The 115,343-nt window shown below is 60.9% G+C and carries 105 protein-coding genes and 1 tRNA gene (1 of these 106 running past the window's edge); 32 read left to right on the plus strand and 74 right to left on the minus strand.

Features of this window, described 5'->3' with window-relative positions; translation table 11 throughout:
• The first annotated feature begins 412 nt into the window (after window positions 1–412).
• Window positions 413–847: a GNAT family N-acetyltransferase gene (locus tag FHT79_RS27130; RefSeq protein ID WP_245294605.1), complete on the plus strand. Its 435-nt coding sequence runs from the start codon at window positions 413–415 to the stop codon at window positions 845–847.
• A gap of 109 nt (window positions 848–956) precedes the next feature.
• Here the strand turns inward: FHT79_RS27130 and FHT79_RS27135 are convergent, their stop codons facing one another.
• Window positions 957–1,868, minus strand: coding sequence for a glycosyltransferase family 2 protein (locus tag FHT79_RS27135; RefSeq protein ID WP_052213356.1), 912 nt, complete (start codon window positions 1,866–1,868; stop codon window positions 957–959).
• A 306-nt stretch (window positions 1,869–2,174) separates the two neighbouring features.
• On the opposite strand from FHT79_RS27135, the gene FHT79_RS27140 reads away from it, so the two are divergent.
• The 4 genes from FHT79_RS27140 (at window position 2,175) to FHT79_RS27155 (ending at window position 6,391) form a co-directional block, all read left to right on the plus strand.
• Window positions 2,175–2,357 carry an SAF domain-containing protein gene (locus tag FHT79_RS27140; RefSeq protein ID WP_281414620.1) on the plus strand — a complete coding sequence of 61 codons (183 nt, stop codon included), beginning with the start codon at window positions 2,175–2,177 and terminating at the stop codon, window positions 2,355–2,357.
• Entirely contained in the window at window positions 2,354–3,055 is a 702-nt protein-coding gene (gene pseF, locus FHT79_RS27145; RefSeq protein ID WP_183904498.1) for a pseudaminic acid cytidylyltransferase, read from the plus strand. The genes FHT79_RS27140 and pseF overlap by 4 nt, the downstream gene beginning before the upstream one ends.
• A gap of 285 nt (window positions 3,056–3,340) precedes the next feature.
• Window positions 3,341–4,393 carry a pseudaminic acid synthase gene (gene pseI, locus FHT79_RS27150; RefSeq protein ID WP_183904499.1) on the plus strand — a complete coding sequence of 351 codons (1,053 nt, stop codon included), beginning with the start codon at window positions 3,341–3,343 and terminating at the stop codon, window positions 4,391–4,393.
• Window positions 4,394–5,116: 723 nt separating this feature from the next.
• Window positions 5,117–6,391, plus strand: a complete 1,275-nt coding sequence (locus FHT79_RS27155) for an O-antigen ligase family protein (protein ID WP_183904500.1) — start codon at window positions 5,117–5,119, stop codon at window positions 6,389–6,391.
• Between the two features lie 145 nt (window positions 6,392–6,536).
• Here FHT79_RS27155 and FHT79_RS27160 read toward each other — a convergent pair whose 3' ends face one another.
• Window positions 6,537–7,448, minus strand: coding sequence for a glycosyltransferase family 2 protein (locus FHT79_RS27160; protein ID WP_183904501.1), 912 nt, complete (start codon window positions 7,446–7,448; stop codon window positions 6,537–6,539).
• Window positions 7,449–7,825: 377 nt separating this feature from the next.
• Between FHT79_RS27160 and rfbC the strand changes: the two genes are divergently transcribed.
• The 4 genes from rfbC to rfbA are packed head-to-tail and all read left to right on the plus strand — an operon-like array spanning window position 7,826 to window position 11,216.
• Window positions 7,826–8,392, plus strand: coding sequence for a dTDP-4-dehydrorhamnose 3,5-epimerase (gene rfbC / locus FHT79_RS27165; RefSeq protein ID WP_049812605.1), 567 nt, complete (start codon window positions 7,826–7,828; stop codon window positions 8,390–8,392).
• 13 nt (window positions 8,393–8,405) lie between these two features.
• Window positions 8,406–9,461, plus strand: a complete 1,056-nt coding sequence (rfbB, locus tag FHT79_RS27170) for a dTDP-glucose 4,6-dehydratase (RefSeq protein WP_183904502.1) — start codon at window positions 8,406–8,408, stop codon at window positions 9,459–9,461.
• A gap of 1 nt (window position 9,462) precedes the next feature.
• Entirely contained in the window at window positions 9,463–10,356 is an 894-nt protein-coding gene (gene rfbD / locus FHT79_RS27175; RefSeq protein ID WP_183904503.1) for a dTDP-4-dehydrorhamnose reductase, read from the plus strand.
• Entirely contained in the window at window positions 10,353–11,216 is an 864-nt protein-coding gene (gene rfbA, locus FHT79_RS27180) for a glucose-1-phosphate thymidylyltransferase RfbA (protein WP_028758267.1), read from the plus strand. The genes rfbD and rfbA overlap by 4 nt, the downstream gene beginning before the upstream one ends.
• A gap of 121 nt (window positions 11,217–11,337) precedes the next feature.
• Here the strand turns inward: rfbA and FHT79_RS27185 are convergent, their stop codons facing one another.
• From FHT79_RS27185 to FHT79_RS27195, 3 genes are read right to left on the minus strand one after another with little or no spacing between them, the layout of a single operon-like run.
• Window positions 11,338–12,141: an anti-sigma factor gene (locus FHT79_RS27185; protein ID WP_183904504.1), complete on the minus strand. Its 804-nt coding sequence runs from the start codon at window positions 12,139–12,141 to the stop codon at window positions 11,338–11,340.
• Window positions 12,138–12,743, minus strand: coding sequence for an RNA polymerase sigma factor (locus tag FHT79_RS27190; RefSeq protein WP_183904505.1), 606 nt, complete (start codon window positions 12,741–12,743; stop codon window positions 12,138–12,140). The genes FHT79_RS27185 and FHT79_RS27190 overlap by 4 nt, the downstream gene beginning before the upstream one ends.
• A gap of 47 nt (window positions 12,744–12,790) precedes the next feature.
• Window positions 12,791–13,327 (minus strand): tetratricopeptide repeat protein, encoded by a 537-nt coding sequence (locus tag FHT79_RS27195; protein WP_028758270.1) that lies wholly within the window; start codon window positions 13,325–13,327, stop codon window positions 12,791–12,793.
• A gap of 170 nt (window positions 13,328–13,497) precedes the next feature.
• On the opposite strand from FHT79_RS27195, the gene FHT79_RS27200 reads away from it, so the two are divergent.
• From FHT79_RS27200 to FHT79_RS27210, 3 genes are all read left to right on the plus strand, one after another.
• Window positions 13,498–14,550: a type III polyketide synthase gene (locus FHT79_RS27200; protein WP_097545274.1), complete on the plus strand. Its 1,053-nt coding sequence runs from the start codon at window positions 13,498–13,500 to the stop codon at window positions 14,548–14,550.
• A complete protein-coding gene (locus tag FHT79_RS27205; protein WP_183904506.1) occupies window positions 14,547–15,050 on the plus strand; it encodes an isoprenylcysteine carboxylmethyltransferase family protein in 504 nt (167 codons plus the stop codon). The genes FHT79_RS27200 and FHT79_RS27205 overlap by 4 nt, the downstream gene beginning before the upstream one ends.
• A 75-nt stretch (window positions 15,051–15,125) precedes the next feature.
• On the plus strand, window positions 15,126–16,373 hold the full coding sequence (locus tag FHT79_RS27210) for an FAD-binding oxidoreductase (RefSeq protein ID WP_183904507.1): 1,248 nt from the start codon (window positions 15,126–15,128) through the stop codon (window positions 16,371–16,373).
• On the opposite strand, the gene FHT79_RS27215 is transcribed toward FHT79_RS27210, so the two are convergent.
• From FHT79_RS27215 to FHT79_RS27250, 8 genes are all read right to left on the minus strand, one after another.
• On the minus strand, window positions 16,363–16,902 hold the full coding sequence (locus FHT79_RS27215) for a gluconokinase (protein WP_183904551.1): 540 nt from the start codon (window positions 16,900–16,902) through the stop codon (window positions 16,363–16,365). The two genes, FHT79_RS27210 and FHT79_RS27215, sit on opposite strands and share 11 nt — an antisense overlap.
• 23 nt (window positions 16,903–16,925) lie before the next feature.
• Window positions 16,926–17,879: a peptide ABC transporter ATP-binding protein gene (locus FHT79_RS27220; protein ID WP_063476362.1), complete on the minus strand. Its 954-nt coding sequence runs from the start codon at window positions 17,877–17,879 to the stop codon at window positions 16,926–16,928.
• Window positions 17,876–18,892: an ABC transporter ATP-binding protein gene (locus FHT79_RS27225; protein WP_183904508.1), complete on the minus strand. Its 1,017-nt coding sequence runs from the start codon at window positions 18,890–18,892 to the stop codon at window positions 17,876–17,878. Before FHT79_RS27225 ends, FHT79_RS27220 begins: the two co-directional genes overlap by 4 nt.
• Complete coding sequence (locus FHT79_RS27230; protein ID WP_183904509.1) at window positions 18,892–19,782, minus strand: ABC transporter permease subunit; 891 nt, start codon at window positions 19,780–19,782, stop codon at window positions 18,892–18,894. The genes FHT79_RS27225 and FHT79_RS27230 overlap by 1 nt, the downstream gene beginning before the upstream one ends.
• A gap of 9 nt (window positions 19,783–19,791) precedes the next feature.
• Entirely contained in the window at window positions 19,792–20,796 is a 1,005-nt protein-coding gene (locus FHT79_RS27235) for an ABC transporter permease subunit (RefSeq protein ID WP_018244875.1), read from the minus strand.
• Window positions 20,797–20,883: 87 nt separating this feature from the next.
• Window positions 20,884–22,479, minus strand: coding sequence for an ABC transporter substrate-binding protein (locus FHT79_RS27240; RefSeq protein WP_018244874.1), 1,596 nt, complete (start codon window positions 22,477–22,479; stop codon window positions 20,884–20,886).
• A 376-nt stretch (window positions 22,480–22,855) separates the two neighbouring features.
• Complete coding sequence (gene rirA, locus FHT79_RS27245) at window positions 22,856–23,338, minus strand: iron-responsive transcriptional regulator RirA (RefSeq protein ID WP_028758280.1); 483 nt, start codon at window positions 23,336–23,338, stop codon at window positions 22,856–22,858.
• Window positions 23,339–23,590: 252 nt separating this feature from the next.
• Window positions 23,591–25,087 (minus strand): CoA-acylating methylmalonate-semialdehyde dehydrogenase, encoded by a 1,497-nt coding sequence (locus tag FHT79_RS27250; protein WP_028758281.1) that lies wholly within the window; start codon window positions 25,085–25,087, stop codon window positions 23,591–23,593.
• Between the two features lie 175 nt (window positions 25,088–25,262).
• Here FHT79_RS27250 and FHT79_RS27255 point away from each other — a divergent pair, with 175 nt between their 5' ends.
• Window positions 25,263–25,577, plus strand: a complete 315-nt coding sequence (locus FHT79_RS27255; RefSeq protein WP_183904510.1) for a putative quinol monooxygenase — start codon at window positions 25,263–25,265, stop codon at window positions 25,575–25,577.
• Window positions 25,574–26,455 carry a LysR family transcriptional regulator gene (locus FHT79_RS27260; RefSeq protein ID WP_127431253.1) on the plus strand — a complete coding sequence of 294 codons (882 nt, stop codon included), beginning with the start codon at window positions 25,574–25,576 and terminating at the stop codon, window positions 26,453–26,455. Before FHT79_RS27255 ends, FHT79_RS27260 begins: the two co-directional genes overlap by 4 nt.
• On the opposite strand, the gene FHT79_RS27265 is transcribed toward FHT79_RS27260, so the two are convergent.
• The 3 genes from FHT79_RS27265 to traA form a co-directional block, all read right to left on the minus strand.
• Window positions 26,452–26,619 carry a hypothetical protein gene (locus FHT79_RS27265; RefSeq protein WP_088930367.1) on the minus strand — a complete coding sequence of 56 codons (168 nt, stop codon included), beginning with the start codon at window positions 26,617–26,619 and terminating at the stop codon, window positions 26,452–26,454. The genes FHT79_RS27260 and FHT79_RS27265 overlap by 4 nt on opposite strands.
• Window positions 26,620–26,663: 44 nt before the next feature.
• Window positions 26,664–27,101 (minus strand): DUF4174 domain-containing protein, encoded by a 438-nt coding sequence (locus tag FHT79_RS27270; protein WP_183904511.1) that lies wholly within the window; start codon window positions 27,099–27,101, stop codon window positions 26,664–26,666.
• Window positions 27,102–27,508: 407 nt separating this feature from the next.
• On the minus strand, window positions 27,509–32,131 hold the full coding sequence (gene traA, locus FHT79_RS27275; protein WP_183904512.1) for a Ti-type conjugative transfer relaxase TraA: 4,623 nt from the start codon (window positions 32,129–32,131) through the stop codon (window positions 27,509–27,511).
• Window positions 32,132–32,507: 376 nt separating this feature from the next.
• On the opposite strand from traA, the gene FHT79_RS27280 reads away from it, so the two are divergent.
• Window positions 32,508–33,470 carry a nucleotidyltransferase and HEPN domain-containing protein gene (locus FHT79_RS27280; RefSeq protein ID WP_183904513.1) on the plus strand — a complete coding sequence of 321 codons (963 nt, stop codon included), beginning with the start codon at window positions 32,508–32,510 and terminating at the stop codon, window positions 33,468–33,470.
• Window positions 33,471–33,742: 272 nt separating this feature from the next.
• On the opposite strand, the gene FHT79_RS27285 is transcribed toward FHT79_RS27280, so the two are convergent.
• Window positions 33,743–33,819, minus strand: a tRNA-His gene (locus FHT79_RS27285).
• Window positions 33,820–33,950: 131 nt separating this feature from the next.
• Entirely contained in the window at window positions 33,951–34,400 is a 450-nt protein-coding gene (locus tag FHT79_RS27290; protein WP_183904514.1) for a phasin, read from the minus strand.
• Between the two features lie 214 nt (window positions 34,401–34,614).
• Here FHT79_RS27290 and FHT79_RS27295 point away from each other — a divergent pair, with 214 nt between their 5' ends.
• Complete coding sequence (locus FHT79_RS27295; RefSeq protein WP_183904515.1) at window positions 34,615–38,499, plus strand: ATP-binding protein; 3,885 nt, start codon at window positions 34,615–34,617, stop codon at window positions 38,497–38,499.
• 242 nt (window positions 38,500–38,741) lie between these two features.
• Here the strand turns inward: FHT79_RS27295 and FHT79_RS27300 are convergent, their stop codons facing one another.
• Complete coding sequence (locus FHT79_RS27300; RefSeq protein WP_183904516.1) at window positions 38,742–40,694, minus strand: acetoacetate--CoA ligase; 1,953 nt, start codon at window positions 40,692–40,694, stop codon at window positions 38,742–38,744.
• Window positions 40,695–40,902: 208 nt separating this feature from the next.
• Between FHT79_RS27300 and FHT79_RS27305 the strand changes: the two genes are divergently transcribed.
• Window positions 40,903–42,795 carry an AsmA-like C-terminal region-containing protein gene (locus FHT79_RS27305; protein ID WP_127431248.1) on the plus strand — a complete coding sequence of 631 codons (1,893 nt, stop codon included), beginning with the start codon at window positions 40,903–40,905 and terminating at the stop codon, window positions 42,793–42,795.
• A 61-nt stretch (window positions 42,796–42,856) separates the two neighbouring features.
• On the opposite strand, the gene FHT79_RS27310 is transcribed toward FHT79_RS27305, so the two are convergent.
• The 5 genes from FHT79_RS27310 to FHT79_RS27330 form a co-directional block, all read right to left on the minus strand.
• Window positions 42,857–43,675 (minus strand): ABC transporter permease subunit, encoded by an 819-nt coding sequence (locus FHT79_RS27310; RefSeq protein ID WP_018244860.1) that lies wholly within the window; start codon window positions 43,673–43,675, stop codon window positions 42,857–42,859.
• A gap of 3 nt (window positions 43,676–43,678) precedes the next feature.
• Complete coding sequence (locus FHT79_RS27315; protein WP_029868001.1) at window positions 43,679–44,590, minus strand: ABC transporter permease subunit; 912 nt, start codon at window positions 44,588–44,590, stop codon at window positions 43,679–43,681.
• A 4-nt stretch (window positions 44,591–44,594) separates the two neighbouring features.
• Window positions 44,595–45,737, minus strand: coding sequence for an ABC transporter ATP-binding protein (locus tag FHT79_RS27320; protein WP_029868002.1), 1,143 nt, complete (start codon window positions 45,735–45,737; stop codon window positions 44,595–44,597).
• A gap of 113 nt (window positions 45,738–45,850) precedes the next feature.
• Window positions 45,851–46,948 carry a polyamine ABC transporter substrate-binding protein gene (locus FHT79_RS27325; protein WP_029868003.1) on the minus strand — a complete coding sequence of 366 codons (1,098 nt, stop codon included), beginning with the start codon at window positions 46,946–46,948 and terminating at the stop codon, window positions 45,851–45,853.
• 125 nt (window positions 46,949–47,073) lie between these two features.
• Complete coding sequence (locus FHT79_RS27330; protein WP_097544572.1) at window positions 47,074–48,483, minus strand: XRE family transcriptional regulator; 1,410 nt, start codon at window positions 48,481–48,483, stop codon at window positions 47,074–47,076.
• Between the two features lie 188 nt (window positions 48,484–48,671).
• Here FHT79_RS27330 and aceA point away from each other — a divergent pair, with 188 nt between their 5' ends.
• From aceA to FHT79_RS27345, 3 genes are all read left to right on the plus strand, one after another.
• Window positions 48,672–49,961 (plus strand): isocitrate lyase, encoded by a 1,290-nt coding sequence (aceA, locus tag FHT79_RS27335; RefSeq protein ID WP_168332618.1) that lies wholly within the window; start codon window positions 48,672–48,674, stop codon window positions 49,959–49,961.
• Window positions 49,962–49,982: 21 nt separating this feature from the next.
• Window positions 49,983–50,219: a hypothetical protein gene (locus FHT79_RS27340; protein ID WP_029868006.1), complete on the plus strand. Its 237-nt coding sequence runs from the start codon at window positions 49,983–49,985 to the stop codon at window positions 50,217–50,219.
• Between the two features lie 222 nt (window positions 50,220–50,441).
• Window positions 50,442–51,548: a helix-turn-helix transcriptional regulator gene (locus FHT79_RS27345; protein ID WP_183904517.1), complete on the plus strand. Its 1,107-nt coding sequence runs from the start codon at window positions 50,442–50,444 to the stop codon at window positions 51,546–51,548.
• A 110-nt stretch (window positions 51,549–51,658) separates the two neighbouring features.
• Here the strand turns inward: FHT79_RS27345 and FHT79_RS27350 are convergent, their stop codons facing one another.
• Complete coding sequence (locus FHT79_RS27350) at window positions 51,659–52,528, minus strand: LysR family transcriptional regulator (protein WP_029868008.1); 870 nt, start codon at window positions 52,526–52,528, stop codon at window positions 51,659–51,661.
• A 90-nt stretch (window positions 52,529–52,618) separates the two neighbouring features.
• Between FHT79_RS27350 and FHT79_RS27355 the strand changes: the two genes are divergently transcribed.
• Window positions 52,619–52,855, plus strand: a complete 237-nt coding sequence (locus FHT79_RS27355; RefSeq protein ID WP_029868009.1) for a hypothetical protein — start codon at window positions 52,619–52,621, stop codon at window positions 52,853–52,855.
• Here the strand turns inward: FHT79_RS27355 and FHT79_RS27360 are convergent.
• From FHT79_RS27360 to FHT79_RS27375, 4 genes are all read right to left on the minus strand, one after another.
• Window positions 52,828–54,675 carry a methyl-accepting chemotaxis protein gene (locus FHT79_RS27360; RefSeq protein WP_183904518.1) on the minus strand — a complete coding sequence of 616 codons (1,848 nt, stop codon included), beginning with the start codon at window positions 54,673–54,675 and terminating at the stop codon, window positions 52,828–52,830. The genes FHT79_RS27355 and FHT79_RS27360 overlap by 28 nt on opposite strands.
• Window positions 54,676–54,935: 260 nt before the next feature.
• Window positions 54,936–57,464, minus strand: coding sequence for a HAMP domain-containing methyl-accepting chemotaxis protein (locus tag FHT79_RS27365; protein WP_097544568.1), 2,529 nt, complete (start codon window positions 57,462–57,464; stop codon window positions 54,936–54,938).
• Window positions 57,465–57,777: 313 nt separating this feature from the next.
• Entirely contained in the window at window positions 57,778–57,921 is a 144-nt protein-coding gene (locus FHT79_RS27370; RefSeq protein ID WP_165932281.1) for a hypothetical protein, read from the minus strand.
• Window positions 57,922–58,117: 196 nt separating this feature from the next.
• Window positions 58,118–59,317 carry an NAD(P)/FAD-dependent oxidoreductase gene (locus tag FHT79_RS27375; protein ID WP_183904519.1) on the minus strand — a complete coding sequence of 400 codons (1,200 nt, stop codon included), beginning with the start codon at window positions 59,315–59,317 and terminating at the stop codon, window positions 58,118–58,120.
• 108 nt (window positions 59,318–59,425) lie between these two features.
• Here FHT79_RS27375 and FHT79_RS27380 point away from each other — a divergent pair, with 108 nt between their 5' ends.
• From FHT79_RS27380 to edd, 5 genes are all read left to right on the plus strand, one after another.
• Window positions 59,426–60,862: a glutamine synthetase family protein gene (locus FHT79_RS27380; RefSeq protein ID WP_047613636.1), complete on the plus strand. Its 1,437-nt coding sequence runs from the start codon at window positions 59,426–59,428 to the stop codon at window positions 60,860–60,862.
• Between the two features lie 12 nt (window positions 60,863–60,874).
• Window positions 60,875–62,173 carry an FAD-binding oxidoreductase gene (locus FHT79_RS27385; protein ID WP_029868015.1) on the plus strand — a complete coding sequence of 433 codons (1,299 nt, stop codon included), beginning with the start codon at window positions 60,875–60,877 and terminating at the stop codon, window positions 62,171–62,173.
• 134 nt (window positions 62,174–62,307) lie between these two features.
• On the plus strand, window positions 62,308–63,783 hold the full coding sequence (gene zwf / locus FHT79_RS27390) for a glucose-6-phosphate dehydrogenase (RefSeq protein WP_132575717.1): 1,476 nt from the start codon (window positions 62,308–62,310) through the stop codon (window positions 63,781–63,783).
• Window positions 63,784–63,793: 10 nt separating this feature from the next.
• Window positions 63,794–64,492 (plus strand): 6-phosphogluconolactonase, encoded by a 699-nt coding sequence (gene pgl, locus FHT79_RS27395; RefSeq protein WP_132575718.1) that lies wholly within the window; start codon window positions 63,794–63,796, stop codon window positions 64,490–64,492.
• A gap of 78 nt (window positions 64,493–64,570) precedes the next feature.
• Window positions 64,571–66,394: a phosphogluconate dehydratase gene (edd, locus tag FHT79_RS27400; RefSeq protein WP_047615236.1), complete on the plus strand. Its 1,824-nt coding sequence runs from the start codon at window positions 64,571–64,573 to the stop codon at window positions 66,392–66,394.
• A gap of 82 nt (window positions 66,395–66,476) precedes the next feature.
• On the opposite strand, the gene FHT79_RS27405 is transcribed toward edd, so the two are convergent.
• The 6 genes from FHT79_RS27405 to FHT79_RS27430 form a co-directional block, all read right to left on the minus strand.
• A complete protein-coding gene (locus FHT79_RS27405; RefSeq protein WP_047613630.1) occupies window positions 66,477–66,830 on the minus strand; it encodes a hypothetical protein in 354 nt (117 codons plus the stop codon).
• A gap of 176 nt (window positions 66,831–67,006) precedes the next feature.
• Complete coding sequence (ugpC, locus tag FHT79_RS27410; protein WP_029868020.1) at window positions 67,007–68,095, minus strand: sn-glycerol-3-phosphate ABC transporter ATP-binding protein UgpC; 1,089 nt, start codon at window positions 68,093–68,095, stop codon at window positions 67,007–67,009.
• Window positions 68,096–68,120: 25 nt separating this feature from the next.
• Window positions 68,121–69,773 (minus strand): alpha-glucosidase, encoded by a 1,653-nt coding sequence (locus tag FHT79_RS27415; RefSeq protein ID WP_097631186.1) that lies wholly within the window; start codon window positions 69,771–69,773, stop codon window positions 68,121–68,123.
• A gap of 34 nt (window positions 69,774–69,807) precedes the next feature.
• The gene (locus tag FHT79_RS27420) at window positions 69,808–70,971 is read right to left on the minus strand and encodes a carbohydrate ABC transporter permease (RefSeq protein ID WP_047613627.1); all 1,164 of its coding nucleotides are present in this window, start codon (window positions 70,969–70,971) and stop codon (window positions 69,808–69,810) included.
• Between the two features lies 1 nt (window position 70,972).
• Complete coding sequence (locus FHT79_RS27425; RefSeq protein ID WP_029868023.1) at window positions 70,973–71,986, minus strand: sugar ABC transporter permease; 1,014 nt, start codon at window positions 71,984–71,986, stop codon at window positions 70,973–70,975.
• A gap of 185 nt (window positions 71,987–72,171) precedes the next feature.
• Entirely contained in the window at window positions 72,172–73,533 is a 1,362-nt protein-coding gene (locus FHT79_RS27430) for an ABC transporter substrate-binding protein (protein ID WP_029868024.1), read from the minus strand.
• Window positions 73,534–73,830: 297 nt separating this feature from the next.
• Here FHT79_RS27430 and FHT79_RS27435 point away from each other — a divergent pair, with 297 nt between their 5' ends.
• Window positions 73,831–74,856 (plus strand): substrate-binding domain-containing protein, encoded by a 1,026-nt coding sequence (locus FHT79_RS27435; protein WP_029868025.1) that lies wholly within the window; start codon window positions 73,831–73,833, stop codon window positions 74,854–74,856.
• Between the two features lie 13 nt (window positions 74,857–74,869).
• Here the strand turns inward: FHT79_RS27435 and folD are convergent, their stop codons facing one another.
• The 26 genes from folD to FHT79_RS27565 form a co-directional block, all read right to left on the minus strand.
• Window positions 74,870–75,769: a bifunctional methylenetetrahydrofolate dehydrogenase/methenyltetrahydrofolate cyclohydrolase FolD gene (folD, locus tag FHT79_RS27440; RefSeq protein ID WP_029868027.1), complete on the minus strand. Its 900-nt coding sequence runs from the start codon at window positions 75,767–75,769 to the stop codon at window positions 74,870–74,872.
• A gap of 119 nt (window positions 75,770–75,888) precedes the next feature.
• Window positions 75,889–77,661, minus strand: coding sequence for a succinoglycan biosynthesis protein exop (locus FHT79_RS27445; RefSeq protein WP_132575721.1), 1,773 nt, complete (start codon window positions 77,659–77,661; stop codon window positions 75,889–75,891).
• A 213-nt stretch (window positions 77,662–77,874) separates the two neighbouring features.
• Entirely contained in the window at window positions 77,875–78,714 is an 840-nt protein-coding gene (locus FHT79_RS27450; protein ID WP_183904520.1) for a WecB/TagA/CpsF family glycosyltransferase, read from the minus strand.
• 290 nt (window positions 78,715–79,004) lie between these two features.
• Window positions 79,005–79,544 carry a membrane protein gene (locus FHT79_RS27455; RefSeq protein ID WP_047613623.1) on the minus strand — a complete coding sequence of 180 codons (540 nt, stop codon included), beginning with the start codon at window positions 79,542–79,544 and terminating at the stop codon, window positions 79,005–79,007.
• Window positions 79,544–79,909 (minus strand): hypothetical protein, encoded by a 366-nt coding sequence (locus FHT79_RS27460; protein ID WP_047613621.1) that lies wholly within the window; start codon window positions 79,907–79,909, stop codon window positions 79,544–79,546. Before FHT79_RS27460 ends, FHT79_RS27455 begins: the two co-directional genes overlap by 1 nt.
• Window positions 79,910–80,031: 122 nt before the next feature.
• Window positions 80,032–80,595 carry a rod-binding protein gene (locus tag FHT79_RS27465; RefSeq protein ID WP_047613620.1) on the minus strand — a complete coding sequence of 188 codons (564 nt, stop codon included), beginning with the start codon at window positions 80,593–80,595 and terminating at the stop codon, window positions 80,032–80,034.
• 31 nt (window positions 80,596–80,626) lie between these two features.
• Window positions 80,627–81,040, minus strand: coding sequence for a hypothetical protein (locus tag FHT79_RS27470; RefSeq protein ID WP_047613619.1), 414 nt, complete (start codon window positions 81,038–81,040; stop codon window positions 80,627–80,629).
• Between the two features lie 4 nt (window positions 81,041–81,044).
• Window positions 81,045–81,797, minus strand: coding sequence for a flagellar biosynthetic protein FliR (gene fliR, locus FHT79_RS27475; RefSeq protein ID WP_047613616.1), 753 nt, complete (start codon window positions 81,795–81,797; stop codon window positions 81,045–81,047).
• Complete coding sequence (flhA, locus tag FHT79_RS27480) at window positions 81,794–83,881, minus strand: flagellar biosynthesis protein FlhA (protein WP_047613614.1); 2,088 nt, start codon at window positions 83,879–83,881, stop codon at window positions 81,794–81,796. The genes fliR and flhA overlap by 4 nt, the downstream gene beginning before the upstream one ends.
• Window positions 83,882–83,970: 89 nt before the next feature.
• Entirely contained in the window at window positions 83,971–84,237 is a 267-nt protein-coding gene (fliQ, locus tag FHT79_RS27485; protein WP_009992823.1) for a flagellar biosynthesis protein FliQ, read from the minus strand.
• A 91-nt stretch (window positions 84,238–84,328) separates the two neighbouring features.
• On the minus strand, window positions 84,329–84,760 hold the full coding sequence (gene flgD / locus FHT79_RS27490) for a flagellar hook assembly protein FlgD (RefSeq protein ID WP_047613610.1): 432 nt from the start codon (window positions 84,758–84,760) through the stop codon (window positions 84,329–84,331).
• Window positions 84,751–85,200 (minus strand): flagellar biosynthesis repressor FlbT, encoded by a 450-nt coding sequence (gene flbT, locus FHT79_RS27495; RefSeq protein ID WP_029868218.1) that lies wholly within the window; start codon window positions 85,198–85,200, stop codon window positions 84,751–84,753. Before flbT ends, flgD begins: the two co-directional genes overlap by 10 nt.
• Window positions 85,197–85,544: a flagellar biosynthesis regulator FlaF gene (gene flaF, locus FHT79_RS27500; RefSeq protein ID WP_029868219.1), complete on the minus strand. Its 348-nt coding sequence runs from the start codon at window positions 85,542–85,544 to the stop codon at window positions 85,197–85,199. Before flaF ends, flbT begins: the two co-directional genes overlap by 4 nt.
• Before the next feature lie 31 nt (window positions 85,545–85,575).
• Window positions 85,576–86,622, minus strand: coding sequence for a flagellar hook-associated family protein (locus FHT79_RS27505; protein ID WP_029868220.1), 1,047 nt, complete (start codon window positions 86,620–86,622; stop codon window positions 85,576–85,578).
• A gap of 3 nt (window positions 86,623–86,625) precedes the next feature.
• Window positions 86,626–88,113, minus strand: a complete 1,488-nt coding sequence (gene flgK, locus FHT79_RS27510; protein ID WP_047613609.1) for a flagellar hook-associated protein FlgK — start codon at window positions 88,111–88,113, stop codon at window positions 86,626–86,628.
• Between the two features lie 19 nt (window positions 88,114–88,132).
• Entirely contained in the window at window positions 88,133–89,434 is a 1,302-nt protein-coding gene (locus tag FHT79_RS27515) for a flagellar hook protein FlgE (protein ID WP_132575723.1), read from the minus strand.
• A gap of 126 nt (window positions 89,435–89,560) precedes the next feature.
• Window positions 89,561–90,232 (minus strand): winged helix-turn-helix domain-containing protein, encoded by a 672-nt coding sequence (locus tag FHT79_RS27520; RefSeq protein WP_029868223.1) that lies wholly within the window; start codon window positions 90,230–90,232, stop codon window positions 89,561–89,563.
• A gap of 280 nt (window positions 90,233–90,512) precedes the next feature.
• Window positions 90,513–91,070 (minus strand): lytic transglycosylase domain-containing protein, encoded by a 558-nt coding sequence (locus FHT79_RS27525; RefSeq protein WP_029868224.1) that lies wholly within the window; start codon window positions 91,068–91,070, stop codon window positions 90,513–90,515.
• The gene (locus FHT79_RS27530) at window positions 91,018–92,457 is read right to left on the minus strand and encodes a flagellar hook-length control protein FliK (RefSeq protein ID WP_183904521.1); all 1,440 of its coding nucleotides are present in this window, start codon (window positions 92,455–92,457) and stop codon (window positions 91,018–91,020) included. Before FHT79_RS27530 ends, FHT79_RS27525 begins: the two co-directional genes overlap by 53 nt.
• A gap of 2 nt (window positions 92,458–92,459) precedes the next feature.
• A complete protein-coding gene (motC, locus tag FHT79_RS27535) occupies window positions 92,460–93,749 on the minus strand; it encodes a chemotaxis protein MotC (RefSeq protein WP_029868226.1) in 1,290 nt (429 codons plus the stop codon).
• A 4-nt stretch (window positions 93,750–93,753) separates the two neighbouring features.
• Window positions 93,754–95,091, minus strand: a complete 1,338-nt coding sequence (locus FHT79_RS27540) for a MotB family protein (RefSeq protein ID WP_183904522.1) — start codon at window positions 95,089–95,091, stop codon at window positions 93,754–93,756.
• Window positions 95,088–95,717: a hypothetical protein gene (locus tag FHT79_RS27545; RefSeq protein WP_183904523.1), complete on the minus strand. Its 630-nt coding sequence runs from the start codon at window positions 95,715–95,717 to the stop codon at window positions 95,088–95,090. Before FHT79_RS27545 ends, FHT79_RS27540 begins: the two co-directional genes overlap by 4 nt.
• Before the next feature lie 204 nt (window positions 95,718–95,921).
• Complete coding sequence (locus tag FHT79_RS27550) at window positions 95,922–96,884, minus strand: flagellin (RefSeq protein WP_063476331.1); 963 nt, start codon at window positions 96,882–96,884, stop codon at window positions 95,922–95,924.
• A gap of 298 nt (window positions 96,885–97,182) precedes the next feature.
• Window positions 97,183–98,094, minus strand: a complete 912-nt coding sequence (locus tag FHT79_RS27555; RefSeq protein WP_097544582.1) for a flagellin — start codon at window positions 98,092–98,094, stop codon at window positions 97,183–97,185.
• Window positions 98,095–98,339: 245 nt separating this feature from the next.
• On the minus strand, window positions 98,340–99,248 hold the full coding sequence (locus tag FHT79_RS27560; protein WP_029868419.1) for a flagellin: 909 nt from the start codon (window positions 99,246–99,248) through the stop codon (window positions 98,340–98,342).
• 282 nt (window positions 99,249–99,530) lie between these two features.
• Window positions 99,531–100,436: a flagellin gene (locus tag FHT79_RS27565; RefSeq protein WP_097544554.1), complete on the minus strand. Its 906-nt coding sequence runs from the start codon at window positions 100,434–100,436 to the stop codon at window positions 99,531–99,533.
• Between the two features lie 445 nt (window positions 100,437–100,881).
• On the opposite strand from FHT79_RS27565, the gene FHT79_RS27570 reads away from it, so the two are divergent.
• Window positions 100,882–102,798 (plus strand): glycosyl transferase, encoded by a 1,917-nt coding sequence (locus tag FHT79_RS27570; protein ID WP_028756334.1) that lies wholly within the window; start codon window positions 100,882–100,884, stop codon window positions 102,796–102,798.
• Window positions 102,799–102,980: 182 nt separating this feature from the next.
• Here FHT79_RS27570 and fliP read toward each other — a convergent pair whose 3' ends face one another.
• The 13 genes from fliP to flgF all read right to left on the minus strand — a co-directional run bounded on the left by fliP (window position 102,981) and on the right by flgF (window position 112,052).
• Window positions 102,981–103,718 (minus strand): flagellar type III secretion system pore protein FliP, encoded by a 738-nt coding sequence (gene fliP, locus FHT79_RS27575; RefSeq protein WP_003556541.1) that lies wholly within the window; start codon window positions 103,716–103,718, stop codon window positions 102,981–102,983.
• Complete coding sequence (locus FHT79_RS27580; RefSeq protein ID WP_097544552.1) at window positions 103,715–104,221, minus strand: flagellar basal body-associated FliL family protein; 507 nt, start codon at window positions 104,219–104,221, stop codon at window positions 103,715–103,717. Before FHT79_RS27580 ends, fliP begins: the two co-directional genes overlap by 4 nt.
• Window positions 104,222–104,233: 12 nt before the next feature.
• Window positions 104,234–104,950: a flagellar basal body L-ring protein FlgH gene (flgH, locus tag FHT79_RS27585; RefSeq protein ID WP_028755544.1), complete on the minus strand. Its 717-nt coding sequence runs from the start codon at window positions 104,948–104,950 to the stop codon at window positions 104,234–104,236.
• Window positions 104,947–105,489 carry a MotE family protein gene (locus tag FHT79_RS27590; protein WP_097544551.1) on the minus strand — a complete coding sequence of 181 codons (543 nt, stop codon included), beginning with the start codon at window positions 105,487–105,489 and terminating at the stop codon, window positions 104,947–104,949. Before FHT79_RS27590 ends, flgH begins: the two co-directional genes overlap by 4 nt.
• Entirely contained in the window at window positions 105,486–106,607 is a 1,122-nt protein-coding gene (locus FHT79_RS27595) for a flagellar basal body P-ring protein FlgI (protein ID WP_183904524.1), read from the minus strand. Before FHT79_RS27595 ends, FHT79_RS27590 begins: the two co-directional genes overlap by 4 nt.
• Window positions 106,604–107,086: a flagellar basal body P-ring formation chaperone FlgA gene (flgA, locus tag FHT79_RS27600; protein WP_183904525.1), complete on the minus strand. Its 483-nt coding sequence runs from the start codon at window positions 107,084–107,086 to the stop codon at window positions 106,604–106,606. Before flgA ends, FHT79_RS27595 begins: the two co-directional genes overlap by 4 nt.
• Window positions 107,087–107,102: 16 nt before the next feature.
• Window positions 107,103–107,891 (minus strand): flagellar basal-body rod protein FlgG, encoded by a 789-nt coding sequence (gene flgG, locus FHT79_RS27605; protein WP_028755548.1) that lies wholly within the window; start codon window positions 107,889–107,891, stop codon window positions 107,103–107,105.
• A gap of 19 nt (window positions 107,892–107,910) precedes the next feature.
• A complete protein-coding gene (locus tag FHT79_RS27610; protein ID WP_168332635.1) occupies window positions 107,911–108,255 on the minus strand; it encodes a flagellar hook-basal body complex protein FliE in 345 nt (114 codons plus the stop codon).
• Window positions 108,256–108,257: 2 nt separating this feature from the next.
• On the minus strand, window positions 108,258–108,674 hold the full coding sequence (gene flgC, locus FHT79_RS27615; protein ID WP_028755550.1) for a flagellar basal body rod protein FlgC: 417 nt from the start codon (window positions 108,672–108,674) through the stop codon (window positions 108,258–108,260).
• 4 nt (window positions 108,675–108,678) lie between these two features.
• Window positions 108,679–109,071: a flagellar basal body rod protein FlgB gene (gene flgB / locus FHT79_RS27620; RefSeq protein ID WP_097544547.1), complete on the minus strand. Its 393-nt coding sequence runs from the start codon at window positions 109,069–109,071 to the stop codon at window positions 108,679–108,681.
• Between the two features lie 185 nt (window positions 109,072–109,256).
• Complete coding sequence (locus FHT79_RS27625) at window positions 109,257–109,799, minus strand: flagellar protein (RefSeq protein ID WP_097544546.1); 543 nt, start codon at window positions 109,797–109,799, stop codon at window positions 109,257–109,259.
• Window positions 109,800–109,801: 2 nt separating this feature from the next.
• Window positions 109,802–111,199: a flagellar protein export ATPase FliI gene (gene fliI / locus FHT79_RS27630; protein WP_047615224.1), complete on the minus strand. Its 1,398-nt coding sequence runs from the start codon at window positions 111,197–111,199 to the stop codon at window positions 109,802–109,804.
• A gap of 118 nt (window positions 111,200–111,317) precedes the next feature.
• On the minus strand, window positions 111,318–112,052 hold the full coding sequence (flgF, locus tag FHT79_RS27635) for a flagellar basal-body rod protein FlgF (RefSeq protein ID WP_028755554.1): 735 nt from the start codon (window positions 112,050–112,052) through the stop codon (window positions 111,318–111,320).
• A gap of 255 nt (window positions 112,053–112,307) precedes the next feature.
• Here flgF and motA point away from each other — a divergent pair, with 255 nt between their 5' ends.
• From motA to fliG, 4 genes are all read left to right on the plus strand, one after another.
• A complete protein-coding gene (motA, locus tag FHT79_RS27640) occupies window positions 112,308–113,180 on the plus strand; it encodes a flagellar motor stator protein MotA (RefSeq protein ID WP_097544545.1) in 873 nt (290 codons plus the stop codon).
• Window positions 113,181–114,131: a FliM/FliN family flagellar motor switch protein gene (locus FHT79_RS27645; RefSeq protein ID WP_183904526.1), complete on the plus strand. Its 951-nt coding sequence runs from the start codon at window positions 113,181–113,183 to the stop codon at window positions 114,129–114,131.
• A gap of 65 nt (window positions 114,132–114,196) precedes the next feature.
• Window positions 114,197–114,784 (plus strand): flagellar motor switch protein FliN, encoded by a 588-nt coding sequence (gene fliN / locus FHT79_RS27650; RefSeq protein WP_028755557.1) that lies wholly within the window; start codon window positions 114,197–114,199, stop codon window positions 114,782–114,784.
• A 28-nt stretch (window positions 114,785–114,812) separates the two neighbouring features.
• A protein-coding gene (gene fliG, locus FHT79_RS27655) for a flagellar motor switch protein FliG (protein ID WP_028755558.1) crosses the window boundary here: on the plus strand, window positions 114,813–115,343 show its 5' portion. The gene runs 510 nt beyond the window's last position; the window shows 531 of its 1,041 coding nt (coding positions 1–531); it begins with the start codon at window positions 114,813–114,815; the stop codon falls past the right edge of the window.

Genomic DNA, 115,343 nt, shown 5'->3' on the forward strand with positions numbered 1-115,343 from the left:
CCGAAGCCGAGGAGCAGTACTACGCCATGCTGGACGAACCAGCCATGGCTGCATAACTTAAACCAAACGGCCTCCGGCAAACCCGGTGCGGTTCAGTGCTTACGGCACGCCAAGCTACGTAGCTGGTGCGCAGCTCGGCTACGCTTAAGCACCCGGCGGCCCAACAATTTAGGTCGAGGTCTTACCAGCAAAGAGCGAGATGAGCGCTGCCCTGGAAGCCTCCGAGGCAAAATCACTTGCGGCGTTCCGTTCGACCCTCGACGGCCTCAAGCCTGGCGATGATGATGCTATCTTTGAAAGACTGAGGGAATCACACCCTTCTACAATGTGGCGGTCTGGCCTAGGGTCTAATGTGGAATGTTGATGACGAGTCCCGCTTGCATTGGCGGCTAAATCGAAGGGACGAGCCACTGTGTTGATACTTCGTAAGGCAACAATCTCCGACGCGAAGGCGCTTTTCGATTGGCGAAACGACCCTGCCACACGAGCGGCTAGCATCTCCACCGAAGAGATCGAGTATGATTCTCATGTTGCGTGGCTTACGGCTACGCTCAACAATACCGCTAGGAGCCTCCTTGTTGCCGAGGAAGATGGAATCCCGGTCGGAACCGTCAGGATAGACCGCGAGCCGAATGGAACCGCAGAGCTATCTTGGACGGTTGCCCCTGATGCTCGCGGGCGCGGATTGGCGAAGCGCATGGTTCAGATGGCCGCCGAAGAAACAGCCCCTACACACACAGTCCGCGCTAAAGTAAAGGCCGACAACATAGCCTCTGCGAAAGTTGCCGTTGCTGCCGGGATGGTCCTTTTCAAGAGAGACGGCGACGTCCTGTATTTCTCCCGATAATCGTCAAAGTTTCGACGCAGCGAGGAAAAAAGCGTCGATCTGCTCGGGCGTGAAGTCCATGGCAGCGAAGCCGCTTTCCATCATCGGGGACCACCTACGAAGGAGCCGATTACAATCGACCCGTTCGGCCGATCAGGCCATGGTAGATTCCGAGAAGCATCATTTTCGAATGGTGCCACCTCTTAACCCCAAACACACTAAAAAAGACGAACTGACGGAAAATGCGCAGAGCCAATATAAAGCGCCATGCCCAGCCGATCCATCGCCGCCGGATGAGCCAGACAGCATTGCGAACCGCATAATAGTGCCTCAAAGGGCTATGAACCGGGACGCTGCGGCCGTTGAAATCAATCCATTCGTCCCCCATCGAATGTTCCATGAAGGCATCGTTCACGCCAAATAAGCCGAAACCCTTTTCCTTGGCACGCAGGCCCCACTCGATATCGACATAATCAATGAATAGCCCCTCCTCCATATGACCAACACTCTTGAAGACGGCGACGGGAATAAGAGAACCTGAGGCAATCAGAAAATCGGCACTGCTTGTTTCCTCTTGCTCCGACCTGGGACGCCTCTTAAGCTTCAGCCCTTGTCGATATACAAAAGGCGCCGTTTCGCCTTGGCGATGGTCGAGATAGCTCGGCCCCACAGCCGCTACCGCAATCCCCCTTTCCTTCAAGCCTTCGAGAGCGGTTATGAGTTGCCGGACCATTCCAGCGGCAGGCACGCTATCTTGATCCAACAGCAGGATGTATTCACAACCCCGCGCCTCGGCTCGGCGGATCGCAACATTTTGCGCGTAGGCGATGCCGTAATTCTCGCCCAGACAGATGACCTCGATATTGAAGTCGTAAACGAACGAAGGAAGCTTCGTCCCGTCGCCATTATCGACCAGACAGATACCATCAACTTGGGTGCGGATGCTCTCTATAAGCGGATACAGCGCTTCGGGATCAGGCTGATATGTGACGATAACTGCGACCGTCCGAGGCTTATCCGTCAAAGCCGATTCAGCTATCATAAAGGGCATATCCTCGACTGGTTCTTCAATCTTGCAGTCACTGCGCGGGCCATTGCATTGCGGAACGCGCAAGCATGCCGCTCGCCGTGCTTCATATTATCGGCAGGACCAAAAGAGTATCGGAATTTTGCGGTGCGCAGAATCTTTCACGGCTCACGAAACTGAACGGCAATCCGCCGCATCGGCATAGGAATAGCGATTGCATAGGCGAATATGTTGACGCTAATAGGAGACGGTATGGCTATTACATCCGTTTGTCACAGTGCACGTGCCGCCAGTGCTGAGATTGATGGAGCGGCCCAGTAGTTGCAGCGTAAGCCTGTCAGAAAGGTCGAAATGTTTACCGACGTCAATCTGCGATCGATCCGCCCCGGCTTCGGCATGAAAGCGAAGCATTTCGATGCCTTGCTCGGCGGGCGTGCCGCGCGCGACATCGCTTTCGGGAAGCCCCTTGACGCCTCAATGATCGAGGGTGGGTTCGAGGCTTGAACAAGGGCTCGAACGCCGTTTGCATCATTCCGGCCCGCGGTGGCAGCAAGCGCATTCCTCGGAAGAATATTCGTCCTTTCCGCGGTCGCCCGATGCTTCTCTGGTCGGTTGAGGCTGCTTTGATGTCCGGCGCTTTCGACTCGGTCCTGGTTTCGACCGACGACGACGAGATCGCGGACGTCGCCCGCGCGGCGGGAGCTGAGGTGCCCTTCCTGCGGTCGGCTCGTACGTCCAACGACCACGCAACGACCGCCGATGTCCTGGAAGAGGTCCTCGGGCAACTCAGCAATATTGGGCACAACTACACGCTGGGCTGCTGTCTTTATCCGACCGCGCCGTTTGTACAGGGCGGAGACCTGGCCAACGGACGGGCACGCCTCGAGGACAGCGATTTCGACGTCGTGATGCCGATCGCAGCCTTTTCCTACCCGATCTGGCGATCGCTGGCGCGGGACGCGGCAGGCAGGGTGCTTTTGAATTTCCCAGAAAACCTCAATGTCCGTAGCCAGGATTTGCCGACGGCTTACCATGACGTGGGTCAGTGGTACTGGTTCCGAACTGCGGCCTTCCTGCGCACTCACATGCTTATGGGCAGCAACACCGGGTCGATCGTGGTACCGGCGGAGCGCATGCAGGATATCGACACCGAGGAAGATTGGGCGATTGCCGAATATAAACACGAGAGGCTCTTCGGATAACGGCCCCCGCCTCCATCCTGTTCTCCAATCGTCGCGGCATCCACGAGCCTTACAATTATAACCGTAAAATTATCGGCTTTGCCTCCTGCTCTATGCGATCGGGCAAAGCCGCTGACTTCGTACCTGGTAACAGAATAATTCGCGTCACCACCCATCGTGTGCTTCCGCGATCGCGGCACAGAGCCCGCTTTGCCGAAGCTGGGGTCGCTGTCATCGTCTCGAACACCGAGTTGCGTTGACGAATATGCATGGGTAATTATGAGAGCAAAACTCCAAGGATCGCAGATGACGCAACATGAGATCTCTATTGCTGGTCGCCGCATTGCGGACGATCAACCGCCATTTATCATTGCCGAGCTTTCCGCCAACCATCTGGGAGATATCGGCCGCGCCTTGAAGTCGATCGATGTTGCGGCCGAATGTGGCGCAGATGCCGTGAAGTTCCAGACTTATACTCCCGACACACTGACCATTGACGTCGACAATGAATATTTCCGAATAAGCGGCGGCCTCTGGGATGGGCGCACTTTGTACGATCTCTATGGCGAGGCGTTCACCCCATATGAATGGCACGCCGAATTGTTTTCACATGCTAGAAGCAGAGGTATCATCCCGCTCTCGACGCCCTTCGATGAAACCGCAATCGAGCTTCTCGAAGGCCTTGACGCTCCGGCCTACAAGCTTGCCTCATTCGAAGTCATCGACCTGCCACTGGTGGCTGCGGTCGCGAGACGCGGAAAACCCATGATCATTTCGACGGGCATGGCCGATCTCGCAGAAATCCAGGCAGCCGTGCAAACGGCACGCGACAACGGCGCTTCCGAAATTATTCTATTGCACTGCACAAGCGCTTATCCCGCCCCGTTCACCGATGCGAGACTGCGAACGATCCCGCACATGAAGGAAGCATTCCAGGTCATCGGCGGGTTGTCGGATCATACTCCCGGTACCGCCGCAGCTGTCGCCAGCGTTGCCCTTGGTGCCCGCGTCATTGAGAAACACTTCACCTTGTCACGAGATGACGGTGGACCGGATTCTTCTTTCTCGCTAGAGCCCGATGAACTCGCCAGACTTGTTTCTGACTGCCGCAGTGCGTGGGAGGCCCTTGGGTCAGTTAGCTATAACCTCTCCAAAAGTGAACGCGGAAGCGAGAAATTCCGCCGGTCATTATTCGTAGTGCAAGACGTCAAGGCTGGTGAAACAATCACCCACGCTCACGTTCGTTCGATCCGCCCGGGATATGGCATGCCGCCGAAGCATCTTCCGGACGTCATCGGCAGAAAGGCTGCACACGACCTTAGCCGAGGCCAGCCTCTGACGTGGAAGGATTTGGATTAGCGATTTGCTCGAGGTCGGCGTACCGTTCTCGAAACAGCGCGATCGGTACGCGCCAGCCTTCCGGTCCCATCAGGCCAGACCGCAAAACGGCGAATTCGCGCCGTTCGACGTTCCAGGGGATTGCGCCAGGCGACGACGAAGCGATCTATCAGCGTCTCCGGACTGCTCATCCATTCTACAACGGAAGCGTCTACGAGCAGATTTGATCCACTTGCTCACAAGGGTTTTTCCTGAGATGGAATGCCATGCTAGCTATCGCTTTGTGTCCCGATACGCGATCACGCCTGGAGAGGGCTACGACCTCTCCAGGCGGCGTTGCAAGGCAGACCCATTCCTTGGCGCAAAGCTCAAGGCACATCTGTGAAAAGCTGGGGCCAGAACCTTCGATGCTCTCTGTCAGCGGCCTGCCTCGACTATCCCATCGCCACTGCCGATCTGCGGCTTTTCAGAGGACAGTGGCCTATCGCTCTGGTAGGGCATCGATCATGCCGTTTGACGATCAAATTTTCAAATCAAGCGCACCTCAGGCGTGTTTTCTGGCAAAGCTGGCCCAATTGTCGCATACGCTTTCCGCCCATCATCGAATAGAAACACGTTCATCCAGACTTCCTGTTGCCGGAATACAACGTTGAATAAAGCCATAGATTGCACCGACATCCACAGCTTGACAGTGGTGACCACGATCCTTAGCGAGGCAGCGTGGGCACGGTCAGGACCGGCAAATTGAATTACTTCAGACAACTCAAAATAGCGGTTCTTGGTCCGGAGAATGGGACGGGAGATTCGCTCGACCGAAATAACCGCATTGCGGTCTTTGCCTTTGCAATCCTTCCAGGACTTTCGTCGAACTTCAACTCCTTCATCCTCCTCGCGTCCATGGTGTGGGGCATCTATTGTCTGGCGACAGGCCGACTTGCATTGAACCTGTCGAGATCCGACCGACTGGTTGCCATCGGCATGTCGATCTACCCGTTGGTGATGATCGCGAGCATATTCATCAATCCACCTTACTCCGAGGAACTGGACTGGATATTCCGGCTCCTGCCTTTCTTTTCGGTCTGGCTGATCTTGCCACGGATGCGCCACTCTCCCGATGGCCGTCTCGTGCCACTCTTTATCCTCGGCGCCGGCATCGGCATGATCCTGACCTTTCTTTTCAGTCTGCTGCAGATCATCTTTCTGATGCCGAGGGCAGAGGCGGGAACTTCGAACGCTGCACTCCTCGGAGTCATAGGCGTTCTTTTCGGCGGCATTGCGCTTCTCAACGTTCAATCTCCCAGAAGCGTAGAGCAAAGAATTGCGATATTGGGATATGCCGCGGGTCTCGGCTGCGTGCTGCTTTCGGGAACGCGCTCAGCCTGGCTGGTCATTCCCGTCCATATCGTCATCTTTCTCTGGTATTTTCGCAAACACAGCTTCCATCTGAGTTTGCGCAGCCTGGCCATTACCGGCTCCCTGCTGTTGGCGGGAATTGTCGCCTTGGGCAGCGGCCAAATCCTCGATCGCATCCAGGCGCTCCAGGGAGATCTGACAACACTCGAACGCAGCGACGGCGAGATCACATCGCTCAGCGCGCGGATCGCTTTGTACAAAGGCGCGCTATCGGCAATCCGTAAGGACCCGTTGACGGGTTATGGCCCGCAAAACCGGATGGCTTCGGTCCTGGCGGAACTCCCCGATAACATAAGGCCGCAGTTGCCCTTCTCGCATGTCCACAACGGCTTTCTGACCGCGGGAATCGACGCCGGCGTTATCGGCATTGCAGCGCTTTGCCTGATGCTCATGACGCCCGTGATAGGCGCGTGGAGAAAGGAAGCGGGGCCGGGCCGGGACATCTCCATCGCGCTCGCTCTTCTGCTCGTCAGCAGCTACGTGATCACGGGCAGCTTTGGCATCATGTTCAATCAGAAGGCTCTGGATCCGATCTTCGCCTACCTCGTCGCCCTCATTTGTGCGGATCGCGGCAGCACAGGCTTTGCGCCCGTCGTTCGCGGCTAGATCTCGATCCAGTGACTGCTATCGACGTCTCTCGCTCAGAGACAACAAGGTCGATATCGCTGTGCCTTCTAACTTGAACGCGACGTTGCGTTTACCTGCCTCAAGAGGCCTGCTTCCTTCGAAGCCGAAGATAAGGAGGCTACGCCTACAATCTGTTCAGGAGAGCGAGGATGGGAAGAAATTTGGTCTGGAGCGTGCTTTGGCGCTTTATCCCGGTTCGCTTGAGCACCGACAATCGCTCAAAGGGCCAATCACCGTTGCGAGCCCGCTGAAAAGCCTGGAAAGCGGCGCGATTTTCGGGGGTAAGACGATCCTCGAAGGTCTTGATCGCCTCTTCGTGAGCCGTGTTCCACGCACGCCATTGCCCCCGAAAAGCCATCCACAATCTGGCGACTTGCATTGAGATACCGTTGTTGGCGCCAACCAGGTTGGTGGCGTGCTGGCGGTATTTCAACACCGGTTCCGCATCGTATCGGACCACGCCGCCGCAGCCTGCCACAACAATATAGAACCACCAGTCGTGGGAAATGAGACGTGTTTTCGGCAATGTGTTGACCACAAGATCCCTTGCCGCCTGATTGAACATCATGGTGTTGCCTCCACCGATGCTCTGGACCAGGGCGTTGCGAAAACTTGGTTCGAGTTTGAACTCGGGCGACATTCCTGCATGATTGAGTTGTTCATCGACAATTTCGGTCCGAGCGAAATAAACTGCCGGTGTGCCAGGGTCGATCCGCGACAGCCAGTCGAACGCACGTTTTAGTTTTTCCGGATACCAAATGTCATCCTGGTCGCAGAACGCATAAGCGTCAGCATTTTTGAGATTCGAAAGGTTGTTGAGGAAGTTACCGCAAAAGCCGAGATTGACGGGATTTCGTGTCAAGCGGAAGCGCGCATCCTTTGCAACCAGAGCTTCGAGCATTTCGACGGTACCATCCGTTGAGCCGTCGTCGAAGAACGTCACATGCCAGTCGGTGAGCGTCTGCGCCTCAATGGATGCAATCTGCTCCCGAAGATAGCGCATTCCATTATAGGTCGCGCAAAGAATTTCTATCAACTGAATAACTCCGATCCAGCTCGTATAACGGGGCGCCCGGCGATTTGTCGATCCGCTGTTTCACCACACATATCGCAACCCCATGCGGTCGATGTGCCAGCGTGCGCCATAAAGCATGATCGTCACCTCTGCCAAGCGCCAACTGAAATTCAAAGCATGTCGGGCGTGAATTCTCGCTGGCAGCAGCGGTTATGCCACTCCAAAGGCGCCTTGCAGTCTCGGATAGAGGCGAGCCGGCACCTTTCACGCATCCGCTGGCAGAACTGGATTCTCATCTTGCTGTCCCGGCCCCGGCGCGGTATGTGCTCAGCAGCACGATTGGCTATATTGCCGGCGTTGGTTGCTGTCACAATTCAGCGATCGAGCCTAATGCAAGGATGTATGCATTGAATGTAGAACAACTGGGGATCGGGGACGTCAAAAGGATCACTCCCGCCAGATTCGGTGACTCGAGGGGCTATTTCAGCGAAGTCTTCAAAGATTCCTGGTTCCGCACCAACGTGGCCGACGTTTCTTTCGTGCAGGACAATGAGTCTCTTTCAGCGCAACCGGGGACCGTTCGGGGATTGCATTTTCAGCTGTCTCCCTTCGCCCAAGGCAAGTTGGTGCGCTGCCTGCGCGGCGCGCTGCTGGATGTGGCCGTCGATATCAGGCATGGCTCTCCGACCTACGGAAAGTGGGTTTCTGCAGAACTGTCGCCGGAGAATGGCTCACAGCTTTGGGTGCCGGCCGGATTTGCGCATGGGTTCGTAACTTTGCAGCCCGAGACGATCATCAGTTACAAGGTCACGGCTCCCTACAGCGCCGAGCATGACCGCGGCCTGCGGTGGAACGATGCCGAGATCGGGATCGAGTGGCCGCAGATGGATGCCTACGTTCTTTCTGATAAGGACAACAAACAGCCATTGCTTTCCGAACTCCCCGCATATTTTCAATTTTCGTAAAACGGAGGGCCTCATGCGTGTTCTTGTAACAGGTGGCGCTGGCTTCATCGGTTCGGCATTGGTGCGCTATCTCGTCAGTGAGGTCGGCGCCGACGTCCTCAATATCGACAAGCTGACCTATGCCGGCAATCTCGCCTCGCTGAAAGCGATCGAGAATGCTCCGAACTACAGGTTTCTCAAAGCCGACATTTGCGACCGAAGCGCGGTCAGCAGCGCTTTCGAGGAGTTTCGTCCCGATTACGTCATGCATCTGGCGGCGGAAAGCCACGTCGACCGGTCGATCACCGGGGCGGCGGATTTTATCGAAACGAATATAAATGGCACCTTCAGCGTGCTGGAGGCTGCGCGGCAATATTGGCAAGGCCTTCCGGCGGACGAAAAGGCGGCATTCAGGATGCTGCACGTGTCCACCGACGAAGTCTACGGTTCGCTGGGTGAAGACGGGCTGTTTGCCGAGACGACGCCTTACGATCCGTCCTCTCCCTACTCCGCATCCAAGGCGGCCAGCGATCACCTGGCAACGGCGTGGGAGCGGACTTACGGCCTGCCGGTGATCATTTCCAACTGTTCGAACAATTACGGTCCTTTTCATTTCCCGGAAAAGCTCATCCCCCTCATCATATTGAATGCGCTGGAACGGAAGCCATTGCCCGTCTACGGAAGCGGCTCCAACATTCGCGACTGGCTCTATGTCGACGATCACGCACGAGCGCTGTGGCTGATCGTGCAACGGGGCCGTCTCGGCGAAAAATACAATGTCGGCGGGCGCAACGAGCGGCGGAACATCGATGTCGTCGAGCGTGTCTGCGCGATCATGGATGAAGTCCGGCCAGGACATGCACCGCATAGCGATCTTATAAGCTACGTTACCGATCGGCCGGGCCACGATGCCCGCTACGCTATCGACGCGACCAAACTCGAGACTGAACTCGGCTGGAAAGCACTGGAGAATTTCGACAGCGGCATCCGCAAGACCGTCGACTGGTATCTGGAAAATGCATGGTGGTGGCAGCCGCTGCGCGAGGGTGTGTATTCCGGTGAACGCCTTGGCGTGTTGAAAAAGGTGTGAGATGCGCATCGCGGTAACAGGCAAGAGCGGCCAGGTCACGTCTGCGTTGCAAGCGCTCAAGGCGCCTGACATCGAGGTCATCGCCATCGGCAGGCCCGAGTTGGATTTGCTCGCGCCTTCTATGGTGAGTGAAACCATTGCGAAGCTCAAACCCGACGTCGTCGTGTCGTCGGCCGCCTACACTGCCGTCGACAAAGCCGAAAGCGACGAGGCGGCGGCGTTCGCCATCAATCGAGACGGCGCAGGAGCCATCGCTGCCGCAGCTGCCGAGCTGTCCATTCCCGTCATCCATCTCTCGACCGATTATGTGTTCGATGGAGACAAGCCCGAACTCTATGTCGAGAGCGACCCGGTCGGACCGGTATCCGTCTACGGCAGATCGAAGCTCGAAGGCGAATATGCGGTTGCCGCAGCCAATGAGAACCATGTGATCCTGCGGACGGCTTGGGTCTATTCGACATTTGGCCATAACTTCGTGAAAACCATGCTCAGGCTTGCGGAGACGCGAGACGAGCTAAGCGTCGTGAGCGACCAACTGGGTTGCCCGACCTCCGCCAACGACATCGCCGTGGCTATCGTCAAAATAGCGGCCAGACTGTCAAAGGATTCCAGCCCGGACTTGCGCGGCGTTTTTCATTTGGCCGGCAGCGGCGAAACCAACTGGGCCGAGTTTGCTCGAAATATATTGTCCATTCTCGAGGAAAAGACCGGCAGGCGTGTCACCGTCAGGGACATTGCGACTGCCGATTACCCCACAGCCGCGAAGCGGCCCGCCAATTCCCGATTGTGCTGCGATAAGTTGAAGCGCCTTTATGGCGTCAGCATGCCGGAGTGGCAGGTATCGACGCGAGCTATTGTGACAAAGCTCTTGGAAGAGCCGAAGGAGGCCGTATGAAAGGTATTGTGCTTGCGGGGGGCAGCGGTACTCGCCTGCACCCGATGACTCATTCGGTCTCGAAGCAGTTGCTTCCGATCTATGACAAGCCGATGATCTACTACCCGCTGACCACCTTGATGCTGGCCGGCATCAGAGAGGTTCTGATCATCTCCACCCCGCACGATATGCCGCTTTTCCAGCGGTTGCTGGGTGACGGCAGCGATTGGGGCATGTCTCTGAGCTATGCCGTGCAGCCGAGCCCCGATGGACTGGCCCAAGCCTATATTATCGGCGCAGATTTCGTGGCGGGCGGGCCATCCTGTCTTATCCTCGGAGACAATATCTATTTTGGCCACGGGCTGCCCGAACTGCTTGAAGAGGGTGTATCGAAGGGTGATGGCGCGACCGTATTTGCCTATCATGTGCACGATCCCGAACGTTACGGTGTCGTCGAATTCGGCAGCGACATGACTGCAATTTCGATTGAAGAAAAGCCGGTGAAGCCGAAATCGCACTGGGCCGTCACCGGCCTTTATTTTTACGATGCCGACGTCGTTGATATCGCCGCCAATCTAAAGCCTTCGGCGCGCGGCGAATACGAGATTACCGACGTCAACAGGACATATCTGGAGCGGGGTAAGCTGCGCGTCTCGATGATGGGCCGTGGTTATGCCTGGCTTGACACCGGCACGCCCGAAAGCCTGCTCGAGGCCGGCGAGTTCGTCCGCACCCTTGAAAAACGCCAGGGCTTCAAGATCGCTTGCCCGGAGGAAATCGCGCTGGCCAAAGGCTTCATCACCAAGGAGCATTTCGCCCAGATTGCCGCCAAAGCGGGCAAAGGCGATTATGGCCAATATTTGCGTGGCCTGATGGATTAAATAGCTGCGATCCGGCGAAATAGGCATACCGTGCGAGAGTGCACGGCGGCCTTGCGATAACGGCATGCGGAAAACAAAAAGCTAAAGAGCGAATCTGAAAAATTGCGACGCTCTATAGCAGTCAGGCTGAAAGTCTCCTCCTGACGTCCTCTCCCAACTCCTTCATGCGGTCGGCCGGAACGCGACCGATCAGCATGAAGGCATGCGTCTCGTTCGACCAGTAGACGACATTCATCCCCTTGCGGCTTTCGAGATCCGGCGTCTTGGGTCCGGCATCCGACATGACGATGCACAGCGCCATCGGGCCGGTTTCGGGGTCGAGATAGGCGATCTGGGCAAGCGGTTTGCCGTCATATTGCAAGAGCAGCGCGCGCTTGAAATCGATGCCCGGAAGCGCGACGGCTTCCGGGGAGAGCGACAGGCCGAGTTTCTCGTCAAGCGGGCCGAGCTGGGCGGCCTGGGCCTCCCGGGCAGGCACCGGGCCGGCCAGGGTTTCCGGGGTATAGAGCGAGATATAGTCGGCGACCACGCTGCGCCATTCGCTGTTTTCGTCGTTTGCCGAAAGGCGTGCGCCGATGCCGATGACGGCGCGGTCGATCGCGATGCCGGCAACGAGCGAGGCGGCGAGCGCGCCGAGGAACCGGCGACGGCTGGCGAATGTCAGCGCAGAAGCGGATTTTGCGCGCTGCTGCGCCGGGATGGCGGCGAGCATCGTCTCCAGCTTCTGACGCGGGGCTTCGGCGAGCAGCGGGGCGAAGACCTGCTCGAACGGCAGGCTGGCGCGCGCCAGGAATTCCAGCCGTTCGGCGACGTGTTCATCTTCGCTGACGAGGGCTTCGATGCGCGTAGCCTCTTCGGCCGTCAGTTCGCCGTCGATGAAGGCGGTCAGGTCCTCGTCGGAGGGAATGGTGTGTTTGCTGTTCATTGCCGTCCCCCTTCCGATCCGGCGCCGGAGAGCGTGGCGCGGGCAGCCGCCAGCCGGCTCATCACGGTTCCGATCGGGATATCCAATATGCCTGCAACCTCACGATAGGAAAGTCCTTCCACATAGGCGAGGAAAACCACCGTCCGCTGCGCCTCGGGCAACGCATTCACCTGCTTGAGCACCTGATGGGCCATCACATGCGCTTCAGTGTCGTGTGCGCCGTCGAAGGTCAGTGTTTCCCCGGCATCGACGAAACCCTGGCCCTGGCGCACCCGGCGGGAGCGGATCTCGTTCAGCCAGATCGAATGCAGGATCGAAAACAGCCAGCGGTCGAGCCGGGTGCCGGGGATGAACTGATCGGCGCGCTCCAGCGCGCGAAGGCAGGTCGCCTGCACCAGGTCGTCGGCAACATCGCGCTGATGCGAGAGCACGAGACCATAACGCCAGAGCCTTGCCAGATTTTCCGTCAAGCCGCTCCTGATATCCGCTTCGCTCGCGATGGTCGCCTCCGCCGATCCAACAACTTTCGGAACCGCCGGATGAACCGGCGATTCCATTCTCGCGGGACTATAGGCAGGAAATTGGGTGCGCGCGACCGACATTGAGATATCCCTTCCGTGCTTCCATCTTCCTGTCCGTGGATTCCCGATCAGATCTTAGAGGGGTTAAGGATCGCGGCGTTCAGATCCTGATATTCCTCGCAGGTGGTGCCGCAGATCGCCTTGATCGTCTTCAACTGCTCCTTGGCGAGATCGAACTGGCCCTTGATGACATAGGCCTCGCCGAGATATTCGCGGACCTTGGCATATTGCGGGTCCATCTTCACCGATTGCAGGTAATAAGAGATGCCTTCGTCGGTGCGGCCGAGCTTACGGGTGGCGTAACCGCGATAATTCAGCACTTCGGCCGTGTTCTGATCCTTGATCGTGTCGAGCATGGCAAGCGCCTCCTCATAACGGCCGGCCTTGGCCAGTGAATAGGCGTAGTCGGCGCGGTTCTTGTCGGAGATGTTGGCGCTCTGCTGCTTGACGCATTTCTTGGTCTTCTGGTCGTAGATCTCGCCCTTCTTACAGACTGGCGTTGCACTGCTGTTATCGCCGATGGCAAAGACCGGACCGGAGAACACAGATGCGGCAAGGCAGCCGCCGAGAATGATCGAAGCAATGCGGGCAGACATGATCGTCATGGGGAAACTCCTCGAAAGTGACGTTGCGAGGAGAGAACACCGCTGCGCCTGGCTTTATTCGGCTGCGCCTGGCATTTCTTACATCACGGTTTCGTGAAGCCCGCAGATCCGAATAATTTCGGCGTTCGCGTGTTTCCATCCGTTCCGCCGGGAACGACAAGGAGAATTCCGTGACCGATACCGTGAAACTCATCAGCCTCGCCGTCGCCGCCCCCGAACATGTCATCCTCCAAAAACAAGCGCTCGAAGCCTCGGCCCGGCTGTTTGCCGACCGTTTCGAGGATTTCCGCCATCTTGCCCGCGTCTTCGACAGCGCCGGCATCGAAAAGCGTCATGCGGCGCGGCCGCTTTCCTGGTTCGACGAACCGCATGGTTGGCAGGACCGGATGGAGGCCTATGCAGAGGTGGCGGGCGGGCTTTTCGTGGAGGCGGCCAGCTGCGCACTTCGTCAGGCAGGGCTTGAGGCCGGGGATGTCGACTGTGTCGTGACCGTCTCTTCCACCGGCTTTACGACGCCGAGCCTCGATGCGCAGCTTGCCCGCAGGATGGGTTTCCGTGCCGACATCGAGCGCGTGCCGGTCTTCGGGCTCGGCTGTGCAGCCGGGGTGTCCGGCTTTGCGATCGCCTCGCGGCTGGCGCAAAGCCGACCGGGCGCCGTCGTGCTATTCATCTCGATCGAGCTTTGCACGCTGGCCTTCCGGCTGGACGAGCTGACGCGGCCGAACATCATCGCGACAGCGCTTTTCGGCGACGGCGCGGCCGCCTGCGTGCTGCGTGCGGGAGGAGGCGGGCTGGCGGAAGTGGAATCAACAGGCGAACATCTCTTTCCCGACACGCTCGATATTATGGGCTGGAAGATCGACGATGGCGGCTTCGGCATCGTGCTGGCGCAATCGCTGCCGCCCTTTGCGGAGAGAGAGCTCGGCCCGGCGGTGACGACCATTCTGGCGCGCAATGGGCTGAGGCCGGAGGATATCGGCCGCTTCATCTGCCATCCCGGGGGCATGAAGGTGCTGGCCGCGATGGAGAGCGCACTGTCGCTGGTTCCGGGCACACTCGATCACGAGCGCGCCGTGCTTGCCGAATATGGCAACATGTCGTCGCCGACCATTCTGTTCGTGCTGGAGCGGGCGATCCGCGCCGGATTGCCGGAGCGTGCCGCGATGATCGCCATGGGGCCGGGATTTTCGGCGAGCTGCGTGACGCTGCGGAGAGTGGCATGATGTGGCCGTCGATCGCGCTTCTGGCCTTCGTGACGCTGCAGCGGCTGGGCGAGCTCGTGCTCGCCCAGCGCAACACCGCAGCCCTTCTCGCCCGAGGCGCCAGGGAGGTGGCAGCAGAGCACTATCCCGTCATGGTGGCGCTGCATACGGCCTGGATCATCGGCCTCTGGCTGCTGGCACCGGGAAGACCGGTCGAGCTCTTCTGGTTTGTCGTGTTCATGGTGCTGCAGGGGTTGCGGCTCTGGGTGCTGGCGACGCTCAAGGGCCGCTGGACGACGCGCATCATCATCCTGCCCGGCGCACCGCTCGTCCGATCCGGGCCCTATCGTTTCCTCAGCCATCCGAACTATGCGATCGTCGTCGGCGAGATCGCCGTCCTTCCCCTCGCCTTCGACCTGCCGTTTTACGCGGCTGTCTTTTCCCTGCTCAACGCGCTTATCCTCCATGTCCGCGTGAAGGCTGAAAATGCCGCACTGAAAAGCGCAATGATTTTGAAATGAATGCGATTTTTCGTTTGCGCCGCATCATCGGCAAGGGCATTTTCACCCCGACAAACAAAGCGGAATGCAGGGGAAATGACGAAGAACGCAATCGTGCTCGGCGCCGGCATCGTCGGGGTTTCCACGGCCATCCATCTTCAGCGGCGCGGCCGGCAGGTGACGCTGATCGACCGCAAGGATCCGGGCAACGAAACCTCCTTCGGCAATGCCGGCCTGATCCAGCGCGAAGGTGTCGCGCCTTACGGCTTTCCCCAGCAGCTCGGGCTTTTGCTGCGTTATGCGCTGAATAACCGCATCGATGCGCATTATCACCTGCGCACGCTGCCGAGCCAGATCGCCTTTCTCGCCCGCTACTGGTGGAACTCCAATGCGCGCCGCCACGCGCTCATCACGCGGGCTTATGCGCCGCTGATCGAAAATTCGATTGCCGAACACAAGGACCTGATCGAAGCGTCACAGGCTGAAGCGCTGATCCGCAAGGATGGCTGGATCAAGCTTTTCCGCACGCAGGCCAAGCGCGACGCGGCTCTTGCGGAGGCAGCACTTTGGCAGAATGAATTCGGGGTGGAGTACGACAGCCTGGCTCCGGCCGATATCGCCCGCATGGAACCTGATCTTTCCGGCGATTTCGCCGGTGCTATCCGCTGGCGCGACCCCTGGTCGGTGCTCGACCCGCATGCGCTGACATCGGCCTATCGCCGCTATTTCGAAAGCCTCGGCGGCCGTTTCGTCACCGGGGATGCCGCCTCGCTCGGTCCGTTCGGCTCCGGCTGGAAGATCATGACGACAGAGGGTCCGCTCGAAGCCGAGGATACCGTCATAGCGCTCGGCCCCTGGGCGGCCGTTGCGACGCGCCGGCTCGGCTATTCCTTCCCACTCGGGGTCAAACGCGGCTATCACATGCATTATGCCGCTGAGGGCGATGCCGTGCTCAACAACTGGATGCTCGATGCCGAACGCGGCTATTTGCTGGCGCCGATGAACCGCGGCATCCGCCTGACGACCGGGGCGGAGTTTGCAACGCTCGACGCGCCGAAGACGCCGGTCCAGCTCGACCGCGCCGAAGCCGTCGCGCGCACCATCTTCCCGCTCGGCAGGCGGCTCGATCCCGAGCCTTGGATGGGTGCTCGCCCCTGCACGCCCGATATGATGCCGGTTATCGGCAAGGCGCCGCGCCATCAGGGCCTGTGGTTTGCCTTCGGCCATGCCCATCACGGGCTGACGCTCGGGCCGGTGACGGGCCGCGTGCTTGCCGAACTCATCACCGGCGAGACGCCGTTCATCGATATTGCGGCCTATTCGCCGCAGCGTTTCAAGCCGTGATGCCGAGAGCAGCGAGACCTTTGAGAGCGGTCGCCGCGATGCCGTCCACCGTGTCGTCGATATCGACGGTGGCGACGCCCGGCTCGCCCGTGGGCACCTCAAGCGTCGCCAGCTGGCTTTCGAGCAGCGAGACCGGCATGAAATGGCCCTTGCGCTCGCCCATCCGCTTCGTCAGCAGCGCCTTGGAGCCTTCGAGATAGACGAAGGACAGATTGCCGCCGACAGCCGCCCGCAGCCGGTCGCGATAGACGCGCTTCAGCGCCGAGCAGGAGACGATGATGCCCTCGCTCTTGTCAAGCGAGGCCTGCATGTCCTCGCCGATTAGGTCGAGCCAGGGCATCCGGTCCTCATCCGTCAGCGGAATGCCCTTCGACATCTTTTCGACATTGGCGGCCGGATGAAGCGCATCGCCTTCGACGAAGGCCAGGTGCAGGGCCTCGGCGAGCTTTTCGCCGACGGAGGATTTGCCGCAGCCGCTGACCCCCATGACGATGATCGCATGGGGTTTGTTCATCTGCTCCGACATGATTCCTCCCAATCGATGTTTCCCGCTCAATCGAGCGGGAAGTGACAGGCATATTGTTGTGCGCCCTCTCCCCTTAATTCGGGAGAAACCTGGCGGCAATGGTCCTGCGCCTTCCAGCAGCGCGGATTGAAGTGGCAGCCCGACGGCGGCTTCAACGGCGACGGCAGCTCACCCTGCAGGCGGATGCGGCTCTTCTCGCGGTCGGGATCGGCAATCGGCGTGGCCGACAGCAAGGCGGCCGTATAGGGATGGCGCGGCCTGGCGAAGACCTCGGCGGCGGGACCGGTTTCGACCGGGCGGCCGAGATACATCACCATCACCTCGTCGGCGATATGATGGACGACGGACAGGCCATGCGAGATGAAGAGATAGGCAAGACCCATCTCCTTCTGCAGGTCCATCAAGAGGTTCAGCACCTGCGCCTGGATCGACAGATCGAGCGCCGAGACCGGTTCGTCGAGCACCAGCACCTTCGGCCGCAGCATCAGGGCGCGGGCAATGGCGATGCGCTGACGCTGGCCGCCTGAGAACATGTGGGGATAACGGCCATAATGCTCCGAACGCAGGCCGACGCGCGCCATCATCTCCTCCACCTTGCGGCGGCGGGCGGCGGCGTTGAGATCGGTGTTGATCTTCAGCGGCTCTTCGAGGATCGAGCCGACCTTCTGGCGCGGGTTGAGCGAGCCGTACGGATTCTGGAAGACGATCTGCACCTGGCTGCGCAGGCTGCGGTCGCCGACATTGGCGGGCTTGCCGTCGATCAGCAACTGCCCTGACGTCGGATCCTCGATCATGGTGACCAGGCGGGCGAGCGTGGACTTGCCGCAGCCGGATTCGCCGACGACGGCGAGCGTCTTGCCGGAATGGAGGCTGAAGCTGACGCCGTTCAGCGCCTTGACGGTGGCGTCGGCTTTGAAGAAACCACGGTTGACGGTGTAGAAGCGGGCGAGATCCCTGCCCTCGAGAACAGCATCCGTCATACGAGGTCTCCTGCAGTTTCAACGGCTATCACGCCCGGATGGCCGAGCGGCTTGCCGTCCTTCAAAGGATAGTTGCAGAGCGCCAGGCCCAACTCCGGCCCCTGACGAACGACGCCGCGATCGCATTCGACCGTGGCGAAGCCGCAGCGCGGCGCGAAAAGACAGCCTGTCGGGCGACCGTGCTGACCGGGCACGACACCGGCGATCGAGGGAAGGCGCTGGCCGACTTTGGCGCGTTCCGGGAGGGCCGCGAGCAGGGCTGCGGTATAGGGATGATGCGGATCGCGGAACAGCGCCCTCACCGGCTGCTCCTCGACCTTCTGGCCGGCATATTGCACCTGCACGCGCTCGGCGGTTTCGGCGACGACACCCATGTCGTGGGTGATCAGCACCAGCGCCATGCCCTGCTCCTTCTGCAGGCGAACGAGCAGATCGAGGATCTGGGCCTGGATCGTCACGTCGAGCGCGGTCGTCGGCTCATCGGCGATGAGCAGCTTCGGATTGCAGGCGAGCGCCATGGCGATCATGACGCGCTGGCTCATGCCGCCGGACATCTGATGCGGGAAGTTCGACAGGCGGTCTTCCGGCGCCGGAATGCCGACGAGATTCAAGAGCTCGATCGAGCGTTGGCGGCGCTCCTTGCGGTTGAGGCCCATGTGAAAGCGCAGGGTCTCACCGAGCTGGAAGCCAACCGTGAAGCACGGATTGAGGCTCGACATCGGCTCCTGGAAGATCATCGCCATATCCTTGCCGACGATCCTGCGGCGCTGCCGGGCGGAGATGCCGCGCAGATCCTTGCCGTCGAACTGCAGACGGTCGGCGGTGATCTTCGCTGTCCAGGGCAGAAGCCCCATCAGCGCCAGCATGGCAACGGATTTGCCCGAGCCGGATTCACCGACGACCGACAGGATTTCGCCCTTGTCGCAGGCAAGCGACACGCCGTCGACGGCGCGGAACAGACCGGAAGAGGTCTGGAATTCGACAGTCAGATTTTCAATCTCGAGGAGCGACATCACGACCTCTTCAGTTTGGGATCGAGCGCATCGCGCAGGCCGTCGCCCATCAGGTTGATGGCGAGAACGGTGATGAGAATGGCAAGACCCGGAAATGTCACCACCCACCAGGCGCGCGAGATGAACTCACGGGATTCGGCCAGCATCGTACCCCATTCCGGTGTCGGTGGCTGGGCGCCCATGCCGAGAAAGCCGAGGGCGGCGGCATCGAGAATCGCCGCCGAGAAGGCGAGCGTCGCCTGAACGATCAGCGGCCCCAGACAGTTCGGCAGGATCGTCTTGAACATCAGCCGGAAGGTGCCGGCACCGGCGACACGCGAGGCGATCACATATTCCTTCTCGCGCTCTGAAATGACCGAGGCGCGCGTCAGGCGCACGAAATGCGGCTGATTGACCAGCGAAATCGCGATCATCGCGTTGGTGAGGCCAGGCCCCAGGACGGCCACCAGCACGAGCGCGAGCAGCAGCGACGGGAAGGCCAGGATGATGTCCATCAGGCGCATGATCGCGGTGTCGACCTTGCCGCGGAAATATCCGGCGATGAGGCCGATCAGCACCCCGCAGATGACCGAAAGTGTGACGACGACGACGCCGATGAAGAGCGAAAAGCGCGCGCCATAGATCAGGCGCGAGAGGATATCGCGGCCGACGGCATCCGTTCCGAGCGGGAAGGAGGCGCTACCGCCCTCCATCCAGGCCGGCACGGCGAGCAGCACCTGGCGGTTCTGCTCGTTCGGCGCATGCGGCGCAAAGAGCGGCGCGAAGACTGCGACGACCAGGATGATGGTGAACACCACGAGGCCGATGACGGCGCCCTTGTTGCGAGAGAAATAATGCCAGAACTCCGCAACAGCGGATGGCTGACCGGTTTTGACGGTGACGGTGCTCATGAACCGCTCCTAATGACGAATGCGCGGATTGATGAAGCCGTAGAGAACATCAACAATCAGATTGACCAGCATGATGACGCCGGCGATCAGGAGAAGGCCACCCTGGACCACGGCATAATCGCGCTTGAACACCGAATCGACCATCCATTTGCCGATGCCCGGCCAGGAGAAGATCGTCTCGGTGAGGATGGCGCCGGCAAGAAGGACGCCGATCTGCAGGCCGATCGTGGTAATGACGGGGATCATCGCATTGCGCAGCGCATGCACGCCGACGACGCGCAGCGGCTTCAGGCCCTTCGAGCGCGCCGTGCGGACATAATCCTCGCCCAGAACCTCGAGCATCGCCGAACGCGTCTGGCGGGCGATAACGGCGAGCGGGATGGTCGCCAGCACGATGGTCGGCAGAATGAGATAGCTGACGGCCGAGGCGAAAGCGCCCTTCTGGCCTGACAGCAGGCTGTCGATCAGCATGAAGCCGGTGACCGGCTTGAAGAAATACATCAGTGAGATGCGACCGGAAACCGGCGTCCAGCCGAGATAGCCGGAGAAGAAGATGATCAGCAGCAAGCCCCACCAGAAGATCGGCATGGAATAACCGATGAGGGCAACACCCATCACGCTCTGATCGAACCAGGTGCCACGCTTGACGGCCGCAAAGACGCCGGCGGGCACGCCAAGACAGACCGCGATGATGATGGCACAGAGCGAAAGTTCCAGCGTTGCCGGGAACAACGTGAAGAACTCGCCGAGAACGGGCCGCTTGGTGACGATCGAGGTGCCGAGATCGCCGTGCAGCACTTTTACGATATAATCGAAATACTGCACATATATGGGCCGGTCGAAGCCGAGATCGTGCATGATCTGGGCGTGACGTTCCGGCGCCATGACACGTTCACCCGACAGAAGCATGACCGGATCACCGGGAATCAGGCGGATGAACGAGAAGGCAATGAGCGAAACACCGAGAAACGTCGGGATCAGCACCGCGAGGCGGCCGATGAAAAAACGCAACATAGCAGGTTTTCCAATAGTTTCCGGCGGTCAGGGCAACCTGACCGCCGGCCGCACCCGGCGTTGACCGGGTAGTTTACAGATTTTTTATTATTCGGAAATGTCCACGCCGTCGAAACGGTGGATGCCGAGCGGATCCATGAAGAAGCCCGAGACCTTCTTGCTCATCGGAACGAAGACCAACGAGTGGTCGAGCGTATTCCAGGGAGCTTCCTTCTTGAAGATCAGCTGAGCCTGCTCATAAGCCTTGGTGCGCTCGGCGACGTCGGCCGTCTGCTTGGCCTTGGTCATCAGATCGTCGAATTCCTTGTTGCACCACTGAGCGCGGTTGTTGCCGCCGACAGCGTCGCAGCCAAGCAACGTATCCATGAAGTTGTCGGGATCACCGTTGTCGCCGGTCCAGCCGAGGATGACGGCACCGTCGCGATTCTTGTCGGACGAGAGCTTCAGATATTCGGCCCATTCATGGGTGACGATTTCCGCATCGACGCCGACCTTGGCCAAGTCGGCCTGCATCAATTCGGCGGCGCGACGCGCGTTCAACATGTACGGACGCGAAACCGGCATTGCCCAGATCTTCATCTTCAGATCCTTGACGCCGGCATCTGCCAGCATCTTCTTCGACGCATCGGGATCGTACTTGTCGTCTACGACGGCATCGTTATAGGACCACATCGTCGGCGGGATCGGGTTCTTGGCAACGGCCGCGGCACCCTGGAAGACGGCATCGACGATCGCCTGCTTGTTGATCGCCATGTTCAGCGCCTTGCGGACTTCGGCTTTGTCGAATGGAGCAATCAAGGTGTTGTAGGCGAGATACGAAACGTTCAGGCCGGCCTGCTCGAGCACGGTCAGGTTCTCGTCCTTCTTGAGTTCGGCGACGTCAGCCGCATTCGGATAAGGAATGAGGTGGCATTCACCGGCTTTCAGCTTCTGCGCGCGGACGGCGGCGTCAGAAGTGATGGCGAAAACCAGATCGTCGATCTTTTCCTTGCCCTTGAAATAGGTCTCGTTGGCCTTGTAGCGGATGACGGCATCCGGCTGGTAGGCGACGAAGGTGAACGGGCCGGTGCCGAGCGGCTGCTGGTTCATCTGCGCCATTTTGCCGTCGGCGGCGAGTTTGTCGGCATATTCCTTGGAGACGATCGAGGCGAAGTCCATGGCGAGGTCGGCGAGGAACGGCGCTTCGGGATGGTTGAGGGTGAACTTGACGGTGAGGTCATCGACCTTCTCGACCGACTTGATCAGCTCCGGGAAGCCCATGCCGGCAGCATATTCGTAAGAGCCGCCCTCGACATACTTGTTCCAGGGATTGTCAGCCTTGAGCTGGCGCTCGAACGAGAAGATGACATCGTCAGCATTGAAGTCACGCGTCGGCGTGAAGAAGTCGGTGGTCTGATACTTGACGCCCGGATGCAGCTTGAAGGTGTATTCCTTGCCGTCGGCCGAAACGCTCCAGCTGTCGGCCAGGCCCGGCTCGATCTCGGTGCCGCCATGCTTGAATTCGACGAGACGGCTATAGACCGTGCGCGACGACGCGTCGAAGGTCGTGCCTGCCGTGTAGAGGCTCGGGTCGAAGCCTTCCGGCGAGCCCTCGGAGCAATAGACAAGGGTCTTGGACCAGGCCGACGTCGCCATGACGGAAATCAGGGCCGTCGCTGCCAGGAGGACAGAGATCTTTTTCATAGTATTGTTTCCCGGTTGTTCTTTTTTGATGTTTGGAGATCGTAGAATGGCATCACGATCGACGGTTGATGGAACGATATTTATCTACTGAAAGCAACGGGCTACGGAGAAAAATTTTCCAGCTGGACAATTTTAGAAATTTTCAGTCAAAAATCAGCCGCATTTGGAAATTTTCGGACAAAAAAGACCGGAATTTTGTCGCATTTGGTATAAAAGCGCCGCCATCGCGACACGCGGACGCCATTCCCCCCCCCCGCATTTCCGAGACCGGGAGACGCCGCAAAAACAAAAACCGCGGCTGCTGGAGCAACCGCGGTTCAGAAGCATAATCTGCGCTTAGAGCGCCGTGCGTCCTTTCGGACGCACAAGGGATAGTTCAGGCGGCGGGGACAACGATCGCGGGTTTGCGATATTGCTGCTCACCGGTGATTCCGAGAAGGAAATTGATCTGCGGACGGGCCTTGACGAGGTCGTCAATGGAATATTCCGAAAGCACGGCGAAGAAGGCGTTGAGCGCCTTGCGCAGCGCCGAATTCAGGCCGCAGCTGTCGACCAGCGGGCATTCGACCTCACCGTCATCCTCGAAGCATTCGGCCATGGCGAAACTGTCTTCCGTGACCCGAACCACGTCGAAGAGGGTGATGTCGGCCGCCGGCTTGCCCAAGCGCACGCCGCCGTTGCGACCGCGCACGGTCTCGACCAGACCCGCCTTGTTGAGCGGCTGGAGAATCTTGAAAAGAAAGAGCTCGGAAACACCATAGGCCTTGGCGATTTCCGGAATCCGGCTCAAGTGCCCGTCGTTGGCAGCACAATACATCAACATGCGAACCGCATAGTTGGTCTGCTTCGTCAACCGCATGCCATTCTCCTGACTCGTGCCTGTTCAGACCTATATAGGCGGTTTGGTAGTTTTGAACAATTCCAAAATATGAAATTCGCATTCAGCTTATGAGGCCATTTGCCGCGACGTCAATTCGGCCCCATGACGGGAATCGCATGACCGGCAGTTCATCTGAAAGCAACGCCGCCGAAAATCAACAACTTAGAATCGAAAAGTTCGAGGGCCCTAAGGCCCCCGAATTGCAGATTGCAGATTGGAATGTCGTGAAGATCACTTCATCGTCGGCATGACGAACTCGGCGCCGCTCTTGATACCCGAGGGCCAGCGGGCGGTGACCGTCTTGGTCTTCGTCCAGAACTTGATCGAATCCGTGCCGTGCTGGTTGAGGTCGCCGAAGCTCGATGCCTTCCAGCCGCCGAAGGAGTGGTAGGCGAGCGGAACCGGGATCGGAACGTTGATGCCGATCATGCCGATATTGATGCGCGAGGCGAAATCGCGGGCGGCATCGCCGTCACGGGTGTAGATGGCGACGCCGTTGCCGTATTCGTGCTTCATCGGCAGCGACAGCGCTTCCTCATAGTTCGCGGCGCGGACGACGGAGAGGACAGGTCCGAAGATCTCGGTCTTGTAGATGTCCATCTCGGGCGTGACGTGGTCGAACAGGCAGCCGCCGACGAAATAGCCGTCTTCATAGCCCTGGAGCTTGAAATCGCGGCCGTCGACGACGAGCTTGGCGCCTTCCTCGATGCCGCGGTCGATCAGGCCGCGGACACGGTTATAGGCATCCTTGGTGACGAGCGGGCCCATGTCGGCCTTGTCATCGGTGTAGGGGCCGATGCGCAGCGATTCGATCTTCGGCGTCAGCTTCTCGACGAGGCGGTTGGCGGTTTCTTCGCCGACCGGAACGGCAACCGAGATCGCCATGCAGCGCTCGCCGGCCGAACCATAGCCTGCGCCCATCAGCGCGTTGACGGCCTGGTCCATATCGGCATCCGGCATGATGATCATGTGGTTCTTGGCGCCGCCGAAGCACTGGGCGCGCTTGCCGTTCATTGCCGCCGTGCCATAGACGTAGCGAGCGATCGGCGTCGAGCCGACGAAGGAGACGGCGCCGATATCCGGATCGGTAAGGATCGCATCGACAGCACCCTTGTCGCCGTTAACGACGTTGAGAATGCCGGCGGGCAGACCGGCCTCGATCATCAGTTCGGCGAGACGGATCGGCAGGGAGGGATCACGCTCGGAGGGCTTCAGGATGAAGGCGTTGCCGCAGGCGATCGCCGGCGCAAACATCCACATCGGGATCATGCCGGGGAAGTTGAAAGGGGTGATGCCGGCGCCGATGCCGACCGGCTGGCGGATCGAATACATGTCGATCGCCGGGCCTGCGCCCTCGGTGAATTCACCCTTGGCGAGATGCGGAATGCCGCAGACGAATTCGCAGACTTCGAGGCCGCGGATGACGTCGCCCTTGGCATCCTCGATCGTCTTGCCGTGTTCCTTGGAAATCAATTCGGCAAGTTCATCCATGTGCTTGTTCAGGAGTTCGACAAACTTGAAGAAGACGCGGGCGCGGCGCTGCGGATTGGTGGCAGCCCATTTCGGCTGCGCGGCCTTTGCGTTTTCGACTGCGGCGCGCAGTTCCTCGACGCTTGCAAGCGCGACCGTCGCCTGCACTTCGCCGGTTGCCGGATTGTAGACGTTGCTCACGCGGCCGCTGGTGCCGGCAACATGCTTGCCGCCGATGAAATGACCGATCTCATGCATGGGTGTTCCTCCTGTTTTTGGATGACCGACAATCGCACTTCAATTTGCACAAATCAATGCGCTGATATAAGGAACTGTTGTGCGTATATTGTAGTCCTGTCGTTGCATCGGGCCTGCTGCTTACAAACTTGGCACGGCACGTCGACAAGTCAAATCCCAAGGGGAGGTCAAACCGTTGAGTCGGAAACCCGTCGTCAGAATGGCGGAGCTGGAGATCGCTCCGGAGACGCTGGAAACCTATCGCGCGTTGCTCGCAGAGGAAATCGAGGCATCGGTGGCGCTGGAAGACGGCGTCCTTTCCCTCTGCGCCGTTTCCATCAGGGACCACCCAAACCGTATCCGTATTCTTGAGGTCTACACCGACCAGGCGGCATATGAGGCCCATCTGCAGGCACCGCATTTCCTGAAATACAAGAACCAGACGGCGGGCATGGTCACATCGCTGGTGCTGATCGAAGTCGATCCGATCGCCATGCGTGCCAAGCCATGAACTGGGACGATGTTCGGATTTTCCTGGCCGTCGCCCGCACCGGGCAGATCCTTGCCGCCTCGAAGCGGCTGGGGCTCAATCACGCCACGCTCTCGCGCCGGCTGACGTCGCTGGAAGAGGCGCTGAAGACACGGCTTTTCATCCGCCGCACGAATGGCTGCGAGCTGACGGCCGAAGGCGAAGTGTTCCTGGCATCCGCAGAGCGGATGGAAACCGAAATGCTCGCGGTACAGGCCAGCCTCGGCCACACCGATACGGCTATTGCCGGGACCGTGCGCGTCGGCGCGCCCGATGGGTTCGGTGTATCCTTCCTGGCGCCGCGCATAGGCAGACTGATCGAGCGCCATCCGGAACTGAAGATCCAGCTCGTACCCGTGCCGCGCTCTTTCTCGCTGTCGCAGCGCGAGGCCGATATCGCCATCACGCTGGAGCGGCCGGTCCAAGGCCGGCTCGTCTCTTCCAAACTCACCGACTACACGCTCGGCCTCTATGCCTCACGCGACTACCTCGCCGCCCAGGGCACGCCCGGCGATATCGAGGCGCTGAAGGCGCATCCGCGCATCGGCTATGTCGAAGACCTGATCTTCACCGCCTCGCTGAATTTCTCCGGCGAGGTGATGCGCAGCTGGGATGCGAGCTTCGAGATATCGACGGCGATCGGGCAGACGGAGGCGGTGCGATCAGGCGCCGGCATCGGCATTCTGCACGATTATATCGCCCGGCAGTATCCGGAACTCCAGCGCATCCTGCCTGAAATTTCGATCCGGCGGGCCTATTGGACGACCTATCACGAAACGGCGCGCGATCTCGTGCGCGTCAGGAGCGTTGCCGATTTCCTGCAGGAACTCGTCAGCGCCGAGCGCCATATTTTTCTTTAAACGTCCCGCACGTGTTTTGCCGGCTCGTCGTTCTCGTCCGGGTTCGGAACCGGCGCCTCGTCGGGCAGCCTGTCCGGCTCCGGTTCCGTGATCGGAGGCACCGGCTTCCAGCCGGGTGCTGGCATCGGCGGCTGGTCGGGAATGGGTTCGTTGGGCACGGACATGACCGCCTCCCTTTCATGATCTTGGTTTGACGCGATGTTCGGGACTATTTGTCCGGCTTCAGCGATTCGGCCGCGCGCATCGGCATGCTGTCGATGATGGCGAAGAGCTCGCCATCGGTGATCGGCTCGCTGGCCTTCAGCTTGACGGTGCCGTCCTTGCCAACAAGAAAGGCCGCGAACTCGCCCACATCGGGCGCCTGGAGATCGCGGCGGATCGCTTCGCCGTCGAGACCATCGGGGGCACCGAAGAGTGGCCGAACGCCGGCGCCTGATATCTTCAGCACCACCAGGTCACGCTCATCGAGGGCCGAGCGATCGGCCAGCAGCTGGTTCTCCTGGCGGGCGGCGCGGGCTTTGTCCCTGTCGGCGAACACAACGAAAACGCGGTTCTTCCACTGGAACGCAGCAAGGCTTTCGACCGGCGCATAGGCGCTGTTGGTCTCGTCGATCTTGGTCGCACCGTAGAGAAGGGTTTTCGACATGCATATTCTCCCGTCAACTTAGAGAACCGCTTAGGACGACGCGGGTTCCATCAAAACGGTGGGAATCTTGCTTAGGTTTCGCGTCTCACCGAGCTCGCCGCGGAGCCTGATGGTCAACTACGTTTGGCACTAAGGAGACTTTCGAGCGTAGGAATCTCCTTCAACGAATGCAAGGCCGGAACTCACCAGAGGGGTTTGGCTTGTTCAGGTCGGCGACGGTCTTCTTCATTTCCAGCAGCGACATGCCGGCTCCAATCGGGACTAGTCGTTTGAAACTTTCGCCGGCACGCCCGCATCTGCTAGGCGTCTGATTAGTGCGTTTTGCTCGCCTGGCTTGCGATGACTTCTTTGTCGTCCGTTTCCCTCTGTGGCATCAGATCAACGAATAATGGCCACTGTTGTTTTGTTTAGCCATTGATATCAATGCCGCGTCCGCGGCTGACAGCCCGCTGGCGCCGTTCCGACATGATCTTCTCGCTGCTCTCCCTGCGAACGGTCTGCTGCAGGACCTTCAGCCTGTCCTGCATCGCCTCGAAGGCGCGGCGCTGCGTCGGCGGCACACGGTTGATGAGATCCCTCTCTCCTCGGACGATGGCATTGCGGCCGAAGCGCTCGTCGAGCGCCGCGCTGACTGCGGCGAACTCCCGGCGAATGCTGGGATCAAGAACAGCAGCCGATGCATTCCGCTTGCGGCCGTCGTTCTTCGCCTCGGCAGTCAGCCACGTGAGCGCTTCTTCCGCCGCCTTCGACAGGCCGGGAATGGCAACCGCCATGCGCCGCCGCTCTTCGGCGATCGCCTGGCGCTCGGCATCAAGGGCGCCGGCATAGGCCGCACCGAGCGATCGTAGCCAAGCGGCGGCTTCGGGCACGGCCTGCGCAGCGTCTCTGCGTTCCCGGCCGGCGGCCAGCATCCGATCCATGAGGCGATCGGAGCCACGCAGCGCACCATAGGCGGCCGGGTCATTGGTCACTGCAGCAGAGATGCGGTCGGCGGCAAAACCTTTGACAAGCAGCTCTTCGATCTTCTCGACAGCGCCAGCCGGATCGCGCCAGATCGTTGACGCCACGTCGGCTAGCGCTGCTCGCTGCTGGCGATAGAGAGGGCCGGCCAGAGCACGCGATCTCGCCTCTTCCTCGATCGGAGTCTTGAACTCGGTGACGGCGGCAAGCATGGGGATATTCTCCTTCTGCGGATCGGCACTGGCGCTGGCGACGATCTTCGAACGATCCCGCCGTTCGGCGAGATGCTGCTCCTCGGCAAAACGCTTCACGGCCTCGAACAGCCGGGTCAGCTTCTCGCCCCTGGTGCCTGTGAAGTCTTCCGGCATACGCTCGACGATGTTGCGTTCGGCAACCGTATCGGCCTTGGATGTGAAGGCGCTCCAACCGAAACGGGCGCTGAGCGCCTCGCTGACGGCCTTGATCTCCTGCACAACGGCCCGGTCTTCGGCGGCGATTGCAAAGGCCGTCTTGTAGGCATCGTCCCCTCCCTGCTTGCGCACCGCCTCGATCTCGACGAGACGTGCCACCGCCTTTCTGGAGAGCGCTGGGATCGACAATGACATATGCGCGCGGCGCTGGTGCTCGCGGCTTTCGAACCGCTCGGCGTTTCTGCGGAACTCCGTCGCGTGGGCGCGGGCCAGCGGCAGTAGTTCCGTCAATGCCGCGGTCGCGATGCTGCGCTCGTCGCGTGCGGCGCGACCGTCGATGATTAGGTCGGAACCACGCAGGCGGCCGATCCGATCCGGTGCAATAGCAAGATCGTCGGCGAGCCTGCGGGGTTCGTTGCTCGTATCCGATGCCAGGGCGTTCAGGGCGACCAGCGCCGCCTCCGGCTCACGATAGATCTTCTCCAGCAGCGGCCGCAGGATTGCTTCCCGTTCCTTCCAGGCCGGCGAGGAAAGCTGCGCCCACCGCGCATCCTCCTCCACGCTTCTGGCAAAAGCAGTGTCGGGCGGCATCAGATATCGGCCGCGGCCAACATCTGTCTCCGAGACGGTGTGTGTCTCAGTGCGCTCCTCATTGTACGAGACACGTCGTTCCCGCTCGATCGCAAAGCCGAGCGCAACGCTCGCCCTCTCCCAGAGCTTCGCCACCTGCCGGCGCTTCTCGGCAATCCACGCGAGCCGGCGCGAGGCGTCCTCCTCCATCCCGGCTGCGACGAGAGAGAGATGATCGAGGCCGCGGCGGCGGGCAAAATCGTCGGCATGTGCCCGGTACCCAGCCTCGCTTTCGAAATCGAGCGTCGTCGTCTTGGCGCCGGAGCGCGACAGGCGTTCAACGAGTTGTTTGAACAGTTCCGGCCGATGGCTTTCCTGCTCGATACGCTCCCGGCGCGCTTCGGCGGTTTCGACCCGTTTGGCGGTCCAGACGTTGCGGTCGACTTCTCTTTCCTCGAAGTGCTTCTGCCCGGTCTGCTCTTCGATGATGGGAACCTGAACTTTGACCCGCTCCACCCCGTCCTTGCGCAGGGTCACCGTGTCGCCCTCTAAGACACCGGCATCCTCCAACGCCTTCGGCAGGCTCACGCCCCAAAGACGATGGACGGCTCCGTCATCCGTCTTCACATCGGCATAGGGGCTATCGTCGGCATCCTCGTCATTCGGCCGGAACTTGGCTTGTCCGGTTTCCACGAGTTCGCCGGTGACACCGGCAGCATGATCGGCACGCAGCTTGCGGCCCCATTCGGGCTTTGCTTCAAAATCTTCCTTCGCGGCATAGAGATCGGCACGATGGCGATGCCGGGTCATCGACACATAGGTCAGATGCTGGTCCATCATGCCGGTGGCAAGAACGAAGGTCCGGTCGACGGTCGCGCCTTGAGATTTGTGGATGGTCGCAGCGTAGCCGAGATCGACATTGCGATAACTGTTCTCGCTGATGACGACATCGCGGCCATTGTCGAGACGCACCGAAAGCAACGTATCCCCACGTTTGTCGCCGGTGGATACGACCGTCCCGAGCATGCCGTTCTTGACGTATTGCGGACCGAGACGCATTGCGCGCGCTTCGACGAAGCGGGCATTTGCCAGAAAGATGATGCGGTCGCCGGTGGCGAATTCCCGCGCGCCGCGTTCGGTCTGGAATGCGCGGCTCTCACCCAGCGCCCCCTCGCCCGCCATCACAGATCGCAGTTCCTCGTTCAGACGTTTGACGTCCTGATTGGTGTGGGCGAGCACGAGAAGCTCATCACCGCGAAGACGGCCATCATTGCCGGCAGCTGTTGAGTCCTGGACCGCCTGTTTGCGCGCCGCCGTCCAGTCGCTGACAATGCGGCCGATGACGTCGTCCCGCGTCTCTGCCTCGACCAGATGACCCTGCTGCGCATAGGCATCAAGACCTTTCCCAATCTCGCCACGCGCAAAAAGCCGCGACGCCTCGCGCGACCACGCCTCGCGCTGGCGGCGCACGCCGCCAAGTTCGGCAAAACCGATCCGCTCGGTAATCGCCCGGAACGCCGCCCCCGCCTGGATCGGCTGCAATTGCATCGCATCGCCGACCAGCACGAGTTTCGCTCCCGCCTGTTCCACGAGCTTCAGCACGCGGGCCATCTGCTGCGACGACACCATGCCGGCCTCGTCGACAACCACCACATGGCCGCGGTGAAGCGTCTCCTGTCCATTGGCCCAGGCCAGCTCCCAGGCGGCGAGTGTTCGCGATCTGATGCCGGAGCTGTCTTCCAGACCCTCGGCGGCTTTGCCCGCAAGGGCCGCACCAATCACCTGGCGGTCTTGACTTTCCCAGGCGAGACGGGCCGCGGCAAGCAAGGTCGACTTACCGGCGCCGGCAAGACCGACCACGGCGGCAATACCATTGTCCCGCGTGACATGATGGACGGCGTCTGCCTGCTCCGGGTCGAGCCGGAAGGACTTTTCCGGATCTTGAGTTTCGACGTTTCTGATCGCAGCGGCGACCGCCCGGTCGGAAACGGCAAAACCGCGACGTTCCACCAGAACCTGCGCCGACTGCGCCATGTCATATTCGATGCGAAGGATCTCGCGCGTGGTGAAAACGGCGGGTTCGCTCGCCTTGCCCGTTTCGGCATCGACCTGCTGTGGCTTCAGCATGATGAGATCGTCCGACGCCATCAGCCGCGCCCGGATATTGGCGAAGTCTGCGGGATCGTCGACATAGCGATGCAGCCCCTTGGCGATATCGCGCTCGTCGAAGGTGGAGCGTTCATTGCTCAACTGCTTCAGCAGGAGCTCCGGCTCGGCGAGCAGCCGGTCGGCCATCTCCTGGCGACGGGCAAGATCGGCCGGTGCAAAATACATCTCGACACCCCCGCGGGAGAGCGCTGCCTTCTCCGGGCCCAGATGTCTTTGTGCGATACCATCGAGGCCCTGCTCGGCATAAGAGCGGCCGTCAAGACGGATGTCATGGCCGGCGAGCGCCAGATGCCGGCTGGCCGTCTCCGCCCAGGCGATCTTCCACGCCTGCAAGGTCTCCTTGTCGCCGCCCCAGGACTTATACACAATCCGACCCGTTAGCCGCCCAGGCGTGACAAATCGCAATGGCTCGCCATTTTCTCCCAAGATCGGAGCATGTTTTGGCCCGAAGCCCTCCTCCGTCAGCGGTCTCACGGGCGTCAGCAGATGGATATGCGGATTGCCGTCTTTATCGTGGTAGACCCAGTCGGCGACCATTCCCGCTCTTGTGAAATTATCCCGCACGAATTCGCGCACCAGCGCGATGTTCTCGGCCCGCGTCAGTTCCTCCGGCAGCGCGATGATCAGCTCGCGCGCCAGCCGCGCGTTTGCCAGTTTCTCGAAAGCTTCAACCGCATTCCACAGCACTTCGCTGGCGCCGGCAACGGAATACCCCTCGACCGCGGACTGCAGCCAATCCGGCGTTTGATCCGGCAGCGCCAGTTCCTCGTGCACCAGCTCCGACGCGCCGCCCCGATAGCTGAACGACGTGCCGGCCTGTTCGTCCATCATCCTAGTGCGATGACGATAGGCGGCGGCCGAGACGATGTTGCGTCCCGCTCCCCTGCTGATGACCTGCGCTCTGACGAACATGATCGCCATGATTGTCCTCGCATATTCGGAGCAGTTGCACCAACGAGCGACATCGCTCTGTCACAGACAGTTATACCGAACGACAAACGCCCTCCGCGCGTGTCTCCGGTCTCTTTCGCGCGGGTCCATATCACCGCGACAAATAAGCGATTTAACTGACTTATACAAGATAGTAAAATCAGAAATTGTTTCCTGCTTTGTTCGCCCTGACGCACGGTGTTCCAACTACGCCACATTCAGACGATGCCTGTTCCTAAATGATTGAATTTTTTTCTCAATCGCCAACGCGGCTTGGCAACTTGATGGGAGATAAGGGCAAAACGGCAGTTGAGCGGTGCTAAATTTGCCAGTAGACGATATTGGATCTTTCGCCTATCGATTGCTTATGAAATCGTCGCTCGATCATATGCCGCTTCGCAAGCAACGAGAACTCGGCCGGGTCCTTGAAGTCCTCCACGAGGAATTCGAGGACGCGCTGAAAGAAGGCACGGCCGATTTCAAGAAGCGCGGCCGGATCCTCAAGATTATCCTGTTCGGCTCGTACGCCAAGGGCGGCTGGGTCGATGAACCCTTCACCATGAAGGGGTATCGCTCCGATTTTGATCTGCTGATCATCGTCAACAATCGCAAACTCTGCGAATTCGCCGAGTACTGGTACAAGGCCGCCGACCGGTTGATCCACGAGGCCTCGATCGAAACGCCGGTGAGCTTCATCGTCCATTCCAGGCGCGAGGTGAATACCCACCTGAAGGAGGGGCAATACTTCTTCTCCGACATTCGCAAGGAAGGCATCGTTCTCTACGAACTGGACGATGAGGCGCTGGCTGAGCCCGAGCCACTTTCGACCGAGGATCAGCTTCGCGTCGCGAAGGAGCATTTTGAGCAAAGGTTTGCCGAAGCCAGCGCCTTTCTGAGAACAGCTGAATTTCAACTCGGCAAGTCGATAAGGACCGGGGACGCCTGGTCAAACCTGTCCGCATTCAGCTTGCATCAAGCACTCGAACAAGCCTATTCCTGTGTTCTGCTCACTCTGACCAATTACGGCCCACCGTCGCATAACATCAAGTTCCTGCGCTCACTCGCAGAAGAGCAGGATCGCCGTCTGGCAGAAGCCTTTCCGCGTGATCAACACAAGGAACGCGCGTGGTTCAATACGTTGAATGAGGCCTATGTTAAGGCGCGCTATTCGAAACATTTCGAAATCAGCGAGGAGGCGCTCGGCTGGCTCGCAGTACAAACTGCGTTACTAATCGAACTGGTCGAGACGGTTTGCAAAGGACACCTGGACATGCTTAACGGAATGCTTGGGAGCGACATAACCAAACGAGATTCGCTGTCATGCGGTTGACCAACTGCGTGATGGAATTCGGCATCTCGGGCACGGACCGGTAACATAATCCACCTACCGGAGCCGGTCGAGGCGATGATCACCTCTGAAAGAAAGCCGCATTGAGTGCCAGAAAGGTCAGTGAAGTGCTGATCAAGCGCTTGGCCAGAGAAATGCGCGTGCCGTCAAACAAAAGACTTTGGGAACGATCGACGGCCCGTTCGGCACGAGGTTGTCACCCATGTGTTAGGTACGTTTTGTTACCTATGTCTCCGGTATGGACAAAGGAAAGATGGTACGGTTGGGGGGTCTCGAACCTCCGACCTCAGGTGCCACAAACCTGCGCTCTAACCAACTGAGCTACAACCGCATAAATCACGCTTGGCGCGACGGGGGTCACATACGAGGACTTGGCGATGAATTCAAGCCCCATTCCTCGTCAATATACAAAAAGGCTGGACGCGAGGTCCAGCCTTTTGTCTGCGATCGGTAAAAGACCGATCAGGCGACCTTGAAGGAAGCCATGGCCTTTTCGGCGGCGTCCTTGGAAGGCTTTGCGAGCTTTTCGGCCACCTGCTTGGTGGTTTCCTGGATCGACTTCGCCTGCTCGATGGTGAGTTCGGCCTGCTTGCGGATGAAGGAGGTCTGCAGTTCGAAGAATTCGGCGGCGGACTTGACGCTGAGCAGCGCTTCGAAGTGCGACAGCGAGTTCTCGGAATTGACGCGCAGGATGTCGATCGCCTTCAGGCCGATCTCAACGCTGCCGGCCTGAGCCGTCTGGACGGTGGCTTCGAGCGTCTTGCCGGCTTCCTCGCCAGCGGTCTTCAGCTTGGCATAGGCATCCTTCGACTGCTGGGCGCCCTTTTCGGCGAAATCACGGAAGGATTCGGCGAACTTGGACGGGTCGAAAGAAGCAATTGAAAAAACGTCATCGGTCTTTATGGTAGCCATGGGTCGCATCCTTTGGGCTGAGGCAGTCGCTGCCTTCGATAGTTGGGATGATGCTTATATAAGACATATCATTGTGCATTGCAACAATTATTGTGCGGTGCACAAGACGTTAACCTTTCCGGCCGAAAACACCCTGCTCTTCTGGACCGGCATGCCACCCGCAGTTATTAATAAGCCGTTAATTTAAGAAGGCCGACAGCGACAAGGTTCGAACATGCCCGCAGTCCAATATCCGTTCATCGATATCGCCGTGCATGCACGGGTGCGGGAACGCTTTTCACGCGGCGAGGCGATGGTGCTGTTTTCGGCCGATCTTGCCCGCCTGCTCTGGGCAAACGGCGCAGGTGCGGAGCTTTTCGGCCATTCGGCGGTCTATGACCTGCTCGACCAGGGCGTCGACCGGGGCGACATTACCTTCCGCCAGCTGGAAACGGCCGCGCGCCAGCTTTCCGATATCGGTGACAACAGAAGCCTGATGATCCGCGTCGCCAAGGGCTTCCAGCGCGCCCAGGTGCAGGCGGCGGCCGAACTGATCCGGCTCTCCTCAGGCGAAAAGGCCATCCTGTTTTCGGTGCCGGTCTCGGCCAAGCCAATGGCGGCCGTCGCCTCGGCGGCGCAGATGCTGCAAGGGCTTGATGATCCCGATACGCATATGGCGGTGATCGGCGCCAATGGCGAAGTCATCGCCGCTTCGCCGGGCTTTGCGTCGCTCGGCATATCAGAGCAGACCGCAAAGACCTTGATCAATCTTGCCGGCGCCCATCCCGACCGGCTGGTGAAGCGTCCCGTCGCCACCACCAGAGGCAATCTTCCGGCCGCCTTCGGCAAGCTCAGCGACGAGCCGGCGCTCCATCTGCTTTTTGCCGTGGAGGCCGCGATCGGCGATCTCGACCCGATCGATGCCCCCGTGCTCGACCCGGTCGATGCGCCCGCGCAGGAGGAAAGCGCGCCGGCCGCCGAACTGCTTCAGGACGAGCCTGCCGTCGCCACCGGCTTCACCGAGATTATTGATGCGGTCTCGGGGATCGAAGAGGTCGAGGAGACGCTCGAGGACATCACCGGCGAAAACGAACAGCCGGCCGAGACGGCAGCCGCATCCGAAGACGAGGCAGTCGAGGAGGCAGGTCTCGCCGGACATGACGAGGTGGAGAGTGACGGCAGTGTGATCGACAGCAGCGCGGATGGGGCCGATAAGCCTGCCGCGACCATCGAGGACGACCTTGCCTCCCTCACCGAGACGGTGGAAACGGCCGTGGCGGAGCCGTCTGCCGAAACCCGCGAAACGCCTATCGAAGATGCGCCGGAAGCGGTTCATGAAGAGTTCGCCATCGCAATGCCTGTGGTCCCCGACGCTGCCCCTGCCCCTGAGCTTGCGGCTGAGCCCGGCTTCGTCTTCAGGCCGAACAGCCGCGCCACGCGCTTCGTCTGGAAGATCGACGCCGATGGCTGCTTCACCGAGGTCAGCCACGAATTTGCCGAGGCCGTCGGTCCACATGCATCCCACATCATCGGTTCGGCCTTCGGCGATGTCGCCGCCCTTTTCAATCTCGATCCGGACGGCAAGCTTTCCGAGGCGCTCGCCCGCCGCGACACATGGTCGGGCAAGACGATCCTCTGGCCGGTCGAAGGCACCAGCCTCGTCGTTCCGGTCGATCTGGCAGCACTGCCGACCTATACCCGCAACCGCGACTTCGACGGCTTTCGCGGCTTCGGCGTCGTCCGGCTTTCGGATGCGCAGGAAGATCCGCTGGCGCTCGGCCTGACGCTTGGCCCCGATGGTATCGGCCATGATGCAGCAAGCCTCGAGCCGGTTGCCGACGTGGCCGATGAAGCGGAAGCCGCGTCCGAGGAGGTCCCGGCCGAAACCATCGTGTCGGAAGAGATCGACGTCCAGGCGTTTGCGGCAGCCGAGCCAGAGACCCCGGAGACCGAAGAGACGGGATCGGAAAAGATCACGGCCGAAGAGGCGATCGCCGTGACGTCAGCGCCGGAGAATACAGCAGAAGAACAGGCGACGGGCGCCGACGAAGGACCTGCCGCCGGGCCGGCAGCGGATCTTTCGGACGAGCCGCCGGCGCTTCGCATTGCCGAGACGCCCAATCGCCGTTTCTCCGATAAGATCGTTCAGCTCCACAATACCAGCGCCGGGCTGACGGCCGCCGAACAGGCGAATTTCCGTGAGATTGCCAAGCGCCTGGAAGCCTTCGGCACGCGCAAGGAAGAGCCCGCCGCTCCAGCGCCGATGGAACCCGCAGCCCCGGCGTCGGCGGCACCTACCGTGACGGCGGCGGTGGAATCCGCCGTCGCGGAAATGGCGAGCTTCGAAGGGGCCTCTGGACATGACGAGTCCGAGGCCGAAACTCCCGGCGACAAGGCTGACATCGCCTCGCCCGAGGACATCGCGCCGCAAGAGGCGATCTTCGAGAATGCCGTCGAGGCCGAGCGCGAAGACGAGGTCGTCGCCGAGGAGCCGGCTGTTATCGCCGAAGACGAGGCGACGGAAGGACTTGAGGAGACGGTCAGCCAGATCGAGGTTCTCACAAGCTTCATCCCGCCGCGCGTCAAGATGACCGACGGGCTTTCGGTGGGAACGGTCGACCAACTGCCTGTCGCCGTGCTCATCCATATCGGCGATGCGCTGATCCATGCCAATCCGGAATTCATGCGACTGACGGGCTATGCTTCGCTCGACGCATTGCGCGAGGTGGGCGGCATCGAGGCCCTGCTGCAGCGCCGCGAACTCGAGGAGAAGGCGGCCGGCTCCAGCACCATGATGCTCGTCAAGGCCGATGACACGCTGGCGCCGGTGACCGCCCGGCTGCAATCGGTGCGCTGGGAAGACGCCAACGCGTTGATGCTGGCGCTGATGCCGGTCGAAGGCAAGGATGACAGCCGCAGTGAAGCAAGCCGTTCCGAGGGCCGCTCCGAGGGCCGTTTCGAAGCCCGTCCCGAGCGGATGGTCGAGAAGGTCGCCAAGCTTCAGGTCGAAGTGGAGGAATTGCGCTCGATCCTGGAAACGGCGACCGACGGCGTCGTCGTCATCGGCACGGAGGGCGACATCCGCTCGATGAACCGGTCGGCGAGCGCGCTTTTCAATTACGACGAGCAGGAGACGCGCGGCAAACCCTTCGTCATGCTGTTTGCCCATGAGAGCCAGAAGGCGGTCCTCGACTATCTGAACGGCCTCTCCGGCCATGGTGTGGCCAGCGTGCTGAACGACGGACGCGAAGTGATCGGCCGCGAGGCGGCCGGCGGCTTCGTGCCGCTGTTCATGACCATGGGCCAGCTCACCTCCTCCAATGGCTACTGCGCCGTCATCCGCGATATCACCCAGTGGAAGCGCACCGAAGACGAGTTGCGCAACGCCAAGGGTGCGGCCGAAACCGCCAACGCCCACAAGACCGATTTCCTCGCCCGCGTCAGCCACGAGATCCGCACGCCGCTCAATGCGATTATCGGCTTTTCCGACATGATGGCGGGCGAGCGCTTCGGGCCGATCGGCCATCCCCGTTATATCGAATATGCCAACGACATCGGCCGCTCCGGCCGGCACGTCCTCGATATCGTCAACGATCTGCTCGACATTTCGAAGATCGAGGCGGGCGAGATGGACCTCGATTTTGCCGCTGTCGGCCTCAACGAGGCGGTTTCCGAAGCTGTGGCACTGGTGCAGCCGCAGGCGAACGGCCAGCGCGTCATCATCCGCACGGCGCTGTCGCATGCGGTGCCCGAAGTCGTGGCGGATCTGCGCTCGATCAAGCAGATCGCACTCAACATCCTGTCGAACGCCATCCGCTTCACCCCGTCGGGCGGGCAGATCGTCGTTTCCACCTCCTACGAGGCCAATGGCAGCGTTGTCTTGAGGGTCCGCGATACCGGCATCGGCATGACGCGCAGTGAACTCGACCAGGCGATGAAGCCGTTCCGGCAGGTCTCCTCGACCCAGTCGCGTCACCGCGGCGACGGCACCGGGCTCGGTCTGCCGCTGACCAAGGCGATGGTCGATGCCAACCGGGCGGTGTTCTCGATCAATTCGGCGCCGAACGAGGGCACCCTCGTCGAGATCACCTTCCCGTCGCAGCGGGTGCTGGCCGGCTGATCAGCGCAAAAGGAAAGCGATCACCATAAAGAAAAGGCAGCCCGGAGGCTGCCTCGAAAATTGGTGCTGTTCAACAAGAGCTCAGTCGATCAACGTCATGTTGTTGTAAGCCCTGGGGCTTCAGGCCGCCTCGTTCATGTGCGACCCCTAAGTTAGCTTTACATTTGACAAACCTTTCTTAACGAAAGGTTTCCATGACAGGCGATTGATGGAGGGTGAAAGCTTGTAGCTTGCGATCGCCATCAATCCTTCAGTTCGCTCAAACCGGCGAAGAGCCGCAGCGCCTCGGGATTGGCGAGCGCTTCCTGGTTTTTGACCGGCCTGTTGTGCACGACCTCGCGCACCGCAAGTTCGACGATCTTGCCGGATTTGGTGCGGGGAATATCGGCAACCGCGATGATCTTTGCCGGCACATGCCGCGGCGAGGCGCCGGTGCGGACCCGCGTCTTGATCGCCTTGACGAGATCCTCGGTCAACGTCACACCGGAAGCAAGGCGCACGAAGAGGATGACGCGCACGTCGTCATCCCACTCCTGGCCGATGCACAGCGCCTCGGCCACCTCCTCCATCTGCTCCACCTGATTGTAGATCTCGGCCGTGCCGATGCGCACGCCGCCGGGATTGAGCGTCGCATCCGAACGGCCGTGGATGATCAGGCCGCCATGCTCCGTCCATTCGGCGAAATCGCCGTGGCACCAGACATTGTCGAACCGGTCAAAATAGGCGGCGCGATACTTGGCGCCATCGGGATCGTTCCAGAACATCACCGGCATCGAAGGGAAGGCCTTGGTGCAGACGAGTTCACCCTTCTCCCCGCGCACCGGCTTGCCGTCATCGTTCCAGACATCGACTGCAAGACCGAGGCCGGCCCCCTGGATCTCGCCGCGCCAGACCGGCTGCAGCGGATTGCCGAGCACGAAGCAGGAGACGATGTCGGTGCCGCCAGAAATCGAGGCGAGCTGGACATCCGCCTTGATGCCCTCATAGACGAAGGTGAACCCCTCAGGCGAGAGCGGCGAGCCGGTGGAGGTCATCAGCCGCAGGCTGGAGAGATCGTGGTTTGCGCGCGGCGTCAGCCCGCCCTTGCGCACCGCATCGATATATTTCGCCGAGGTGCCGAAGATCGCGAATTTTTCGGCCTCGGCATAGTCGAACAGCACGTTGCCATCGGGCGCGAAGGGCGAGCCGTCGAACAGGCAGAGCGTTGCGCCGCTGGCAAGGCCGCTGACCAGCCAGTTCCACATCATCCAGCCGCAGGTGGTGAAGTAGAACAGCTTCTCCCCCGCCTCCAGGCCGCAATGCAGCCGCTGCTCCTTGAGGTGCTGCAGCAGCGTGCCGCCGGCCGAATGCACGATGCATTTCGGCACGCCTGTCGTGCCTGAAGAAAACAGGATGTAGAGCGGATGCGCGAAGGCAAGCGGCGTAAACTCGACCTCCCTTGCCTCATAGGGCGCGACAAAGGCCTCGAGCGTCGAAGCCCCCGGCGTCTTGCCCGCCACCGCCTCCGCATCGCCGGCGTAGTGGACGATGACCGTCGGGACATCCAGGCTTTTGGCAACCGTGGCGACCTTGGCGCCGACATCCTGCAGCTTGCCGGAATACCAATAGGCATCGCAGGCGATGAAGAGCTTGGGGCCGATCTGGCCGAAGCGGTCGAGCACGCCCTGCTCGCCGAAATCGGGAGAGCAGGACGACCATATGGCGCCGATCGAGGCGGCAGCGAGCATGGCGGCGACGGTCTCGGGCATGTTCGGCATCATCGCGGCGATGCGGTCGCCCTTGCCGATGCCGCGGGCCGCGAAGGCCTGCTGCAGCTTCGAGACCAGCGCGCGCAGCCGGTCCCACGACCAGCGATCCTCAGCCTTGTCCTCGCCGCGGAAGATGATGGCCTCGCCTTCACCGCGGCACGACAACAGATTTTCGGCGAAGTTCAGCGTCGCATCGGGAAAGAAGCGGGCCTCCAGCATGCGATCGCCATTGGCAAGCACCTCTGCGCCGCGTTCTCCCTTCACGCCGCAGAAATCCCAGACGGTCGACCAGAAATTCTCCCGCTCGGCCACCGACCATGCATGCAGATCCTCAAAGCCCGAAAGAGAAAGCCCGAAATCGGTATTGCAGCGCTCCATGAAGGCATGGATCGGGCTTCTGGCAACGGCGGCGTCCGAAGGTACCCAAAGTGGTCTGTTATCCTGCATTCAATCCTCCTCCCCAATGCCGTCTTTATATCATGCTGCATTGCATTATAAAGTGCGGAACCGACGCGATCCGTCGCCTATCGCATCGTCTTTTGCGCCTCTTGAAAAGACGCGCGGCATTGCATGGGATTTGCATATGCCCGATATTTCCTATATCGGCCGAAACCAGCGCATAACGGGATGACCGGCTGCATTGCCGGCGGAGATCATGAGCACGTCAAGACATCGCAGGTGGCGCAGGAAGATCGGACCCGTTTCGCGCTGGCTTCCGGCCTTCGCCCGTGTATCGACGGTATTCCTGCTGATTGCGCTGGCGCTTTTCGTGGCGCTGCGGGTCGCCGCCCCCTATCTCATTTCCACCGGCTTCGTGCGCTCCGGCATCGAGGACGCGCTGTCGAAATGGACGGGCTACCATGCCGAGATCAAGGGCAGTCCGGTTCTCGAATTCTGGCCGACGCCGCGCATCACGCTGAACCAGGTCACCATCCGCCAGCCGCGCGAAAGCGGCGACAAGCTGCTCGGCAGCATTGAAAGCCTGTCGGCCGATTTCAGCCTCATCGACGCGCTCCGCGGGCGGACGAGTTTCCACGAATTCCACCTGCTGCGCCCCAGCCTGGCGCTGACGCGCGACGAGAAGGGGCTGATCGACTGGAGTTATGCCGGCCTGCTCGCACGCGCGATCAGCGGCGTGCGCTACGAAAACGGAGCGGAGGTGCTCGATCCCGATCTCGATGCCGAGATCGGCGCGTTGACCGTCGAGGATGGCACGCTTGTGGTCACCGACATCAAGAGCGCCAAGGCCTTTCATTTCGACAGCGTCACCGCAGATATCGCTTGGCCGAGACTGTCCGGCGCGATCTCGGCGGTCATCATCGCCCGCATCAACGGCCAGGACCTGAAGATCGATTTCGCCTCGCGCCAGCCGCTGCTCGCCTTTGCCGGCCGGAATGCCGAGGCACGGACGTCGCTCACGTCAAACCTGCTGACGGCGCATTTCCAGGGCGTTGCCAGCATCGCCAACCTTTCGGCCCTTTCCGGCAATGTCACCGCCAGCATCCCCGATGTGCCGGCCCTTCTGGCATGGTCGGGCGAATCTGTCCCGGGCATCGGGACGCTGAAGAGCGCCTCGCTGGAATCCGACATCATGTCGTCGGGCAGCGGGCTGCGCTTCAACAATCTCAGCCTCTCCCTGAACGAAGCGAGCGCCACCGGGGTGATGGATCTCTTTACCCAGCCCGGCAAACGGCCGAAGATCGGCGGCACGCTCGCTTTCGACCAGATGAACCTCAAGCCCTTCCTCGATGCCTTCGCGCTCAGGCTCGCAGCCGGAGAGGCAGAAGAAATCTCCGCCGGCATCACTGGGCCGCTGCAGATGCTCGATGTCGACGTCAGGCTTTCGGCACGGCGCGCGCAAATGGGTCTCTTCGAGCTTTCCGATGTCGGCGCCAGCATGATCGTGGCCGGCGGCGAGGCGAAATTCGATATTGGCGACAGCCAGTTCGAAGGCGGCGAGATGACCGCGCATCTGGAAGCGACGCAGCGTGACTTCGACGGTGGCGGCAAGTTGCAGCTATCGATCCGCGATGCCGACTTCGCAGCTCTTGCCGAGCGCCTGCAGCTGAAAGGTCCGCTGCCGCTGGCGACAGGATCGCTCGATCTCGACCTCCGGTCGCCGAAGGCGATATGGACGACCGGCCTTGCCGACGTCACCGGCAAGCTGCGCTTCTGGACGAAGCAAGGCACGATCCCCGGCATCGATGCCGCAGCGCTCCGCACGCAGGCAGCCGAAAAGCCGTTCTTTCCGCTGAGCGCGGCGGCAGGCGGCGCCTTCACCTTCAACCAGCTGAACCTGCAGGCCGATTTCGCCAACGGCACCGCCGAGATGCACGACGCCCATATTGCCGGCGCCACGGAGACGCTGACGCTTTCCGGCGTCATTACCTACCAGTCGAACGGGCTGGCGCTTTCCGGATCGCTGGAGGCAACCGATCCGGCCAAGGCGGCAGAGCTGCCGCTTCTGCCGTTCTTCGTCGGCGGTTCATGGCCCAACCCGGTGATCTCGCCAGTGCCGCTTTTCGGCAATACGCCGCACGCGCAATAGAGCATTTCCGTTTTCGTCGAAAAACGGAAGCGCTTCATCTTTTGTTTCATGCAATTTCAGCTCACGCGCCGGCCGCAGCGGCACGCTCATCCCTCTGGCGCTGTGTTTCGCGGCGCTTGGTGATGATCGAGGCGCAGATGACGCCGAAGGCGACGACGCCGATCAGGATCGTGCACACCGCATTGATCTCGGGCGTCACACCGAGGCGGACCTGGCTGTAAATCCTCATCGGCAGCGTGGTGGCGCCCGGCCCCGAGGTGAAGCTCGCAATCACCAGATCGTCGAGTGAGAGGGTGAAGGCAAGGATCCAGCCGGAGAGCACGGCTGGCGCGATGATCGGCAGGGTGATCTCGAAGAAAGTGCGCACCGGCGGCGCGCCGAGATCCTGCGCCGCTTCCTCGATCGAATGATCGAAACTCAGCAGGCGCGACTGGACGACGACGGCGACAAAGCACATGGTCAGCGTCGTATGCGCGAGCGTGATCGTCCAGAAGCCACGGTCGAGACCGATCGCCACAAAGAGCAGCAGCAATGACAGGCCGGTGATGACCTCCGGCATGACGAGCGGTGCATAGACCATGCCCGAAAACAGCATGCGGCCGCGAAAGCGGGTGTAACGCACCAATGTCAGCGCCGCCATCGTGCCGAGGATGGTTGCAAATGTTGCCGACAGCAGTCCGACGCGCAGCGTCACCCAGGCAGCGTCGAGCAAGGCCTGATTGCTCATCAACGAGACATACCATTTCGTCGAGAAGCCGCCCCAGACGGTTACGAGTTTGGATTCGTTGAAGGAGAAAATGACGAGAAGCACGATCGGCAGATAGAGGAAGGCGAAGCCGAGCGTGACGGAGACGATATTGAAACGGGTCCATTTCAGCATGGTTTATTTCCCCCGCTCTTCGGCTTTGGCCTGGACATTCTGGAAGAAGACGATCGGGATGACCAGGATCAGCAACAGGATGGTCGCCACCGCCGAGGAGACCGGCCAGTCGCGATTGGAATTGAACTCGTTCCACAGCGTCTTGCCGATCATCAGCGTCTGCGACCCGCCGAGCAGATCGGGGATGACGAATTCGCCGACGGCGGGGATGAAGACCAGCATGCAGCCGGCCACCACGCCGGGGATCGACAGCGGGAAGGTGACGCGCCAGAAGGCGGTGATCGGCGGGCAGCCGAGATCCTGCGCTGCCTCGATCAGCGTGCCGTCCATCTTCTCGAGCGCCGAATAAAGCGGCAGTACCATGAAGGGGAGATACGAATAGACGATGCCGATATAGACGGCGGTATTGGTGTTGAGGATGATCAGCGGCGCATCGATCAGGTGCAGCGACAGCAGCAGCTGGTTGAACAGGCCCTCCGGCTTGAGGATGGCGATCCAGGCGTAGACGCGGATCAGGAAGCTCGTCCAGAAGGGCAGGATGACAAGCATGACCAGCGTCGGCCGCAGGCCACGTGGCGCCTGCGCCATGCCGTAGGCGATCGGATAGGCGATCAGCAGCGTCAGGAGGGTGGAGATCGCGGCGATCACCACACTCGACACATAGGCGTTGAAATAGAGCGGGTCGTCGGTCAGGTAGGTGTAATTGTCGAAGGAGAATTCGCCGATCTTACTTAAGAGGCCGGCCCAGCCGTCGGCGAAGGAGAAGACAGGCTCATAGGGCGGCATGGCGATCGCCGTCGTCGACATCGAAATGCGGAAGACGATGAAGAAGGGCGCCAGGAAGAAGAGCAGCAGCCAGGCGTAAGGGATGACGATGACGAGGCGATTGTAGAGGCCGGAGGTGAGCTTGCCCATGACGTCAATCCTTCAGCAGGACGCCGGCATTCTCGTCGAAGGAGACCCAGACTTCCTGATCGTAGGTGAAGGGGTCGTCGACGGAGCGCTGCGCATTGAGGGACGAGGCCTTGACGATATTGCCGCTCTGCAATTTCACATGGAAGACGGTCATGTCGCCGAGATAGGCGATATCCCAGAGTTCGCCTTTGGCGGCGTTGACGGACGCGTTGGCGGGAGCCGTGCGCCCGACCCGCATCTTCTCCGGCCGGATGGCGAAGCCGACGGCGCTGCCTGCAGAAGGTGTTTCGGAAGCGGCGACACGCACGCTGAAGCCGCTGTCGACTGATATCTCGACGGTGCCGTTGCCCGATGAGGCGACCTTGCCGTCGAAAATGTTCACGTCGCCGATGAAATCCGCGACGAAACGGCAATTCGGCGCTTCGTAGATCTCGGCCGGCGTCGCCACCTGCACCACCTTGCCGTGGCTCATGACGGCGATACGGTCTGCCATGGTCATCGCCTCTTCCTGGTCGTGGGTGACGACGACGAAGGTAAGTCCAAGATTCTGCTGCAGGTCCATCAGCTCGAACTGGGTTTCCTCGCGCAGCTTCTTGTCGAGCGCGCCGAGCGGTTCGTCGAGCAGCAGCACCTTGGGACGCTTGGCGAGCGAGCGGGCCAGCGCCACGCGCTGGCGCTGGCCACCGGAAAGCTGGTTCGGTTTGCGGGAGGCAAACTGCTCCAGCTTGACGAGCTTCAACATCTGCAAGACGCGGTCAGTCATCTCGTCCTTCGCCATGCCATCCTGTTTCAGGCCGAAGGCGATGTTCTTCTCGACCGTCATGTGCGGGAAAAGCGCATAGGACTGGAACATCATATTGACGGGGCGCCGATAGGGCGGCGTACCGGCCATATCGGTGCCATCGAGGACGATTTCGCCCGAGGTCGGCTGCTCGAAGCCGGCGAGCATGCGCAGAAGCGTCGACTTGCCGCAGCCGGAAGCGCCGAGCAGCGCGAAGAACTCGCGGTGATAAATATCGAGCGACAGGTTATCGACGGCGGTGAAATCACCGAAACGCTTGGTGACGTTCTTGATGGATATGAAGGGCTTGGCGGACGGATCGGTCCAAGGTGCGAACGAGCGGCGAATATTGCCTAGAGACTTCATATTGTTCCCCGAAAATGCATTCTTTGCTTTTATTCTTGGCTTTTGCTCCCGGTTTCACCCGGCCGGGATCGTCAAAAAAAGGCCCGGACGTTTCCGTCCGGGCCGTTATTCTATCATTGGCCGGTGACCACGGTGGTCCATAGCCGCGTCACGATCCGCTGCGTCTTCGGATCGAGCGGCGGAACGGTGAAGAGTTTCGCCATTACCTCCGGCGTCGGGTAGATCGCCGTATCGTCGAGGACCTCCTTGTCGAGGAACTGCTGCGACGCCTTGTTGCCATTGGCGTAGAAGACGAAGTTCGAGGCCTTGGCGATCACTTCCGGCTTCATCATGTAGTTGATGAATTCATGGGCTTCGGCGACATGCGGCGCATCCTTCGGAATGCCGAAGACGTCGAAGAAGATCTGGGCGCCTTGCGACGGGACCGAATAGTCGACCTTCACGCCGGCATTGGCTTCCTTAGCACGGTCGCGGGCCTGGAACATATCGCCGGAATAACCGAGCGCAATGCAGATATCGCCGTTCGCCAGCGCGCTGATATATTCGGAAGAATGGAACTTGCGGACGAACGGGCGGACGGCCGTGAGAACCTCCTGCGCCTTCTTGAGATCGGCGGGATCGGTGCTGTTGGGATTGAGCCCGAGATAGGCGAGCGCCGAAGGCACCACATCGGTCGGGGAATCCAGCATATAGATGCCGCAATCCTTGAGTTTGGCCGCTTTCGCCGGATCGAACAACGCGTCCCAATTGGGCTTCTCGTCGGTGCCGAGGGCGGCTTTGACCTTGTCGACATTATAGCCGATGCCCGTCGTACCCCACATGTAGTCGACGCTGTATTCATTGCCGGGGTCGAAGGACGCCACGCCCTTCATGATGACGTCCCACATGTTGACCAGGTTCGGCAGCTTCGACTTGTCGAGCTTCTGGTAAACGCCGGCGGCGATCTGGCGCTGCATGAAGGATACGGTGGGGACGACGACGTCATAACCCGAACCACCAGCCAAGAGCTTGGTTTCCAGCGTCTCGTTAGAATCGAAAGTGTCGTAGACGACCTTGATGCCGGTTTCCTTGGTGAAATCCTCGAGGATGGAACTGTCGATATAATCCGACCAGTTGTAGACGTTGACCACGCGCTCCTGCGAAAAGGCCGGAGCGGCAGCAAGGAGTGCGGTAACGGCGGCGGCCGTCACGCATAGGATGGTTGACCTCATAACTTCTCCTGTTTGTTCAAAGATTCCGCACCCCCGGACATCTTTTCCCTCTGGTTTTCCACGCAGACTAAGAAGGAATTTCACAGCCCACAAGCGCAAAATCCAGCGCCCTCAACGATTTCACGTCACTGGAAGTCGAAGGCGCTGAGCCCTGCCACCATCTCGTCGAGCCCGAGCGGTCTGGTCACCGGCGGCTCAGCCCGGGAAAGGCAGCCGCGTCGCTCGCAAAGGCGACAGGCCGGACCGATTTCGACCGGATCGAGCGCCATCGCCTGCCCGTAGACCACACCTCCGCCAAGGGCAGCGTCGCAGCCGATCAGGATCGCGGTGCGCCTTAGCCTTTCGCCGAATTCGACACTCGGTCCCTCCAGGGTGCGGGCGACCGTCAAGAAGGATGCGCCATCCGGCATGACCACGGTTTCGGCGAGGATCTGGCCCGGCTGCAGGAAGGCGGCGTGGATATTGAGCTTCGGACAGCCGCCGCCGAACCGGGCCTGCGGAAAGCCCTGGGCGCCCGCCCGGCGCAGCCGGTGGCCTGCGGCATCGATCTCGATCAGGAAGAAGGGAATGGCCGCCGCCCCGGGGCGCTGCAGCATGGCAAGGCGCGCGGCGGCATGACCGAAGGAGACGCCGAAGCGCGCGCGCAGAATATCGATATCGTAACGCGTCGCCTTCGCCGCCGAAAGGAAAGCCTCGTAGGGCATTGCCAGCGCTAAGGCTGCGATGCGGGCAAGCTCGAAGCGGGCGATGCGGCGCGCCTCGGCGGAGGAGAGCGGGATATCGCCGAGCTCGGCATCGATTGCCGGCAGCAGTGCCAGAGTTGCCGCCTCGATTGATATCTCATGCGCCCGGTCAGCCGGCGACAGCCGCTCGGAGATGAAAAGCCGCATCGAATGGCGATCGAAACGGCGGCGCAGATCGGGCATGACGTGGACGGGCAGGACGCGCACCGCGATGCCGCGCTCGGAACGCAACCAATCCTTCAGCCCGGCGGCAAGATCGAGGCCACCGGGGAGCGTTGCGGCAAAGGCTTCTGCCGCCGTCTCGATCCGTCCGAAATAGCCGGACCTGCGCTCCAGCGTCTCGCGCACCTCGTCTAGCGGCAACCGGCCGGTGGCGACCGGCGCATGCCCCTCGGCGGCCATCAGCGCCGTCAGATCGGATAGCCTTGCCGCCTGCTCGCGATAGGCGCGGTAGAGCTTGATCATGCCGCTCGCGGCATTGGGTGCTGCCTCGGCCACCTCCACCAATTCCTGATCACCCGGCAGCTCGCCCGACAGCAGCGGATCGGCAAAAATCTCCTTGAGCTGGTCGAGACTGCCGCCGGTCTGCCCCCGCAATTCCTCCAGATCGACCCTGTAGACGCTTGCAAGCTTGAGAAGGAGTTGCACCGTCAACGGCCGCTGGTTGCGCTCGATCAGGTTCAGGTAGGACGGCGATATTTCCAGCGCCTCGGCCATGGCGGTCTGCGTCAGCGCCAGCGCATTGCGGATGCGCCTGACTTTCGGGCCTGCGAATATCTTCCGTTCCGCCATGTCACACCCTTTGACAAGCTCCAAGCGCTGTATTTACAAAATTTTACAAATTCACAGCGCCAATCTGTCAATCCTCGTCATCTTAACCTCTTTCCGAGCAGGAAATCAAAGGTTTTACTGGTCATGACGGCTGATATTGTCAATCTTGTCATGACCACCCTTTATCGGCTTTTAGTGAGGAGAGCAGCATGACCGATTTTTACAAACTTGTCCCAAACGCATCAGCTAATCGTTTCGACGGCATTGAGAGACCCTACTCGGCCGACGACGTGCAGCGGCTCAGGGGCTCGGTGGCGCTGCGCCATACGCTGGCCGAAATGGGGGCGGACCGGTTGTGGCGGCTCATTCACCAGGAGGATTTCGTCAATGCGCTCGGCGCACTTTCCGGCAATCAGGCCATGCAGATGGTGCGCGCCGGGCTGAAGGCGATCTATCTCTCCGGCTGGCAGGTGGCGGCCGACGCCAATACGGCATCGGCGATGTATCCCGACCAGTCCCTCTATCCGGCCAATGCCGGTCCGGAACTGGCCAAGCGCATCAACCGCACGCTGCAGCGCGCCGATCAGATCGAGACCGCGGAAGGCCAGGGGCTTTCCGTCGAGACCTGGTTCGCGCCGATCGTTGCCGATGCGGAAGCAGGCTTCGGCGGACCGCTCAACGCCTTCGAAATCATGAAGGCCTATATCGAGGCGGGTGCCGCCGGCGTTCACTTCGAGGACCAGCTCGCTTCGGAGAAGAAATGCGGCCATCTCGGCGGCAAGGTGCTGATCCCGACGGCCGCTCATATCCGCAATCTCGATGCCGCTCGGCTTGCCGCCGACGTCATGGGCGTTGCGACGCTGGTCATCGCTCGCACCGACGCGGAGGCGGCAAAGCTGCTGACCTCAGACATCGACGAGCGCGACCAGCCCTTCGTCGACTATGATGCCGGCCGCACGGTGGAAGGTTTCTATCAGGTCAGAAACGGCATCGAGCCCTGCATCGCGCGCGCCGTCGCCTATGCGCCGCATTGCGATCTCATCTGGTGCGAAACCTCGAAGCCGGACCTCGAGCAGGCGCGGCGCTTTGCCGAAGGCGTGCACAAGGTCTACCCCGGCAAGCTGCTCGCCTATAATTGCTCGCCCTCCTTCAACTGGAAGAAGAACCTCGACGAGGCGACGATCGCACGGTTCCAGCGCGAACTCGGCGCAATGGGCTACAAGTTCCAGTTCATCACGCTCGCCGGCTTCCACCAGCTGAACTTCGGCATGTACGAACTGGCGCGCGGCTACCGGCAGCGGCAGATGTCGGCCTATTCCGAACTGCAACAGGCGGAATTCGCCGCCGAGGTCAACGGCTATACCGCCACCAAACATCAGCGCGAGGTCGGCACCGGCTATTTCGACGCCGTGTCGCTCGCCATCACCGGCGGTCGGTCTTCGACAACCGCGATGCACGATTCAACTGAACATGCGCAGTTTAAGCCGGCTGCGGAATAACCCGAAGAGGAGGAGAATATCATGGCATCCATCACACGCGTCCGGGAACGGGCCGAAGAGCAGACGACCAGCATGAGCGAGGATCAGCAGACGACGATCCGCATGCTCGCCAACGACCTGCATCGGCTGAACCAATCGGTCATGAAAGCCGTCGAGGCCGGCGTCTCGGTCGAACTGGTGCGCTCGGCCCGTCATCACGGCGGCGACGGCAACTGGGGCGACCTGCTGATTCCGGTCGTCGTCACCAACCGGCATTGACGAAGACGACCAGCGGCGGGCTGCCGTGTCGGCCCGCATTTCCCAATCGGAGCGCCTGCGCATCGGAGAGACGCGCGGGCGCTCATTCCTTTCGAAAACCCGTCCCGATTTGGGGCTTGGGCGCCGGGTGGCGCGATGCGCCTGCACGCCCTTTACAATTTGATGCAATTGTCACCGCCGCCTGGTCGGGCCATAATGGCGCATCTTCGAACGGAATTGCCCATGCCCGGCGCGCCGCACCCCAAACTCGAAGCCTTGACCGATCTGATCTACGCCGCCCTGTTCGGCGAGACGACGTGGCAGACGTTTCTCGACGCTTTGAACGGGACGATGCCGGATGCGAAATCCACGCTGTTCTTCCACGATGCCATCGCCCGCACCGGCGGCCTGTCGCTTGCTTCAGGCATTCAGGATACGGAAGCCGAAGCCTATAACCACTATTATGCGAGGATCAATCCGTGGATGCCCAAGGCCGCTGTCCGGCCGGTCGGCCTCGGCGTCATCGCCGAGCAGATGCTGCCGAGAAGCGATCTCATCAAGACCGAATTCTACAATGACTTCGTCCGCAGCATCGGCTGCGAAAGCAGTGTCGGCGTCACCATCATGCGGGAGAATGGTCGCTCCTTCAATTTGTCGACGCTGACCTCTTCGGCCGATCCCGACAACAACCGGGTGAATGCCGACCTGCTGAGCGATCTCGCCCCGCATCTCAGACGCGCCTTCGATTTCATACGACGCGATCGCCGCGATCCCGAGAATGATGAAAACGGGCTGGCGCTCTTCGATGCGATCGGCGCCGGCGTCGTCTATCTCGGCGAGAACCAGCAGATCCGTTCGCTCAACAGGGTGGCGGAGCGGATGCTCGCCGAGGGCAACTGCATCGGCACCGGCCCATCCGGACACCTCGTCATCCATGATCCGGCGCTGGGCGCCCGGCTCGATATGCTGAGCCGTCATCATCATTCAGCCGTAAGCCCGCCACCATCGACGACGCTCGTCAAGACGAAAGCCGGCAGCGTCAGATGTACGCTCGTCAGGCTGCAATCGGATTTCATCACCGCCTTCCTGGAAGGTCCGACGATCGCACTGATCATCGAGCGCACAGGCATGGCGCTGAGGAGCGATATCAACGAGGCGCTAGCGCGCAGCAACCAGTTGACGGCGGCCGAGATGCGGATCGCCTCCGCGATTGCCGACGGGCTTTCACTGCGTGAAGCCGCCACGACGCATGATGTCAGCTATGAGACGGCCCGCTCGCATCTCAAGAGCATCTATTCCAAGCTCGGGGTGAACAGCCAGGTGGCGCTGGTGCGCCGGTTGATGCCGTAGCTTTTCGCTCGAGCGCGTCGCGATCGTTCAGATGCGCTTGCCACGCTTTAAGTCTTTGTTTTTACACATGTCGTTATCGCAAAACCGCTGCACACTTTGGCGCGACATGTCTAACCTCGGCTCGGCCGTTTTCCGGCGAAGAGATCGGCATAACTTCTGATGAGCTTGGTCATGCGGTCGGCGACCGTGCGGATCTCCGGGCGATGGCGGTCCTCGGCATTCATGACGATCCATTGCCGATGGCGCAATTCCGGCAATTCGCCGCCCTGCCGCTGCAATTCAGGATGGAGATCGCCGACGAAACAGGGAAGCACGGTCTTGCCGGCGCCGGCGCGCACCAGATCCGGCAGCGAACGCGGCCGATTGACGGTGGCGACGATCCCTGTCGCGGCATGGGCGTGCGGCCAGCGCAGATAGGCCGATATCGCCTCCTCCTCGGCAACCGCAATCCAGCGCTCGTCGGTCTCGGCAGTGTTGCGTCTGATATAGACGGCATAGGCCACCTCCCCGAGCTGACGTGCGGCGAGATTGGCCTCCTCGGGCTCGAAGGCGCGAATACCGATATCGCTCTCGCGATAGGCAAGGCTTGCCCGCGCCTCGCCGATGGTCAGCGAAATGGCGAAGGCGTCGCCCGGCATGCGGATTGCGGTAAAATTCTCGGTCAGCAGCCAAGCGAGCCAGGTGCCGGCGGCGACCCTGACGGTCGTGCCGCCCTCGCCGGATTGCCGCCACGCCGCCACCTTGCGGGCGGCGGCCTCCATCTCCTGAAGGTGATCGAGCAGCGCCTGGCCATCGTGTGTCAGACGGTATCCGGTCTGGCTGCGCGAAAACAATGCGCGGCCGATCTCCTGTTCGAGATCGAGCATGCGACGGCCGACGGTTGCCGGACTCAGCCCGCTTGCGGTGCTTGCCCCGGTCAAGCCGCCGAGCCGGGCGACCTGCAGGAAAAGCTGATAGGAATCCCAGCTTGCGTTTTTCATTGGTGAAAAACATAGCGGGATTTTCCCCGTTTATAAAGAGAAATTCGATGCCTAGATCAGGTGATGTCTGACATAGGAAAGGACATTGCCATGATCGACATGATGACCATCGCAGGCACTATCGGATATCGGCATTCCGGTAGACGACGCGACTCCAGGACAGACGAGGACAGATTCTATGCCGAGTTCGGAGACAACAGCCTCATTCGTTTCGGCGGCTGGCTGACGTCGCTCGATCTCTATCTGAGAAAGCCCCGCAAGGCCGCAGTGCAATCCTGCGGCAGCTGCGACCGTACGGTTCAGGCGACCCTTCTTGCCCCGAGATGAGCAGGTGCAGTGTCTGCGACGATGCGGAACCGCTCGATCAGCGCCATCAGCGTATCGGCCTCGCCGGCGAGCAGGCGGCTTGCCTGTGTCGTCTCGGCCACCATCGACGCGTTCTTCTGGGTCATCTGGTCCATGGCGTTGACGGAGCCGTTGACCTCCTGCAGCGCCGCCGACTGATCCCGGCTCGCAGTGGCGATGGTCTCGACATGGCCGCTGATGGCGATGATCTCCTGGCTGATCGAGGCAAGGACGCTGCCGGTCTTCTGGACCAGTTCGGAACCTGCCGTGACTTCCCGGCTCGATGTCTCGATCAGCGACTTGATCTCGCGCGCCGCATCGGCCGAACGTTGGGCAAGTTCGCGGACCTCCTGGGCGACGACGGCAAAACCCTTGCCCGCCTCGCCGGCGCGCGCCGCCTCGATGCCGGCGTTCAGCGCCAGAAGATTGGTCTGGAAGGCGATGTCGTCGATCACCTCGATGATCTGCTCGATGCGCTGCGAGGCCTGCTCGATGCGCTCCATCGCGGCGACGGCATCGCTGACCACGGCGCCGGAATTGTCGGCCGTCCTCTTGGTCGCAGCCACGACATTGTTGGCTTCACGGGCACGTTCGGCGGAAGAACGAACCGTGACGGTGATTTCTTCCACCGCGGCCGCGGTCTCTTCGAGGTTTGCCGCCTGCGCCTCGGTGCGCTTCGAAAGCTCGCCGGCAGAGACGGAGACGGCGCCGCTGTTGCGCTGGATCATCGAGGCGCTGTCGCGGATACCGGAGAGCGTATCCTGGAGCCGCTGGAGGGAGGCGTTGAAATCGACGCGCAGTTGCTCCAGCCGGCCGACGAAAGGCGTGCCGATCGTCTGCGAGACATCGCCCTGCGACAGACGCCCGAGGCCGGCGGCAAGCTGGTTGACGGCAAAGTCGATCTGGCCGTCGAGCAAGCGCTTGTCGGCATCGTTCCTGGCGCGTTCGGCATCGCTCAGAGCGCGCTGTTCGGCAGCCTGGGTTTCCAGATCGCGCCGCGCGCGGGCGCTGTCGCGGAAGAGCGCCAGGGCCCGGCCGATGTCGCCGAACTCGTTCTTCTTGGCGACGCAGGGGATCGTTCCCTCAAGCTCGCCGGCGGAGATCGAATGGACGCTCGCGGTCAACGCCTGCAAAGGCTTCACCGACAGGCGGATCGCGTAGAAAGCGACCACGCCGACGATCAGCATGACGATGGCGCCGACGCCGAGAACCAGGATCTGCAGCTCATTCAGACGCTGGTAATAAACTTCCATCGGAATGCCGATGAAGAGAATGCCGACATTGGCGTTCGATGCATTCTTGATGGGGAAATAGCCGGTGACGAACTGGCGGCCGAAAAGCACCGCCGGGCCGTAATAGGCCTCACCCTTGGCGAGAACCGGCTGGGCGGGGTGTTCTGCAGCGAGCTTGGTGCCGACGGCACGATCGCCGTTTTCCTTCTTGACGTTCGTGGATATGCGGACGTAGTCGCTACCCTGCTTTTGGAAGATGGTCGCGACACCGGCAATCGACTGCGCCGTGCGGTCGACCAGCGAATGGTCGGCAAGGGCCGGAATGGCGTCTTCCGTTACAGTGGAGAGTTGATTGTCCTTCAGCTCGATCTTTGCGCCCTGATCGGCCGCGCCGTAGAGGACGGCCATCGCGCGGGCGGCCTCCTTCGCGTCGGAGATCGCCCCGTCCATGACATGATTGCTCAAATTATAATAGGTCACGCCGACGATGGCGGCCGTGCTGATCGCCAGCAGGAACAATGTGATCGCAACGATCTGGCGTACGATCGACGTAGAGAAAAGGCGCAGCATCAAAACCCCCGAGGAGAAACCATGGCTAAATTAAGCCAAAAGCGTTAAGGAAAATTTTCCGTAAATCAGGGTTGGCGGAGATATTCACCGGTCTCGTTTTCGAACGTTTTCCGACCATTGCGGATCGACAGACTGGCGGGCATTCGAGGTTATTCTTCTATCGTTCAATCTCTTCGATCGAAGCGCGATTTCTGCGGGATAAACAGGAACGGCCCCGGAAAGTCCGGGGCCGTTCGCATGAAGACGGAGTCGGCCGGCGATCAGGCGGCGCGGTAGACCGGCGCGGCTGCCTCGCCGTCGATCTTGAACTGCTGGATCAGCCGGCGCAGCGAATCCGCCTCGTCGGCCAGTTCGCGGCTGGCGGCGGTCGTCTCTTCCACCATGGCGGCGTTCTGCTGCGTCATCTGGTCCATCTGGTTGACGGTCGCGTTGACGCTCTGCAACGCGTTGGACTGGTCGTGGCTGGCGCGGGCGATCATCTCGACATGCTGGCTGATCGTGACGATCTGGGCGCTGATCTTGGCAAGCACCGTGCCGGTCTCCTGCACGAACTGCGAGCCGGAATTGACCTCGTTGGTCGACTTGTTAATCAGCCCCTTGATCTCCTGCGCCGCGGCTGCGGAGCGCTGGGCCAGTTCGCGGACTTCCATCGCCACCACCGCGAAGCCCTTGCCGGCTTCACCGGCGCGCGCCGCTTCGATGCCGGCGTTGAGCGCCAGGAGGTTGGTCTGGAAGGCGATCTCGTCGATGACGCCGATGATCTGCTCGATCTGGCGCGAGGCATCCTCGATGCGGCCCATCGCGTCGATCGCATTGCTGACGACGACGGCGGAATCGTCGGCGCTGCGCTTGGCCTGGCGGACGATCTGGTCGGCATCCTTGGCGCGTTCGGCCGACGAACGGACCGTGACGGTGATCTCGTCGACGGCGGCCGCGGTCTCTTCGAGCGAGGCAGCCTGCTGCTCGGTGCGCTTGGACAGATCCTCGGCCGACTGGGCCATCTGGTTGCCATTGCCCTGGATCAGTTCGACATTGTCGCGGATCTGGCTCATCGTCGCCTGCAGGCGCATCATCGAACCGTTGAAATCCTGGCGCAGCTGTTCGAGACGGCCGATGAACGGCGTTTCGATCGTCGTCGAGATATCGCCCTGCGACATGCGTTCGAGGCCGGCGGCAAGTGCATTGACCGCGAATTCGATCTGACGATCCATCTCGTGCTTTTCGGCGTCGTTGCGCTGGCGCTCGTGTTCGGCGGCGGCACGCTCCTCGTCGCTCTGCTCCTCGATGCGGATCTTCGAGATGGCGTTTTCCTTGAAGATGCCGAGCGCGCGGGCCATGTCGCCGATTTCATCGTGACGCTGCTCGCCCGAGATGCTGGTTTCCAGCGCCCCTTCGGCAATGCGGCGCATGGCGGCGGTGATCTGGCTGATCGGGCGCTGCAGCGTCAGCACCAGGGCGATGCCGCCGAGGATCGACAGGAGGATGCCGAGACCGGTGGTCATGACCGAGATGCTGTTTGCCTGGGTGCGCTCGGTGCCGGCCGTCTGCTTCTGCAGCTCGGCGAAATCGGTCAGCTTCGTCCAGATCTGGTCGAGCTCCTGGCGGGCGGCGGCATAGGCGGTGACGCGCTCGCTGATCGTATCGACGATCTTCGAGCCGCCGCCGGAAATGGCGTCGAGCGCCGGCTGGATCGCGCCCGATATGCCTTCGGCAAAGCCCATGCCCTTGGCGCTGGTGGTCAGCACCTGCATATCCTTGCCAAGCGTGCCGGCCTGCTGCTGCAGGCGTACGAGATTATCCTTGCTGGAGTTGGAGAGGAAATCGGAAAGGACGATCTGCAGCGCATAGACGGAGTTTTCCAGCCGCCGCGTATCCTGAAGGACGGAGTTGGTCTGGGCGATGCGGCCCTCGAGCTCGGCGAAACGCTGGGTCGCCTCGCGCATCTTCTGCGTTGCCGTCAGCTGCGTATAGGTCGAGGTCTGGCGGAAGCGCGACACGAGGCGGCCGAGTTCGGCGATGTCCTCGTCGGTCGGAGCGGGCAGCTGAGCGATCGCCTTGATGCTGTCGATGGTTGCGGTCAGCGCGTCGATGACGTTCTTCTGGTTGGTCGGAACCGAAATGGCGATCTGCCGCTGGGCTTTGATGATCGCAGGCATCTGTCCGTTGATGAAGGCGATCTTGTCCTGCGGCGTTTGCGGCTTGCTGTAGCCGCTGGCGACGGTGCCGAGGAAGTCGCCGCCCTTCAGCAGGCGGTCGGCGGTGCGCAGCGTGATGGTGGCGGCGCCCTCGTCGTTCTGGAGCGCGGTCTGCAATTCCTCGGCCTGGTAGGAGACCGTGAAACGGGTGCTGATCAGGCTCTTCTGTGCGGCGTCGATCTGCTCATGCAAAGCCTGTTCCTGCTCATGCAGGGCCCAGAGCTTGTCGACGACGCCCGATATGTCCTTGGTGCGGTGCGATGCCTCGGCAAGGCTGTCGCGGCCGGCGGCCTCTTCACCGACCTGGTTCAGCGTCCGGTCGAGCACGCCCTGCTGGGTCTTCAGTTCCGCGGTCAGCTTGTCGCGTGCCTCCGGGCTGGTGACGCGCAGGAAATCGTCCATCGAACCGTAGAGATCCTTGAAGCCGCTCAGCGACTGCAGCACGCTGTTGGATATTTCCATGCGGCCCTGCAGAAGTCCGGAAGCGTAGAGGCCCGTCAGGCCTACCGCCGAAATGGTGACGACGAAGGGCAGAACGAAGATCAAAACCTTCGTCTTGATCCTGAAGCGGGAAAGAATCTTGTCAATCAACATGGCGTTCCGGGCCTTTCATACACCACTCCTCCCGCAGGCAGCCACATGGCGCCAGCCGGGTACACATCAAGCCGTTCTTAAATTTACATTGGGGAACCCGGAGACCAGGCGGCAGTCATTGCCATTTCATGTCCAAACAACTTGGAGATGCCCAAATAATCGCGGGCAATTGTGTCAGATTAGATATTAATTTTCGGATAAGCGGTTATGGCGGGTTAAGCCAAGGCGGTGAAATAGTTGCAGATTGTAAGCTGCAACGCCGCAGCGCGGCGATCAGCATGCCGCAATGTTCTTTCCAGGTCTACCGACGGGATCAGATGAAGTGCGAGATCAGCAGCGCGAGGCTGGCGGCAGTGGCGCCGGCGGCAAGCATCAGATAACGCAGGGTCACCATCCGGGCGTTCGGCTTTGCCTCGGCAATTGCGATGGCGCGGGCGCGTCGTGTGTTTCTGGTCATGCGCGAAACCTCACTTCTCTCTGACACAACAATCCAACAAAACGGCTTGCTGGTAAAGCATTATCTAGGAACGATTTTGCAAACCGCCAATTGAGACAGGATGGCGCACCTCTATTAAGAAGTCTTGAATCGGCTTTGGTCTTTGTCTTATGCAAGTCGTTCTCCCAAACCACTGGGCACTTTTGAGCGACATGTATTAAGCGCATTCACCGGCGGCAAAACCGGAGGCCCAGGCCCATTGGAAATTATAGCCGCCGAGCCAGCCGGTGACGTCGACACATTCGCCGATGAAATAAAGCCCGGGCAAGGCCTTTGCCTCCATGCTGCGGGAATCCAACGCTGCCGTGTCGATGCCGCCGAGCGTCACTTCGGCGGTGCGGTAACCTTCCGAGCCGGACGGTTTGACGGCCAAGCTCTGGGCGCCGGCGGCCAGGCGCAGCAGCGCCTTGTCAGGCAGGTCGGCCATGTTGCCGGAGATCTTTTCGCGCTCGACGAGAAATTGCGCCAGCCGCTTCGGCAGGATGTCGCCGAGTGCCGTCTGCGGCGACTGGCGGCCATTGAGCTGTTTTGCCCGCTTCAGATGCGCCGCAATGTCGATATCCGGTTCGATCGCAACGACGATCTCGTCGCCTTCGCGCCAATAGGAAGAGATCTGCAGGATGGCGGGGCCGCTTAAGCCTCGATGGGTGAACAGCAGTGCTTCGCGGAAGGCGGTCCTGCCGTGGCGGATTTCGGCCGGGGCGGCAATGCCGGCGAGCGGCGCAATGCTCTCGAGCAGGCCGGGATCGAGCGTCAGCGGCACCAGGCCGGGTCGGGTTTCGAGCACGGCCAAGCCGAACTGTTCGGCTAGGCGATAGGCAAAGCCGGTGGCGCCCATCTTCGGGATCGACTTGCCGCCGGTCGCGACGATCAGCGACGATGCTTCATAGGCGCCCTCGCCGGTCGAGACGCGGAAGCCCGCGTCCGTCCTCTCGACGCCTCTTATCTCGGCGCCGAGATGCAGCGCTGCGCCGGCCATGCGCATCTCATCCAGCAGCATGCGGATGATGTCCTTGGCGCTGTCGTCGCAGAAAAGCTGGCCCAGCGTCTTTTCATGCCAGGCAATGCCGTGGCGGTCGACCATGGCGATAAAATCGGCCGGGGTGAAACGGGCGAGCGCCGACTTGCAGAAATGCGGATTGGCGGAGAGGAAATTCTTCGGGCCGGCATGGATATTGGTGAAATTGCAGCGGCCGCCGCCCGATATGCGGATCTTCTCGCCAGGCGCCCTTGCATGATCGAGAACCACGACCGAACGGCCACGTTTTCCCGCGCGGATGGCTGCCATCATGCCCGCCGCCCCGGCGCCGATGACGATGACGTCGCTTTTGCGCTGCAAACCCGTTTCCCCGATCAAGACAGCGTCTTCTTTTCCATCAAAGGGCGAAAGTCAACGTTTGGCACCCCTCGCCAATTGGCAAAGTCTGGTTATGATGGCGCCACGATCAACGCAAACCGGTGTGTCATGTCCCCAAAAAAGACGACGCTGAAGCCTGCCAGAAACGTACCCGCCTCGACGAAAGCTCCCCCGGACCCCGGATCGCTGCGCGGCGTTGCGAACTGGAAGGAAGCAGCGCGGTGGCTGCGGGACAGGGGCATCGAAGACATCGAATGCATCACGCCGGACCTTGCCGGCGTTGCGCGCGGCAAGATGATGCCGAGCTCGAAATTCACCTCGAACACCTCACTGGCGCTGCCATCGGCGATCTACCGGCACACGATTTCGGGCGAGTATCCCGACGAGACGGAGAGCTTCCGCTACGAGCCGCGCGACAGCGACCTGAAGCTGATGCCCGACCTTTCGACGCTGTCCGTCGTGCCCTGGGAAACCGACCCGACGGCGCAGGTGATCTGCGACATCGTCGATTCGGACGGCGGCGAAGTGCCCTATACGCCGCGCAACGTGCTGAAGCGCATCATGAGCCTCTATCATGACCGCGGCTGGAAGCCGATCGTGGCGCCCGAGATCGAATTCTACCTCGTCGCCAAGAATGACGATCCCGATTATCCGCTGCACCCGCCCAAAGGCCGGTCCGGCCGTTCGATCCTCGGCGGCCAGGGTTATTCGATCGCCGGCATCAACGAATTCGACGAGCTGATCGACGATGTCTACCATTTCTCGGAGAAGCAGGGGCTGGAGATCGATACGCTGATCCACGAGGAGGGACCGGCGCAGCTCGAGATCAACCTGCGCCACGGCAATCCGATCGAGCTTGCCGACCAGGTGTTCCTGTTCAAGCGCACGATCCGCGAGGCGGCGCTGAAACACGACATCTATGCGACCTTCATGGCCAAGCCGATGCAGGGCCAGCCGGGTTCGGCGATGCATATCCACCAATCGGTGGTCAATATCGAGACCGGCCAGAACATCTTCTCCAATGCGGACGGATCGGCCTCGAAGGAGTTCTTCCATTTCATCGGCGGCATGCAGAAATTCGTGCCGAGCGCGATGGCGATGCTGGCGCCCTACGTGAATTCCTACCGGCGCCTGCAGCCCGATATGTCCTGCCCTGTCAACAATGCCTGGGGCTACGACAACCGGACGACCGCCTTCCGCGTTCCGGTTTCCGATCCGCAGGCGCGACGCGTGGAAAACCGGTTGCCGAGCTCGGACGCCAATCCCTATCTGGCACTCGCCGCCTCGCTCGCCGCCGGCCTGCTCGGCATCATGAAAGAGATCGAGCCGACGGCGCCGACCGAGGATTCGGCCAATGAGGGTTCGATCGACCTGCCGCGCGGCCTGCTCGAAGCCGTGGCGCTGCTCGAGGACGAGCCCGCTTTCGAGGAGATATTCGGCAAGCAGTTCATCGGCCTTTATGCCGGCGTCAAGCGTGGCGAATTCGAGACCTTCATGCAGGTGATCAGCCCCTGGGAGCGGGAATTCCTTCTGCTCAACGTGTGAGGGAAAGCATCCATGGCATCGCAGGAGATGTGGCAGAGCCCGATCGCGCCCGGGCTATCGTGGTATCAGGCAACCGTCGGGGAGCGGCCGACCTATGCCGCTCTCGACGGTTCGATAACATCGGACGTCGCCATCATCGGCGGCGGCTATACCGGCCTGCAGGCCGCCTACCATCTTGCCAAATCGGGCGTTTCGGTGGTCCTGATCGAGGCCTGCCGCTTCGGTGACGGGGCATCCGGGCGAAATGGCGGCCAGCTCGGCACCGGCCAGCGCTGGTGGCCGGAAGAACTCGAGGAGACGATCGGCTACGAACGCTCGAAGGCGCTGTTTAATCTTGCCGAGGCGGCCAAGCGCCATCTCCTCGATTTCGCCCGCGAACATCAGATCGAGATCGACTATGTGCCCGGCCAGCTCAACGTCGCACATAAGGCGAGCTACAAACGCGCCTATTACGAAAACGCCGAGATTGCCGCACTGCGTTACGACTATCCGCATATCAGCTTCATGGACGAGAAGGAAACCCAGGAGCGGCTTGGCTCGAAGCGGTTCCATTGCGGCGTGCGCGATGTCGGCACCGGCCATATCCATCCGCTGAAGCTGCTGGTGGGGTTGGCGCGGGTCGCCGCCAATGCCGGTGCCGCGGTTTTCGAGATGACCAGGGCAACGGCGATCCGCCAGGGCGGCGGCAAGGTGACGATCGAAACCGAAAGGGGGACGATCACCGCCGAGCGCGCGCTGATCGCCTGCGACGCCTATATCGACGGCCTCGAACCGGTAACCGCAAGCCACATCATGCCGATCCGCTCCTTCATCGGCGCCACGGCCCCGCTCGACGGGCATCCCAGCGTGTTGCCGGGCGGCGAGGCGGTGGCCGATTCGCGCTTCGTCGTGCGCTACTTCCGCAAATTCGGCGACGGCCGTCTGCTCTTCGGCGGGCGCGAAGCCTACACGGCGGACAATCCGCGGGACATTTCGCAGCATATTCGCCGGCAGATCGCCGAGATCTATCCTGACCTGAAAAACATCGACATCACCCATGCCTGGGGCGGCAGCGTCGGCATCACCATGCCGCGCCAGCCCTTCGTGCGCGAGGTCATGCCCGGGGTCATCTCGATCGGCGGTTATTCCGGCCATGGCGTCATGCTGTCAAACTACTGTGGCAAGCTCTATGCGGAAACGGTGCTTGGGAAATCCGGCGATCTCGACCTGTTCACATCGCTCGATATTCCCGCCTTTCCCGGCGGAGCCCGCATGCGCGCGCCGTTGCTTTTCCTCGCCTTGTCGTGGTTTGCGCTTCGCGACAAGTTTTAGTCCGATTGCGGATTTCCTCTTCCGGAAATTCGCTCTAAAACCGGTGCCTGACAGATTCATTGCACTGCACACTGGCTTTTTTAAATCGATTAGATTAAAAGGGCCGCCAACCAGCCTGATTGAGAGACAAGCTCATGAGCAGCCAGATCATTCCCGTTGAGCCCTTTGATTACGTCGTCTTCGGCGGCAGCGGCGACCTTGCCGAACGCAAATTGTTGCCCGCCCTCTATCATCGCCAAATCGAAGGCCAATTTACCGAACCGACCCGCGTGATCGGCGCCTCGCGCAGCCCATTGACGCACGAGGAATACCGCAAATTCGCCAGGGACGCGCTGAAGGAGCACCTGAAGAAGGGAGAATATGACGAGGCGGAGGTCGAGAAATTCTGCGCCCGCCTCTACTACGTCTCGGTCGACGCCCGCACCGATGCCGGCTGGGATCAGCTGAAGAAGCTGCTCGACGAAGGCAAGGAACGCGTGCGCGCCTTCTATCTGGCGGTCGCGCCCGGCATCTTCGGCGACATTTCGCAGAAGATCCACGACCACAAGCTGATCACCAAGTCGACCCGCATCGTCGTCGAGAAGCCGATCGGTCGCGACCTCGCCTCGGCACTGCAGCTCAACGACACGATCGGCCGTGCCTTCAAGGAAGAGCAGATCTTCCGCATCGACCACTATCTCGGCAAGGAGACGGTGCAGAACCTGATGGCGTTGCGCTTCGCCAACGCGCTTTATGAGCCGCTGTGGAACGCCAACTACATCGACCACGTGCAGATCACCGTGGCTGAATCGGTCGGCCTCGAAGGCCGCGCCGGCTATTACGATACGGCCGGCGCGCTGCGCGACATGGTCCAGAACCACATTCTGCAGCTGCTCTGCCTGACGGCGATGGAAGTGCCCTCGTCGATGGATTCGGAAGCCGTTCGCGACGAGAAGCTGAAGGTGCTGCGGGCGCTGAAGCCGCTCAATGCCTCGAATGTCGAGCAGGCGACGGTGCGCGGCCAGTACCGCGCCGGCGCATCGGGCAGCGGCCCGGTCAAGGGCTACCTTGAAGAACTCGAAGGCGGCGTTTCGAACACCGAAACCTTCGTCGCCATCAAGGCCGAGATCAACAACTGGCGCTGGGCCGGCGTTCCCTTTTACATCAGAACCGGCAAGCGCCTGACCGGACGCATGTCCGAGATCGTCATCACCTTCAAGCCGATCCCGCACGCGATCTTCGACCAGGCGGCCGGGCGCATCGTCGCCAACCAGCTGATCATCCGCCTGCAGCCGGATGAGGGCGTCAAGCAGTCGCTGATGATCAAGGATCCGGGTCCGGGCGGCATGCGCCTGCGCAACGTGTCGCTCGACATGAGCTTCGCCCAGGCCTTCAACGTCCGCAATCCCGACGCCTACGAGCGTCTGCTGATGGATGTGATCCGCTCCAACCAGACGCTGTTCATGCGCCGCGACGAAGTCGAAGCCGCATGGAGATGGGTGGATCCGATCCTCAAGGGTTGGGAAACGACCGGCCAGCAGGTGCAGGGCTACACGGCCGGCACCTGGGGTCCGAGCCAGGCCATCGCGCTGATCGAGCGCGACGGCCGCACCTGGCACGACGAGATCTAGGACGACATCGATGGCATCGACCCTGCATTCCTTCGCCAGCGCCGCAGACCTTGCCGGCAGCCTCGCCGACAAGGTCGCGAGCACGCTTTCGGCGGCGATTGCCGCCCGTGGAACGGCGTCCATCGCCGTTTCCGGCGGTTCCACCCCGAAGGCCTTCTTTCAGGCGCTGTCGACGCGCGACATCGCCTGGGAAAAGGTGACGATCACCCTCGTCGACGAACGTTTCGTGCCGGCCGACAATCCGCGCTCGAACCATCTGCTGGTCGATGCCAATCTGCTGCAGAACAAGGCAAAGGCGGCACGCTTCCTGCCGCTCTATCAGGATACTGCCTCCGTGGAGGAGGCAGCCTCGCTCGCGACCGAGAAGACCAGGGCGATCAGCTCACCCTTCGACATCGTCATCCTCGGCATGGGCGGCGACGGCCACACGGCCTCGTTCTTTCCCGGCGGCAGCAATCTTGCCACGGCGCTCGACCCATCGACGCCGCGCGGCATCATCACCATGGAAGCGGAAGGAGCCGGCGAGCCGCGCCTGACCTTCACCTTCTCCAGTCTTGAGGATGCCGCACTCCTGGTTCTCCATATTGAGGGCGAAGGCAAAAAAGACGTTCTCGCCAAGGCGGAAGGCAGCGGTGACGAAGCAGAAATGCCGATCCGCGCCGTTCTGCGCCGGGCCACTTCCCCGGTCGAGATCTACTGGGCTCCCTGATCGGCCGTCAATCCGGACCGAGATTCAGGCCAGAGCCGCCGAAACAGATAGAGACAACGAACAAGGCAGGGATATTCCATGTCCGCTCACGCACGCATTTCCGCGATCACCGATCGCATTGTCGAACGCTCGAAGCCAAGCCGCGAGCGCTACCTGGAACGCCTGCGCGCCGCCGCTTCCAAGGGTGTCGCCCGCTCCGTGCTCGGCTGCGCCAACCTTGCCCACGGCTTTGCGGTCTGTTCCCCCGCCGAGAAAGATGCGCTCGCCGGCGACCGCATCGCCAATCTCGGCATCATCACCGCCTATAACGACATGCTCTCGGCCCACCAGCCGTTCGAGACCTATCCGGCGATCATCCGCGAGGCGGCCGCCGAGGCAGGCGGCGTGGCGCAGGTGGCCGGCGGCGTGCCGGCGATGTGCGACGGCGTCACCCAGGGACAGCCGGGCATGGAGCTCTCGCTCTTCTCGCGCGACCTGATCGCCATGTCGGCGGGCGTCGGCCTGTCGCACAACATGTTCGATGCCGCCCTCTTCCTCGGCGTCTGCGACAAGATCGTGCCCGGCCTCGTCATCGCCGCCCTGTCCTTCGGGCACCTGCCGTCGATCTTCGTTCCGGCCGGTCCGATGACGACAGGCCTGCCGAACGACGAGAAGTCGCGCGTGCGCCAGCTCTTCGCCGAGGGCAAGGTCGGACGCGCCGAGCTGCTCGAGGCGGAATCGAAATCCTATCACGGCCCCGGCACCTGCACCTTCTACGGCACCGCCAATTCCAACCAGATGCTGATGGAGATCATGGGCTTCCACATGCCCGGCTCCTCCTTCATCAATCCCGGCACGCCGCTGCGCGAAGCGCTGACGCGCGAAGCCGCCAAGCGGGCGCTGGCGATCACCGCGCTCGGCAACGAATTCACCCCGGCGGGCGAGATGATCGACGAACGCTCGATCGTCAACGGCGTCGTCGGCCTGCATGCGACGGGCGGCTCGACCAACCACACGCTGCACCTCGTCGCCATGGCGCGGGCGGCCGGCATCCATCTCACCTGGCAGGACATCGCCGAGCTTTCGGAAATCGTGCCGCTGCTTGCCCGCGTCTACCCGAACGGGCTTGCCGACGTGAACCATTTCCAGGCGGCCGGCGGCATGGGCTTCCTCATCAAGGAACTCCTGAAGCACGGGCTGGTGCATGACGACGTGCGCACCGTCTTCGGCCAGGGTCTCGCAGCCTATACGGTCGATGCGCGTCTCGGCGAAAACGGCGCCGTCCTGCGCGAGCCGTCGCCTGACAAGAGCGTCGATCCCAAGGTTCTCTCCAGCATCGAAACGCCGTTCCAGGCGAATGGCGGGCTGAAGATGCTGCGCGGCAATCTCGGCAAGGCGGTGATCAAGATATCGGCCGTCAAGCCGGAGCGTCACATCATCGAAGCGCCGGCGATCATCTTCCACAGCCAGCAGGAGCTGCAGGACGCCTTCAAAGAAGGCAAGCTCAACCGCGATTTCATCGCCGTCGTGCGCTTCCAGGGCCCGAAGGCGAACGGCATGCCGGAACTGCACAAGCTGACGCCACCGCTCGGCGTGCTGCAGGACCGCGGCTTCCGCGTGGCGCTCCTGACCGACGGGCGCATGTCCGGCGCATCCGGCAAGGTGCCGGCAGCAATCCACGTCACCCCGGAAGCGGTCGACGGCGGCCCGATCGCCCGCATCCGCGAAGGCGACATCATTCGCCTGGACGCGATCAAGGGCACGCTGGAACTGCTCGTCGATGCGGCTGATTTGGCCGAGCGCGAGCCGGTGACCGTCGATCTCTCCGACAATGAATTCGGCATGGGCCGCGAGCTCTTCGCGCCGTTCCGCCGCGCCGTCGGCGCTTCGGACCAGGGTGCGAGCGTACTCTTCCACCACTGAGCGTGGCCGACCACAGACGACAAAACCCGCGGAGCGCACGAAGCACCCCGCGGGTTTTCTGTATCAGTCCCAGCGCTACCCGTCAGGCGCGAATATCGAGAACATAGTCGCGGTGCGCCGGATGGGTGCTGTAGACAAAGATCTTGTTCAGCTCCTTCTGCGTCAGCAGGCGCAGGAAGCGGACCTCGATCGTATTGTTGGCATTGACCTTCATCAGCAGGCAACCGACCTTGGTGATGCGGGCATCCGGAATATCCAGATAGAACTGCTTCGGCAGGTTGAACTGGGTCAGAATCGCGAGTGTCGCGCTGCTCATCGAGATCCGGACAATGTCGCAGCGGCGAGACGCCGCGTGCATGACGCCCTTTTCCGTATATTCGATGCGCGCGGCATTCATGGTGTCCTCCATCTTGAACCGCGCCTCGCGGTCGTACATGAAGGATTCTTCCTTGCTCAGGAAATGAGATTTTGGCTGTGACGGATTGGAAGCGGCCACGTGCTTATCCCCCTCATAAATTAACGAGGAAAAGGTAGCAGCCGATCTTTAACAGAAAGTGAGAATTTGGCCCGTCCCGTACAATTCTTGGGATGACTACCCCAAAAATGGCCGCCTCATTTCCGGTAGGTATGACCGGTTGCGTCAAAGAGATGCAACTTCTGCCTGTCGGCGGCAAACCGCATCCGCTGGCCCTTCTTCACATCGTAAATGCCGGGCAACTTGACAACGATCGGTTCGCCCGGGACCAGGCCTTCGATATAGAGCAACGTCACTTCGCCGAGCGCTTCGACGATCGACACCTCGCCTTCGAAAAGGTAGTCGGCGCCGTCGGCGATCCTCAGATCCTCCGGACGAACGCCGAAGCTTGCCTGCTTGCCTGCTTCCGACGCGTCGGTCGCCACATCGAGCGTCACCGACATGCCGCCGGTCAGCGTCACCGTCGTCTGGCTTCCGGTTCCAGCCACCGTCGCCGGGATGATGTTCATGGCCGGCGAGCCGATGAATTTCGCGACGAAGAGGTTGGCCGGGCGCTCATAGAGCTCCAGCGGCGCACCGACCTGTTCGATATTGCCGGCGGAGAGAACGACGATGCGATCGGCAAGCGTCATCGCCTCGACCTGGTCGTGGGTCACGTAGATCATCGTCGTATCGGCCATCTGTTCGTTCAGGCGGGCGATCTCGATGCGGGTGGCGACACGCAGCGCGGCATCGAGGTTGGACAGCGGCTCGTCGAACAGGAAGACCTTCGGATCGCGGCAGATGGCGCGGCCGATCGCCACGCGCTGGCGCTGGCCGCCGGAAAGCGCCTTCGGCAGGCGATCGAGATATTTGGTCAGCTGCAGGCTCTCGGCCGCCGCCCGGACGCGGCGGTCGATTTCCTGCTTGCTTTCGCCGGCGATCTTCATGCCGAAAGCCATGTTGTCGAAGACGGTCATGTGCGGATAGAGCGCGTAGGACTGGAACACCATGGCGATGCCGCGCTTGGAGGGCGGCACGTCATTGACGAGATGGCCATCGATATACATCTCACCGCCGGTGATCGCCTCAAGGCCGGCGATCATGCGCAGAAGCGTGGATTTTCCGCAGCCGGACGGACCGACGAAGACGATGAATTCGCCCTGTTTGATATCGAGGTCGATCCCGTGGAGAACGTCCACGGAACCGTAGGATTTGCGAATATCCTTCAGCGTCAGTCCAGTCATTTTTCTCTCCCCTATGTTCGGTTCCTTAGGCCAGATGGGCGAAATACGCCCCCCAGGCCGGAATATCGATCTTGTCGCCATAGTTGTTGCTGGTAAAGCCATGGCCCGTCAATGCCTGCCATTCTCCCGCGGGTAGGGTAACGCCGGCTTCGGTCGGGCTCATGTTGAAGATGCAGAGCAGCTTCTCATTGCCGTATTCGCGCGTAAAGACCAGGGCATCGCCCTGCTGCTCCTCGAATTCGATCTCGCCCTTGGCAAAAGCCGGGTGCAGCTTGCGGAAGGCGATGAAGCGGCGATAGTGCTCCAGCACCGAAGCCTCGTCGCCCTGCTGGACGCTGACGGCGCGCAGGATATGCTCGACCGGCACCGGCAGCCAAGGCTTGACGCTGGAGAAGCCGCCCTGGGCGACCTGGCTGTCCCAGACCATCGGCGTGCGGCAGCCGTCGCGGCCCTTGAATTCCGGCCAGAACTGGATGCCATAGGGGTCCTGCAGATCCTGGTAGGCAAGATCGGCCTCGGTCAGGGCCAGTTCCTCGCCCTGATAGAGGCAGACGGAACCGCGCAGCGTCATCAGCAACGAGGCATAAAGCTTGGCGAAGGCGTCGTGATCGGCGACCAGCCCGCCCCAACGGCTGACATGGCGCATGACGTCGTGATTGGAGAAGGCCCAGCAGGCCCAGCCATCTGGCGCGGCAGCTTCGAAATCCTCCATCACCTCCTCGACGCGCTCCGGCGTCAGCGGATCGGGCGCCAGGAACTCGAAGGCGTAGCACATATGCATCTTGTCGTTGCCGGAAGTGTATTCGCCGACGATCTCGAGGCCGCGCTGGCTGTCGCCGACTTCGCCGACGGCGGCAATTGCCGGGAACTCCTCGAGAACGGCGCGGAAGCGCTTCAGGAAGGCAAGGTTCTCCGGGCGGTTCTTGTCGTAGAGATGCTCCTGGAAATTATAGGGATTGACCGCCGGCGCCGTCGAAGCGTTGCGGCGCTCGGGAGCGAGCGCGGGATTGTCGCGCAGTTGCGTGTCGTGGAAATAGAAATTGATGGTGTCGAGGCGGAAGCCGTCGACGCCGCGATTGAGCCAGAAGCGCACGACATCGAGCAGACGATCCTGAACTTCGGGATTATGCAGGTTCATATCCGGCTGCGAGGTCAGGAAATTGTGCAGGTAATACTGCATGCGCGTCGGATCCCACGCCCATGCGGAGCCGCCGAAGATCGACAGCCAGTTGTTCGGCGGCGTACCGTCCGGCTTGGCGTCGGCCCAGACATACCAGTCGGCCTTGGCATTGGTCTTGCTGGAGCGGCTCTGGACGAACCAGGGATGCTGATCCGAGCTGTGGGAGATGACGAGGTCGATCATCACGCGGATGCCGAGGCGGTGGGCCTCAGCGATCATCGTGTCGAAATCCACGAGCGTCCCGAAGATCGAATCGACATTCTCGTAGTCGGAAACGTCATAACCGAAATCGCGCATCGGCGAGGTGAAGAAGGGCGAGATCCAGATCGCATCGACGCCTAGGCTTGCCACATGCGGCAAGCGGGCGGTGATGCCCTTCAGGTCGCCGATGCCGTCACCGTTCGAATCCTGGTAGGAGCGCGGGTAGATCTGGTAGATCACCGCCCCACGCCACCAGTCCTTGTCGGGGGTCGAGATCGATTGGGAAGCCACGTTCATGGAATATCCTGTTTGAAGTCACGTTCGGGAATGGTCAGCCTCCCTTGACCGAGCCAGCCAGCAGACCGCGCACCAGGTAGCGCTGCAGCCCGAAGAAGACGAGCAGCGGCACGATGATGGTGACGAAGGCCGACGCCGTCAAAATCTCCCAATTGCCGCCGCGCGAGCCGAGCAGCGCGTTCAGGCTGCCGGTGAGCACGAGGTGGTCCTTGTCGGTGCCGAGGAAGACCATGGCGACGAGCAGGTCGTTCCACACCCACAGGAACTGGAAGATGGCGAAGGAGGCGAGTGCCGGGAAGGACAGAGGCAATACGATGCGGACGAAGATCTCGAAGTCGCTGGCGCCGTCGACGCGGGCGGATTCGATGATCTCCTTCGGCAGGCCGGCGATATAGGCCCGCAGGAGATAGATGGCGAGCGGCATGCCGAAGGCGGTGTGGGCCAGCCAGATGCCGGGATAGGTCTTCGACGGCTGGCCGAGCATGCCGCCGATCTCGTTGTAAAGACGCAAGAGCGGGATCAGCGACATCTGCAGCGGCACGACGATGAGGCCGACGACGAGCGCAATCAGCAGGCCGCGGCCGGGAAACTCCATCCAGCTCAGGGCGTAGGCGGCGAAAGCGGCAATCAGGATCGGGATGATCGTCGCCGGGATCGTCACCGTCAGCGAGTTGATGAAGGACTGGCCGATGCCCTCGCCTGTCAGAACCGTGTTGTAGTTCTGCATGGTGAATTCCGGCGGCGCCGAGACGGACGCATAGATGCGCCGCGGGCGTTGGTCGGGCGAAAAGGCGGCGTTCTTCATATAGCGATAGCTGCCGTCGCTGTTGATCTGCAGGGTTTCGCCGTCGCCGAGATCGGCGGTCTCGCCGGCCTTGTAGGCGGCGGGTTGCTGCACACGGTTGCCGAAGGCCTTCACCGAGCGGCCGGTCTGGCCTTCCAGCACATTGCCGGAGATGACGTAGGCCGCACCTTCCTGCTGCTGCTGGTCCGGCGTGCCCAAGCGGACGGCGACGGTCTGCGTCGAGCCGACGAAGGCCGTCCACCAACCGGAGACGACGATCTGGTCCTTGTCGCGCAGCGCGCTGACGAAGATGCCGAGCGTCGGGATCAGCCAGATGATGACGATCAGCAGAACGGCGGCGTGAACGAAGAGACGGGCGGGGCCGATCTTGAAGTAGCTTCCGGCAGCGGTCATCTCAGTGCCCCTTCAGTTCGCGATTGGCGCGGCGCACGTTCCACACCATGATCGGCGTGACGGCGAGCATGATGATGATGGCGATAACCGCACTTCGGCCGGAATCGCCGCCGCCGCGGAACATCCAGTCGAACATCAGGTTCGCCAGCACCATCGTCTGCCACTGGCCGTTGGTCATGGTCAGCACGATGTCGAAGACCTTGAGGACGAGGATGGTGATCGTCGTCCAGACGACGGCGATCGAGCCCCAGACCTGCGGCACCATGATGCGCCAGAAGATCTGCCAGCCATTGGCGCCGTCGATGACGGCGGCCTCGATCGTCTCCTCGGGGATGCCGCGCAGAGCGGCCGACAGGATGACCATGGCGAAACCGGTCTGGATCCAGATCAGGATGACCATCAGGAAGAAGTTGTTCCAGAAGGGAATGGAGATCCACACCTCGGGCGTGCCGCCGAAAGTCTGGACGATGGCGTTCAGCAGGCCGATCTGAACGTCGTTGCCGCCGCGATATTCATAGATGAATTTCCAGATGACCGAGGCGCCGACGAAGGAGATCGCCATCGGCATGAAGACGATGCTTTTCGCGATATTGCCCCACCAGATGCGATCGGTCATCACCGCGATGACGAGGCCGAAGAAGGTGCAGGCGGCCGGCACGACGGCGAGCCAGAGGATGTTGTTGAAGATCGACTGGCGGAATTCGCGGTCGCCGATCGCCCATTTGTAATTGGCGAGGCCGACGAACTGCAGACCGGCACGGTCGTAAAAGGAGAGAATGAAGGTCGCAACGACGGGATAGACGAGATAGACGATGAGCAGGAAGAGCGCCGGGCCGATGAACAACCACGGCCGGATCAGCGCGCGGCGGTTGAGATTGCGCGATGCGGCGCGGATGTCGCCATCCTTCACCGGCAGAGCGAGATCCAGAATCTTGTTCGAAAAATAGAAATAGGCCGAGCACGCGAAAACGGCGACGACCACGACGCCCAAAGCGGACACTATCTGCGACAGCATTTCGTCCCTCCCCTGCTTCCCCTGATCTTATCCCAACCGGTTTTTATGCTGACGGGTCAACGCCGGTCATGGTCAATCTCTTTGTATTGCCCAATCACAATATATCCTGCGATGGCCGGGCTCTTTTCGAGCCCGGCCAGTCATGCAAGCCATGCCGCCGGCAAGCCGGCGGCATAATTTGAAGATTACTTGATGCCGTCCCAGGCGCTCTGGATTTCGCCAGCGGCCTCTTCGGCGGACTTGCCGCCGACGAAATCGACCATGCCCGTCCAGAAGGCGCCGGCGCCGATCTTGCCCGGCATCAGGTCGGAACCGTCGAAGCGGAAGGTAGTGGCCGAGGTCAGGATCTCGCCTTCCTTCTTCATCTGCGGATTGGCATAGGCCTCGGTGCTGACACCCTTGTACGGCGTCAGGAAGCTCGACTGCGCCATCCAGACCTCATGCGCGATCGGGGTCTTCAGGAAGTCGATGAAGGCGCGGGCCGTCTTCGAGTCCTTGGCGATCGAGACGAGCGTGCCGGCGCCGAGAACCGGCTTGCCGAGCTCGGGATGCGACGCATAGGTCGGCATGTAGAAGAAGTCGGCATCCTGGCCGAGCTTCGTGCCCTCAGGGAAGAAGGACGGGATGAACGAGGCCTGATGGTGCATGTAGCACTTCGGCGGAACGGCGAAGAGGCCCTTCGGGCTGTCGCGGAAATCGGTCGAGGCCACCGCGGCGACGCCGCCATCGACGTATTTCTCGTTCTTGGCGAACTTGCCGAATTCGTCGATCGCAGCAACGACGGCCGGATCGGTGAACTTCAGCTCGTTGGTCGTCCACTTGTCGTAGGCTTCGGGCGGCTGCATGCGCAGCATCAGGTCTTCGACCCAGTCGGTCGCCGGCCAGCCGGTGGCGCCGCCGGAACCGAGACCGATGCACCAGGGAACGCCGCCATCCTTGACGATCTGGTCGGTCAGGGCATGCAGCTCTTCCATAGTCGTCGGGATCTTGTAGCCGGCTTCCTCGAAATTCTCCGGAACATACCAGACGAGCGATTTCACGTCGGCCTTATAAGGGAACGCGTAGAAGGCTTCCTTGCCGTCCTTGCCCTTGTAGGTGCCGTAACCGACCCAGCTGTCGCCGGCGCCGTAATTGTCCTTGATCCACTTGGAGTTGTCATCGCCGAGCGGTGTCAGGAAGCCCTTGCTGGCGAGATCGGCCAGGAGGCCCGGCTGCGGCAGAACGGCAATGTTCGGCGGCGAGCCTGCCTGCGTATCGATGACGATCTGCTGTTCGTAATTTTCGGAAGAGGAGTATTTGACATCGATGCCGGTGGCTTCGACGAAATAGGCAAGAACGCTCTGGAAGAACGCCTCGTCCTCGCCGCGCCACGGCCCGAAGATCGTCAGCGGCTGGCCCTTCAGATCGGCGTGAGCGGCCTTGAATTCGTCATAGCTCTTCCAGTTGAACTTGGAATCCTGCCCCGGCGCAAATTTCAGATCGGCTGCAGACGCAGTACCGGCAAAAAGCGCTGCCACGGCAACGCCCATCAAAAATGACTTTTTCATGTGATCAACCTCCCATCACAATCCCAACTGCGCCGAACTCCCTTAAATGGAAATTTCAAAGCGCTTTGACACCCAACTCATTTCACTTTCGGTGGAATGGAGTCAAGTCATTTCGCGAAAACCCGCCGTGAACACGCGGGATTTCGCAGTGCAGCGGCGCCTCTCGGGAAATATGGAGCGATTTTTCTTGAGTCAAGCGCGCCAAATGCTACATATTTGAAAGCGCTTTGAATGCCGCTGGGAGGCGGCAAGCCTTTTCAAGACGACCGCAGGGCGGGCCCGGAGGAAGCATAACAGGTGAATCTCAAACAGCTATCGGAATTGCTGGGGCTGTCGCAGACGACGGTGAGCCGAGCGCTCAATGGTTATCCCGAGGTCAACGAAGCGACCCGGGAGCGCGTGCTCCAGGCTGTCAAGGAAACCGGATACCGGCCGAACAAGGCGGCGCAGCGGCTTGCGACCGGCAAGGCAGGCTCGATCGGCCTCGTCATGCCGACGGCGCCCGGCCACCAGTCAGACGTGCATTTCGGCGAATTCCTGGCCGGGCTCGGCGAAGAGGCGGTCCGCCACGATTTCCACTTCGTCATCATGCCGGCCGATCCGGATGACGAGGTGGGAGCGCTCCGGCGCCTGGCGATCAGCGGCAATGTCGATGCAATGTTCGTCGCCTATATGCGCGGCCACGACCCGCGGCTTGCCATGCTGAAATCGCTCTCCATGCCCTATGTCGTGCACGGCCGCTCCTTCGGTTCCGAGCCCGACTATCCCTATCTCGATATTGACAATGAAGCGGCCTTCTACGATGCGACGCGGCTGTTGCTGCAGCTCGGCCATACGCGCTTTGCGCTGATGAACGGACCGATGCATCTCGATTTCGCCATCCGCAGGAAGAACGGCGTCATATCAGCCCTTGTCGAACGCGGGCTCGTGCTCGACGAGGGCAACATGAGCCATACGCTGATGACGGACGAACAAGGCCTGCTGGCGATGGAACATTTCCTGCAATTGCCGGAGCGCCCGACGGCAATCCTCTGCTCCAGCACGGTGCTGGCGCTCGGCGCGATCCGCGCGGTCAACCAGGCGGGATTGCGGCTCGGGGAGGATATCTCGCTGATCGCCCATGACGACGTGCTGCCGCTGCTGAAACCGGAAAACTTCTCGGTGCCGCTGACGACGACACGCTCTTCGTTGCGGGCGGCGGGCGTCCGTATCGCCCAGCGGCTGATCGGCACGGTAAAGCAAGCCGGCCCCTTCCCCGACCAGGAGCTCTGGAAAACCGAACTGATCGTCAGGGCCTCGACCGGCCCTGTTCCCCAGGTTTAGAGCATCCCGAGCTTCAAAACTGCGGCGGCGTCTGTCCCGCGGTACGATGAGCGGCGATGACGGTGTTGGCCATCAGCATGGCGATGGTCATCGGCCCGACACCGCCAGGAACCGGGGTGATGGTGCTGGCGACCGCCGAGACTTCCTGGAAGGCGACGTCGCCGACCAGCCGGGTCTTGCCCTCACCTCTTTCGGGTGCCGGAATACGGTTGATCCCGACGTCGATGACCGTCGCACCTGGCTTTACCCAATCGGCCCTGACCATTTCCGGCCGGCCGACGGCGGCGACCAGGATATCGGCATTGCGGCAGACCTCGGAAAGGTTCTTCGTTCTGGAATGCGCGATCGTCACCGTCGCATTGGCGTTGAGCAGCAATTGCGCCATCGGCTTGCCGAACAGGTTGGAGCGGCCGATGACGACGGCGTTGAGGCCGGAGAGATCCTCGCCATGGGTGCGGCGGACGAAGACCATGGCACCGGCCGGCGTGCAGGAGACCAGGCCGGTCTTCAGGTCGCCGGTGGCGAGCTTGCCGGCATTGACGACGCTCAAGCCGTCGACATCCTTTTCGGGCAGGATCGACTGGATGATCGGTTCGCTGTCGAGCGGCTTCGGCAGCGGCAGCTGCACCAGGATGCCGTGGATCGAGGGATCGGCATTGAGGGTGGCGACGAGGGCTGCCAGCTCCTCCTGCCTGGTTTCGGCCGGCAGCGTGTGCTGGACGGACTTGAAGCCGCATTCCTTGGCCATGCGGCTCTTGGAGCTGACATAGGCGTGGCTTGCCGGATCGTCGCCGACGATGACGACCGCAAGGCCGGTGGTGACGCCGCTGCTCTTTTCCAGCGCTGCCGTCGCACTCTTGACCGTCTGAATTACCGATGCAGCTACGTTCTTGCCGTCGATTACTGTCGTCACACGTCTCTCCGCCCTGTTTCGCGTCAATCTATGGATAGTCGGCGAGCGTCAAATGCCCGCTAACGCCCTATCCTGTCGGAAAGCAGCAAGGCAATATCAAAAATGCAAGGAAATGTTCGTCAGCGGAGCGGCTGCCGCGCTTCGAGCGCATGAACACGAAGCCGGTCGCGCAGCCCGGAGATCTCGGAGCGCAACACCTCCATCTCGTCGACCGGTGCGGGAACGGGTGGAAGCATCGGCGGCGGCGAGGCCTGCGGCCGGGATAGCGGCATTTCCGCATGCGCGGCAGCAGCGATGGGCTTGCGCAGGCGCAGCAGGAAAGCCGCGGCAAGACCGACCGCTAGACCCATGGCAGCGCCGGCCAGCAAGCGGCCAATCCAGCCATCCCTCGCCGACACCGCTGTTGCCAGCGCCGGCTTCATCAGCGTGATATGACCGTCGGCAGCCGTTGCCGCCGATGCGGAAGCCGCATCTTCCAGGCGCGAACGCGCGGCATTGGCCTTCTCGCCGAGTTCGGTCAGCCGGGAAAGATCGACGCCGGTGTCCCGGCTCTGGGCGATCAGCGTGTTGCGGCGGTCATTCAGGCCCTTGCGCGCATCGACGGCGGCCTTGGCGGCGACATTGGCGGTCTGGGCAAGACGGGTCAGTTCCTTGCCCATATTCTCCTTCAGACCATCGGTTTCAGCCTGCTGCTGTAGAAGGCGCGGATGGCGCGGGCCGAGTTCGGCCGAAAGCTGGGCAAGCGCGGTTCTGGCGACGGCATATTTGTCGCGCCAGTCCTGCAGCGCCGGCGAGAGCATATCGGAGGGCAATGAACCGTCGAGCACCTCGGCAAGTTTCGCCGCCTTGAGCCGGTCGGCCTGCGCCTTGGCGGAAAGGATGTTCTGGTCGGCCTGTTTCAGATCGGCATCGAGCCCGTCGATCTGGCGGCGAAGGTCGATCGCCACCTTGACGTTGCCCTCGCCGCTCTTGGTCGTGAAGGCGGCAAGCTCCGCCTTCGCCTCGTCATAGGCCTTGCGCAAAGCGGTGTCGGTTTCGCCGTTGCCGCCGGGTCGGTCTGCTGCGGAAACCGCTTCGGCAAGCCTTGCAGCGATGCGCATGGATTTGCCGCCATCGCCGGTTGTCACCCTCAAGAGGATCGTGCCGGCGGCGGCATCGGGCAGGATTTCCACCGCATGCTTCAGCGTCGCCTCGGCGCGCGAGGCCGGATCGGCAGCCGCACCGGTCGCCGAGAGGAGATCGAGCGCAACGCCAAGCGCATTGGCGCCGGGTCCGGCAAATTCAGGATCGCGATCGAGTTTCAGGGCGGCGACCGTCGAAGCAACCACGCGCGCCGTCAGCAGCCCCTTTGCCGCGGCCTGGGTAAAGGCAGCGCGGCTTGCAGCATCTGTCTTCACCGCAAGCGTCGCTTCGGCACGGTAGAGGGTTGGCGACGCCGGCGTCAGCGCCGGCAGGCCCGCTCCGACGACCGTCGGGACGGCGATCGTCATTGCAAGACCAATGCCGCTCAGACGACGGCGCGGCCTGGCCGGCCGAGGCGCTGCGGGTTCTTCACGGATAACGGCCAGCAGTTCGGGTGAGCGCACCGGCTCGCCGGCCGGAGCAGCCAGTTCCTCGTGGCGCGCCGGCTCCTCAGAAAGCAGATGGCCGACATCATTGGCGGCCCGGAGGCGGTTGCCGAGGATGGTTTCGATGCGGTCGACCAGCGGTGCTGCGTGCGCCGCCATGGCGCGCTGCTCTTCCAGCGCGCGGCCGATGGCGCGCAGCAGTTCAGCCTCGGGCGGCGCGATACCGGCCCGCTTCGATCGGGGCGATCGATACGAATCGTCATGGTCACGCGGCTCAGCGGCTGCGCAATCGTGAAAGCTGTTTCTGGCCCTGATATCGTACATTTGCGCCACATCTCATGCACATGATGGCCGGCTTCGTTCATCCGCACGGAGGCAGATGATTAAACCAATCTAAATATTCATGGCAAAGAAATGGTTAACCGCAGCGTGTAAAAAACTGGGGTCAGCTAAAGCGCTTCGCGTCTTTCAGATTCGCTTCCTGCGCTTTAGCTCTTGGTTTTTACGCAAAACCGCGGCCCTTTGGCGCGACGCGCTCTAGCTCGCTTTCTTATGCTCCGACCGCGGCTGCAGCGCGGTGCCGTGCTCTTCCGGGTAGCTGAGGATCCTTTCGCGCCGGCGAAAGCGGTAGCGCAGGACATGGAAGAGGAAGACCGGGATGCCGATGACGTAACGGCGCCAGAGGCGCGTCGGCTCCTGCAGCAGGCGATAGGCCCATTCCAGGCGCATCATCCGCACCGTCCTCGGCGCACGCGGGACGGCGCCGGAAACGAAGTCGAAGAGAGCGCCCACCGTCAGCACCAGACGCGCATGATCGGCGCGGATATTGTCGTGGACCCATTTCTCCTGCAGCGGCGTTCCCATGCCGACGATCAGGATATCGACCTTCTGGCGCTGCAGCTCCTCTGTGACGACGGAGGAATCGACCTTATCGAAATAGCCGTCGGAAATGACGACGAATTCATGCCAGGGCGTATGCCTGCGGAAATTTTCCGCCGCCGCCTCGACGACCGAGCGCGTGCCGCCGATCAGACCGATGCGACGCGGGGCCTCCATGAAGGTGAGGAAGGCCGGCACGAAATCGGTGCCGTTCAGATTGGCGGGAAATGGCGAGCCATGGGCGATCTGCGATGCGATGTTGAGACCGATGCCGTCCGGCAGCACCAGATTACGCGACATGATCCGGTAATATTCGTCGTCGCGCAGCGCCGTCAGCATGTTGTGGGCGTTGACGAAGCAAACCACGGTCTGGCCGACGGGAATGGAGGCCAGCTCGTTGATGAAAACGAGGGCGTCGTCCCAGCCGAGATCGCAGACCGGCAGATCGAAAATCGTCCGCCGCGATGCGAGCACCGCGAAGTTTGCAATCAGATTCATTCCTACCTCCTGCCGAGGGTGCTGCATGCGCCCGACATCCCGGAAAACAAGCCCATATTTCCGCACCGGAGGTCTCGAAAGAACCGGTCGCGTGACGCCGGGACGGCGTCACCCCGATCCCGGAAGGCGGCGCAAGCCAAGCTGTGAGACCTGATATAACAGGATGGTTTCAAACAACCCTTAGGAAAATTCCTTGAATTTCAATGCTCGCATAAGTGGTTTATTAACCATGGGCGCCAACGAAAAAAGGCGCCCTGCGGCGCCGTTTGTCGTCGATGATCGGATGTCGCCTAATGCGCAGGAGGCGCCGGCGTTTCGCCGGCCGGTGCGGTCTCGACGATCTTGACGGGTGTGCCCACCTTCTTCGGCTGGCCGGCGGAGCTTTCCTTGACATCTTCCTTGGAGAGATAGTCGAGCTGCTCCAGCATCACTTCGGCGACGTATTCGCCACCCAGGCGCTCGTTCATGCCCTTCTTGATCTCTTCGCGGAAGGCCTTCGGATCGAAGGATTTGATGTGGGCGATATCGACCATCTTGTTGCCGACGAGCAGGCTGAAAAGCTCATCCGTCGTCATCTCGGACAGCGGCAGCGTCACGCCCTTCAGCATCTCCTTGTTCATCATGAACGAAACGCGGCCGAGGAAGTAGCCGGTGACTGCGCCGTTGCCGATGATCGGTACCGTGATCGTTTCGCCCTTCACCAGTTCGAGTGCGCTCTGCTTGGAATCGGTTGCCGCAGGCGCCGGCGCGGTCGCCAGGTACACCGAGAAATAGACCGATGCCAAGGTGATGGCGCAAACCCAGACACCAGTGAGGACGAGCTTGATCATCAGTTTCCACGCATGGCGAATTGTTCCTGGGAATAGGTGCCGTCGGCATCGGCATCCTGAACGGCGTTCTTCAGGAGGTCGGCGACGGCACGCACCGCTTCGAGATGCGCCTCGACGCGGCGGGCATTGAGAACCAGCTTCTTCTTCAAACCGTGCAGCTGATCGAGATGGGCAGCGGCAAGCTCGGCCGGATCGGTATCGCGGAAAAGCATCGACAGCTCGTAGAGGCAGCGGCTCTTATGCGCATTGGAGACCTTGAGATCGAATTGCGGATCGCTGCCGATCCGGGTGTTCTCATTGTCGATGATCATTTCGAGGCGTCCGAGAACGGATTTGATCCTGTATTCGTTCGAAACTATTTCCATTGTACCCTCGGTTATGCGTCGCTTAGAGCATGGCGCCGAAAAGTGTGCGCGGTTTTCGGACGACACCATGCTCTGACTTTAATTGAGAACAGGATTCAGATTTCAGGCCAACGGGCCTAAAATCATCCTGTTCGATCGGTCTTGGCTTCGGCGGTCGGTGTGCCAAAGGTCTTACGCTGGAAGTCGTCGATCATGCTGATCGCGGTGTTGCGGTCATCGTTGTCGGTCGAGGCATTGACGATCTTGCCTTCCTGCCGGCGCAGTTGTTCGCTGTACATCTGCTTGGCGATGCCGATGCCGTCACCCTTGGCCATGGTGTTGCCGAGCTGTTCGGCCATCATGCCTTTCCAGATATCGCCGGTCGCGCCCTTGCCGTAGACGTCTTCGCTTTCGCTCGGCAGCATGGACTTGACGAAATTCTGCAGAACCATGGCCTCGAACTTCCGGTAGCTTTCCGGAACTTCCTCGGCCTTGGTGCGGTTCTGGATGTCGGCGAGGCCGCTCTTCTGGCCGATATGATCGAGAACATCGACCGTATTGGAGAAGCCCTTGCCGTTTTCGGCGAGGCTCGTTGCGGCAAAGGCCGCACGATTTGCCTTCAATTTTTCCTGGGCCGCCTGAACCTCCATGGGGTCGGCAGCTTTGACAACGTCCAGGACCAGATCACTGGGGGGCGAAATAGCCACGTTAGAATCCTCTGAATTAAGATCGTAACGACTATGGTTTTTGAAGCTTGCTGGAGGCTGGCGTTGCGAATTGCTGATCGATGACATCGTAGACGGCATTGTCGTCGGCCTCGCGGCGCTCGGCCTCGAGGGCTTCCTTCATGCCCTCTTCGAAACGATCGCCCTTGGCGCGCTCGCGCGCCAGCCGCATCTCGTGGACCTCCTGCATGCCGGTCAGTTGCTTGTCCTTGATGGTGAGCCTGCCGAATCGATCGGCGTAGCTCTGCGAGAAGGCGTGGTGGACAGGATCCATCGAGCCGAGCGCGAGAATGACGTCGTCCATCGCCGCATTGACCTCGACGCGCTGGCGGCTGGTTTCGGCCAGGTCGTTCTCGGCTACCCGTTCGATATGCCGCTGCACCGAGAGCAGTCGCTTGAGTTTCTGGGAGCGCGTCTTTTCGGTCATCGCCTCATCGCCCGATATAGATCGAGCCGAAGGACTGGCCGAACTGGCTGACCATCGCCGCAATCGAGAAATAGATCAGGAAGAGGCCGCCCATCAGCAGATAAGGTGTGGAGATGAAGTAAACCGGGATCTGCGGCGCCAGCTTGTTGATGAAGCCGATCGAGACGTTGAAGATCATGCCATAGATCAAAAACGGGCTCGACAGCCGCAGCATGATGTAGGTGGTCTGCTCCAGCGTGTCGGTGAAGGAGATCAGCGTCGCGCGCATCTGCATCAGGCCGCCGAATGGCATGGTCGTGTAGGAATCGATCAGCGCGCGGAAGACGATGTGATGGAAATCCATGATGAAGAGAATCATGATGCCGGCAAAGGTGACAAAGGCCGACAGGCTGTTTTCCGACGTGTCCTCGATGATGTCGGTGGACCCCGGCTGGGTATAACCGACCATCATGGCCATGATCGAGGCGGCGAACTGCATGCCGAGCGTATAGATCCTCGCCAGCATGCCATACATCACACCGATCAGCGATTCGCTGAATATCAGGCCGATATAGGTTGCAGAACCGGTGTGAACGGCCGGATAGACAGTATCCCAAAGCAGCGGCATGACGGCGATAGACAGCGCGCCGGCAATGAAGACGCGCAGTTGTTCGGGCACGCGCGCCGAGGAGAAACCCGGAAGAGCCAGCACACAGCCACCGATCCGGCAGAAAACCAGAAACAGCGCCAGAACGGTCCCTTGCGGGTCTGTTATCATGAAATAGAGCCCAAAATCTTTATCTCGATGCCCTTGGCCAGTTCGACATGCGACAGGACAGGCAACGTGGCGAACAAACGTTCGATGATCATACGCACATAGGAGCGTGTTTCGGGCGATGTGACAAGGGCGAATGGCAGGCCGCGATCCATGAACTCACGGATAACTTTGGTGGCCTGCTCGCTGAACTCTTCCAGGCTGCGCGGATCAATATCGAATTCAATCACCTCGCCTTTGGCGTCGCGCTTCAGCGCCTGGTGGAAGGCCAGATCCCATTTGCTGCCCAGCCTGAGCACGCGCAGCACGCCATTGTCGGCAAGATCGCCGCAAAGCTGCTGGGCCATGCGGATGCGGACGTGCTCGACGATCTGCTCGGTCTTCCTGACATGCGGGGCAAGCTCGGCCACCGCTTCGAGAATGAGGTGCAGGTTGCGGATCGAGACGCGTTCGGCAAGCAGGAGCTTGAGCACCGCCTGCAGGCCCGAATAGGACATGTGCGACGAGCAGATCTCGTCGGCGAGCTTCTTGTATTCGGGGTCGAGCCGATCGATCAGCACCTTGACGTCCTTGTAGGACAGAAGCTGCGGCAGGTTGTTGCGAATGACCTCGCTCATATGGGTGAGCACGACCGAGACGTTGTCGATCGGCTGGAAGCCCTCGCGTTTCAGATCGTCGGCGAAGTTTTCGAGGATCGAGACGGCCGGCATGCCGAAAGCGGGTTCGCGGATTTCGTCGCCCGGAATGCTCGGCCGGCGACCGGCGCCGGTGACGACGAGGACTTCGCCGACGCGCAAGAGATTGGAGGCGACCGTCGTGCCGTGGATGCGGATCTGGTAAGACTTCTCGGCGATGGCGATATCGTCCGTGACCTTGATCTCGGGCACGACGAAGCCGTATTGCGTGGCGAACTTCTTGCGCATCTTGCCGACGCGGAAGGCGAGCTCCTGGTGGGCGCCGAGCAGGCGCGTCGAGACCATCTTGCCGAGTGCGAGCTCGATCTCGGAGGTGCGCAGCACCGACTTGACCGAATCCTTTTCCAGCTCCTTGCTCTGGACGACCTTCTTTTCCTCCTGCTCGCGGCGAAGCTTGTTTTCCGCCTCGACCTGCCGCGGGATGAACCAGGCGCCGAAGGCAAGAAGACTGCCGAGGATCACGAAGGGGACAAACGGCAGGCCGGGCATCAAGGCCAGGACGAACATCAGCACGGCCGAGACCGAGAGCGCGCGGGGATAGCCGCTCAACTGGTTGACAACAGCCTGGTCGGTGGAGCCGGTGGTGCCGCCGCGCGAGACGAGAAGGCCGGCGGCGAGCGAGACGATGAGCGCCGGCATCTGCGAGACGAGGCCGTCGCCGACGGAGAGCTTGACGAAGACGTCGGCCGCTTCGCCGATCGGCATGCCGTGGCGGAAATAGCCGATGATGATGCCGCCGAAGACGTTGATGGCGGTGATGATGAGGCCGGCGACGGCATCGCCGCGCACGAACTTCGAGGCACCGTCCATCGCACCGAAGAAGGAGCTTTCCTCCTCGAGTTCCCGGCGCCGCCGCTGGGCTTCCTTTTCGTCGATGATGCCGGCCGAAAGATCGGCGTCGATCGACATCTGCTTGCCGGGGATGGCGTCCAGGGTGAAACGCGCGCCGACTTCGGCGATACGCGTGGCACCCTTGGTGATGACGATGAAGTTGATGGTGATGAGGATGAGGAAGACGATCAGACCGATGACGAAGTCGCCCGACATGACCAGGCTTGCAAAACCGGCGATGACGCCGCCGGCCGCGTCGTGGCCTTCATTGCCGTGGGACAGGATGACGCGCGTCGTGGCGATGTTCAGCGCCAGCCGGGTCATCGTCGCGATCAGCAGAATGGTCGGGAAGGACGAGAAATCGAGCGGCTTCTGAATCCACAGCGCGACCATCAGGATCAGAACCGAGAAGGCGATCGAGAAGGCCAGGCCCATATCGATCAGAAATGGCGGGATCGGCAGGAAGAGAATGCAGATGATGCCGACGATGCCGAGGGCAAAACCGACATCGCGCAGGCTCGGGGCGACTTTTGGAATGGGGAGTGCAGGTGGTTGCGCCATGACGATTCCGTCTCTTCATGAGAGGAGGCGGATATGAGTCCGCCCAATTCGAATCGAGACTTAAATGGCGAAGCTTGCGCGAAGGTGGCTCAGAAACCAGACTGGATGCGCGAGAAGACCAGATTGGTGAAAATCGAGATCTGCGAGCCGACGAAAGGCGCGGTTACGCCGACCGTGATCAGCACCGCGACGATCTTCGGCACGAAGGTCAGCGTCGCTTCCTGCACCTGGGTAAGCGCCTGGATCAGGGCGATCACGAGACCCACCACCATCGCGGCGATGACCGCGGGACCGGCGGCAATCAGCACGGTCCAGATCGCGGCCTGGAACAGATCCAATGCATCAGCTTCATTCATCCGAAGGCAACCTCATATCGCCTTGAAGCGGCCCCGCCTTGGCCGGACCGCGCTAGGTTGGCGTCAAACAGGCGCGTTGGCGCCGTTCGCATCAGGAGCTGCTGCTCGGCGCCTCGTCGGCAACAGTGATTCCCGTCTGCACGAGTATCTTATCGCCATCTTCGGTCGTCGCAATGATACCATCGGAATAAACCTTGACGGAATCGATGATGCCTTTGACGGTGCCGTCGGCACTTTCCATGTATTTGCCGACGTAGCTGCTGGCCTGGGTGAGGCTCGAGCTTGCCAGAAGCGTGTCCAACTTGGTGTTGGTCTGGATCGTCTGCTCGACCTGCGAGAAGGTTGCCAGCTGCGCCACCTGCTCGCTGGCATCCATCGGATCGGTCGGATCCTGGTTCTTCATCTGCGCGATGAGCAGCTGCAGGAAGTTGTCGTAGTTCAGTGTCGCCGACTTCGAGCTCGAACTCGTCGAGGAGGTCGTCGAGGTCGTTGAGGTCGCGCTTGTTGTTGCATCTACCGCCATGGTGCAATCTCCCTGCGAATCTGCTCGACCATCGTTGGCGGCATTTCGTGGTTGTTGAGGATGCTGTCTTCGATCGCGTAGAGGCCGCGGATCGCCTTCAATGCATCGAAGGCACGGCCGGTCGACACCAGCGCGTCGATGCGCTTCAGTTCGGCGAGGATTTCCTCGTTCTTGAAGCAGGTGAGCAGCATGGTGATCGACTTGCGGAACATCGCCGTCGAGTGGTCCTTGCCCTCGGGATTGATGAGGATCATCTGCGCGATGAAATAGAGCTGACGCAGGGGCGTGGTGGCGCCTTCCGGCTGCAGGACGTGGTTTTCGAGAAGGAACGTCACATCATTCAGGAATTCCAGCGCGACCTTGCGGTCGACGCGCAGGACAGCGCCGTTGATGAAGATTCTTTCTCCGGCTTTCAGAGAAATGCGAAGTGTACTTTTCATTTAAGTCCATCCCTGATGATGGTGGTAACGTCGATGATGCCCTGGTAGTTATTAGACTGACGTTTTCTGATCCTGTCGCATTCCTTCAATATCCAGATCGCAATCGAGATGAGGTTGGCCCTGAGCTCGATCTCCAGCTGGTTGTCGGGATGTTTCAGATCTTCGATGAAGCTGATCCACACCCGGCGCGTATAAAACAGGGCTTCAATGGCTTCCCGGCCGTATTTTTCCTTTTCGCGCGCCTGCGAAAGCAGATCTATGGACCGGTCAAGAACCTGCCATTCCCGCTCTTTCGCGTCGGCCACCGAGTCCTGCATGACTTCGGCATATGAGAACTGATACATTCATGCATCCTTCTTTGCGCGCCTTTGATCATCAAAGGTAGTTTACGAGACTCAACTGCTGGATCTTCGAGACGATCGTGTAAGCGGTTTCAAGCTGCGTTTCCAAAGTCTTGACGAGCGTCGAGGCCTCGTAGGGATCGACGCCCTGCAGATCGACGAGCTTGTTCTTGATGATGTTCGACTGGGCGTCGAGGGCGTCGTTGGATTTCTTGACGCGCTCCTGGGAAAGGCCGAGCTGGCTTGCCTGGGTCACGAGGCCACTGGTCGCCTTCGTCGTATAGCTGATCGCCTGCTTGGACACCGTGCTCATTGCGTCGCTGCTGAGGCCCTGGTCGAGGAGCGCCGAGGTCATCACCGAGGCGAGCGCGAAGTAGCGCATGCCTTCGGAATTGGCGTTGGTCGAGGATTCGATCACTTCCGAGTTGCTGATACGGCTCGTCATGTTCTGGCTCGACGCTTGCGACCAGCCGGTCGTCGCATCGGTCCAGTTCGCTTCGCTGAACATCGGCTCGACCGTCGACGTTATGAAGGTCTCCATTTCAGCGCCGGTCAAATCGCTGACCGCCTTGCCGAGACCGGTCGCATAAGTGTTCAGTTCCGTGACGATGGCGGCGCTCGTCGTTGCGGTCATATCGGTCAGCGGCTGCACATCGGTATTGATGCCGGAGAACAGATATTCGCCGTTCACCATGGTGTTGGCGGTGTCCATCATCGTGGAGAGCGCACTGGTCGCCGACTGGATGGCGACGGTGATGCTGCCGGGATCGTGGCTGCCCTGGAGTGCCGTCAGCTTCGAAACCAGGCCGTCGCCGACGTCCTTCATCTTGGAAAGGCCGAGCTGCGAGGACTCCATGCGCGCGGCGACAAGCGAATTGCTTGATTTGATCGAGGCTATCCTGTCGGTCTCGCGGGTGAAGTCCACGCTCCTGGCGGCGTTGCCGCCGAGAGAGACACCGATATCCGCATAGACACCCGTCGTCGCTTCCATCGTTGCCTTGGTCATCTGGTTCTGCCCCTGACGGATCGTCAGGCGCATCGCGTTCTGAATGGCTGAACTTGAAATAAATGAGCTCTTCATGGCTTAACTCGCAATATCCAGCAATGACTTCAACATTTCGTCAACGGCGTTCAGGATCTTCGTCGCCGCCTTGTAGGACTGCTCTATGTCGAGGAGCAGCGTCAGTTCCTCGTCGAGGTTGACGCCCGTCTCGTTGGAATAGGCTTCGTCGGAGCGTGAAAGCGCCGCCGAGGTATTTTCCGCCGCTGTCGTGGCGTTGCTGCGATACTGCTCGAGCCAGCCGAGGGAATTCGTGGCGTATTCCATGATGCTGACGTTCGAATCGATGCCCGTCGTGGCGTCGAAGCCGACGGTCGTTCCCGTTGCCGGGTCGAAATCCATATCGGAGCCCAACGCCGTATAGAGGCGATCGAGTTCATCCGTATAGCCGCTTTCGCCTGACGTGTTCACAACGACGCCGGTGGCATTGATGCCGCCATCGCGCAGGCGCATCGGGTCGCCGCCCTGTGAGGTGATCACACGGGTGCTGACGGCGATGGTCGAGGCCATGCCGTCAACGGCGGTGGAGCCGTCCTCGACCGTGCCGCCGCTCCAGGTGAAGAGGCCGGGCACGTAGGCCGGGGTGCCTGACGAGTTGTCCTCCTTGAAGATCGAGACCAGGCCGCGGGCGATTTCGTCGAGCTGCTTCTGGAAGTTGGGGGCGATCTCGTCGCGGACCTGCAGGAGCGACTGAAGGCTTCCCATCCCCGTCGTGGTCGATCCGCTGCCGAGCGGCAACGCGACACCGTCGATATAGACGGAATTGCCGACGGTGGTGGCGGTATAGATGTCCTGAGACTTGACGGTCACGGTGCGCGGAACCGTCTCGAAGAGGATCGTCCCGTCGGGCGTGCTCAGCACCATGTCGTTGTTGTCGCGCGTCGTCGCGCTGACGCCGACGATCTTCGAAATCTGCTTGAGAGCCTTCTCGCGTTCATCGAGAGCGCCGGAAGCATCGGCACCCGAGGCCGTGGCGGTCTTCACCGCATTATTCGCCTCCTCGAACTGGCTCAGCAGCGTATTCAGCGTTTCAACGTCGGTGGCAATCTGCTTGTCGGCGGTGGCGCGGACATCCTGAACGGATTGCGAGGCATTGTTCAGCGAGTTGGCGACATCCTGGGCGGCGGTGATGGCGCCCTGGGCGGCGACGGTGCTGCCCGGCGTCGTGCGGAAAGCCTGAAGCTTCTGCTGGAAAACACCGAGATAGGTGGATGGCGACGTTTCGTAGTCGTTGCCACCCATGATCGACTTGAGGTCCTCGAGACCGCCGAGCAATGCCTGCTGGGCGCTGTCCTGAGAGGATGACTTCAGGTACTGGCGCAGCAGGGCATCTTCCTGCGCCCGATCAATCTTGACGACCTGGGCGCCGTTCAAGGACGTGGTGAGCATTGCCTGCCGGCGCACGTAATCTTTGTTGCCCGCATTCGAGATATTGTTCGATACGACACTGCTCTGCGTGCCGGTATTGTTGAATATGCTCTGCGCGGTATTCAGTGCTGACGTGAGCGACATGGCTTAGCCGTTACCCTGATTATCTCTTGAGGTTGACGAGGACGTCCATGATGTCGGACCCCGTCTGGAACACCTTGGAATTGGCGGTATAGCTGCGTTGCGACTCGATCATTTCGGTCAGCTCGCCGGCGAGGTCGACGTTCGAACCTTCGAGAGCGCCTGATTTGATCGTGCCGAGGCCGTTGGTCTGCGGGAAGCCGGTGACGGTGACGCCCGACTGGCCGTTGGCGCTGTAGACGTTGCCGCTCATCAGCGTCAGCTTGTCGGGGCTCGCCACATTGGCCAGCGGAATGCGGTAGAGCGGCTTGGTGCTGCCATCCTCGTATTTGGCGTAGACGATGCCGTCGCCGTCGATCGTGACGTCCTTGACCGGGCTGGCGGCCTGGCCGTTCGGTGTGCCGGTGCCGGCAAACTCGGAGGCGAGCTGGGTGAAGCCCGTGAGATCCATGTCGATGTCCAGACCAGTCACCGGATCAGTGATTGTGAAGGTGCCGGTCGAGTTGGTGATCGCGCCAGTGGAGTCGAAGTCGAGCGTGGTCGAACCCACAGTGCCGCCGGCGGTGCTGTAGGGGAAGGAGGTCGTGCTGCCCGTCGTCGCATCGGCGTTGCGGAAGACCGCAACCTCCCAGGTGCTGGCGGTACCGGTAGACGGCGGCGGCGTCGTGGCCGAGGTCTTGGTGAAGTAGAAGTCGTACATCACCTTGTTGCCGAGAGTGTCATAGGCAACCATCGAGAACTTCTTGGTGTCAGTCGTTGTGGTGGTACCGTTGGCGCTCGGAAGATTCGCCGCGGTCGACTCGACGGTGGCGTTGGAATTGAGGTTGCCCGTGAAGACGCCTGAGGTCGAGGCGATGGCAGTCAGCCCTTCCTGGTTGACGTTGACCGGAACGAGGCCGTCGAAACCGTTGACGACGACGGCGGGAGAGCCGGAGTCGTAGGAATAGCCCATCAGCTGGAAGCCGGCGGAATTGACGAGGTTGCCTTCGTCGTCCTTGGTGAAATCGCCAGCGCGGGTCAGGACCGGCGTGCCGTCCGCACCCTGGACGATGAAGAAGCCGTCGCCCGAAATCGCGAGGTCGGTGCCCGAGGTGGTGTAGGAAATATCGCCCTGGTCGGAAACGGCCTGGCGCACGGAGGTCTGAACGCCGCCGGAATTGTAATTGCCGCCCGAGGAAGGCAGAACCAGCGACGAGAAGCTCGTCGACACGGCCTTGTAACCGCTGGTGTTAACGTTGGCGATGTTGTCGGCGACGGTGCTGAGGCGGTTCGCCTGCGCGTTCATCCCCGATACTGCCGTCTTCATGCTGCCGAAAATGCTCATCTGAAAACCTCGTTTTACCTGTTAAACTCGAGAGTATTTGTCGGGCCTTGCGTGAAGCTGTCTGTCATGCTCGCAGCGAGGCCGAATATCGAGGTTCAGCCGGGCGCCGCCACCCGACCGGCAAAATCAGGCCCAATCGATGCAGTAGCCAAGGAAACGCTTGGAATCGACCGGATCGACGCCGAGCTTCTTGCGCAGCTTCTTGCGCAGCTTCGAGATGTGACTTTCGACGACGTTCTCCTCGACCTCTTCATCGAAGATGCCGTAGATGGCGTTGAAGATCTGGGTCTTGGTGACCCGGCGACCGCGATTGGCGATCAAATATTCGAGGATACGGCGCTCGCGCCGGGGAAGCGCAAAGACCTCGCCGTTGATCTCGGGGTCGCGGCCATCCGAGAAGACGCGGATCCCGCCGATCTCGGTGTAGTTGGCGATCGCCTTCAGCCGGCGCCGGATCGCAGCCGCTCTTGCGAGGATTTCGCGGGGATGCACCGGTTTGCGCACCACGTCGTCGACGCCGCAATCGAAAAGCGCAAGGGTGTTTTCGAGCGAGGGCTGGTCGCTGACCGCAATCACCGGCGCCATCGACCGATCCCGGATCGCCCGGGGCAGTTCATGGTTGCGCTGGCCCTGCCCGATCAGGAAAGCCTCGACTGCCGCTATATCGGAATCGGCAGCGGTCTGTACCCACTCGCCGAACTCCGTTGGATCAAAGCCGGTGGAGGGAATGCCCTCACGGCCGAACAGAGATGTGTATCCATCTTTCACGAGCTCACGCTCATCAACCACTACGATCATTCGTCCGCCTCCGAATCAGTGTGGCACTTCGATGATCTATGGGTACGAATCGCACGAATCGGCGACAACTCGTTAAAGTTAATGGCAGAAATTAATAATTGATTAAGATCTTGGGTCCGATTTGATCTATATCTAGTGGGTATGATTGAATATGCACACCAAAATTTCGTGGAAAAGTTAACGCCCGGTTAATTATGGCTTGCACACGGGATTCGTGCCGGATTCCCGCCATATTGTGACACAGTTTCGCCACAATATGCCTCTTCCATTTTTGGTTGCATTAATTTCGGCAAAAGTTACTCGCATTGGGAGTCCACTTGCCGTAGCCCGTGGCAACCAGATTGGCGATGACGCGACAGACATATTGCTTCTGCGCCGGATCGTTGTTGGGTCCGGCATGGTATCTGGCTACCGCCATCGTCCACGTCTCGTGCCGATCATGAAGGTTGCGGAGGAATTTTGCCGCGTACTCTACGTTGCGGTGTGGGTCGAACATATCCTCGGCGGAGCCGAAATTTTCACCGTGATAATAGTGGTTGATCTGCATGCAGCCGATGTCGATGAGCTTCGCGCCGCTGCTGCGGGCGACGTCGAATTGCCGCATCGCATCCTGCTCCGAAGGCGGAAAGATCGCCTTGCCTTCGACGTTCATGGCATAGGGATAGAGCGAGCCCTTGCGGCCGGTCTCCGTCAGACCGACTGAATAGAGGATGCCTTCCGGGATACCATATTTGGCAGCGGCCGACTGGATCTCGCGTTCGCAGGCGCCGGTGGAGGCTGATGCCTCAGAGGTAAACGCCGCCAGTGCCGCTGCTGCCGCCAGTACGAGCGTCTTCAATACCAGTCTCGCCTGCGCCATTGAAGGCTCCATCCGTCCGTGCCGTCTGATTGTGACGCTCGCGCGCCTCGCCGCCCTGCCCCTGCTGGGGGAGCGACTGCTGCTGGGAGGCCTGGCTGCCCGCCTGGTTGCCGGTATCGGCACGCTCGACCGGCGCCATGCTGATGGTGACGTTGTCGACGGCGTAGCCCTGGCTGCGCAGAGCTTCGAGAATCTTGCCGTGGTCTTCCTTCATCTGACGATAGGCCGCCCCCGTTTCGACCTTGAGGTCGACATTCAGGGCGTCGCCGGACAGGCGCATGGTCGCCGTCACCAGGCCGAGATCGAGCGGGTTCATCTGGATCTTCAGCGTATTGACCACCTTGCCGGTGCTCGTCCATTCCGCCGCGTTGGAGAGCGCCGAGCTCGGTTCCATGGCGCGCGCCCATTCGGAATCGCCGGAGAGAGCAGCGGTCACGGCGGCGGAATTCGAATTCTGCATCAGGCCGATATAGCGGCGCGATTCGAGCACCGAAACATTTTCGACATCGGCCTTCTTCGCGCCATCCTTCGCCCCGGCCTGATCAGTGCCGATGTGGACATCCATCGATACGCCGCGGCCATCGGCACGACCGATCCTGAATGTCCTGCCATCTGTTGCTTCGGCACTCTCCGCTCCGGGAAGCTTGACGTCATCCGCCTTGCCGCTCTCAACGTTGCTGCTGACGGCCGCCAGAGCATCGGATGCATGGCCGCCCGCCTTGGCGTCGACCCCATCGAGTTTCTTGTCGGCCTGCCCGGCCTCACCGGCCTTGGCGGACAGATGGTGGGCGGCTGTTGCCGCCGGCAAAGCGACGGCGGCGTCGGCAGGTTCCTGCTTCAGCAGGCCGAGGACGTCGGAAATGCCGCCGTCATCCTCGTCGCTGTCCTGGTCCGTATCGGTTTCCAATGCGTCGGCCTTGGCGTGCTTGCCACTCTTGGCCGTCTGCACCACCTCATCTGCGGGACTGTCTTTCGGATTGAGCGTGCCGAAGGCGAGATCGGCCGGCATTTTGACCCCGGCCTTTGCGGGCTTTGCCGCAACCTTTTCAACATTGGCGATCGTTTCCGGCGACACCTCCGCCTGCGCCTTCAGCGCGGCGTCACTGAGATCGACCAACGGCTTTGCGCTGCTGCGGCCGCGGATCGTCCGCGCCACTTTCTCCGCGGCGCCATCGGCAGCCGTCCCTTGATCCGGTTGCGCATCGTCGGTGTCGTCATTGACGGCATTGCTGCCTGCCTTGGCAAGCACGTCGAAGAAGCCGTTCTTCTGGCCGGCGGCATCATCTTTTCCGGCCGGCCGCGCGGATTTCGCAACCGCAGCCGACTCCGCACCGGAGGCTCCGCCCGAGACGCTGATATCCATCATAATTAATTGCCTTCCTGCGCCAGAAGACCGTCGATCTCGTCGAGCTTGGATCGATTGGTCGTCACAAATGCGTTGAATGAGGGGTCGGTATCCTGGCTCTGGCCAGTCGATGCCACACCTCCCGGAACAGGCTCGGGAAGCGCGCCTGGCGCTTCCGGTTGCGTCGCTATCGCCGCAGCCTTTTCAGAAGTGATTTCTTGATGATCAGTGTTAGGAGTGGATGCTTGCCTCAAGCTTGCCGGATCGGGAGCGCGCAGGATCTGGTCGGCGACCGATCGCGCCGCCTCCTGCAGCGCCTGATCCCGCGGTGAGAGCGTATTGCCGTCAATGCCGCGGACATTCTTTGCCGCCCGGTCGACATCCTCCGTGGGAAGGCCGGCCATGCCGCCATAGAAATTCGCAAGCGGCCCGAAGGCATTGTCGGTGTCGGCGCCAAGCGACTGCACCCGTTCGACCGCCATATGCGTCAGCTCCGGCTTACCTGATATCGCCGCAGCACGGGCGATGCGCAGATAGACCTCGCGCTGGCGCGGCGCATCCATGAAAGACAGGATGTCGACGACATCCTGCGGCTTCACGTCGTGATCGTGACTGACGACGAGCGTGACGAAAAGATCGGCGAACTGGCTGGCATAGGGCGAATGCAGAAAACGTCTGACATAACGCTGCGAATAGGCCATTCCCTTATCGAGCATCCCCTTGTCGACGCAGATGGCGACCGAGCGGCGCAACGCCGCCTCCTCGACGATCGTCCCGGGTGCTGCAAGACGCGCCTGGTCGTAGAGATCCAGCGCGTCTGCCGGTTTCGTCGCGATCAGCACGTTGCCGCCGATCAGCGCAAGATAGGGGCCGATCTTCTTGTCGCGATATTCCCGGGCCGTCTCCTCCAGCGTCTTGGCGACGAGTAGCCCTTTGCCGCTCAGATATTTGCGCAGCACATCGGTGACGCGATTGTCGAAATAGCCGTTGACGTCGTGGGCGATCAGATATTCGAGCGTCTGGGGATTGCCGCCGCTCATCGCATAGATCAGCGCTGCATCAACATTGCGGTCGTCATCGAAGACCGAAGTATCGACGGTGCGCAGCCGCTCGTCGATCGTCCCCAGCATGAAGCGCTGCATCTCGCCGGCCGAATGATCGCCGGTGACGACGGAGTCCTGCACGAACTGCAACGATCGCAGCATCTTGTACGGCGCAAGATCGTCCGGATCCTGCGCCTTGCCTGCGGCCGGCGAAAGCATCGCCAGGCCGAGGGCCACACATCCGATATAGCGATGCTGCCGACGCGCCATCCGACTATCCCTTATCCGCCTGCACCAGGATCTCGATCCGGCGGTTGGTCGCGTTGAACGGGTCGGTCGGCAACTTCAGCCGACGGTCGGCGAAGCCGGAGACCTGGGAGATACGTTTCTCGTCGAGCCCACCGCGCACGAGCATGTAGTAGGCGCTCTGGGCGCGGTCCATCGAAAGCCGCCAGTTCTCGTTCTGGGTGCCCTTATACTGGCGCCCGTCCGTGTGGCCGCGGATGGCGACCGCGCCACCCCTCTCCTTCAGGATCGCGCCGATCTTTTCCATGGCGAGCACCATCTCCTGGCGCGGAACAGCAGAACCGATATTGAACATCGAATCGTCGCTCTGGTCGGAGATGCTGACCAGCAATCCGCCTTCGGACGCCGTCACGGTCAGGCCTTCGGCGAGCTTGCCGGCAACGCCGCCGATCTGCTGGGCGATCTGCTCCTGCAGCTGCTCTGCTTCCTTCTGCTGCTGCACGGCCTCATCAGCGCTCTTATCCGCATCCTTCTGATGTTCGGCGTCTTTCTGAGCTTCCGCCTTCTTGTCGTTGGCAGACTTGCCGGCCGGCGCCTTGCCGTCCTTGGCTTCGACCGCGCCCTTCGTTTCCTTGGCTTCCTTCGTTTCCTTGGTTTCCGGGGCAGCCTTCTGATCGGTGGTCAGCGGTATCGGCTTGGTGTCTTCGAGCTTGGCGATCTCGGTCGTCCCGCTCTCGACCGCCTGCTGGTCGCTCTTGCCGGGAGGCGCCGACTTGCCGGCCGTGGTGACCTCGACCTGCTTCGTCCAGAAATCCGGATCGAAAGGATCACGATAGGCCTCGCCGCCATCGGCGCCGGTGGCCGGACCGGAATCGGCGGCGCCGCCGTCGCCCTTGGCGCTGACATTGGCCTGCTGGCCGACTTCCTGGGCGATCTCGGCGAGAACCGAATAGGGATTTTCGAAGAAATCGGCCTCGGAATAATTGGTTTGGTCGCCTGATGTCGATGTCTGGTCGTCACCATCCGCCGCGGCCTTGCCGTCGTTCGGATCTTCTTCCTTCTGCTTCGACTTCTCCTGCTTCTCCTCGCCTTCGGCGTTATCGACAGGCTTCTTCAGACCCTTCTCGGTCGGCTTTTCGTCGGAGAGCTTGATCGGATTGAAATAGGTCGCGACCGAGGCCTTGGTCTCCTCGTTGGCGGCATTGACCAGCCACATGACCAGGAAGAACGCCATCATCGCCGTCATGAAGTCGGCATAGGCAATTTTCCACGCACCGCCATGGGCGCCATCGTGATCGCCGCCGCCATGTCTCTTGACGATGATGATCTCGTTTTTGCCGTGGTGGTGGTTTTCGCCTTCGCTCATTCGAGAACTTTCTTCAAGCTGGCCGCCCAGGCGGACATACGGGTGACGATGACGGAATCACCGATTTCGACGGCAAGATCGATATCGTCGGTCTCAAAATGGCGAACCGCCTCGGCATGTTCGCCGAGCTCGGCCTTCAATATGTCGAAAAGCCGGGTCGGTCCCTTGACGACGATCGGTCCAGCGGCGCCTTCAAGGATCGCGTCGCGCAGCAGTGTGGCGAGGTTTTCGGCAGCTTCGGCGGCAAGCGCTTCCGTCATCACTGGCGCGATGGCGGCGGCGGCGCCGGCGCTGACCAGCTGAGCGAGCTCTTCGGCAATATCGCGGATGCGGGATGCAATGACTGCTGCCGCCTCGACTTCGTAGCGAAGCTTCAGCTCCTCGAGTTGACGCGCATGGACCTCAGCCAGCGTCCGCGCCTCCAGCGCGTGTTTCTCGGTCAGTTCCGCGGTGGCCGCGGCATGACCTTCCGCATAGGCTTCGCGGCGCTCCGCCTCGACGTCGATCGCCGGTTCGCTCAGTGTTTCGGGGAACATGTCGCCACCGAAATCATCCATATCGAGGACCGGCGGTGACGGTTCCGGTTCGCCGAAATCCTTCAAATACCGGGAAAGCGAAATGCTCATAAAAACCATCCAGCATTCGGGAGGCATGCAACATGCCCGCTCCCGCTCAAAATGTCCTTGCGCGCCGACATCTCCCTTCGAAACGGGCAAGGGCCTGACCTTGCGCCGGCACGGATTCGGACGATGCCTTCATGCCGGAAACTAGGAAGTCAAACTTGCGCGAGGATGAATGGCGCCGTTGCCACCCGTGATCGCGCCCATTCCTTATTCCAGCAGAATCAGAATCTTGCTTGCGGCCGTATTGAGGATCGAGATCGCTTCGACGGCCATCTGCTTCTGGGTTTCGATTGCCTTCTGCCGGATCGAAGCCTCGTCCATGTCGGTATCGACGAGCGCACCGACGCTCTTGTCGATCGAATCGGACAGATCGGCGGTATAGTCTATCTGATCGTCGATGCGTGTCTTCATCACGCCGATGGATGCCGCCGTGGTCGTCAGCGAGGAGAGCAGCGACTCGGTCACGTCGAGCATGTCGGTGAGCTGCGCATCGGTCGTGTTGCCGTCGATCGCAATTTCCGTACCCGTCGCCGGCGTCGTCGAGCCGGCATCCAGCAGATAATAATTCCGCGACGTCGTGCCGGAGTTATTGATCGCGTTGGCATCGACCGCCTTGGTCAGCAGGCCGCCGCTCGCACTGTTCTTGTCGATGAGGATGGTCTGCGACGATGGGAAATCGATGGTCTGGGCCTGATATTCGCCGGTCGAAGCGCGCACGAAACCCGAGATGACCGACCATGTCGGCGGTGCAGCAGTGTCGCCGTTCAGCAGCCAGTTTTCCCCCGCAAACGACGTCGATTCGACGACCGTCTGCAACTGCTCTTTGTATTCGCTGATCTCGGCGTTGATCTTGTCCTTATCGACACCAGGTTCTCTTGCCGAAACCAGCTTGGCGCGGATCTGGCTCATGAGATCGATCGCCGAGTTCATCGCCGTATAGGTCGCATCCACCTTGGCAGCGCCAAGACCGAGCGCATCTCCGACCGTTCCGAGATTGGTGCTGTCCGAACGCATGACGGTTGCGACCGACCAATAGGACGCATCGTCGGCGGCCGTCTCGATACGATATCCCGAGGACACTTGCTGCTGGGTCTGGCTGGCTTCTTTGTTGATGCTGCGCAGCACCGAAAGCGCATTCACCGCGGCCGCGCTGGTAATCTTAACGGTCATCGACAGGTCTCGGATTAAGGTGAAAGGGCAGGCCGGATTGCCGGCGGCGACTGAAGTGGCATCATGCCTCCGGCAGGGTTTCTACCGGCGTGTCGCAAAAGCAAATCAACTCAAGGCGTAGTTAACTTGATATCAACCCGTTGGGCAAGAGCGCGGCGCCGAGCCTGGCGCGTCGATCGAAGCCTTGATCAAGCCATTGATGTAAAAGAAAAAACCGCGCCATTTCGGGCGCGGTCCGGGAGGCTTTATGTGTGCGGCCAGACGATGGCGCAAGATTCGGTCCAGCTTCAGGCCTGACTTAGCTGCGGAACAGCGTAAGGATGTTCTGAGCGCTGGAGTTGGCGATCGACAGCGACTGGATCGCCAGCTGCTGCTGGGTTTGCAGGGCGCTGAGCTTGGAGGATTCTTCTTCCATATTGGCGTCGACGAGGCGGCCGACACCGGAGTCGATCGAATCGCTGAGCGCGCTGACGAAGCCTTCCTGCAGCTCGATGCGAGTGGAAATCGAGCCGAGCTGCGATGCAGCCTTGGTCATCGCCTCAAGGCCTGCCTCGATCGACGTCAGGGCCATGGAAATCTCAGGCGAATCGAAGTTGGTGATGTCCATCGAGTAGATCGAGCCGATCGTACCGGATGATGTGCCGATAATGCCGGAGCTGGTCTCGATCGTGCCGGTCGAGTCCATGCCGAAGAGAACGTTGCCCGCGGAGCTCGTGTCCAGAATATAGTCCGTCGTCTTGACCGAGACATTGCCGTTGCCATCGCGGACGAAAGTGGAAACGACGCTCTTGGTGCCGTCAGCGCCGGCAACCCAGTTTTCACCGGAGAAGGAAGCCGACTGCGCGATGCTCAGGAGCTGTTGCTGCAGCTGGCTGATTTCTTCCTGAACTTTAGCCTTGTCGACACCCTTTTCGGTTGCAGCGACGATCTTCGCCTTGATTTCGGTGATGACGTCGATGGCACTGTCCATGGCGGAGTAAGCGGTGTCGACCTTGGCGGCGCCGAGGCCGAGAGCGTCGGAAACAGCCGAGAGGGCCTTGTTATCCGAACGCATGGTCGTTGCGATCGACCAGTAGGCGGCGTTGTCAGCAGCCTTTTCGACGCGGTAACCCGATGATACGCGGTTCTGCGTGTCCTCAAGGTTGTCGTTGATGCCGCGGAGTGTCTGGAGAGCGGCCATCGCCGCGACGTTCGTCAAAATGCTGGTCATGAAATGATTGCCCCTCGTCGGCAAAAAGAAAAAAGGGACATTCCGGAAGGCCACCGGGAACGGGGATCAGCTTCATGCCTGTTAACCGGTTCTTAAATTTGGTTAACTCACCGTCTCGTTGGACGCAGAAAACAGCATTATGGTTAATGGATCGTTAACAGACATTAAAAAAGCCGCGCTCCATCGAAGCGCGGCTCGATACCAGTGCCCGCCGGAGACCGGCGGGCTGATGTTTCCGAGGGTTATTAGCCGCGGAACAGCGTGAGGATGGTCTGCGAAGAGGAGTTCGCAATCGACAGCGACTGGACGGCCAGCTGCTGCTGGGTCTGCAGTGCGCTGAGCTTGGAGGATTCTTCTTCCATGTTGGCATCGACGAGACGGCCGACACCGGAGTCGATCGAGTCGCTGAGAGCGGACACGAAGTTTTCCTGCAGTTCGATGCGCTTGGAGATCGAGCCGAGCTGAGCGCCGGCGCTGGTCATGGCCTTCAGAGCCGATTCAACGTTGGTCAGAGCCGACTGGATTTCGCCGAGGGTGAAGTTGGTGATGTCCATTGCGTAGACAGAACCGGTCGCACCATTCGAAGTGCCGAGGATACCCGTGGAGGTTTCGACAGAACCGCCGCTCATGCCGAACAGAACGTTGCCCATGGAGCCGCTGTCGAGTACGTAGTCGGTCATCACGACCGAAACGGCGTTGGAGCCGTCACGGACGAAGGAGGCAACGACGTTCTTGGTGCCGTCAGCGCCGGCAACCCAGTTTTCACCGGAGAAGGAAGCCGACTGCGCGACGCTCAGGAGCTGCTGCTGCAGCTGGCTGATTTCTTCCTGGACCTTGGCCTTGTCGACGCCGTTTTCAGTGGCGGCAACGAGCTTCGCCTTGATGTCGCCGACGACATCGATGGCGCTGTCCATGGCGGAGTAAGCGGTGTCGACCTTTGCAGCGCCGAGGCCGAGAGCGTCGGAAACAGCCGAGAGAGCCTTGTTATCAGAACGCATGGTCGTTGCGATCGACCAGTAAGCAGCGTTGTCGGAAGCCTTGCCGACGCGATAGCCGGACGAAACGTGAGCCTGGGTTTCCTGGAGACCCTGGTTGATGCCACGGAGAGTCTGGAGGGCTGCCATTGCAGCGTTATTGGTGTTGATGCTCGTCATAGTTTGCTTGCCCCTTGTTGGCAGATTTTAAGAAGGGACATTCCGGATTTTGGGCCGGCCCACAGCGATCAGCATCATGCCTGTTAACCATTCTTGTTAAGGTTAACTCGCCGTTTCGATGGGCCTAGAAAACAGCAAGATGGTTAAGGAAAGCTGAATTCGAATTGGAAATATCTTAAAAATATCTGAGACTTAGAAGGATTTTCATTAACCTTATATTAAAACATTTCGCGGCCGGGGATGACCCGGCCGCGAAACTTGGAAATCTTGTGCCGACCGGTCTTAGCGGAAGAGCGACAGGATGTTCTGCGAAGAGGAGTTCGCGATCGACAGCGACTGGATTGCCAGCTGCTGCTGGGTCTGGAGCGCGCTGAGCCTGGAGGATTCTTCTTCCATGTTGGCGTCGACGAGACGGCCGACACCGGAGTCGATCGAGTCGCTCAGAGCGGACACGAAGTTGTCCTGGGCGTCGATGCGGCTGGAGAGCGAGCCGAGAGCAGCGCCAGCGCTGGTCATGGCCTTCAGAGCCGATTCAACGTTGGTCAGAGCCGACTGGATCTGGCCGGCGGTGAAGTTGGTGATGTCCATTGCGTAGATCGAACCAGTCGCACCGGTCGAAGTGCCGAGGATACCCGTGGAGGTTTCGACCGAGCCGCCGCTCATGCCGAACAGAACGTTGCCCGCAGAGCCGCTGTCGAGTACGTAGTCGGTCGTCGTGATCGAAACGGCGTTGGAGCCGTCGCGGACGAACGAAGAAACAACGCTCTTGGTGCCAGAGGCGCCGGCAACCCAGTTTTCGCCGTTGAAGGAAGCCGACTGCGCGACGCTCAGGAGCTGCTGCTGCAGCTGGCTGATTTCTTCCTGCACCTTGGCCTTGTCGACGCCATTTTCAGTCGCGGCAACGAGCTTCGCCTTGATCTCGCCGACGACGTCGATGGCACTGTCCATGGCGGTGTAAGCGGTGTCGACCTTTGCAGCGCCTACGCCGAGAGCGTCGGAGACAGCCGAGAGGGCCTTGTTGTCAGAACGCATGGTCGTTGCGATCGACCAGTAAGCAGCGTTATCCGAAGCCTTTTCAACGCGGTAACCAGACGAAACGTGGTTCTGCGTGCTGTTGAGGTTCTGGTTAACGTTACGCAGCGTCTGGAGAGCGGCCTGCGCGGAAGTATTCGTGTTAATGCTTGTCATAAGTCTGTCCCCTGGAAAACTAGATACAAAAAGGAGGACATACCGGACTATAGTACCGGCGATGACGGACCAGCTTCATGCTACTCGGCGCCTTTTTTGTTTGGCCCAAACCCGTCATGTCCAGGGCAATCTCGCAGCCAATGCTTGCCAACTCCTTAAAAATACAGGCTCCAGGCCGGCTCCTCGCGGGCCATAGTTAATGCTTGCTGAATATATTCCTTTGCATTCTAATTCTCTTGAAAACCAAGCGTTTTCCCTGGGCAAAAGTCGGCATTTCCCCGCGAAAACAGAGGTTCACCAAGCGCACCGGTTTCAAGCAAGCTTCGAATGCCAATGTGGCAGGCGCCGAGATAGCACCATCGGACCGATCCGCTCGTTTTGCGGAGGACGGCCTGTCCGTGCCGCGGCGATCGACGCCAGAACATTTCCTTCACGGAGTTGGGTTTTGAACAGCAAAGTTTCGTTCTCTGCGGCATCCAAGGATTACCAGATGGGCCGCTACACACAGTCCTTGGCAACGCTCAACCAGCTGATGGATATCCAGCAGGACGCCAAGACCTATGCGCTGCTGGCCAAGAACCTCGTGCAGCTCGGCTTCAAGGCCGATGCCGCGAAAGCCTATGGCCTGGCCGGCAACTGCGAAGGACCGAATTCCTACGAATACCAGAAACAGGCTGCCAAGCTGCACTACGAGACCGGCAACGAGGACGATGCCCTGCTGATCGCCATGCGAAACCTCGCCAAGGCGCAGGAAGACCCGGAGCTCGCGTTCATCATCACCGCTATCTATCTGAAGCGCCAGCAGCGGGATATCATCCGCCCGTTCAAGACGGTGCTGTCGCAAAGCTCCAATCCAGAGCATATGCGCCTGGCGGCGCTGCTGCTGAGCGACGATCTGAACGACGCAACCAACCAGAACCTGGCGCGCAATATCTTCAAGCGTTTTCCCGGGAATCTGGCATTCCGCTTCCTTCACCTTGTTTTCGCCCGCGAATTCAACGAGTTCGAAGAGGCGAGCAAGCATCAGGCAGTAATCGACGCGGCCCTTGCAAAGGGCGATATCGAGATCCTGCGCAAGGACAACCCGTTCTATCATCTGCACTGGTGCGGCAATGAGGACTTCAACCGGTATGCGACGATCGGCACCACCCCCCTCAATCCGGAACGGGTGGCCTTCCGTCGCAGCCAGCCGCACAGCTGGTCGGACAAGATCCGGATCGGCTACATGTCATCGGACTTCTGGGATCGCCATGCGACGATGAAGCTCTTGCAGCGCATCCTCGAATTGCACGACAAGGACCGGTTCGAGGTGACGCTCTTCTGCCACACAGGCCCGGAGTACCTCAAGCACAACACGACCGACCGCAGCCGCTGGGGCCGGGTCGTCACCATTCACGGCTTCTCCGATCAGGCGGTGCTGGAAGTGGTGCGCGAGCACAATATCGACATCATGGTCGACCTGAAGGGCCACACTTCGGGCAGCCGCGCGCCGGCCTTCAACCTGCCGCTCGCACCGGTTCATGTCGGCTGGCTCGGCTTCCCCGGGAGCACGGTCAATATCGACCTCGACTACGTCATCGGCGACCATTCGGTGCTGCCCGAGGTGGCCAAGCCCTTCTACCATGAGAAATTCTGCCGGCTGCCGGAAAGCTATCAGCCGAACGACCCGATGCATCGCCCGAAGCCGCGCCCTGTCACCCGCGAGCAGCTTGGCCTGCCGGAAGACGCCTTCATCTTTGCGTCCTTCAACGGTAACCGCAAGATTACGCCGGAGACGATCAACAGCTGGTGCCGCATTCTCAAGCGTGCGCCTAACAGCGTGCTCTGGCTGATGGCGAACACGCCGCGCAACCAGGCGAATCTCTTGAAGCAATTCCAGGCGGCGGGGATCTCCGCCAAGCGGATCATCTTCTGCCCGCGCGCACCCTACGAAGAACACATCGACCGTCAGCAGGCGGCCGACATCGGCATCGATACCTTCCCCGTCAACGGCCACACGACCACCTCGGAGCAGCTCTGGGGCGGCCTGCCGGTTCTGACCGTCAAGGGCACCAACTTCGCCTCACGCGTCAGCGAGAGCCTGCTCAGGGCCATCGACCTGCCCGACCTCGTCGCAGACGACCTGCAGGCCTATGAGGATATGGCTGTCGAGCTGGCTCAGAATCCCGGACGGATCGCCGCATACAAGGCGCATCTCAAGGAAAAGCGTTACATTGCGCCGCTCTTCGATGCCGAACGGTTCTGCAACCATCTTGAGCAGGCCTATGAAATCATGGCCGAGCGTGCCAAGCAGGGTCTTGCACCCGATCACATGGACATTCCGGCGCTGCCGCCGCGCACGGGGCCATTCGCGGCCGAGTGAGGCTTTTCAACCGCTACGAAAAACCCGCCGAGGCGATCGCTCCGGCGGGTTTTTCATTGGTGAAGGCTAAAGCCGCGTCGCAATCTTTCAGATTCGCTCCCGCACTCCGGTCCTGGCTTTTACGCATGTTGTGATCGCAGCACCGCTGCGTGCTTTGCGCAGCACGTTTTAGCGGCAGCCGCTCAGCTGAACGAGCGCACCAAGCTGCCGACGAGCAGGTTCCAGCCGTCGATCAGCACGAAGAAGAGAATCTTGAACGGCAGCGAGATCGAGGTCGGCGGCAGCATCATCATGCCCATCGCCATGGTGATGGTGGCGACGATCAGATCGATGACGAGGAACGGCAGCACAACGAGGAAGCCGATCTCGAAGCCGCGGCGAATCTCGGAAATCATGAAGGCCGGGATCAGCACGCGGTAGTCGATCGGATCGGTCGTCTGGATATTCTGTCCGCGTTCGCGCGCCAGATCGACGAAGAGCGCCAGATCCTTGTCGCGGGTATTGGCCGCCATGAAGGTGCGGAAGGGTTCGGCGATACGCTGGACCGCCTCGGTCTCGTTGATCTGATTGGCAAGCAGCGGCTGCACGCCGTTCTGCCAGGCCTGATCGAAGGTCGGCGACATGACGTAGAAGGTCATGAACAGCGACAGCGACAGGAGGATCATGTTGGAGGGCGTCGAGGAGAGACCCATGCCTGAACGCAGGATCGAGAAGGCGATGATGAAGCGCGGAAAGCTCGTCACCATGATCAGGATGCCCGGCGCGACCGAAAGAATGGTCAGCAGGCCGAAAGTGCGGATGATCCAGGCGGCAACGGAGCCATCGACCGGCACGTTCAATAAGTCAGTCGGCAGCTGCTGTGCCACCGCCAGTTCCGGTACCGCCATCATGGCGGCAAGGAAAACTATGAGACGAATCATTCGATGACAAATGTCCTGAACATGACCTTCGATACCCGCCCTTGCGAGCGAAGGTCAACACGTTCCTGTATGTCATCCTTGAGATATTGAAAGCCCCGCGGCCCCTCGATCTGCTGGAGGGAAACGGTTCTGATATAGGCGAGGATATCCTGATGAATATCCTCGGAAACCTTGACATCCGGCGGCCCGTTAAACAGCAGCGCGACTTCGAGTCGCACCCAGTTTTCCGAGGGGTAGGCAAGGTTCGACGTGATCGGCTCGAGCTGGACGATGTTGTTGGCCTCGGTCGAAATCCGCGCCAGACCTTCCTCGGCCTTCTTCTTGGCCTCGGCTTCCTTGGCCTGCTCGGCCTCCTTGGCGCCCTTGACGTTGGGCGCGACGATCGTGCCGACCGCCCAGCCGCCGCCGGCGCCGAGCAAGGTCAGGACGGCGATGCCGATGATCGTCATCAGCGCCGCGGATTTCTTCTTCGGTTGACCTGCGCTTGCGTCTGGCTCTGCCATCGTCGTTCAACCTCAAAGCGGCGAGAAAAGATCGACGGCCTGCTGGCCGCGTGGCGGCTGCTGCACTTCCATCAGGCGCCCGCGGCCGCCGTAGGAGATGCGGGCTTCGGCGATCTTGTCGTAGGAGATCTGGTTGTCGGAATTGACGTCCTGCGGACGAACGATGCCGGCGACGTTCAGGATGCGTAGTTCCTGGTTCAGGCGGACTTCCTGCGAGCCCGATATGACGAGGTTGCCATTTTCGAGAATGCCGGTGACGACGGCGGCGACAAGCAGGGTGATCTTGTCGGTGCGCTCGATCTTGCCCTTGCCGTCGGTACTGGTGTCTGAACCATAGGTCAGGTCGGTCTTGGACTCGGGCGTCCAACCGAAGATCTGGGCGTTGACGTCCCAGTTCATGCCGCTCGAATTCGTGCGGCTGCGGTTGGTCTCGTTGTCGAAGGAAGCCTTGTCGTTGATCTGGATGTCGACGGTCAGGATGTCGCCGACGTTGAGCGCGCGCGCATCCTTGAACAGGGCGGCCTGCGAATCGCTCCACAGCGAATAGCCCTGCGCCACGGCGCGCGGCTGCTTCGGATAAAGCGCCATCTGCGGCGTCTGGCCGTAGGCAAGGCCGCTGCCGATCGGGCTCATGGCGGGCGCGCGGCCGATCTCGCTGACTGCCGTCGGAGACTGGCAGCCTGCAAGGAGCGCGAGGGCGGCGATCGCGGCCGGAAAACGCATATTCATGAAGGATCCTTCGACGTATTGGGATCGGACGCACTGGCGATGACGCTGGCGATGGACGCGGCCTTTTTCGGGTCCATCTCGTTGAGGATGAGGCTCGACTGCCGCGGACCGAGCCGCATGATCACGGCGGAGGCCACCTCGATCTTCATGTCCTGCAACTGGAGTGCGGCCGCATCCGGCTTCATCTTCTTGTAGATTTCGGTGAGTCCGGCTTCCGCCTGCTTCAGGAAATCGTCGCGCCGCTTCAGCCAGTCCTGGTATTCGGCCTTGCGCTTGTCCATCTCCGCCATGCGGGCATCGATGTCGGCGCGAAGCTTTTCCAGTTCCTGCTTCTGCAGGAGGTACCGCTGGTCGCGGGCGGGATCGGCGATGTTGGTGCAGAACTGCTTGATCTCGTCCTGGGAGGTGATGTCGCCAGCGGGCGCATGTTCCTGCGCGAAGGCGCCGGGGATTGACAGAAGAACGAGGCCTGCGGCCGGCAGCGCCAGCCGGCGCAGCAGTTGCAGGACCGTCATGTCAGGATTGATGATCTTTATCATTGCAGCACAAGCTCCGCCTGCAGGGCGCCTGCCGACTTGATGCCCTGGAGAATGGCGATGATGCCATCCGGTTTTACGCCGATATTGTTGAGGCCGGCGACGAGGGTCCTGAGGTCGGGCCCATCGATGATGGCGACGCGCCCGCCAGTCTGCTCGGCCGCGATATCGGTCTGCGGCTGGACGGCGGTCTGGCCGCGCGAGAAGGGTTCGGGCTGGATGATCTGCGGCGTCTCGGTGACCTGAACCGTCAGGGTGCCGTAGCTGACGGCGACCGGCGAGACGCGGACGTCAGAGCCGATGACGATCGTGCCCGTGCGCTCGTTGATAACGACCTTGGCCGGCGTGTCGGTTTCGACGATGAGATTTTCGATATCGGCCATCAGCCGGGTAAGATCGGCCGTGCGCGGCTTCTGGATCACCACTTCCTGCGAATCCTTGGCTTCGGCGACCGGACCGCCGAAACGCGCCGAAGCATAACCGTTGACGATGTCGGCAATGCGGATCGCCGTCGAGAAGTCGGGGTTGCGCAACTGCAGGACGAGATTGACCGAATCCTTGAAGCGGGACGGCAGTTCGCGTTCGATGATCGCGCCGCCGGGCACGCGGCCGGCGGTGGTGACGCCTTCGGTCACGGTCGCCGCCTGGCCCTGCGCCTGAAAACCGGAAACGATGGCGGCGCCCTGCGCGACCGCGTAGATCTGGCCGTCGGCGCCGGACAGCGAGGTCATGACGAGCGTGCCGCCGCGCAGCGACGTGGCGTCTCCGAGCGAGCTGACCGTGACGTCGATACGGCTGCCCGGACTTGCAAAGGGCGGCAGGTTGGCGGTGACCATCACCGCCGCGGTGTTCTTGGCGCTGGACTGGCTGCCCTGGGTCGAGATGCCGAGGTTCTGCAACATCGCCCGCATCGACTGCTCGGTGAAGGGTGAGGAACGGAAGCCGTCGCCGGTTCCCTGCAGGCCGACGATCAGGCCGTAACCGATCAACTGGTTGTCGCGGCCGGCCTGAAGCGAGGCGATGTCCTTGATGCGGGAGGTCAGCGCCCAAGCGGGCGCGACATCGGCCAAACTCATGGCGAGAACCGCGACAAGGGTTAAGAAACGGAAGAACAATTTCATTTTGCCCTCACATGGACCGTGCCGTCCGCAAGCACCGTGCCGCTGACGATGACGCCGGAATCCATATTGCGCGCGCGGATGAGCTGCCCCGTCGCGCCGTCTTCAAGCGGCGTGCCGGCGGCGGAGATGGTCATTGGGCCAAGCGAAAAGACCAGGCGGATCGTAGAGCCGCGCGTCACTGTATAGGGGTCGCGCAGCGCCGAGACAGAAATCGTACGACCCGGCAAGAGCGTGCGTTTGGAAACCAGGCCTTCGACCTGTGAAAGGGATTTGGCATAGTCGCCGGCGAGGTTGGGGTTGGTGACCTCGACCTCCTGAAGCTGGCTGGCCGACAATGTATCGCCGGGGTAGATGATCGTTGTCGGGACAACGGCATAACCCATGCCGGCATCCACCTCCGCGGGCAAGAAAATGCCCGCGACTGCGATCGTGGCGGCCGCCACCCATCCTGAGATGTGTCCTACCCGGCAAAACATCATGTTTCGGCCCTTCCCTTTACTTCAGGTTCTTGCTGACGATGGAGGCCATTTCATCAGCGGTGGTGATCACCTTGGAATTCATTTCGTAAGCGCGCTGGGCCGAGATCAGCTCGGTGATTTCCTTCACCGGATCGACGTTCGACGATTCCAGATAACCCTGCTTCATGTAAGCGAAACCTTCCTCATCGGGATTGCCGATGACGGCTTCGCCGGAGGCGGCCGTTTCCTGGAAGAGATTGTCGCCGAGCGGCTGGAGGCCCGCCTCGTTGACGAAGTCGGCAAGCGTCAGCTGACCGAGCACGGTCGCATCCGTCGCACCCGGCAGCTTCGCCGAGACTTCGCCGGAGCGGCTGATGGTCAGCTCGGTCGAGCCCGTCGGAATGGTGATGCCGGGAAGAACCTCGTAGCCGTCGATGGTGACGAGCTGGCCCTGGTCGTTCTTGTTGAAGGCGCCGGCGCGGGTATAAAGCGTCGTGCCGTCGGTCGACTGGATCTGGAAGAAGCCCTTGCCGATCAGCGCCACGTCGAGGTCGTTGCCGGTCTGCGTCAGTTCGCCCTGGAGATGCAGGTTGCGGACCGCCGAGGTCTGGACGCCGAGGCCGATATTGGCGCCTTCCGGCACTACGGCCTGGTTGGCGCGGTTGGCGACACCCTTGGCGCGTTCTGTCTGGTAGAGAAGATCGGAGAATTCAGCGCGGGCGCGCTTGAAACCCGTCGTGTTGATGTTCGCGATGTTGTTCGCGATGACTTCCAGATTGGTCTGCTGGGCATCCATGCCCGTTGCTGCAATGGCGAGCGCTCTCATGTGTTCGTCCTCAAATCAGTTACATCTGCATCTTGGTGACTTCGAGAAAGGCCGAGACGACCTTGTCGCGGATGGCAATTGCGGTCTGCAGCGTCTGCTCGGCCTGGAGCATGGAATCAACGACTTCACGCGTCGTCGCTGTACCCTTGATCCCGGCAAAAGACATGCTTTCCGCACCCTTCAGGCTGCTGACCGCATCGCTCGCCATGTTGCCCATGACAGATGCGAAGCTCATGCCGTTGGCCGCACCGGCGGTGCCCGGCATGGTGGCGGCGGCAGACGATGAGGCGGAATTTTCGGTGTCGACGGCGCCAAGCGCGCGGGTCATCGAAAGATTGCTGACATTCTGGACGCTGCTGATCATTATTATTGGCTCTTCAGGAGATCGATCGTGGAGGAGATGAGATCGCGGGTCTGCTTGATCGTCTGCAGATTGGCGTCATAGGAGCGGTTGGCTTCGCGCATGTCGGCCATCTCGACGAGGATGTTGACGTTCGGCAGCTTGACGACGCCCTTCTGGTCCGCAGCCGGATTGCTGGGGTCGAATTCCGTGCTGAAATCGCCTTCGTCGACACCGACCTTCTTGACGTTGACCGTCTCGACGCCGCTGGTGCGATCCATCTGCTGGCCGAAGGTGATTGTCTTGCGGCGATAGGGGTCAGCACCGGGCGTATCACCGGTCGAGCGGGCGTTGGCGATGTTCTCCGAGACGATGCGCAGGCGCGTCGACTGCGCCTCGAGTCCCGAACCGGCGATTTTCATTGCTGCTGAAAGCGGATCCATGATTTTACTTCCTGACGGTCATCAACATCATACGGTTGAAGGAACTGACCAACGAGGTGTTCAGATCGTACTGGCGCTTGATATCGCCCGACTTGGAGAGCTCTTCGGCCAAACCGACCGTATTGCCGGATTCCTGGATGCCGATTTCCTGGTCGAGTGCCGCTTCCTTGACGTCGATATCGCCGCTGTCGCTGAAATCATTGCCGCTCAGATGCGCCGGATTGGTGCGCGCCATGGTGATATCGGACTTGTCGAGCACGGCGTCAAAAGGCGTGACATCCTTGGCATGGAACTTCGGGGTATTGGCATTCGCGATGTTGCTGGCAACAACCTGCTGACGGACCGTCAGCCATTCCGCCTGTCGCGAAGCCAAGTCGAAAAGTTGGATCGGTTGCATGAGAACTCTCCGTTTTTACTGCCCCGAACCTAGTGCGGTAATCTTGCGTGGGACTTACGGGAATTCAGGCTTCGAGCCGCTTTTCGGAGAAGGCCACGGCTAAAGGAAAGCGGAGCTCCAAAAGGAAACCGGGCTCCGGCCGGTTCGCGGCGGAGCCCTTTCGTGTTCGGCACCTGCGGGCAGGTTCAATTGTTCTGGTAGGTCTCGCCCTTGGAGGTGACGATCACCCATTTTCCGTCGCGCTGCTCGAGGGCCGCAAGGCGGCTTTCGTCGGGCAGGATCGAGCCGATGCGCACCACATACATGCCCGAGGTATCCTCGATCAGCGCCCGGCCGTTGGAGACGTGCAGCAGGCGGAAGGAAGATTTGCCGGGAAAGGGCTGATCTTCCAGTATCGGGCCACCATCGCGCTCCTTGCCGAGATCGGAGACCGTCGCCGTCGTCAGCGGATCGATCGGCGGAGCTTTCTTCTCTCCCTCGTTCTTGTTGACCATGGCAAGCGGCGAGACGCTGAAGACGTTGCGGGCCGGCCAATCCGGCAGGTCGCGGGAATTGCCGCTGGCGGCGACGTTGATGCCGAACTTGTCCTCGTTGAAGAACACATACCAGGGGAAGAAAGCGGCGGCGCCGGCCAGCGCCAGGCCGGTGAAGGTCAGAAGCCGATCCAGCATGGCGGTCTTCCTGCGCTGCTTCAAGGAAGCGATGCGTTCGTCGTCGAATTCAGCCACGTCTATCTCCTCTGAATCTGTCCGCCCTGATTGCCCATACCGGCTGCGGCCTTGAGCGCGCCGGCGAGATCGGCAAAGGCATCGGGCGAGTCACGGTCGCCCGGCGACTGCTTCAGGACGTCGTAAATGATGGGCACCTGCTTGACCGCCATGTCGAGATCGGGATCGGCGCCCTGGCGATAACCGCCGATCAGGCGCAGGTCGCGCGTCTCCTCGAAGCGGTGGATCAGCACTTTCAGCCGCGACACCAGCTTTTCCTGGTCCGGCGTCCAGGCCTTGCGGGCGAGACGCGAGATCGAGGCCAGCGGATCGATCGGCGGATAACGCCCTTCTTCGGCGAGACTGCGCTGCAGGACGATGTGACCGTCGAGAATGCCGCGCGTCGAGTCGGCGATCGGGTCGTTGTGGTTGTCGCCGTCGACGAGGATCGAGATGATCGCCGTGATGGTGCCGGCGCCCTCGGGGCCGGGACCGGCGCGTTCCAGCAGGCGCGGCAGCTCGGTGAAGACGGACGCGGGATAACCGCGCGCGATCGGCGGCTCGCCGGAGGCGGTCGCCACTTCGCGGATCGCATGGGCGAAACGCGTGACGCTGTCGACGATGAAGAGGACGTTCTCCCCCTTGTCGCGGAAATGCTCGGCGATGGTGACCGCCGTCAGCGGTGCCATCTTGCGCAGCATCGGGCTCTCGTCGCTGGTGGCGACGACGGCGATCGCCTTCTTCATATTGCTGCCGAGCGTATCCTCGATGAATTCGCGCACCTCGCGGCCGCGTTCGCCGACGAGAGCAATGACAACCTTGTCGAAGGCATCGGCGCGGGCGAGCATGGACAGAAGCGTCGACTTGCCGACGCCGGAACCGGCGAAGATGCCGAGGCGCTGTCCGAGGCAGAGCGGCGAGAAGATGTCGATGGCGCGCACCCCGGTCTTGAAGCCGGTCTGAACACGCTTGCGGGTCATCGAAGGCGGCGCGGTGTTGGAGATCGAGCGGCGATCGAGGCCCTCGGTGATCGGACCCAGCCCGTCGATCGGCTCGCAAAGCGAGTTGACGGTGCGCCCGCACCAGCTGTCCGACGGCGAAATGCGGAAGGCGCCCTTGCGGATGACCGTATCGTGGATGCCGATCGGCTCGCCGGGTTCGATCGGGCAGACATAGATCAGGTCCGGCTCGACGCGCACGACTTCGCCGAGATGGATGCCGGTGGCCGATTTATGGGCGACGAACTCCCCGAGACGAACATGGCGGGAGAGACCGCGCACCGTGTAATGGCCAGCGGCGATGGTCTGCACGCGACCGCCATGGGCAACGGCGAACTCCGGCGATGCATAGCGCTCGACGAGGCCTGCCAGATGCGCCAGCTTCGGGGAAAGGCCGTCCTCGGACAGTAGCCTGGTGCTCATGCTTCAAGTCCCGCCCTAAAACACGTCGCGTGCAGCATGCAGCATGCGCCGCATTTTCGGCCTTTGCTCTTATGCATGCCGTCCTCCCAAAACCGCCGGACATTTCTGGCGACGTGCATCAGCGGCTGCCCCCAAGCGTCTGGACGGCTTCCTTGAAGGAATCCTCGCTGTCACGCATCAGCGACGAAACGCTTTCGAAGGCGCGGTTGACTTCGATCAGCTGGGTGATCTCGCGCATGGCGTTGACATTGGAGTTTTCGAGATATCCCTGCTCGACACCGATATTGAAGCGGTCGACAACGGCGCGCGGCTGGTCGGTGGTCATGATGCCGCTGTTTTCGTAGCGCAGGTAACCCTTGCTGATATCGGCTTCGAACAGACCGAGCGAAGCGACCTGGCGGTCGGCCTGATAGATGATGCCGTCGGTGCCGACGGCCGGCTCGCCGCCCTTGGTGTTGAGCTGGATCGGCGCGCCGCCGGCGTCGAGAACGGGATATCCCCTGATCGACACGAGTTCGCCGGTATCCTTGATCGTGAAGCGCCCGTCCCTCGTCAGCACGCGGCCGGCCGGCGTATCGAGCGCAAACCAGGCATCGCCCTTGATGGCGAAATCGAGCATGTTGCCGGTATGCTGCAGTTCGCCATTTCCTTCGTTCAGGTAGTCGTTGCCCTGGGAAACGAAGGCGACCTTGGTATTCAGCTTGTTCTTGGTATTCGCCACCATCTCGTCGAACTTCACCTCAGTGGCGCGAAAACCGGTGGTGTTCACGTTCGCCATGTTGTCCGCGATGGTGTTCAGGCGCTTTTCGAGGGCCATCTGCGACGACAGAGAAACATAAAGACCGGATTGCATGTCGGTAAGCTCCAAGCATTGGCGATGAACGGAACGAAAAGCCGGGCGTCGTCTTGAGTGGTTCGGCCGGGATTTCGCTGAGGCGGCATCTCAGAAAACGGGTGCGGACACCCATTCGTCTCCTTTAGACTGACGGCAGATGCTTGCGCGAAGCTGGCACGTGGAAATGCCTTGCGAGCGGCCTTTTCATCAGCCTCACGCAAGGCAGAAATCCTATCCGTCTTAGAGAAAAGTAACGTTCAGATTGGGCTGACGATGAATATCATTATCGGATTTATAGTGACTTGCGGCTGTGTCATCGGCAGCTTCATGGCGATGGGCGGCCACGTGGACGCCCTGTTCCAGCCCTTCGAATTCGTCATCATCGGTGGCGCCGGTCTCGGCAGCTTCATCATGGCGAACCCGATGAAGGTGGTGAAGGATTCCGGCAAGGCGCTCGGCGAAGCCTTCAAGCACGCCGTGCCGAAGGAACGCAATTATCTCGACACGCTCGGCGTGCTCTATTCGCTGATGCGCGACCTGCGCACCAAGTCGCGCAACGAAATCGAAGCCCATATCGACAATCCGGCCGAATCGACGATCTTCCAGCAGGCTCCGACTGTTCTAAAGAACAAGGAACTGACAGCGTTCATCTGCGACTACGTGCGCCTGATCATCATCGGCAACGCGCGCAGCCACGAGATCGAAGCGCTGATGGATGAAGAGCTCAACACCATCATGCACGACAAGATGAAGCCCTACCACTCGATCCAGATCATGGGCGATTCCTTCCCGGCGATCGGCATCGTCGCGGCCGTTCTCGGCGTCATCAAGGCGATGGCCCACATCAATGATTCGCCTGAAGTGCTCGGCCATTTGATCGGCTCGGCGCTTGTCGGCACCTTCCTCGGCATTCTCTTGTCTTACTGCGTCTGCTCGCCGCTGGTCTCGCAGATCAAGGTGGTACGCAACAAGCAGCACCGCCTCTACGTCATCGTCAAGCAGACACTACTTGCCTATATGAACGGGTCGGTGCCGCAGGTCGCTCTCGAATACGGCCGCAAGACGATTTCGGCCTACGAGCGTCCGTCCATCGATGCGGTCGAACAGGAAATGATGAATCCAGGCGGCGAAAACAAGGCGGCTTAAATGACCATGAGCAATCCTTCGCACGACAAACCGGCTATGGATCCTGCCCTTCTCGCCAAACTGACAGGCGGGCTTGGCGACAAAGGCAGGGTCGCCAAGATCTGCAGCTCCTTTGGGGAAATCTACAGCGAATTCTTTCCCGACGTCATCAAAAGCGAGACCGGGCTCGACGTGACGGTCAACTATCTCGGCTGCGAGATCGGCTACAAGAACCATCTGGTCGACGACCTGAGTGCGAACGTCACGCTCGTCGACGCGACGCTGCGCAACTGGTCGCAGAACATTACGCTGGCCTGCGGCAACGGGTTCGTCATCACGCTGATGGAGCACCTGCTCGGCGCCACCGCCGATACGATCGAAGAACCGGCCGATCGGGTGCTTTCGATCATCGAACTCGATCTGGCGGTCATGGTCTTCGACAAGATCGCCAAGGTGCTGCGCTCGGCCGTCAACGCGCCGGGCGGCTTCGAACCGAGCCTTTCGGCTCCGCACTCCCATGACACACGCGCCCGCCCGGCCGAGGATCGCCCGGACGAGTTCGCCGCCGCCATCAACATGTCAATCACCCTTGCCGGCATCGTTTCGGAATTCGCATTGATCGTTCCGCAGACGGCGCTGCTCAAGACCAAGGTGACGCCGCCGAAGCCGAAGCGCCAGGCTGGCAGCAGCTCGGCGGAATGGACCGAACAGCTCGGCGACCAGGTCCGCCGCTCGCATGTCACGCTCGAGGCCAAGATCAGGCTGCAGGACCTGACGCTGCGCACGATATCGAAGCTGATGGTCGGCGACGTCATTCCGTTCCGCGACAGCGGCGACGTGCGCGTCGAGGTCAGCGCCAACAGCAAGGAATTGTATGTGTGCGAGTTCGGGCGTTCAGGCGAAAACTACATGGTCCGCGTCAAGGATACGATGAACTCGGATGACGAGCTCATCCGTCATTTAATGAATTAATCGGTTCTCTGGCTTTTGGGCTGCAAAGGCAGTTTGAGGCAAGTTTCAACTGGAATAGTGATTTCATGGCTACGAAGAAAACACAGCAGAACAGCGACCTCTCCCTGGATATTCCGGGCAGCGAAGCGGATCTCGACCAGGCGATCGACGATCTGCGCGGCGTGCTGAAGCAGGATGCCGATGGCGACCTGCCGCAGTTTGGCGACGACCTGCAGAGCGACCCTTTCGCGACAGGAACGGACCTGGCGGCCTTCGGCGGCGAGGCTTCGGAAAGCCCCTTCGGCAGCGACGACTTCGGCGGCGATTTCGGCGCTGGCAATGCCAGCCAGGCTGCCGGCATGGATTTCGGCAGCAGCGCCTCTTTCGAGGGCTCGCCGGCTCCGCTCGGCAGCGCTTTGAATTCCAATTTCGATCTGATCATGGACATTCCGATCGATGTCCAGATCATGCTCGGCACCAGCCGCATGCAGGTCTCCGGCCTGATGAACCTCAATGAAGGGGCGACCATCGCCCTCGACAAGAAGATCGGCGAACCCGTCGAGATCATGGTGAACGGCCGCAGGATTGCACGCGGCGAAATTACGGTGCTTGATCACGACGACACGCGATTCGGTGTGAAACTGATAGAAGTTTTGAGTACGAAAAAAGCCTGATCCCTGTGTGGGACGGAGAGGTTAGACCATGATGGACTTTGACGATTTCGGCGGCGCGCTAGCCGGGAAACCGTTGACCCAGGCTGAAAAGGCGGCGGCTGTTCTTCTCGCTATGGGAAAGGGCGTCGCCGGACGGCTGCTGAAGTATTTCACCCAAGCCGAACTTCAGACCATTATCTCATCCGCCCAGTCGCTTCGTGCCATTCCGCCGGATGAACTGCTGCTGCTCGTCGCCGAGTTCGAGGACCTCTTCACCGAGGGCGCCGGACTGATGGACAACGCCAAGGCGATCGAGGCCATTCTCGAAGAAGGCCTGACGCCCGACGAGGTCGACAGCCTGCTTGGCCGTCGCACCGCATTCCAAGCCTACGAAACCTCGATCTGGGATCGCCTCAGCGAAGCGGAGCCGACATTCGTCGCACAGTTCCTGCTGCGCGAACATCCGCAGACCGTCGCCTATATTCTTTCGATGATGCCTTCCAACTTCGGCGCCAAGGTGCTGCTGCAACTCCCCGACAATCGTCGCGCCGACATCATGAACAGAACGGTCAACATGAAG

It is taken from the genome of Rhizobium sp. BK212 (genome assembly GCF_014197475.1).
Lineage (GTDB): Bacteria > Pseudomonadota > Alphaproteobacteria > Rhizobiales > Rhizobiaceae > Rhizobium > Rhizobium anhuiense.

Excerpts from the sequence above, each read along its gene's own strand:
- FHT79_RS27210 (WP_183904507.1), top strand. The coding sequence starts at position 15,126 with ATGACGAAGAACGCAATCGTGCTCGGCGCCGGCATCGTCGGGGTTTCC.
- FHT79_RS27265 (WP_088930367.1), bottom strand. The coding sequence starts at position 26,619 with ATGTCCGTGCCCAACGAACCCATTCCCGACCAGCCGCCGATGCCAGCA.
- flaF (WP_029868219.1), bottom strand. The coding sequence starts at position 85,544 with ATGTATCAGTTCTCATATGCCGAAGTCATGCAGGACTCGGTGGCCGAC.
- FHT79_RS27225 (WP_183904508.1), bottom strand. The coding sequence starts at position 18,892 with ATGTCGCTCCTCGAGATTGAAAATCTGACTGTCGAATTCCAGACCTCT.
- FHT79_RS27370 (WP_165932281.1), bottom strand. The coding sequence starts at position 57,921 with ATGACCAGAAACACACGACGCGCCCGCGCCATCGCAATTGCCGAGGCA.
- FHT79_RS27320 (WP_029868002.1), bottom strand. The coding sequence starts at position 45,737 with ATGAAGTCTCTAGGCAATATTCGCCGCTCGTTCGCACCTTGGACCGAT.
- pgl (WP_132575718.1), top strand. The coding sequence starts at position 63,794 with ATGGCATCGACCCTGCATTCCTTCGCCAGCGCCGCAGACCTTGCCGGC.
- fliN (WP_028755557.1), top strand. The coding sequence starts at position 114,197 with ATGGCTACGAAGAAAACACAGCAGAACAGCGACCTCTCCCTGGATATT.
- traA (WP_183904512.1), bottom strand. The coding sequence starts at position 32,131 with ATGGCGATCATGTTCGTCAGAGCGCAGGTCATCAGCAGGGGAGCGGGA.
- FHT79_RS27235 (WP_018244875.1), bottom strand. The coding sequence starts at position 20,796 with ATGTTGCGTTTTTTCATCGGCCGCCTCGCGGTGCTGATCCCGACGTTT.
- flhA (WP_047613614.1), bottom strand. The coding sequence starts at position 83,881 with ATGGCGCAACCACCTGCACTCCCCATTCCAAAAGTCGCCCCGAGCCTG.
- FHT79_RS27460 (WP_047613621.1), bottom strand. The coding sequence starts at position 79,909 with ATGGAAATAGTTTCGAACGAATACAGGATCAAATCCGTTCTCGGACGC.
- FHT79_RS27430 (WP_029868024.1), bottom strand. The coding sequence starts at position 73,533 with ATGAAAAAGTCATTTTTGATGGGCGTTGCCGTGGCAGCGCTTTTTGCC.
- FHT79_RS27590 (WP_097544551.1), bottom strand. The coding sequence starts at position 105,489 with ATGATAAAGATCATCAATCCTGACATGACGGTCCTGCAACTGCTGCGC.
- FHT79_RS27250 (WP_028758281.1), bottom strand. The coding sequence starts at position 25,087 with ATGCATGAGATCGGTCATTTCATCGGCGGCAAGCATGTTGCCGGCACC.
- aceA (WP_168332618.1), top strand. The coding sequence starts at position 48,672 with ATGACCGATTTTTACAAACTTGTCCCAAACGCATCAGCTAATCGTTTC.
- FHT79_RS27610 (WP_168332635.1), bottom strand. The coding sequence starts at position 108,255 with ATGATCAGCAGCGTCCAGAATGTCAGCAATCTTTCGATGACCCGCGCG.
- zwf (WP_132575717.1), top strand. The coding sequence starts at position 62,308 with ATGAGCAGCCAGATCATTCCCGTTGAGCCCTTTGATTACGTCGTCTTC.
- FHT79_RS27190 (WP_183904505.1), bottom strand. The coding sequence starts at position 12,743 with ATGTCGGTCGCGCGCACCCAATTTCCTGCCTATAGTCCCGCGAGAATG.
- flgH (WP_028755544.1), bottom strand. The coding sequence starts at position 104,950 with ATGAATATGCGTTTTCCGGCCGCGATCGCCGCCCTCGCGCTCCTTGCA.
- FHT79_RS27345 (WP_183904517.1), top strand. The coding sequence starts at position 50,442 with ATGCCCGGCGCGCCGCACCCCAAACTCGAAGCCTTGACCGATCTGATC.
- FHT79_RS27360 (WP_183904518.1), bottom strand. The coding sequence starts at position 54,675 with ATGCTGCGCCTTTTCTCTACGTCGATCGTACGCCAGATCGTTGCGATC.
- FHT79_RS27330 (WP_097544572.1), bottom strand. The coding sequence starts at position 48,483 with ATGGCGGAACGGAAGATATTCGCAGGCCCGAAAGTCAGGCGCATCCGC.
- pseI (WP_183904499.1), top strand. The coding sequence starts at position 3,341 with ATGACGCAACATGAGATCTCTATTGCTGGTCGCCGCATTGCGGACGAT.
- flgB (WP_097544547.1), bottom strand. The coding sequence starts at position 109,071 with ATGCAACCGATCCAACTTTTCGACTTGGCTTCGCGACAGGCGGAATGG.
- FHT79_RS27205 (WP_183904506.1), top strand. The coding sequence starts at position 14,547 with ATGATGTGGCCGTCGATCGCGCTTCTGGCCTTCGTGACGCTGCAGCGG.
- fliI (WP_047615224.1), bottom strand. The coding sequence starts at position 111,199 with ATGAGCACCAGGCTACTGTCCGAGGACGGCCTTTCCCCGAAGCTGGCG.
- FHT79_RS27260 (WP_127431253.1), top strand. The coding sequence starts at position 25,574 with ATGAACTGGGACGATGTTCGGATTTTCCTGGCCGTCGCCCGCACCGGG.
- FHT79_RS27290 (WP_183904514.1), bottom strand. The coding sequence starts at position 34,400 with ATGGCTACCATAAAGACCGATGACGTTTTTTCAATTGCTTCTTTCGAC.
- FHT79_RS27545 (WP_183904523.1), bottom strand. The coding sequence starts at position 95,717 with ATGAGCATTTCGCTTTCCCGGTATTTGAAGGATTTCGGCGAACCGGAA.
- FHT79_RS27315 (WP_029868001.1), bottom strand. The coding sequence starts at position 44,590 with ATGGGCAAGCTCACCTCCGGCCTCTACAATCGCCTCGTCATCGTCATC.
- FHT79_RS27450 (WP_183904520.1), bottom strand. The coding sequence starts at position 78,714 with ATGAATCTGATTGCAAACTTCGCGGTGCTCGCATCGCGGCGGACGATT.
- FHT79_RS27305 (WP_127431248.1), top strand. The coding sequence starts at position 40,903 with ATGAGCACGTCAAGACATCGCAGGTGGCGCAGGAAGATCGGACCCGTT.
- FHT79_RS27300 (WP_183904516.1), bottom strand. The coding sequence starts at position 40,694 with ATGCAGGATAACAGACCACTTTGGGTACCTTCGGACGCCGCCGTTGCC.
- FHT79_RS27505 (WP_029868220.1), bottom strand. The coding sequence starts at position 86,622 with ATGAAGAGCTCATTTATTTCAAGTTCAGCCATTCAGAACGCGATGCGC.
- FHT79_RS27240 (WP_018244874.1), bottom strand. The coding sequence starts at position 22,479 with ATGAAAAAGATCTCTGTCCTCCTGGCAGCGACGGCCCTGATTTCCGTC.
- flgK (WP_047613609.1), bottom strand. The coding sequence starts at position 88,113 with ATGTCGCTCACGTCAGCACTGAATACCGCGCAGAGCATATTCAACAAT.
- FHT79_RS27135 (WP_052213356.1), bottom strand. The coding sequence starts at position 1,868 with ATGATAGCTGAATCGGCTTTGACGGATAAGCCTCGGACGGTCGCAGTT.
- flgD (WP_047613610.1), bottom strand. The coding sequence starts at position 84,760 with ATGGCGGTAGATGCAACAACAAGCGCGACCTCAACGACCTCGACGACC.
- FHT79_RS27415 (WP_097631186.1), bottom strand. The coding sequence starts at position 69,773 with ATGAACGTGGCTTCCCAATCGATCTCGACCCCCGACAAGGACTGGTGG.
- edd (WP_047615236.1), top strand. The coding sequence starts at position 64,571 with ATGTCCGCTCACGCACGCATTTCCGCGATCACCGATCGCATTGTCGAA.
- FHT79_RS27445 (WP_132575721.1), bottom strand. The coding sequence starts at position 77,661 with ATGTACGATATCAGGGCCAGAAACAGCTTTCACGATTGCGCAGCCGCT.
- FHT79_RS27195 (WP_028758270.1), bottom strand. The coding sequence starts at position 13,327 with ATGACGATCATGTCTGCCCGCATTGCTTCGATCATTCTCGGCGGCTGC.
- FHT79_RS27420 (WP_047613627.1), bottom strand. The coding sequence starts at position 70,971 with ATGACCGCTGCCGGAAGCTACTTCAAGATCGGCCCCGCCCGTCTCTTC.
- FHT79_RS27560 (WP_029868419.1), bottom strand. The coding sequence starts at position 99,248 with ATGACGAGCATCAACACCAATAACGCTGCAATGGCAGCCCTCCAGACT.
- FHT79_RS27425 (WP_029868023.1), bottom strand. The coding sequence starts at position 71,986 with ATGCTGTCGCAGATAGTGTCCGCTTTGGGCGTCGTGGTCGTCGCCGTT.
- fliQ (WP_009992823.1), bottom strand. The coding sequence starts at position 84,237 with ATGAATGAAGCTGATGCATTGGATCTGTTCCAGGCCGCGATCTGGACC.
- FHT79_RS27355 (WP_029868009.1), top strand. The coding sequence starts at position 52,619 with ATGATCGACATGATGACCATCGCAGGCACTATCGGATATCGGCATTCC.
- flgC (WP_028755550.1), bottom strand. The coding sequence starts at position 108,674 with ATGGATCCGCTTTCAGCAGCAATGAAAATCGCCGGTTCGGGACTCGAG.
- FHT79_RS27470 (WP_047613619.1), bottom strand. The coding sequence starts at position 81,040 with ATGACCGAAAAGACGCGCTCCCAGAAACTCAAGCGACTGCTCTCGGTG.
- FHT79_RS27595 (WP_183904524.1), bottom strand. The coding sequence starts at position 106,607 with ATGAAATTGTTCTTCCGTTTCTTAACCCTTGTCGCGGTTCTCGCCATG.
- FHT79_RS27365 (WP_097544568.1), bottom strand. The coding sequence starts at position 57,464 with ATGTTGATTGACAAGATTCTTTCCCGCTTCAGGATCAAGACGAAGGTT.
- FHT79_RS27405 (WP_047613630.1), bottom strand. The coding sequence starts at position 66,830 with ATGTACGACCGCGAGGCGCGGTTCAAGATGGAGGACACCATGAATGCC.
- rirA (WP_028758280.1), bottom strand. The coding sequence starts at position 23,338 with ATGCGGTTGACGAAGCAGACCAACTATGCGGTTCGCATGTTGATGTAT.
- rfbD (WP_183904503.1), top strand. The coding sequence starts at position 9,463 with ATGCGCATCGCGGTAACAGGCAAGAGCGGCCAGGTCACGTCTGCGTTG.
- motC (WP_029868226.1), bottom strand. The coding sequence starts at position 93,749 with ATGGCGCGTCGGCAGCATCGCTATATCGGATGTGTGGCCCTCGGCCTG.
- FHT79_RS27645 (WP_183904526.1), top strand. The coding sequence starts at position 113,181 with ATGACCATGAGCAATCCTTCGCACGACAAACCGGCTATGGATCCTGCC.
- FHT79_RS27520 (WP_029868223.1), bottom strand. The coding sequence starts at position 90,232 with ATGATCGTAGTGGTTGATGAGCGTGAGCTCGTGAAAGATGGATACACA.
- FHT79_RS27220 (WP_063476362.1), bottom strand. The coding sequence starts at position 17,879 with ATGACGGATGCTGTTCTCGAGGGCAGGGATCTCGCCCGCTTCTACACC.
- FHT79_RS27310 (WP_018244860.1), bottom strand. The coding sequence starts at position 43,675 with ATGCTGAAATGGACCCGTTTCAATATCGTCTCCGTCACGCTCGGCTTC.
- FHT79_RS27280 (WP_183904513.1), top strand. The coding sequence starts at position 32,508 with ATGAAATCGTCGCTCGATCATATGCCGCTTCGCAAGCAACGAGAACTC.
- flgF (WP_028755554.1), bottom strand. The coding sequence starts at position 112,052 with ATGCAATCCGGTCTTTATGTTTCTCTGTCGTCGCAGATGGCCCTCGAA.
- rfbA (WP_028758267.1), top strand. The coding sequence starts at position 10,353 with ATGAAAGGTATTGTGCTTGCGGGGGGCAGCGGTACTCGCCTGCACCCG.
- FHT79_RS27340 (WP_029868006.1), top strand. The coding sequence starts at position 49,983 with ATGGCATCCATCACACGCGTCCGGGAACGGGCCGAAGAGCAGACGACC.
- FHT79_RS27380 (WP_047613636.1), top strand. The coding sequence starts at position 59,426 with ATGTCCCCAAAAAAGACGACGCTGAAGCCTGCCAGAAACGTACCCGCC.
- FHT79_RS27270 (WP_183904511.1), bottom strand. The coding sequence starts at position 27,101 with ATGTCGAAAACCCTTCTCTACGGTGCGACCAAGATCGACGAGACCAAC.
- FHT79_RS27385 (WP_029868015.1), top strand. The coding sequence starts at position 60,875 with ATGGCATCGCAGGAGATGTGGCAGAGCCCGATCGCGCCCGGGCTATCG.
- flgA (WP_183904525.1), bottom strand. The coding sequence starts at position 107,086 with ATGATGTTTTGCCGGGTAGGACACATCTCAGGATGGGTGGCGGCCGCC.
- FHT79_RS27295 (WP_183904515.1), top strand. The coding sequence starts at position 34,615 with ATGCCCGCAGTCCAATATCCGTTCATCGATATCGCCGTGCATGCACGG.
- FHT79_RS27185 (WP_183904504.1), bottom strand. The coding sequence starts at position 12,141 with ATGAACAGCAAACACACCATTCCCTCCGACGAGGACCTGACCGCCTTC.
- FHT79_RS27540 (WP_183904522.1), bottom strand. The coding sequence starts at position 95,091 with ATGAGCGAAGGCGAAAACCACCACCACGGCAAAAACGAGATCATCATC.
- flbT (WP_029868218.1), bottom strand. The coding sequence starts at position 85,200 with ATGAAAAGTACACTTCGCATTTCTCTGAAAGCCGGAGAAAGAATCTTC.
- FHT79_RS27565 (WP_097544554.1), bottom strand. The coding sequence starts at position 100,436 with ATGACAAGCATTAACACGAATACTTCCGCGCAGGCCGCTCTCCAGACG.
- FHT79_RS27350 (WP_029868008.1), bottom strand. The coding sequence starts at position 52,528 with ATGAAAAACGCAAGCTGGGATTCCTATCAGCTTTTCCTGCAGGTCGCC.
- FHT79_RS27555 (WP_097544582.1), bottom strand. The coding sequence starts at position 98,094 with ATGACCAGCATTTTGACGAACGTCGCGGCGATGGCCGCTCTCCAGACA.
- FHT79_RS27230 (WP_183904509.1), bottom strand. The coding sequence starts at position 19,782 with ATGAGCACCGTCACCGTCAAAACCGGTCAGCCATCCGCTGTTGCGGAG.
- rfbB (WP_183904502.1), top strand. The coding sequence starts at position 8,406 with ATGCGTGTTCTTGTAACAGGTGGCGCTGGCTTCATCGGTTCGGCATTG.
- rfbC (WP_049812605.1), top strand. The coding sequence starts at position 7,826 with ATGTATGCATTGAATGTAGAACAACTGGGGATCGGGGACGTCAAAAGG.
- fliP (WP_003556541.1), bottom strand. The coding sequence starts at position 103,718 with ATGATTCGTCTCATAGTTTTCCTTGCCGCCATGATGGCGGTACCGGAA.
- FHT79_RS27455 (WP_047613623.1), bottom strand. The coding sequence starts at position 79,544 with ATGATCAAGCTCGTCCTCACTGGTGTCTGGGTTTGCGCCATCACCTTG.
- flgG (WP_028755548.1), bottom strand. The coding sequence starts at position 107,891 with ATGAGAGCGCTCGCCATTGCAGCAACGGGCATGGATGCCCAGCAGACC.
- FHT79_RS27515 (WP_132575723.1), bottom strand. The coding sequence starts at position 89,434 with ATGAGCATTTTCGGCAGCATGAAGACGGCAGTATCGGGGATGAACGCG.
- FHT79_RS27325 (WP_029868003.1), bottom strand. The coding sequence starts at position 46,948 with ATGAGGTCAACCATCCTATGCGTGACGGCCGCCGCCGTTACCGCACTC.
- fliR (WP_047613616.1), bottom strand. The coding sequence starts at position 81,797 with ATGATAACAGACCCGCAAGGGACCGTTCTGGCGCTGTTTCTGGTTTTC.
- FHT79_RS27580 (WP_097544552.1), bottom strand. The coding sequence starts at position 104,221 with ATGGCAGAGCCAGACGCAAGCGCAGGTCAACCGAAGAAGAAATCCGCG.
- FHT79_RS27530 (WP_183904521.1), bottom strand. The coding sequence starts at position 92,457 with ATGATGGATATCAGCGTCTCGGGCGGAGCCTCCGGTGCGGAGTCGGCT.
- FHT79_RS27550 (WP_063476331.1), bottom strand. The coding sequence starts at position 96,884 with ATGACCGTTAAGATTACCAGCGCGGCCGCGGTGAATGCGCTTTCGGTG.
- ugpC (WP_029868020.1), bottom strand. The coding sequence starts at position 68,095 with ATGACTGGACTGACGCTGAAGGATATTCGCAAATCCTACGGTTCCGTG.
- motA (WP_097544545.1), top strand. The coding sequence starts at position 112,308 with ATGAATATCATTATCGGATTTATAGTGACTTGCGGCTGTGTCATCGGC.